This window comes from Bradyrhizobium sp. Rc3b (assembly GCF_900114915.1).
Classification (GTDB): Bacteria; Pseudomonadota; Alphaproteobacteria; order Rhizobiales; family Xanthobacteraceae; genus Bradyrhizobium.
The window spans coordinates 167878-280902 of record NZ_FOUS01000008.1 but is presented as its reverse complement, the minus strand read 5'-3'; the positions used below and the strand labels follow the sequence as shown (position 1 = coordinate 280902).

General features: G+C 64.7%; 102 protein-coding genes, 2 tRNA genes and 2 pseudogenes (2 of these 106 cut by a window edge). 48 read left to right on the top strand and 58 right to left on the bottom strand.

Annotated features, from left to right (window positions below; all coding sequences use genetic code 11):
- The 7 genes from BM190_RS20610 to BM190_RS20580 form a co-directional block, all read left to right on the top strand.
- Positions 1–289, top strand: partial view of a hypothetical protein gene (locus BM190_RS20610; protein WP_092258303.1) — the 3' portion only. 80 nt of this gene lie to the left of the window's left edge; only the last 289 of its 369 coding nucleotides appear in the window; the start codon falls outside the window, past its left edge; the stop codon is at positions 287–289.
- Between the two features lie 136 nt (positions 290–425).
- Positions 426–500, top strand: a tRNA-Asn gene (locus tag BM190_RS20605).
- Positions 501–716: 216 nt separating this feature from the next.
- A complete protein-coding gene (locus BM190_RS20600; RefSeq protein WP_018320416.1) occupies positions 717–890 on the top strand; it encodes a hypothetical protein in 174 nt (57 codons plus the stop codon).
- Positions 891–1028: 138 nt separating this feature from the next.
- Positions 1029–1682 carry a protein-L-isoaspartate O-methyltransferase family protein gene (locus tag BM190_RS20595; RefSeq protein WP_092258300.1) on the top strand — a complete coding sequence of 218 codons (654 nt, stop codon included), beginning with the start codon at positions 1029–1031 and terminating at the stop codon, positions 1680–1682.
- 205 nt (positions 1683–1887) lie between these two features.
- Positions 1888–3273: a TolC family outer membrane protein gene (locus tag BM190_RS20590; protein ID WP_018320418.1), complete on the top strand. Its 1386-nt coding sequence runs from the start codon at positions 1888–1890 to the stop codon at positions 3271–3273.
- 303 nt (positions 3274–3576) lie between these two features.
- The gene (locus BM190_RS20585) at positions 3577–4341 is read left to right on the top strand and encodes a PopZ family protein (protein WP_177237182.1); all 765 of its coding nucleotides are present in this window, start codon (positions 3577–3579) and stop codon (positions 4339–4341) included.
- Between the two features lie 127 nt (positions 4342–4468).
- Positions 4469–7345, top strand: coding sequence for a valine--tRNA ligase (locus tag BM190_RS20580; RefSeq protein ID WP_092258293.1), 2877 nt, complete (start codon positions 4469–4471; stop codon positions 7343–7345).
- 110 nt (positions 7346–7455) lie between these two features.
- On the opposite strand, the gene BM190_RS20575 is transcribed toward BM190_RS20580, so the two are convergent.
- On the bottom strand, positions 7456–8058 hold the full coding sequence (locus BM190_RS20575; RefSeq protein ID WP_092258289.1) for a DNA-3-methyladenine glycosylase: 603 nt from the start codon (positions 8056–8058) through the stop codon (positions 7456–7458).
- Between the two features lie 130 nt (positions 8059–8188).
- Here BM190_RS20575 and lipA point away from each other — a divergent pair, with 130 nt between their 5' ends.
- Positions 8189–9145, top strand: coding sequence for a lipoyl synthase (gene lipA, locus BM190_RS20570; protein ID WP_092258286.1), 957 nt, complete (start codon positions 8189–8191; stop codon positions 9143–9145).
- Between the two features lie 6 nt (positions 9146–9151).
- Complete coding sequence (locus BM190_RS20565) at positions 9152–9619, top strand: type II toxin-antitoxin system RatA family toxin (RefSeq protein WP_092258282.1); 468 nt, start codon at positions 9152–9154, stop codon at positions 9617–9619.
- A gap of 110 nt (positions 9620–9729) precedes the next feature.
- Here BM190_RS20565 and BM190_RS20560 read toward each other — a convergent pair whose 3' ends face one another.
- The 6 genes from BM190_RS20560 to BM190_RS20540 are packed head-to-tail and all read right to left on the bottom strand — an operon-like array spanning position 9730 to position 14873.
- Positions 9730–10545 (bottom strand): c-type cytochrome, encoded by an 816-nt coding sequence (locus BM190_RS20560; RefSeq protein WP_177237181.1) that lies wholly within the window; start codon positions 10543–10545, stop codon positions 9730–9732.
- A complete protein-coding gene (locus BM190_RS20555; RefSeq protein ID WP_092258276.1) occupies positions 10545–12167 on the bottom strand; it encodes a b(o/a)3-type cytochrome-c oxidase subunit 1 in 1623 nt (540 codons plus the stop codon). The genes BM190_RS20560 and BM190_RS20555 overlap by 1 nt, the downstream gene beginning before the upstream one ends.
- Entirely contained in the window at positions 12154–12720 is a 567-nt protein-coding gene (locus BM190_RS20550; protein WP_092258272.1) for a cupredoxin domain-containing protein, read from the bottom strand. The genes BM190_RS20555 and BM190_RS20550 overlap by 14 nt, the downstream gene beginning before the upstream one ends.
- Positions 12717–12893, bottom strand: coding sequence for a hypothetical protein (locus BM190_RS40550; protein ID WP_018320427.1), 177 nt, complete (start codon positions 12891–12893; stop codon positions 12717–12719). Before BM190_RS40550 ends, BM190_RS20550 begins: the two co-directional genes overlap by 4 nt.
- Before the next feature lie 7 nt (positions 12894–12900).
- Positions 12901–14157 (bottom strand): cytochrome c, encoded by a 1257-nt coding sequence (locus tag BM190_RS20545; protein ID WP_092258269.1) that lies wholly within the window; start codon positions 14155–14157, stop codon positions 12901–12903.
- An 8-nt stretch (positions 14158–14165) separates the two neighbouring features.
- Positions 14166–14873 carry a c-type cytochrome gene (locus BM190_RS20540; RefSeq protein ID WP_092258266.1) on the bottom strand — a complete coding sequence of 236 codons (708 nt, stop codon included), beginning with the start codon at positions 14871–14873 and terminating at the stop codon, positions 14166–14168.
- A gap of 945 nt (positions 14874–15818) precedes the next feature.
- Here BM190_RS20540 and BM190_RS20525 point away from each other — a divergent pair.
- From BM190_RS20525 to BM190_RS20515, 3 genes are all read left to right on the top strand, one after another.
- Positions 15819–16595, top strand: coding sequence for a mechanosensitive ion channel family protein (locus BM190_RS20525; RefSeq protein WP_092258263.1), 777 nt, complete (start codon positions 15819–15821; stop codon positions 16593–16595).
- A gap of 220 nt (positions 16596–16815) precedes the next feature.
- Complete coding sequence (locus BM190_RS20520) at positions 16816–19146, top strand: TonB-dependent receptor family protein (protein WP_244550690.1); 2331 nt, start codon at positions 16816–16818, stop codon at positions 19144–19146.
- Between the two features lie 16 nt (positions 19147–19162).
- Positions 19163–19981, top strand: coding sequence for a class I SAM-dependent methyltransferase (locus BM190_RS20515; protein ID WP_244550684.1), 819 nt, complete (start codon positions 19163–19165; stop codon positions 19979–19981).
- Positions 19982–19990: 9 nt separating this feature from the next.
- Here the strand turns inward: BM190_RS20515 and BM190_RS20510 are convergent, their stop codons facing one another.
- Positions 19991–20599, bottom strand: coding sequence for a CinA family protein (locus BM190_RS20510; RefSeq protein ID WP_092258255.1), 609 nt, complete (start codon positions 20597–20599; stop codon positions 19991–19993).
- A gap of 3 nt (positions 20600–20602) precedes the next feature.
- Entirely contained in the window at positions 20603–21784 is a 1182-nt protein-coding gene (locus tag BM190_RS20505) for a bifunctional 2-C-methyl-D-erythritol 4-phosphate cytidylyltransferase/2-C-methyl-D-erythritol 2,4-cyclodiphosphate synthase (RefSeq protein WP_018320433.1), read from the bottom strand.
- A 279-nt stretch (positions 21785–22063) separates the two neighbouring features.
- On the opposite strand from BM190_RS20505, the gene dusB reads away from it, so the two are divergent.
- From dusB to ntrC, 3 genes are read left to right on the top strand one after another with little or no spacing between them, the layout of a single operon-like run.
- Complete coding sequence (gene dusB, locus BM190_RS20500) at positions 22064–23065, top strand: tRNA dihydrouridine synthase DusB (RefSeq protein WP_092258252.1); 1002 nt, start codon at positions 22064–22066, stop codon at positions 23063–23065.
- On the top strand, positions 23062–24231 hold the full coding sequence (locus BM190_RS20495) for a two-component system sensor histidine kinase NtrB (RefSeq protein WP_092258633.1): 1170 nt from the start codon (positions 23062–23064) through the stop codon (positions 24229–24231). Before dusB ends, BM190_RS20495 begins: the two co-directional genes overlap by 4 nt.
- A 9-nt stretch (positions 24232–24240) precedes the next feature.
- Positions 24241–25683, top strand: coding sequence for a nitrogen regulation protein NR(I) (gene ntrC, locus BM190_RS20490; RefSeq protein ID WP_028144677.1), 1443 nt, complete (start codon positions 24241–24243; stop codon positions 25681–25683).
- A gap of 206 nt (positions 25684–25889) precedes the next feature.
- Here ntrC and BM190_RS40545 read toward each other — a convergent pair whose 3' ends face one another.
- Positions 25890–26036 (bottom strand): hypothetical protein, encoded by a 147-nt coding sequence (locus BM190_RS40545; RefSeq protein ID WP_177237179.1) that lies wholly within the window; start codon positions 26034–26036, stop codon positions 25890–25892.
- Between the two features lie 179 nt (positions 26037–26215).
- Between BM190_RS40545 and BM190_RS20485 the strand changes: the two genes are divergently transcribed.
- From BM190_RS20485 to fabI, 4 genes are read left to right on the top strand one after another with little or no spacing between them, the layout of a single operon-like run.
- The gene (locus BM190_RS20485) at positions 26216–28432 is read left to right on the top strand and encodes a DUF3141 domain-containing protein (protein ID WP_177237178.1); all 2217 of its coding nucleotides are present in this window, start codon (positions 26216–26218) and stop codon (positions 28430–28432) included.
- 28 nt (positions 28433–28460) lie between these two features.
- A complete protein-coding gene (locus BM190_RS20480; protein WP_092258627.1) occupies positions 28461–29420 on the top strand; it encodes a phosphate acetyltransferase in 960 nt (319 codons plus the stop codon).
- Positions 29421–29425: 5 nt separating this feature from the next.
- Entirely contained in the window at positions 29426–30640 is a 1215-nt protein-coding gene (locus tag BM190_RS20475; protein WP_092258249.1) for an acetate/propionate family kinase, read from the top strand.
- Positions 30637–31425, top strand: coding sequence for an enoyl-ACP reductase FabI (gene fabI / locus BM190_RS20470; RefSeq protein ID WP_092258245.1), 789 nt, complete (start codon positions 30637–30639; stop codon positions 31423–31425). The genes BM190_RS20475 and fabI overlap by 4 nt, the downstream gene beginning before the upstream one ends.
- Before the next feature lie 13 nt (positions 31426–31438).
- Here fabI and BM190_RS41160 read toward each other — a convergent pair.
- Positions 31439–32049: pseudogene (locus BM190_RS41160) on the bottom strand (CoA-transferase).
- A gap of 260 nt (positions 32050–32309) precedes the next feature.
- Between BM190_RS41160 and BM190_RS20455 the strand changes: the two are divergent.
- From BM190_RS20455 to hflX, 4 genes are all read left to right on the top strand, one after another.
- On the top strand, positions 32310–34706 hold the full coding sequence (locus tag BM190_RS20455; protein ID WP_018320441.1) for a sensor histidine kinase: 2397 nt from the start codon (positions 32310–32312) through the stop codon (positions 34704–34706).
- Positions 34707–34724: 18 nt separating this feature from the next.
- Complete coding sequence (ntrX, locus tag BM190_RS20450) at positions 34725–36095, top strand: nitrogen assimilation response regulator NtrX (protein WP_018320442.1); 1371 nt, start codon at positions 34725–34727, stop codon at positions 36093–36095.
- 312 nt (positions 36096–36407) lie between these two features.
- On the top strand, positions 36408–36656 hold the full coding sequence (hfq, locus tag BM190_RS20445; protein WP_007591126.1) for an RNA chaperone Hfq: 249 nt from the start codon (positions 36408–36410) through the stop codon (positions 36654–36656).
- An 11-nt stretch (positions 36657–36667) separates the two neighbouring features.
- On the top strand, positions 36668–38050 hold the full coding sequence (hflX, locus tag BM190_RS20440; RefSeq protein ID WP_177237177.1) for a GTPase HflX: 1383 nt from the start codon (positions 36668–36670) through the stop codon (positions 38048–38050).
- A gap of 159 nt (positions 38051–38209) precedes the next feature.
- Here hflX and mazG read toward each other — a convergent pair whose 3' ends face one another.
- The gene (mazG, locus tag BM190_RS20435; protein WP_092258239.1) at positions 38210–39064 is read right to left on the bottom strand and encodes a nucleoside triphosphate pyrophosphohydrolase; all 855 of its coding nucleotides are present in this window, start codon (positions 39062–39064) and stop codon (positions 38210–38212) included.
- A 126-nt stretch (positions 39065–39190) separates the two neighbouring features.
- Between mazG and queC the strand changes: the two genes are divergently transcribed.
- Positions 39191–39907, top strand: a complete 717-nt coding sequence (gene queC, locus BM190_RS20430) for a 7-cyano-7-deazaguanine synthase QueC (RefSeq protein WP_092258236.1) — start codon at positions 39191–39193, stop codon at positions 39905–39907.
- Between the two features lie 162 nt (positions 39908–40069).
- Here the strand turns inward: queC and BM190_RS20425 are convergent, their stop codons facing one another.
- The 3 genes from BM190_RS20425 to nthA are packed head-to-tail and all read right to left on the bottom strand — an operon-like array spanning position 40070 to position 41741.
- Positions 40070–40450 (bottom strand): nitrile hydratase accessory protein, encoded by a 381-nt coding sequence (locus tag BM190_RS20425; protein WP_092258233.1) that lies wholly within the window; start codon positions 40448–40450, stop codon positions 40070–40072.
- The gene (gene nthB, locus BM190_RS20420; RefSeq protein ID WP_092258230.1) at positions 40447–41109 is read right to left on the bottom strand and encodes a nitrile hydratase subunit beta; all 663 of its coding nucleotides are present in this window, start codon (positions 41107–41109) and stop codon (positions 40447–40449) included. Before nthB ends, BM190_RS20425 begins: the two co-directional genes overlap by 4 nt.
- Complete coding sequence (nthA, locus tag BM190_RS20415) at positions 41106–41741, bottom strand: nitrile hydratase subunit alpha (RefSeq protein ID WP_092258227.1); 636 nt, start codon at positions 41739–41741, stop codon at positions 41106–41108. Before nthA ends, nthB begins: the two co-directional genes overlap by 4 nt.
- A 121-nt stretch (positions 41742–41862) precedes the next feature.
- Here nthA and BM190_RS20410 point away from each other — a divergent pair, with 121 nt between their 5' ends.
- From BM190_RS20410 to BM190_RS20395, 4 genes are all read left to right on the top strand, one after another.
- Positions 41863–42669, top strand: coding sequence for an enoyl-CoA hydratase/isomerase family protein (locus BM190_RS20410; protein ID WP_092258624.1), 807 nt, complete (start codon positions 41863–41865; stop codon positions 42667–42669).
- Positions 42670–42780: 111 nt separating this feature from the next.
- The gene (locus tag BM190_RS20405; protein WP_092258224.1) at positions 42781–44253 is read left to right on the top strand and encodes a DASS family sodium-coupled anion symporter; all 1473 of its coding nucleotides are present in this window, start codon (positions 42781–42783) and stop codon (positions 44251–44253) included.
- A gap of 237 nt (positions 44254–44490) precedes the next feature.
- A complete protein-coding gene (locus BM190_RS20400; protein ID WP_177237176.1) occupies positions 44491–45642 on the top strand; it encodes a methionine ABC transporter ATP-binding protein in 1152 nt (383 codons plus the stop codon).
- Positions 45632–46297, top strand: a complete 666-nt coding sequence (locus BM190_RS20395) for a methionine ABC transporter permease (protein WP_092258218.1) — start codon at positions 45632–45634, stop codon at positions 46295–46297. The genes BM190_RS20400 and BM190_RS20395 overlap by 11 nt, the downstream gene beginning before the upstream one ends.
- 6 nt (positions 46298–46303) lie before the next feature.
- Here BM190_RS20395 and BM190_RS20390 read toward each other — a convergent pair whose 3' ends face one another.
- The gene (locus BM190_RS20390) at positions 46304–47290 is read right to left on the bottom strand and encodes a helix-turn-helix domain-containing protein (protein ID WP_092258215.1); all 987 of its coding nucleotides are present in this window, start codon (positions 47288–47290) and stop codon (positions 46304–46306) included.
- Positions 47291–47471: 181 nt separating this feature from the next.
- On the opposite strand from BM190_RS20390, the gene BM190_RS20385 reads away from it, so the two are divergent.
- From BM190_RS20385 to BM190_RS20365, 5 genes are all read left to right on the top strand, one after another.
- Entirely contained in the window at positions 47472–48662 is a 1191-nt protein-coding gene (locus BM190_RS20385; RefSeq protein ID WP_092258212.1) for a serine hydrolase domain-containing protein, read from the top strand.
- 15 nt (positions 48663–48677) lie between these two features.
- Positions 48678–50675 carry a primary-amine oxidase gene (locus BM190_RS20380; RefSeq protein WP_092258209.1) on the top strand — a complete coding sequence of 666 codons (1998 nt, stop codon included), beginning with the start codon at positions 48678–48680 and terminating at the stop codon, positions 50673–50675.
- 625 nt (positions 50676–51300) lie between these two features.
- Positions 51301–53295 carry a TonB-dependent siderophore receptor gene (locus BM190_RS20375; RefSeq protein WP_177237203.1) on the top strand — a complete coding sequence of 665 codons (1995 nt, stop codon included), beginning with the start codon at positions 51301–51303 and terminating at the stop codon, positions 53293–53295.
- Between the two features lie 56 nt (positions 53296–53351).
- Complete coding sequence (gene fsrB, locus BM190_RS20370) at positions 53352–54641, top strand: siderophore utilization protein FsrB (RefSeq protein ID WP_092258203.1); 1290 nt, start codon at positions 53352–53354, stop codon at positions 54639–54641.
- Between the two features lie 85 nt (positions 54642–54726).
- Positions 54727–55554 (top strand): hypothetical protein, encoded by an 828-nt coding sequence (locus tag BM190_RS20365; protein ID WP_092258200.1) that lies wholly within the window; start codon positions 54727–54729, stop codon positions 55552–55554.
- Between the two features lie 9 nt (positions 55555–55563).
- On the opposite strand, the gene BM190_RS20360 is transcribed toward BM190_RS20365, so the two are convergent.
- From BM190_RS20360 to BM190_RS20330, 7 genes are read right to left on the bottom strand one after another with little or no spacing between them, the layout of a single operon-like run.
- On the bottom strand, positions 55564–56559 hold the full coding sequence (locus BM190_RS20360; protein WP_092258197.1) for an FAD:protein FMN transferase: 996 nt from the start codon (positions 56557–56559) through the stop codon (positions 55564–55566).
- Positions 56556–57128 (bottom strand): nitrous oxide reductase accessory protein NosL, encoded by a 573-nt coding sequence (locus tag BM190_RS20355; protein WP_092258194.1) that lies wholly within the window; start codon positions 57126–57128, stop codon positions 56556–56558. The genes BM190_RS20360 and BM190_RS20355 overlap by 4 nt, the downstream gene beginning before the upstream one ends.
- A complete protein-coding gene (locus tag BM190_RS20350) occupies positions 57125–57952 on the bottom strand; it encodes an ABC transporter permease (RefSeq protein WP_092258191.1) in 828 nt (275 codons plus the stop codon). The genes BM190_RS20355 and BM190_RS20350 overlap by 4 nt, the downstream gene beginning before the upstream one ends.
- On the bottom strand, positions 57949–58869 hold the full coding sequence (locus BM190_RS20345) for an ABC transporter ATP-binding protein (protein WP_018320463.1): 921 nt from the start codon (positions 58867–58869) through the stop codon (positions 57949–57951). Before BM190_RS20345 ends, BM190_RS20350 begins: the two co-directional genes overlap by 4 nt.
- Positions 58866–60203 (bottom strand): nitrous oxide reductase family maturation protein NosD, encoded by a 1338-nt coding sequence (locus BM190_RS20340; RefSeq protein ID WP_502687006.1) that lies wholly within the window; start codon positions 60201–60203, stop codon positions 58866–58868. The genes BM190_RS20345 and BM190_RS20340 overlap by 4 nt, the downstream gene beginning before the upstream one ends.
- Before the next feature lie 53 nt (positions 60204–60256).
- On the bottom strand, positions 60257–62203 hold the full coding sequence (gene nosZ, locus BM190_RS20335) for a TAT-dependent nitrous-oxide reductase (RefSeq protein ID WP_092258185.1): 1947 nt from the start codon (positions 62201–62203) through the stop codon (positions 60257–60259).
- A gap of 22 nt (positions 62204–62225) precedes the next feature.
- Positions 62226–64451: a NosR/NirI family protein gene (locus BM190_RS20330; protein WP_244550689.1), complete on the bottom strand. Its 2226-nt coding sequence runs from the start codon at positions 64449–64451 to the stop codon at positions 62226–62228.
- A gap of 251 nt (positions 64452–64702) precedes the next feature.
- On the opposite strand from BM190_RS20330, the gene BM190_RS20325 reads away from it, so the two are divergent.
- The 4 genes from BM190_RS20325 (at position 64703) to BM190_RS20310 (ending at position 70675) form a co-directional block, all read left to right on the top strand.
- Positions 64703–65578 (top strand): ferritin-like domain-containing protein, encoded by an 876-nt coding sequence (locus BM190_RS20325; RefSeq protein ID WP_092258180.1) that lies wholly within the window; start codon positions 64703–64705, stop codon positions 65576–65578.
- 489 nt (positions 65579–66067) lie between these two features.
- Positions 66068–67099 carry a TRAP transporter substrate-binding protein gene (locus tag BM190_RS20320; RefSeq protein ID WP_092258178.1) on the top strand — a complete coding sequence of 344 codons (1032 nt, stop codon included), beginning with the start codon at positions 66068–66070 and terminating at the stop codon, positions 67097–67099.
- Between the two features lie 15 nt (positions 67100–67114).
- On the top strand, positions 67115–69004 hold the full coding sequence (locus BM190_RS20315) for a TRAP transporter large permease (protein ID WP_092258176.1): 1890 nt from the start codon (positions 67115–67117) through the stop codon (positions 69002–69004).
- 21 nt (positions 69005–69025) lie between these two features.
- A complete protein-coding gene (locus BM190_RS20310; RefSeq protein WP_177237175.1) occupies positions 69026–70675 on the top strand; it encodes an acyl-CoA synthetase in 1650 nt (549 codons plus the stop codon).
- 58 nt (positions 70676–70733) lie between these two features.
- Here the strand turns inward: BM190_RS20310 and BM190_RS20305 are convergent, their stop codons facing one another.
- The 9 genes from BM190_RS20305 to BM190_RS20265 all read right to left on the bottom strand — a co-directional run bounded on the left by BM190_RS20305 (position 70734) and on the right by BM190_RS20265 (position 80530).
- Positions 70734–71711: a TRAP transporter substrate-binding protein gene (locus BM190_RS20305; protein ID WP_092258170.1), complete on the bottom strand. Its 978-nt coding sequence runs from the start codon at positions 71709–71711 to the stop codon at positions 70734–70736.
- A gap of 38 nt (positions 71712–71749) precedes the next feature.
- On the bottom strand, positions 71750–73063 hold the full coding sequence (locus BM190_RS20300; RefSeq protein WP_092258167.1) for a TRAP transporter large permease: 1314 nt from the start codon (positions 73061–73063) through the stop codon (positions 71750–71752).
- 2 nt (positions 73064–73065) lie between these two features.
- The gene (locus tag BM190_RS20295; protein ID WP_244550683.1) at positions 73066–73614 is read right to left on the bottom strand and encodes a TRAP transporter small permease; all 549 of its coding nucleotides are present in this window, start codon (positions 73612–73614) and stop codon (positions 73066–73068) included.
- Positions 73615–73824: 210 nt separating this feature from the next.
- Positions 73825–74622, bottom strand: a complete 798-nt coding sequence (locus tag BM190_RS20290; RefSeq protein ID WP_092258161.1) for an MBL fold metallo-hydrolase — start codon at positions 74620–74622, stop codon at positions 73825–73827.
- A gap of 13 nt (positions 74623–74635) precedes the next feature.
- Positions 74636–75412, bottom strand: a complete 777-nt coding sequence (locus BM190_RS20285; RefSeq protein ID WP_092258158.1) for a TatD family hydrolase — start codon at positions 75410–75412, stop codon at positions 74636–74638.
- A gap of 12 nt (positions 75413–75424) precedes the next feature.
- Positions 75425–77428 (bottom strand): methionine--tRNA ligase, encoded by a 2004-nt coding sequence (metG, locus tag BM190_RS20280; protein ID WP_092258155.1) that lies wholly within the window; start codon positions 77426–77428, stop codon positions 75425–75427.
- A 108-nt stretch (positions 77429–77536) separates the two neighbouring features.
- Positions 77537–78583, bottom strand: a complete 1047-nt coding sequence (locus BM190_RS20275) for a DNA polymerase III subunit delta' (protein ID WP_092258152.1) — start codon at positions 78581–78583, stop codon at positions 77537–77539.
- On the bottom strand, positions 78580–79266 hold the full coding sequence (gene tmk / locus BM190_RS20270) for a dTMP kinase (RefSeq protein WP_018320476.1): 687 nt from the start codon (positions 79264–79266) through the stop codon (positions 78580–78582). Before tmk ends, BM190_RS20275 begins: the two co-directional genes overlap by 4 nt.
- Position 79267: 1 nt before the next feature.
- On the bottom strand, positions 79268–80530 hold the full coding sequence (locus BM190_RS20265) for a D-alanyl-D-alanine carboxypeptidase family protein (RefSeq protein ID WP_177237174.1): 1263 nt from the start codon (positions 80528–80530) through the stop codon (positions 79268–79270).
- A gap of 153 nt (positions 80531–80683) precedes the next feature.
- Between BM190_RS20265 and BM190_RS20260 the strand changes: the two genes are divergently transcribed.
- Positions 80684–81637, top strand: coding sequence for an alpha/beta fold hydrolase (locus BM190_RS20260; protein WP_092258146.1), 954 nt, complete (start codon positions 80684–80686; stop codon positions 81635–81637).
- On the opposite strand, the gene BM190_RS20255 is transcribed toward BM190_RS20260, so the two are convergent.
- Positions 81634–82560 carry a septal ring lytic transglycosylase RlpA family protein gene (locus BM190_RS20255; RefSeq protein WP_092258143.1) on the bottom strand — a complete coding sequence of 309 codons (927 nt, stop codon included), beginning with the start codon at positions 82558–82560 and terminating at the stop codon, positions 81634–81636. The two genes, BM190_RS20260 and BM190_RS20255, sit on opposite strands and share 4 nt — an antisense overlap.
- Before the next feature lie 786 nt (positions 82561–83346).
- Between BM190_RS20255 and BM190_RS41610 the strand changes: the two genes are divergently transcribed.
- A complete protein-coding gene (locus BM190_RS41610) occupies positions 83347–83475 on the top strand; it encodes a hypothetical protein (RefSeq protein WP_018320480.1) in 129 nt (42 codons plus the stop codon).
- Positions 83476–83492: 17 nt separating this feature from the next.
- Here the strand turns inward: BM190_RS41610 and BM190_RS20250 are convergent, their stop codons facing one another.
- The gene (locus tag BM190_RS20250) at positions 83493–83783 is read right to left on the bottom strand and encodes a hypothetical protein (RefSeq protein WP_092258140.1); all 291 of its coding nucleotides are present in this window, start codon (positions 83781–83783) and stop codon (positions 83493–83495) included.
- A gap of 158 nt (positions 83784–83941) precedes the next feature.
- On the opposite strand from BM190_RS20250, the gene BM190_RS20245 reads away from it, so the two are divergent.
- The gene (locus BM190_RS20245) at positions 83942–84520 is read left to right on the top strand and encodes a TIGR00645 family protein (protein WP_092258137.1); all 579 of its coding nucleotides are present in this window, start codon (positions 83942–83944) and stop codon (positions 84518–84520) included.
- A 17-nt stretch (positions 84521–84537) separates the two neighbouring features.
- Here BM190_RS20245 and BM190_RS20240 read toward each other — a convergent pair whose 3' ends face one another.
- On the bottom strand, positions 84538–84858 hold the full coding sequence (locus BM190_RS20240; protein WP_038970337.1) for a DUF1476 domain-containing protein: 321 nt from the start codon (positions 84856–84858) through the stop codon (positions 84538–84540).
- A gap of 259 nt (positions 84859–85117) precedes the next feature.
- Between BM190_RS20240 and BM190_RS20235 the strand changes: the two genes are divergently transcribed.
- Positions 85118–85342 carry a hypothetical protein gene (locus BM190_RS20235; protein WP_092258134.1) on the top strand — a complete coding sequence of 75 codons (225 nt, stop codon included), beginning with the start codon at positions 85118–85120 and terminating at the stop codon, positions 85340–85342.
- Between the two features lie 58 nt (positions 85343–85400).
- Here the strand turns inward: BM190_RS20235 and BM190_RS20230 are convergent, their stop codons facing one another.
- The 3 genes from BM190_RS20230 to BM190_RS20220 all read right to left on the bottom strand — a co-directional run bounded on the left by BM190_RS20230 (position 85401) and on the right by BM190_RS20220 (position 88478).
- Complete coding sequence (locus BM190_RS20230) at positions 85401–85592, bottom strand: hypothetical protein (RefSeq protein WP_018320485.1); 192 nt, start codon at positions 85590–85592, stop codon at positions 85401–85403.
- 160 nt (positions 85593–85752) lie between these two features.
- On the bottom strand, positions 85753–86445 hold the full coding sequence (locus BM190_RS20225) for an endonuclease/exonuclease/phosphatase family protein (RefSeq protein ID WP_092258131.1): 693 nt from the start codon (positions 86443–86445) through the stop codon (positions 85753–85755).
- Positions 86445–88478 (bottom strand): VTT domain-containing protein, encoded by a 2034-nt coding sequence (locus BM190_RS20220; RefSeq protein ID WP_092258128.1) that lies wholly within the window; start codon positions 88476–88478, stop codon positions 86445–86447. Before BM190_RS20220 ends, BM190_RS20225 begins: the two co-directional genes overlap by 1 nt.
- A 268-nt stretch (positions 88479–88746) precedes the next feature.
- Between BM190_RS20220 and BM190_RS20215 the strand changes: the two genes are divergently transcribed.
- A complete protein-coding gene (locus BM190_RS20215; RefSeq protein ID WP_143109063.1) occupies positions 88747–89355 on the top strand; it encodes a sll1863 family stress response protein in 609 nt (202 codons plus the stop codon).
- Between the two features lie 86 nt (positions 89356–89441).
- On the opposite strand, the gene BM190_RS20210 is transcribed toward BM190_RS20215, so the two are convergent.
- From BM190_RS20210 to BM190_RS20180, 6 genes are all read right to left on the bottom strand, one after another.
- Positions 89442–90185, bottom strand: a complete 744-nt coding sequence (locus BM190_RS20210; RefSeq protein WP_018320488.1) for a DUF7168 domain-containing protein — start codon at positions 90183–90185, stop codon at positions 89442–89444.
- 49 nt (positions 90186–90234) lie between these two features.
- Positions 90235–90324 (bottom strand) — tRNA-Ser (locus BM190_RS20205).
- A gap of 156 nt (positions 90325–90480) precedes the next feature.
- Positions 90481–90744: a hypothetical protein gene (locus tag BM190_RS20200; RefSeq protein ID WP_018318038.1), complete on the bottom strand. Its 264-nt coding sequence runs from the start codon at positions 90742–90744 to the stop codon at positions 90481–90483.
- A gap of 70 nt (positions 90745–90814) precedes the next feature.
- Positions 90815–90985, bottom strand: coding sequence for a hypothetical protein (locus tag BM190_RS40540; RefSeq protein ID WP_018318037.1), 171 nt, complete (start codon positions 90983–90985; stop codon positions 90815–90817).
- Between the two features lie 210 nt (positions 90986–91195).
- On the bottom strand, positions 91196–92059 hold the full coding sequence (locus BM190_RS20185; RefSeq protein ID WP_092258122.1) for an alpha/beta fold hydrolase: 864 nt from the start codon (positions 92057–92059) through the stop codon (positions 91196–91198).
- An 8-nt stretch (positions 92060–92067) separates the two neighbouring features.
- Positions 92068–94575 carry an alpha/beta hydrolase gene (locus tag BM190_RS20180; protein WP_092258119.1) on the bottom strand — a complete coding sequence of 836 codons (2508 nt, stop codon included), beginning with the start codon at positions 94573–94575 and terminating at the stop codon, positions 92068–92070.
- A 127-nt stretch (positions 94576–94702) separates the two neighbouring features.
- On the opposite strand from BM190_RS20180, the gene BM190_RS20175 reads away from it, so the two are divergent.
- The 5 genes from BM190_RS20175 to BM190_RS20155 all read left to right on the top strand — a co-directional run bounded on the left by BM190_RS20175 (position 94703) and on the right by BM190_RS20155 (position 98100).
- Positions 94703–95629 (top strand): alpha/beta fold hydrolase, encoded by a 927-nt coding sequence (locus BM190_RS20175; RefSeq protein ID WP_092258116.1) that lies wholly within the window; start codon positions 94703–94705, stop codon positions 95627–95629.
- Complete coding sequence (locus BM190_RS20170) at positions 95626–96228, top strand: hypothetical protein (RefSeq protein ID WP_092258113.1); 603 nt, start codon at positions 95626–95628, stop codon at positions 96226–96228. Before BM190_RS20175 ends, BM190_RS20170 begins: the two co-directional genes overlap by 4 nt.
- A gap of 99 nt (positions 96229–96327) precedes the next feature.
- Positions 96328–96975 (top strand): CoA transferase subunit A, encoded by a 648-nt coding sequence (locus tag BM190_RS20165; RefSeq protein ID WP_092258621.1) that lies wholly within the window; start codon positions 96328–96330, stop codon positions 96973–96975.
- A gap of 4 nt (positions 96976–96979) precedes the next feature.
- Positions 96980–97630 (top strand): 3-oxoacid CoA-transferase subunit B, encoded by a 651-nt coding sequence (locus BM190_RS20160; protein ID WP_092258110.1) that lies wholly within the window; start codon positions 96980–96982, stop codon positions 97628–97630.
- Between the two features lie 11 nt (positions 97631–97641).
- Positions 97642–98100, top strand: a complete 459-nt coding sequence (locus tag BM190_RS20155; protein WP_092258106.1) for a MaoC family dehydratase — start codon at positions 97642–97644, stop codon at positions 98098–98100.
- Here BM190_RS20155 and BM190_RS20150 read toward each other — a convergent pair.
- Both BM190_RS20150 and BM190_RS20145 read right to left on the bottom strand, forming a co-directional pair.
- Positions 98086–98265: pseudogene (locus BM190_RS20150) on the bottom strand (SDR family oxidoreductase); the annotation flags it as partial. The gene BM190_RS20155 and the pseudogene BM190_RS20150 sit on opposite strands and share 15 nt — an antisense overlap.
- 90 nt (positions 98266–98355) lie before the next feature.
- Entirely contained in the window at positions 98356–99447 is a 1092-nt protein-coding gene (locus BM190_RS20145) for an AI-2E family transporter (protein ID WP_092258103.1), read from the bottom strand.
- 160 nt (positions 99448–99607) lie between these two features.
- Between BM190_RS20145 and BM190_RS20140 the strand changes: the two genes are divergently transcribed.
- Positions 99608–100129: a GNAT family N-acetyltransferase gene (locus BM190_RS20140; protein WP_092258100.1), complete on the top strand. Its 522-nt coding sequence runs from the start codon at positions 99608–99610 to the stop codon at positions 100127–100129.
- Positions 100130–100305: 176 nt separating this feature from the next.
- On the opposite strand, the gene BM190_RS20135 is transcribed toward BM190_RS20140, so the two are convergent.
- From BM190_RS20135 to BM190_RS20080, 12 genes are all read right to left on the bottom strand, one after another.
- Entirely contained in the window at positions 100306–100629 is a 324-nt protein-coding gene (locus BM190_RS20135) for a hypothetical protein (RefSeq protein WP_091963737.1), read from the bottom strand.
- A 241-nt stretch (positions 100630–100870) separates the two neighbouring features.
- The gene (locus tag BM190_RS20130) at positions 100871–101188 is read right to left on the bottom strand and encodes a hypothetical protein (RefSeq protein WP_018318026.1); all 318 of its coding nucleotides are present in this window, start codon (positions 101186–101188) and stop codon (positions 100871–100873) included.
- A gap of 389 nt (positions 101189–101577) precedes the next feature.
- Positions 101578–103428, bottom strand: a complete 1851-nt coding sequence (ilvD, locus tag BM190_RS20125) for a dihydroxy-acid dehydratase (protein WP_092258097.1) — start codon at positions 103426–103428, stop codon at positions 101578–101580.
- A gap of 200 nt (positions 103429–103628) precedes the next feature.
- Entirely contained in the window at positions 103629–104489 is an 861-nt protein-coding gene (locus BM190_RS20120) for an ABC transporter permease (protein ID WP_092258094.1), read from the bottom strand.
- Positions 104486–105415: an ABC transporter permease gene (locus BM190_RS20115; protein WP_177237173.1), complete on the bottom strand. Its 930-nt coding sequence runs from the start codon at positions 105413–105415 to the stop codon at positions 104486–104488. Before BM190_RS20115 ends, BM190_RS20120 begins: the two co-directional genes overlap by 4 nt.
- Positions 105415–106401 carry an ABC transporter ATP-binding protein gene (locus tag BM190_RS20110; RefSeq protein WP_092258088.1) on the bottom strand — a complete coding sequence of 329 codons (987 nt, stop codon included), beginning with the start codon at positions 106399–106401 and terminating at the stop codon, positions 105415–105417. The genes BM190_RS20115 and BM190_RS20110 overlap by 1 nt, the downstream gene beginning before the upstream one ends.
- Positions 106398–107381 carry an ABC transporter ATP-binding protein gene (locus BM190_RS20105; RefSeq protein ID WP_092258085.1) on the bottom strand — a complete coding sequence of 328 codons (984 nt, stop codon included), beginning with the start codon at positions 107379–107381 and terminating at the stop codon, positions 106398–106400. Before BM190_RS20105 ends, BM190_RS20110 begins: the two co-directional genes overlap by 4 nt.
- A 1-nt stretch (position 107382) precedes the next feature.
- Positions 107383–109020, bottom strand: a complete 1638-nt coding sequence (locus tag BM190_RS20100; protein WP_018318020.1) for an ABC transporter substrate-binding protein — start codon at positions 109018–109020, stop codon at positions 107383–107385.
- Between the two features lie 23 nt (positions 109021–109043).
- The gene (locus BM190_RS20095; protein WP_018318019.1) at positions 109044–109859 is read right to left on the bottom strand and encodes a sugar phosphate isomerase/epimerase family protein; all 816 of its coding nucleotides are present in this window, start codon (positions 109857–109859) and stop codon (positions 109044–109046) included.
- A 450-nt stretch (positions 109860–110309) separates the two neighbouring features.
- The gene (locus BM190_RS20090) at positions 110310–111515 is read right to left on the bottom strand and encodes a DUF1236 domain-containing protein (protein WP_244550682.1); all 1206 of its coding nucleotides are present in this window, start codon (positions 111513–111515) and stop codon (positions 110310–110312) included.
- Between the two features lie 133 nt (positions 111516–111648).
- The gene (locus BM190_RS20085; RefSeq protein ID WP_244550681.1) at positions 111649–112029 is read right to left on the bottom strand and encodes a GrlR family regulatory protein; all 381 of its coding nucleotides are present in this window, start codon (positions 112027–112029) and stop codon (positions 111649–111651) included.
- A gap of 32 nt (positions 112030–112061) precedes the next feature.
- Positions 112062–113025 carry the 3' end of an NAD(+) synthase gene (locus tag BM190_RS20080; protein ID WP_092258077.1) on the bottom strand. Its footprint extends 1070 nt past the window's final position, so only the last 964 of its 2034 coding nucleotides appear in the window; its start codon lies off the right edge, out of view — the gene reads right to left on this strand; the stop codon is at positions 112062–112064.

Here is a 113025-nt window from a genome sequence, read left to right as displayed (position 1 = left end):
CGTCACCGTCGTCAACGAGACCGGCTATGCCATCAAATTCCTGGGCTTCAACGCGCCGGACGATGGCCTGGACGAATGGGACAATGAGCTCGAGAAGGTCTTGCAGAACCAGGCCAGCACCTATGTCGAGTTCGACGAGGACGACGAGGGCTGCGTCTGGAACATCCGCGTCGACTGGCAGAACTACGACGAAGCCGTGCTCTGGAAAAACGTCAACCTCTGCAAGATGACCGCGCTTCGGCTGCGCTACGATCCCGGCACCAAGACCACCTCGTTCCTCGCCGAGTAGCCTTTGGCCGACATGGCCCGGAGGAGGGGGCATCCCAGCCTTCCTCCGGCGCATTGCGGATGATGACGAATTCGTCCTTTGCAAGCGCAAGCGGCTTTGTTATACGCAGCCGCGCGCGAACGACTGGTTCGCCTTTTCCTCGGTAGCTCAGCGGTAGAGCATCCGACTGTTAATCGGATGGTCGCTGGTTCGAATCCAGCCCGGGGAGCCAAATCCTTCCGCAAATTCAACGGGTTACGAGCGCATTCTCGCGCGATGTGCAATCTTGTTGCCGTGCCCTCTGAACCGCGCTTTCGCGATCCCGGCTGGGAATCGCATTCAAGCAGATGTGTTGTGGGTTGGCTCCGTCACGCCATGCGGACGGCGCCAAATCGACTCAATTGAAATCGAGCTTCGCGATAGCCGGATCTTAACGGAGCTGATTCCCATGCCAGATATCCAGGTCGACCATATGGCCCCCTCGATTCTGCCGGCCGACATTCCCGAGCTCAGCGACGACGAATGCCTCGCCTGTCTGGCGCGTGCGGTCGAGACGCCCGATTCGGCGCGGCTGGATGAGGTCGCCGCTCTGATCGGCCGCCTTGCGGTGGCCATCGAATAATCCGTCCCGACCCTGATGCGGTAACATGCGGAGGCCTTAGCTGCGCAGGCTAACGGCCGTGTTGCGTTTTGGCCGTGCATGCTCCAAAGATGCCGCGAATTTCGTCCGCGGCATCGTCCGCCTTTGCAGGGTCCGCAAATGTCCGGTTTCTCGACCGCGCGCCTCAAAATGGTCGATGGCCAGGTGCGCACCAATGACGTCACTGACCGTCGTGTTCTCGATGCCATGCTCACGGTTCCGCGGGAAGCCTTCGTGCCGGCCGACCGGCAGGCGTTGGCTTATCTCGACCTCGACCTCGACGTGAGCGAAGGCGCGGCCAAGCGGTTCCTGATCAAGCCGCAGCTGACCGGCAAGCTGCTCCAGGCCGCCGAGATCGGCGAGGGCGACAACGTGCTGGTGGTCGGCTGCGCCACGGGCTACCTCGCCGCACTGACCGCCAAGCTTGCACGCCAGGTCACCGCCACCGAATGCGATTCGGCTTTGGCCGCGAAAGCCAAGGCCGCCCTGAACCTTGCCAACGTCACCTGCAAGGCCGCAGCCTGCGCCGAAGGCGATCCGTCCGCCGCTCCCTTTGACGTGATCATCCTCAATGGGGCGACTGAGGTCGTGCCGGAAGCGCTGCTCGGGCAGCTGAAGGAGGGCGGGCGTCTGGTTGGGGTGTCAGCCGAATCGAGGCCGCCGCGTGCCATAATCGTGACCCATACCCATGGTGAATTCGGCCATCGGGCCCTGTTCGACGCTGCCGCTCCGGTCCTTCCCGGGTTGGAACGGGCTGCCGCCTTTGTGTTCTGACGGCCCAAAACGCGATAAAATCCCGTTCTGAATCAGAAGTGTGGCCGGGATGCTGCACGTGAAGAGTTTCCACCGAGAACTACCCTCAGGTAGTTCCGTCGCGCTTGACCGCGTCTTATGTTGCGGCGGGGCAACGACTCCACTCGTAGACGGTAACCCAGCTCGCGGGCACGAGCCGGGCGTTAGAATGAACGGAATTTTTGGGATGCATGGGGTGAAGCTCTTCACCGGAGCTGCGGTTTCGGTCCTGCTGCTCGCGCTTGCCGGGCCGACGCCTGCCTTGGCGGACACGATAGAGTCCGCGCTGGTGCGCGCCTATCAGAACAATCCACAGCTCAACGCACAGCGCGCCCAGGTGCGCTCGACTGACGAAAACGTGCCGCAGGCGCTCTCGGGATATCGCCCGAAGGTTTCGCTGACGGCGAGCGGGGGCATTCAGTACTCGGACTTCAAAAGCGCCTCCAACAGCGATCCAATTAACGGTAAAGGTTATCCCCGAAGCGTGGGACTGACTGCCACCCAGACGCTCTACAACGGTAACCAGACCGCCAACAGGACGCGCGCCGCGGAGAGTCAGGTTTCCGGCTCCCGCGAAGCGCTGCGCAGCCTCGATCAGAGCATATTGCTCCTGGCCGCCACGACCTACATGGATTATCTGCGCGACTCGGCGACGCTCGAAGTCCAGCGCAGCAACGTGCGGGTGCTCGAGCAGACGCTCAAGCAGACTCGTGACCGCTTCAACGTCGGCGAAGTGACGCGCACCGACGTTGCGCAATCGGAAGCACAGCTGGCGGCTGGCAGGACGCAGGCCCTGACCGCGGAAGCAAATCTCACCACGACGCGCGCGAACTTCCGCCGCATCATCGGCAACGAGCCGACGAATCTGGCACCCGGCTCGCCGGTGGATCGTTTCCTGCCCGCGACGCTCGCTGCCGCGGTCGAGCTCGGCCTCGTCGAGCATCCGAACGTCACCGCCGCGATGTTCGGCATCGACGTCAATTTCTTGCAGGTCAAGGTTGCCGAGGGCGCTCTGCTGCCCACGGTCACCCTGCAGGCGGGGGTGACCCAGGCCTACGAACAATCTTTGATTCAGTACCGCTCGCTCAGCGCTTCCGCGATCGCGCAGGTCTCGGTGCCGATCTATCAGGGCGGTAGCGAATATTCGCTGATCCGGCAATCCAAGGAAAACCTGGCGCAGCAACGTCTCAACCTCGAAAACACGCGGGATCAGACCCGCGCGACCGTCGTGCAGTGGTGGGGTTCGCTGCAGGCCGGCAAGGCGCAGGTGCAGTCCGCGCAGGCGCAGGTGACGGCGTCCGAGATCGCGCTGAATGGCGTGCGCGAAGAGGCCAAGGCCGGTCAGCGCACGACCCTCGACGTCCTCAACGCGCAGCAGGCGCTGGTCAATGCGCGCGTCGCGCTGGTGACTGCGCAGCACGACCGGGTTGTTGCATCCTATAACGTCCTCGCCGCCGTCGGCCGTCTGGCGCCGCAGGTTCTCGGCCTTGCGACCACGGTTTACGATCCCAGCGTTCACTACCATCAGGTCCGCGATAGCTGGGCCGGCGTGCGTACGCCTGACGGGCGCTGATTCCCGTACTCGCCCGGTCGGCCTCATGAATTGCCGAGGCCGACCGGCGCTTTGCTTGCAATCATCAAAATCCCTGACATAGCCTTGCCAAGACGATGCGGGTCGATTCGCCTCGCAGTGATGCCGTGTGCGTAAAGCTTGAGTGCCGGGGGCAGGGGCGCACCGCTGCACGTTGAGCCGTGATCTGGGGACAAGTCGGGCTGCCGCGACGAAAATGTCGGGCCGCCCATCCGGAACCGGCCAATCCTGTCGTGCTTGGTGTAAAACAACGCATGCGAGGGCGTTGATGATGTGGAGTCGGAGATGACGCAGCCTGCAAAGGTCACAGAACCCTCGATGGAGGAGATTCTGGCCTCGATCCGGCGCATCATTGCCGACGATGAGGCCAAGCCGCCGCCGGCAGAGGCCGCAAAGCCCGCGCCAGCTCCTGCTGCGCCCGCACCCAAGCCGCAGGCGATGAACGACATTCCGCCCTCCAAGGTTGCCCCTGCCAAGCCTGCCGCTGAAAAACCTGCGCCACCTCCGGCCGCAAAGCCGGCAGCGGCCCCACCGCCTGCGGCGGAGGCATCACCGAACAGCCAGGACGACATCGACGCGCTGTTGGCGGGGCTGGATACGGCCACAACCGCGCCGGAGGTCCGCGAGCCTGAGCCGGAGCCCGAGCCTGAGCCCGACGTGCTCGAATTGACCGACGAGATGGCGATGGATCCGACGCCGCCTCTGCCGCCGCCGAGCTTTCGCAAGGTCGAGCCGCGTGACGATCTCGAATTCGCCGAATCGCCGCCGCCGCGCCCGACGCCGGCGCCGTCCTACGCGCCGGTGGACTTCGATGCCCCGCCGCTGCCGCCGCAGCAACCCATGCTCGCGCAGTCCACCGTCTCAGCGGTCGAATCCGCCTTCAACTCCCTGGCTCATACGGTGCTCAGCAGCAACGCGCGGACGCTGGAGGATCTGGTCAAGGAGATGCTGCGTCCGATGCTGAAATCCTGGCTCGACGACAATTTGCCGGGCCTCGTTGAACGCATCGTGAAGGCCGAAATCGAGCGGGTCTCGCGCGGCGGGCGCTGATACGGCCCTGCGGCCCCGATAAAGCCCTGCTCCTGCGGCATATTCGGTCTGCGGACCGGGCAGGAAAGCCCTTTGCCGCTGAGCTTCCCGTTGACTTGACCCGCACACGCGGCTTTCTAACAGCCCCATGATCGAGAAAAATTACCAGCCCGCCGATATCGAAGCCCGCATGTCCGTCGTGTGGGAGGACAGCCTTGCCTTCAAGGCCGGCCGCCCCGACCGCCGCGACGCCGTTCCCTTTACCATCGTGATCCCGCCGCCGAACGTGACGGGCTCGCTGCACATGGGCCACGCCCTCAACAACACGCTGCAGGACATCCTGTGCCGGTTTGAGCGGATGCGCGGCCGCGACGTGCTGTGGCAGCCCGGCACAGACCATGCCGGCATCGCCACCCAGATGGTGGTCGAGCGGCAGCTGATGGAGCGCCAGCAGCCCGGCCGCCGCGAGATGGGCCGCGAGAAGTTTCTGGAGCGGGTCTGGCAGTGGAAGGCCGAGAGCGGCGACACCATCATCAACCAGCTCAAGCGGCTCGGCGCCTCCTGCGACTGGTCGCGCGAACGCTTCACCATGGACGAGGGCCTGTCGAAGGCCGTCATCAAGGTGTTCGTCGAGCTGCATCGCGACGGCCTGATCTACAAGGACAAGCGGCTGGTGAACTGGGACACCAAGTTGCTGACCGCGATCTCCGATCTCGAGGTGCAGCAGACCGAGGTGAAGGGCCACCTCTGGTATCTGCGCTATCCGATCGAGGGCAAGACGTTCAATCCTGAGGATCCCTCGAGCTTCATCGTCGTCGCCACCACGCGCCCCGAGACCATGCTCGGCGATACCGGCGTTGCCGTGCATCCCGAGGACGAGCGCTATCAGAAGCTGGTCGGCAAAAACGTGATCCTGCCGCTGGTCGGCCGCAAGATCGCGATCGTCGCCGACGATTATTCCGATCCCGAGAAGGGCTCTGGCGCGGTCAAGGTGACACCGGCGCACGACTTCAACGATTTCGAGGTCGGCAATCGCCACGGCCTGCGCCGCATCAGCGTGATCGACAGGGAAGGTTGCCTCGATCTCGTCGACAACGAGGACTATCTGCGCGACCTGCCGGAAGGCGCCTCGCAATTCGCCGAGGAATTCCACAAGGTCGACCGCTTCGCTGCGCGCAAGCGCATCGTCGAGCGGCTTGAATCGTTCGGCTTCGTCGAGCGGATCGAGCCGCACACCCACATGGTGCCGCACGGCGATCGCTCCAACAGCGTGATCGAGCCGTACCTCACCGACCAGTGGTATGTCGACGCCAAGACGCTGGCAAAGCCCGCGATCGCGGCGGTGCGGTCGGGCGAGACGTCGTTCGTGCCGAAAAACTGGGAAAAGACCTATTTCGAGTGGATGGATAACATCCAGCCCTGGTGCATCTCGCGCCAGCTTTGGTGGGGCCATCAGATCCCGGCCTGGTACGGCCCCGATGGCAAGGTGTTCGTCGCCGAGACCGAGGAGGAGGCCGTCAGCCACGCGCTCGGCTATTACGTCGAGCAGGAGGTCATCACGGCCGAGCAGGGCCGCGAGATGGCGCTCGACCGCATCAAGCGCGAAGGCTTCATCACCCGCGACGAGGACGTGCTCGACACCTGGTTCTCCTCGGCGCTGTGGCCGTTCTCGACGCTCGGCTGGCCCGAGGATGCCCCCGAGGTGCAGCGCTATTACCCGACCAATGCGCTGGTGACCGGCTTCGACATCATCTTCTTCTGGGTCGCCCGCATGATGATGATGGGCATGCACTTCATGAAGGAGGTGCCGTTCTCGACGATCTACATCCACGCCCTCGTCCGCGACGAGAAGGGCGCCAAGATGTCGAAGTCGAAGGGCAATGTCATCGATCCGCTCAACCTGATCGACGAATACGGCGCGGACGCGCTGCGCTTCACGCTGGCTGCGATGGCCGCGCAGGGCCGCGACATCAAGCTCGCCACCAGCCGCGTCGAGGGCTACCGCAATTTCGCGACCAAGCTCTGGAATGCGTCCCGCTTCGCCGAGATGAACCATTGCGCGGTGCCCGAGGGTTTCGAGCCGGCGAAGGCCAAGGAGACGCTGAACCGCTGGATCGCGCATGAGAGCGCGCACACCACGCGCGAGGTGACCGAGGCCATCGAAGCCTATCGCTTCAACGATGCGGCTGGGAGCATCTACCGCTTCGTCTGGAACGTCTATTGCGACTGGTATGTCGAACTCGCAAAACCCGTGCTGCTCGGCCCGGACAGCCCGGCCAAGGACGAAACCCGCGCCATGGTCGCCTGGGCGCGCGATGAGATCCTGAAGCTGCTGCACCCCTTCATGCCCTTCATCACCGAGGAGCTGTGGGAAGTGACGGCCAAGCGCGACGGTCTGCTCGCATTGGCGCCATGGCCGCTGAAGCCGGCTGAGCCGACGCCGGAGCAGCTGGCGATGCTCGCCGCCACGACGGGGACGACCGATCCACTCGTCTCGCCGGCCTGGGTGCTGCCGATCTTCGACCACGCCGACTTCACCGATCCCAAGGCCGAGGCCGAGATCGGCTGGGTCATCGATCTAATCACGCAGATCCGTTCGGTGCGTGCCGAGATGAACATTCCGCCGGCAACGCTGACGGCACTGGTGCTGGTCGGGGCTTCCGCCGAAACCCGGGAGCGGGCGCCGCGCTGGACCGACGTCATCAAGCGTATGGCGCGGCTGTCGGACATCTCCTTCGCTGACCGCGCGCCTGATGGCGCGGTTCAGCTCCTCATCCGTGGCGAAGTGGCCGCGCTGCCGCTGAAGGGCGTGATCGACGTCGCTGCCGAGCGCACGCGTCTCGACAAGGAGATCGGCAAGGCCGACGCCGATATCAAACGCGCCGAGTCCAAGCTCGCGAACGAAAAGTTCGTCGCCAACGCGGCCGAGGAGGTCGTCGAGGAGGAGCGCGAAAAGCGCGAGGCCGCGCTGGCGCGCAAGGCCAAGCTGCTCGAGGCGCTGGAGCGGCTGAAGCAGGCCTCGTGACTTCATCGTCATTCCGGAGCGATGCGCAGCATCGAATCCGGAATCTCGAGGTTCTCCGGTCCGCAATTGCGCACCGTAGTTCGCGTCTTCGCCGCGCCCCGGAACGACGACTACTTCGGGAACGGCTTGCTCAGAAACTTCGAGCCCCTGACGCCATAGCGCCAGGGCAGCTCGACGGCCTTGGTGATGCCGATCCGGATGCCGGTCACCACCTCGACATCGTCCGTCCGCGCATGCAGCGCGATCGGCGGCCGGTCCAGCGGCAGCGTGTTGTGCGCAATGGTGATGCCGAGCGCCTCGGTCAGCTTGCCGGGGCCCGAGCACAGCGCGTGCACATCCTGGAGATGACGGCGGCGGCGCATCGCGGCGATCCCGTGCGTCGGCTCCAGCGCGCGGATCAGCACGGCGCTCGCCGAGCCTTCCTCCTCGCAGACGAAGTTCACGCACCAGTGGATGCCGTAGGAGCGATAGACATAGGCAAAGCCCGGCGGGCCGAACATCATCTGGTTCCGCGGCGTCGGCCCGTTGTAGGAGTGAGCCGCCGGCTCGGTATGATGATAGGCCTCGACCTCGACGATGACGCCGCCGACGCCGTCGACCAGCATGGTCGCGCCAATCAGGTCCCGGGCGACCTCGCGGACGTCACGGTCGAAAAAGCCGCGCTTGAGCAGCTTGCCGAGCCGCGGGGTGGAAGTCTTCAATACTGGAGCCATTCGAGGTGAGAATCGCCTGAGAACAGAGCAGGATATTGCCCATATCTGCCATGTTCCCTGAAGCGGCGCGAGCCGGGTTGCGATGCGGGGCGAGACCGACTAGGTAGGACCTGAACAGACCGGACATCCCATGGTCGTTATTGTCGATACCATCACGAACCCGCTGCGCCCGCGCCACCCCGAAAAGGTGAATCGTCCTGACTCCGCTTCGCCGCCGAAGCCGGACTGGATCCGCGTGCGCGCGCCCAACACCCGTGGCTACGCCGACACCCGCAACATCGTGCGGTCCAACGGCCTGCACACGGTGTGCGAGGAGGCCGGCTGCCCGAACATCGGCGAGTGCTGGGACAAAAAGCACGCCACCTTCATGATCATGGGTGACACCTGCACCCGAGCCTGCGCGTTCTGCAACGTCAAGACCGGCCTGCCGAATGCGCTGGATGCGGCCGAGCCTGAGAATGTCGCCGAGGCGACCGCAAAGCTCGGCCTTGCCCATGTCGTCATCACCTCCGTGGATCGCGACGATCTCGCTGACGGCGGCGCCGAGCACTTCGCCCAGACCATCCGCGCGATCCGCGCCGCGTGCCCCACGACCACGATCGAGATCCTGACGCCGGACTTCCTGCGCAAGGAGGGGGCGCTCGAGGTGGTGGTTGCCGCCAAGCCCGACGTCTTCAACCACAATCTCGAGACCGTGCCGTCGCGCTATCTCACGGTGCGGCCGGGCGCGCGCTACTTCCATTCGATCCGGCTGTTGCAGCGGGTCAAGGAGCTCGATCCCACCATCTTCACCAAGTCCGGCATCATGGTCGGCCTCGGCGAGGAGCGCCACGAGGTGCAGCAGGTGATGGACGACCTTCGCTCGGCCGAGGTCGATTTCCTGACCATCGGCCAGTATTTACAGCCGACCCGCAAGCACCACGCGGTGATGCGCTACGTGCCGCCGGACGAGTTCGCCTCTTACGAGAAGGTCGCCTACACCAAGGGCTTCCTGATGGTGTCGGCGAGCCCGCTCACCCGCTCGTCGCATCATGCCGGCGAGGACTTTGCGAGACTGAAGGCCGCGCGGGCCGCGACGGCCCGCTGAACCGCCATGCCCAAATTTTCGAGCAAGCGCCGTGTCAATCACAGCGCCACCGAGATGTTCGATCTGGTCGCCGACGTCGAGCGCTACCCGGAATTCGTGCCGCTCTGCAGCGCACTGAAGGTGCGCCAGCGCATGGCCAAGCCTGATGGCACCGAGGTGCTGGTCGCCGACATGACGGTGTCGTTCAAGCTGGTCAAGGAATCCTTCACCAGCCGCGTGAGCCTCGACCGCGCCAATCTGAAGATCCTGGTCGAATATCTGCAAGGTCCTTTCAGCAACCTGGAAAATCGCTGGACGTTCGAGCCCAAAGGCGAGGGCGTCTGCGACGTCGGGTTCTTCCTGTCCTACGAATTCAAGAGCCGCATGCTGGCGCTGCTGATGGGCTCGATGTTCGACGCCGCCTTCGCGCGCTTCTCGACCGCGTTCGAGAAACGGGCCGATGCGATCTACGGGCGGAAGCTGGCGCCGTCGTAGGTGTCGATCGCCTGTAGCCCGGATGGAGCGAAGCGTAATCCGGGGCAGTTCGCGCGTCGAAGCACCGTCCCGGATTGCGCTTCGCTCCATCCGGGCTACGAGAATCGACTTCAATCCACCGCCTTCACCACATCAGGCGGCTGCGAGGCGTAATACGCCGCGGCCTGCTCGATCTCCTGCGGCGTCATTGCGCGGGCGATGTTGCGCATCTGCTGGCTGATGTCGTTGCGCCGTTCACCGGAGGCGAAGGCGTGGAGCTGGGCCTTCATGTAGGCCTCGGACTGTCCCTCCAGCCACGGGCTGCCGGTCTTGTTGTCGAGGCTGCCATGGCAGGAGCCGCAGGGCGCGATCCCGCGCATCGGCGCGCCGTAGATGACGATGTTGGGTTTCGGCAGTTGTGGCGTAGGGTGATAGGCCGGAAGCCGCGGCAGATAGGCGTAATAGTTCGAGAGATCGGCGATCTCCTGGTCTGTCAGGTTGACCGCAAACGGCGACATCACGGCATTGGTGCGCGCACCCGAGCGGAAATCGTGCAGCTCCTTGTAGATCACGGCCGCATACTGGCCGGCGAGATTGGGTGAGTCCGCGCGGCTGACGCCGGTCGGGCCGTGACAGATCGCGCAGCGCTGCGCCAGCGTCGCGCCGCGGCCGATCGCCTCCTGGCTCGGACGTGACAACGTGTTCGAGGTCAGCACGACCCCGGACAGGCGTTTTGCCTGTTCGGGCGCCGTGACGCCGGCCGCACGCTGCGGTACGCCGGCGGCACTGCAGATCGCGTCCCAGATATTGGCGAACTGAACCCAGGGCTGCGCGAACGGCAGCACGATGAAGCCGGCAATCGCGGTGACGACGAAGATCGCGGCGGTGATGCCGACGCCAGTCCTGAAATGGCTGTTGCGGAAGGTGAAGAGGTCGCGCGTGCTCATCACTGCGCCCCCACATAGACGGCCGGCACCGAGGTGCCCGAACTCAGCGCCAGATTCAGGATCGGATAGCCGTAATTCGTCAGCGTGAGGCCGATCATCAGCGCCACCCACAGCGCGTGGGTGTTGAGCGCGACCGGCACGGTTGTCGGCTGGTGCACGGCCAGCGCGAAGCGATAGGGCCCGGCGTCGGCCTGCGGCGCGCGCATGCCGCGCGCGAGGATGACGATGAACATGATGCCCGAGGCCAGCAGGATGAAGCCGCCGATCGCCGAGAGGGTGACGGAGAGCGCCTGCGGCGCGATCGCGGGATCGCCGAAATCGAAATAGGCCATGCGGCGCGGCATGCCCAAAATGCCGACCCAGTGCCACGGGAAGGTCGTCACGATCATGCCGATGAACCACAGCCAGAGCTGGGTGCGCATCAGACGAAGATCGATCAGCTCCCGGCCGGTCAGATGCGGCCACAGATCATAGGCAATCGCAAAATACATGATGACGATGGCGCCGCCGAAGATCAGGTGGAAATGGCCGGTGATCCACTGCGTGTTGTGGATCGAGGCATCGAGCTGATAGCTCATGTTGATGAGGCCGCCGGCGCCGCCGAAGCCGAGCATGACGAAGGAGAACGCCAGCGCCAGCATCATCGGGTTGTCCCAGGGCAGGGCCCCGATCCAGCCGAACATGCCGCGGCCGCCGCGCAGCCGCGCCGCGATCTCGACCGAGGCGCAGATCGTGAACACGGTCAGCAGCGTCGGCAGCGCGACCAGTGCGGTGAAGGCTGAATGGATGAACTTGAAGCCGGCGCCGACTTGTGGATCGCCAAAGGTGTGGTGCATGCCGATCGGCATCGCCACCACCAGGAACAGGATGAAGGAGATCCGCGCCATCGAGTCGGAATAGACGCGGCCGCCGATCGCGCGCGGCACGATGGTGTAATAGGCGATGTAGGTCGGCATCAGCCAGAAATAGACGATGGCGTGCAGCGTCCAGGAGAAGAAGACGCGGGCGAGGCCGGCATCGATGGTGGCCTTGAGGCCTGCCGCAACCGGAATGATCTGCAGCAGCAGCTCGAGCGCGGCTCCGACCGCGGTCCAGGCCCAGAGGTAGGAGCCCGCGACATTGGCGAACATGGCGAGCGGCACTGGCGCGCCGGGATTGGCCTTGCGCCAGACGCGCAGATTGACCGACATCAGCGCGACCCAGATCCAGGAGCCGACCACGACCAGGACGACGCCGAGATAATAGAAGACGTTGCCGATCAGCGGCGGATAGAAGGTGTAGAGCACCGAGGCGCGGCCGAGCGCGATCGGGATCACCGCCATGACGCTGCCGGCGACGATCAACCAGAATCCGGCCCAGGCCCAGCGCACACCGACCAGGCGCTGCTGCAGCGCGGACTCGCTGATGGCGTAGCCGAAGGCCATCGCCACCAGGGTCGGGAAGACGTAGCCCATCACCGTGCCGTGGGCGGTCAGCGAGCGGTAATAGAGCTCGGGGTTGGAGAGCCAGGTGCCGATCGGGCTGCGGATGAACATCTGCCAGGCGCCGAGCGTGAGCGCGATGCCGAATACGGCGAAGGCCAGCCAGAAATGGGCGAGGATGAGCTTCCTATTGACCAACACAGCTCAGCCTCCCGCCACCCTTCGCGCGATCGGCGAATTCGGTCTTGTCGATCACCTTGACCTTGCCCCACATGCCCTCATGGCCAAAGCTGCAGAACTCCTGGCAGGGCATCAGATAGTCGCCGGTCTTCGCGAAGCGCATCAGCTGCTCGGAGATGTAGCCCGGCACCAGCATGGTGTTGACGTTGGTGCCCTGGATCAGGATGCCGTGGACGACGTCGGCGCTGGTGGCCCGCAGCGTGATCGGCGTATCCGCGGGCACCACGATGCAGGCTGGCGTGAAGGAATATTGCTGGCCGATTGCGCGCACGGTGACATTGCCGTTGGCCTCCAGCACGCTGCCGAGATTGCTCTCGACGAATTCGCCGGACAGATGCAGGCGCGAGGGATCGGTGATCTCGACGCGCGGCTGCGGCATGGTCGCGCGATGGATGCCGGCGAATGCCGCCAGCAGCGCCATCATCACGATGATGATCACGGCGATGGTGGCCCAGCGCCGCTCGACGCGGGCGGCGACCTCGGCGCTGTTGTGATGAGTTTCCTCTGCGCTCATTGCAGCGATCCGCGGGGCAGGAAGACGAACAGATAGAAGGCGAGCCACATCGCGACCACGCAGGCGGTGGCGATGCCGGCGAGTACGATCGCGCCGGACGGGCCTTGCGCGACGACCTCCTCGACGGCCTGGTCGGCGCTCGCGGGGCTGGTCGGCGGGTCGGAGTTGATCATGTGATTCTCAGTTCAGCGGTGCGGAGCGCAGCTCGTTGGCCTCGCGCGCCGAGACCGGCGTGCCGCGATTGCCCCAGGCGGTGCGGATGTAGGAGACGACGGCGGCGATCTCGTTGTCGGACAACAGGCCCGCGAACGGCGGCATGCCGTAGGGCATCGGGTTGCCCTTGGTGCCTGGCGGATAGCCGCCATTGAGCACCATGCGGATTGGGTTGACCGCGGACTGCATCTCGATCGACTGGTTGTTGGCGAGCGGCGGCCAGTGCGGCGGCTTGCCTTCGCCCTGCGTGCCGTGACAGCTCGCGCATTGCTTGTCGTAGACGGTCTTGCCGAGGCTGATCAGCAGGCTGCTTTCGGTGGTCGGCAGCGTCGAGCTTGCCGGCGGCGGAGGCGAGGGCTCCGCAATGCCCTTGAGGTACACCGCCATCGCGCGGGTGTCCTCGTCATTGAGATATTGCAGGCTGTTGTGCACGACCTCGGCCATCGGGCCGTAGACCACGCCGCGCATGGAGACGCCGGTCTGGAGCAGGTCGGTGATGTCCTTGATGCTCCAGTCGCCGAGGCCGGCCTCGCGATTGGACGTCAGCGAGGGCGCGTACCAGTTCTGCATCGGGATCAGGCCGCCCTTGAAGGCATCCGATTGCGAGGTGCCGCCGAGCGCATTGATCGGCGAATGGCACATGCCGCAATGGCCGAGGCCTTCGACGAGATAGGCGCCGCGATTCCATTCCGCCGATTTCTTCGGATCGGGCTTGAACTCCCCTTCGCTGAAGAACAGCGTGCGCCATCCCAGGATGAGCTGCCGGTTGTCGTAGGGAAAGCGCAATTCGTGCGGCTTGTTCTTCTGGCTCACCGGCGCGATCGAGCGCAAATACGCGAAGATCGCGTCGCTGTCGGCGCGCGTCACCTTGGTGTAGGACGCGAACGGCATGGCAGGATAGATCAACCCGCCGTCCGGGAAACGGCCGCTGTGCATGGTCTTGTAGAAGTCGTCGGCGCTCCATTTGCCGATCCCGGTATCCGGGTCCGGCGTGATGTTGGAGGTGTAGAGCGTGCCGAACGGCGTCGGCATGGCGCGGCCGCCGGCGAACAGGCGGCCTTCCGGCGCGGTGTGGCACGCCGTGCAATCGCCGGCACGGGCGAGATATTCACCGCGGGCGATGATGTCGCTGCTCTTGTCCTGCGCCTGCGCGGCCGTGGCGAGCGCGGCGAGGGCAAGGAGCTGGATCGATAACAGTGCGGTCGACAGTTTCGAGCCCATCATCCGCCTCGTCAGTTGGGCTGGCTGCCGCAGCCGAAAGGCAGCGCGTAGGTGCCTTTCGGCACGGGGGCCGGGTTCGTGGGCGCCGCTCGTGTCGCGAGCCAGGCCGCGACCGCGGTGACGTCCGCCTCGGTCAGATGGCCTGCGACTTGCTGCATGCAGTCTGGCGATTTCGCCGTGCGGGTGCCGTAGCGCCAGGCGCCGAGCTGGGCGCTGATGTAATTGGCGCGCAGGCCAAGCAGGCCGGGGATGCCGGGTTGCATGCCTGCGAGTCCCGGGCCATGGCAGCTCACGCAGGCCGGAATGTTGCGGCTGGCATCGCCGCTGGTGGCGAGCAGCTCGCCCTGCGCCAGCACGTCCTTGCTGACCTCGCTCGGCGCCGGCTGCGGTAGCGGCGGATGTTCGCCGGCGAAATATTCCGCCATTGCCTCCAGATACGGATCGGGCAGAAACTCCAGCAGATAGTTCATGGGCGGATATTTGCGGCGGCCGCTGCGGAAGGCGAGCAGCTGATTGTAGAGATAGCCGGCGGGCTTGCCGGCAAGCCGCGGGAAATAGACGTCGCTGGTGCCTTCGCCCTTGTTGCCGTGACAGGGCGTGCAAGCCTCGACCCGCGCCGCCATCGTGTCTGGAGGCTGGTTGGCCGTTTGTGCGGCCGCACCATCAATGGTGGCCAAGGTGATGGTTACGGCGACTGAAGCCGCGGCGCGAGCGAACAATTTCGTCGCCCTCCAAATGCTGGTCCGGTTGATTCCGGCTCACAACGTAGAGCGGCATTATTGCGCCAATATTTTCTCGCGCAAGATCGGAGACGCGTGATGACGTTTGGTCGCGCCGTCTGCATCCGCGATTCCGATCGAATTGGACAAACTTGCGTGCATTTTTCGAAAACTGAGCATAACGCTGCGGTCTCGCGACAGTTCCTGCCCGAGTCCTGCATTGGTCATGTCGCCCTCAGATGTCAGAGGGCGCAGGGAAGGCCGGGTGCCGGCTGGCACCCGCGGTCCACTGTGCGAATCCTGCGTGACAAGAAGCTGCACAGCGGCATACAGGTGTAGCCAGGACAACCCGGCCTTCCCTGCGCAGTGGTTTGACGGCTTATGCCGAGCTCTCCCCGGGGAGCGATGCACTATTGCCCCCGTCGCCTTGCAGATGACTGACGTGCGCACCCGGTCGGGCACCACACATCACCACAAGACTTGACGCACAGACCCCGGGCGTCAGGACGACACGGTTTTGCCGTACGCAAATCACACCGGTCGTGTGCGCGATAGGCTGTTGCTCACGGTTGCCCGCCCTGCAATGCCTCTCGCGCCGATGTGACGAACGTCCACCGCAGCTCACCCCACGTTTCGTGACGATCGCGATACGCCCCTCTGACCGGGGTGAGGTGGCGAGACAATGCGACAAAGCCGAAATTCTGTAAAGGCGAATATTTTCGCCCACGCGCCTTGCCCTACGGCTAGCGTGTTTTGCCCGTCGGGCAACGCAAGACATTGTACGCCGTAGGGCGGATTAGCCGAAGGCGTAATCCGCCATTCTGGTACCGCGACGAGAGACGCGGCGGATTACGCTTCGCTAATCCGCCCTACGGGACGGTGTTCCCTTCGGGATCAATTCGTGCCGCAGTGAGTTTGCAACGGATTGTCCGGGTTGGAGCCGCCATGACCATCAATTTCGACACGTTGAAAGCCTCGCTCGTCCTGTATGGCTTGAACGCGATTTACGCGATCCTGCTGCTCGCGATCGGCTGGTACCTGTCGGGCGCCATGCAGCGGTTCGTCACGCGCCTGTTGAGCGTCACGCACCGCGTCGACCCGCTCGTGACTTTGTTCGTGGGCAGCCTCGCACGTTACGGCGTGCTGGCGGTGGTCGGCATCGCCGTGCTTCAGCTGTTCGGCATTCAGACCGCGAGCCTCGTTGCCGTGCTGGGCGCGACATCGCTCGCCATTGGTCTGGCACTTCAGGGCACGCTCTCCAATCTCGCCGCCGGCGTGATGCTGCTGTTGTTCCGGCCGTTTCACATCGGTAACGACGTCGAGGTCGCCGGCAAGGCGGGCAAGGTAAAGTCGCTGTCGCTGTTCATGACCGAGCTGGTCGCGCCCGACAACACGCAGATCCTGTTGCCTAACGGGCAGGTGTGGGGCGCGGCCATTATCAACCGCAGCGCCTATCCCGGCACGGGCGAGGTCAAGGTTGCGTTTCCGGTCAGGGCCGGATCGGCCAACGCGCTGGCAGACCAGATCCTGAAACAGCTGCGCGACGATCCCCGCATCGCCAAGGGCGGCGCACCGTCGGTCAATGTGTCGAAGGTGATCGCCGCAGATCCCGCGGCGCCCGTCGTGGAATTGACGGTCAGCGCAAGGGTGAATCCGTCGGATGCTGATGCGGTCAGGCAGCGGGTGCTCGATCATGCGAGCGCGCTGCTGGCGGCGGCATAGCCGCCTCAGCCGAAGCGAGTTGGAACGAAACTAATTCCAAGCTGAGCGCTGTTTGCTCCAGCGCAACCAGATCCCGACCGCGCGCGGCGAGGTTCGCGCGTGATCGCGACGGCGTACCACATCGCCGCGTGGAGAGTGGGGGCTGGACTTGGGAAGCAAGATGAAGAATCCGTCGTTGGGGCGAGGGCGCTCGCGGCGCGCATGGAGAACGAAGGATGCGGTGCTGTTGTCCTGGACAGCGTCCGGCTTGCTGCTGCCGGCCCTCGCCGGGGAGGCTTGCCTGGCGCAATCGGCGGCGCCAGGCGCGTCAGTCCAGCTCGATCCTGTCGTGGTGGAGGCGCCGAAGAGCGCGGCGAAGCCCCCGGCGGCATCTCGCGAGCGGGTCGCGGCGCGGCGCGGCGCCGCCAAGCCGCAATCTCGCAGCGGTGACAATTCCGGCGACGAGGTTGCGGGGCATGCTGCCCCGGCTGCATCGGTGCAGGAGCGCTTCGAAGCGCTCGCAGGCGGCGTCGCGCTGGTCCGGCACGAGGATCTCTCGCCCACCGGCAATCCGACCGTGTCCCGTGCCCTCAGCGGTGTTCCCGGTGTCGTGGTGCAGAATTTTTTCGGCGGCAACGACCAGCCGCGCATCCAGATCCGCGGCTCCGGCCTGCAGCAGAATCCGGTCGAGCGCGGGCTGCTGGTGCTGCAGAACGGCTTGCCCATCAATCGCGCCGACGGCTCCTACATCGTCGGCTTCGCCAATCCGCAGCAGGCTGAGGCCATCGAGGTCTATCGCGGCTACATGGCCAACCGCCTCGGCGCCACCGTGCTCGGCGGCGCGCTGAACTTCGTGTCGCCGACGGGATCGTCCTCGCCGGGAACGCAGGCCGCAATCAGCAGCGGAAGCTTCGGGCAGATCAATGCCAGCGCGCAGACCGGCGGCAGGAAAGACAATGTGGACGCGCTGGTGCAGGCCGATTTCAGCCGTCGTGACGGCTTTCGCGACTACAACAGCTCCGAGCGCAGCAGTTTCGATGCCAATGTCGGCGCCGTGCTGTCCGAGAATGTCAGCACGCGCTTCTTCATCGGCTACACCGATCTCGGCTTCGATGTGGCGGGACCGCTGACCAAGAGCGCGATGCAGGCCAATCCGCGGCAGGTGTTTGCCGGGCCGACCTTCATCCCGCCGTCGACCTCGATCAATCCGGGGCCCAACGTGGTGCGCGACAGGCCGCGCCGCGAGGCCGAGCAGTTCGTGGCGGGATCGCGAACCACCGCGACGTTCGATGCGCATCTGTTCGACGTGGCGCTCGGCTATACCCACACCGACGACATGTTCCGCTTTCCGATCTCCTCAGGCGTCCGCGCCACGCGGGGTGACGATGCGACCGGCGTGTTCCGCTACGCCTACAAGCCCGACAGCGCGGCGGCGTTGCCGCTCGTGGAAACGACCGCGCAATATTCGGTGGGATCGGCGGATCGGGAGAATTTCATCAACCAGGCCGGGCAGACCGGCGCCAAGTTCGGCGAGAGCCGACTCGATGCGACGACGCTGGCGCTGCATAGCGGCCTCAATCTACCGATCTGGGACCGGATCACCGTGTCGCCGGCGATCGCCTATGGCTACGCCACGCGCGACAATGACGACGTCTACCGGAGCGCGACGCGGCCGACGATTGCCTACAATCCGGCAAATCCGACCATGCTGCTGCCGAACGGCGCAGTGCCGACGCAGAGCTCGATCTATGCGCGCAGCTATTCGGCGTGGAGCCCCAGCCTCGGCGTGACCTTCCGGCCCGTGCCCGGCCAGACCGTCTTTGCCGCGGTCAGCCGCAGCTTCGAGCCGCCGTCACATGACGATTTGCTCGCGACGATCAACGGGACGCCGAACAGCAGCCCGGGGCGGCCGACGCCGGGCAATCCGGGGCTCGTCGCAGCAGCGTTCGCGACGCCCAATCTGAAGGCCCAGACCGCCACTACCGTTGAGGGCGGCTGGCGCGGCCGCGCCGGCATCCTGTCGTGGGACGCGGTCAGCTACTATTCCTGGGTCGACGACGAGCTGCTCAGCCTGCGCGACTCCACCGGCGCGTTGATGGCAGCGTTCAATGCCGACCGCACCACGCATCTCGGCGTCGAGCTCGGCCTCGGCGTCAGGATCGCGCAGCGGCTGACCGGCCGCGTCGCCTACACCTACCAGGACTTCCGCTTCGACAACGATCCGCTGCGCGGCAACAACCGGCTCGCCGGCGCGCCGCCGCATCTCGTCAACGCGGTCCTGCAATATCAGGCGACCGACGCCTGGAAGCTCGAAGGCGTGGTGCGCTGGAGCCCCGGCCACATGCCGGTCGACAACATGAACACGCTGTTTGCCGATCCGTTCGTGGTCGCCGATCTGCGCACCGAATACCGGATCAGCGAGCGCTTCTCGGTGTTCGGCGAGGTCACCAATCTGTTCGACGCGAACTATGCCGCATCGACCCTGATCGTCGATCAGGCGCGGCCGGACCAGGCCGCGTTCATCCCCGGCGACGGACGCGGCTATTACGGCGGCATCCGGGCGCGGTTCTAACTTGAAGGAGACTCCCATGATTGCAGACCACACGATGCCACCGGTCGAGCTGCCCGGAGGCGATCTCGACGTGGCGAAGATGCCGGGCCATTGGCTGCTGGCCCGGCTCGGCAAGCGCGTGCTGCGTCCCGGCGGACTTGGCCTGACGCGCGCGCTGCTGCACGGGCTGGTGATCGGCGCCGAAGACGATGTCGTCGAGTTTGCGCCTGGGCTCGGCGTTACCGCGCGCCTGATCCTGGCGCGAGGCCCGCGAACCTATGTCGGCGTCGAGCGCGATGCGCAGGCGGCGGCGTGGACGAGGCAGCAGCTGCCGGCGAGGCGGAACGTCTCGGTCATCGTCGGCACGGCCGATCGGACGACCTTGCCGGCAGGTTCGGCGTCGGTCGTGATCGGCGAGGCGATGCTGAGCATGCAGACCCAGGAGCAGAAGCGCCGCATCGCGGCGGAAGCGTTCCGGCTGCTTCGCCCCGGCGGACGTTACGGCATCCACGAGCTCGCCGTGACGCCGGACAATATGCCGTTCGGCCAAAGGCAGGAGATCGATCGCGCGCTCTCCGGCGCTATCCATGTCGGCGCGCGTCCGTTGTCCGGCGACGGATGGAGAGGGCTGCTGGAGAGCGTCGGCTTTCAGATCGAGGCAGTCGAATTCGCGCCGATGCATCTGTTGCGGCCGCGGCGCCTGGTGCAGGACGAGGGCCTCGTCGGCGCCTTGCGGCTCGCCAGGAATCTGTTGCTGGATCGTGCGGCGCGGCGCCGGGTGCTGGCGATGCGGCGGGTGTTCGAGCAGCATCGCGCCAATCTGGCCGCGATCCGCGTGATTGCCCGGAAGACGTGAGCGGGGTGCTCAGCCCCGCGGCGACCGCGGCGTCCGTCGTTTGGCCACATGCCGGCGCGGCGAGCGCGTCACACGCGGGCGCAGGCGGCTTGCAGCGGGACGGCGCGGCTTGGCCTGGGGCTGCGGGCCGCGGGCCAGATCCATCAGCATGCGCAGCGCCTCGACCACCGAGCGGGCGCGCACCGCGGTGCGGCCGATCGCGCCGAAGCGGTGCTCGCGGTGGATGATGCGCCCGTCGCGCGCGGCGGCGGCGAAATGCACGAGACCGACCGGCTTGCCGGGCGTCGCGCCGCCGGGGCCGGCAATGCCGGTGATGGCGACGGCGAGATCGACGCCGGCACGCTCCAGCGCGCCGACCGCCATCGCGGTCGCGGTCTCCTTGCTGACGGCACCGAAGTTCGTGAGCGTGCCGGCTTCGACGCCGAGCATCGCGCGCTTGGCGTCGTTGGAATAGGTGACGAAGCCGCGATCGATCACGTCGGAAGAGCCGGGGATGTCGGTCAGCGCGCCGGCGACGAGGCCGCCGGTGCAGGATTCAGCCGTCGCGATCGTCAGCTTGCGCATCCGGCACAGGTCGAGCAGCGAGCGGGAGAGGGCGCGTGCGTCGCTGCCGCCCATGACCTAGACGCTCCAGGGAAGACGGATGGTGGCGCTCGCGGTCGCCGCGATGCCTTCCTCGCGGCCGGTGAAGCCGAGCCGCTCGCTGGTGGTCGCCTTCACCGCGACGCGCGAGACGTCGACGCCGGAAATCTCGGCGATGCGCGCACGCATGGTGTCGCGCAGCGGGCCGATCTTCGGCCGCTCGCAGATCATGGTGACCTCGAGATTGGCAACGCGGCCGCCGCGCTGGGTGACGCGCTCGATGGCGTATTTCAGGAACTGGTCGGAGGAGGCGCCCTTCCACTTGGCATCGCTCGGCGGAAAGTGCGAACCGATGTCGCCGTCGGCGAGCGCGCCGAGGATGGCATCGACCAGCGCATGCAGGCCGACGTCGCCGTCGGAATGAGCGAGAAAACCCTTGGTGTGCGGCACGCGCACGCCGCAGAGCATGAGATGGTCGCCCTCACCGAAGGCGTGCACGTCGTAGCCCGTGCCGGTCCTGATATCGCCGAGCTGGGCCGCCAGGCGCGCTTCCTCGCGCACGAAATCCTCGGGAGTGGTGAGCTTCATATTGGCAACATCGCCTTCAAAGGTTGCAACCGTCAATCCCGCCCATTCGGCAATCGCGGCATCGTCGGTGAAATCGCTGCGGCCATCCTTCGCGGCGCGACGATGCGCTTCGAGGATGACGTCGAAACGAAAGGATTGCGGCGTCTGCGCGATTCGCAGCCGCGCACGGTCCGGCGTGCCCTCGACATTGCCGCCATCGCCGGTCAGCTTGATGGTGTCGGTGACGGGAACGGCGGGGATGGCAGCGCCGGTGCGGCTCGCCGCCTCGATCGCGCGCGAGATCAATCCTTCCGAGACGAATGGGCGGGCGGCGTCGTGGATCAGCACGATGTCGGGCTCGTGCTTGACCAGCGCCTCGAGGCCGGCAAGCACCGAGGCCTGCCGGGTCGCACCGCCATTGGTCGGCGGCTCGTGCTCGAGCCCGGCGACCGCGGCCGTGAAGATGGCGCTGTCATCAGGGTTCACCACCGGCTGCACCGCAAACACGTCGGCGTGGCGGCTGAAGGCTTCCATGGCGCGGTAGATTACGGGCACGCCGCCGATCTCGCGATATTGCTTCGGCCCACCGGCGCCCGCACGCAGTCCACGCCCGGCTGCCACGAGGACGACTGCGGTGCGTTGTGATTTCGCCATAGGACTCGAATACTCAGTTGGTGATGGAGAGTCGGGAGTGGGGTGATTGCCGCATGCCTCTAGCACGGCAGGCCCGCAAAAAAAGGGGGTTTCCCCGGATTGTTGGAAACAGCAATTTGCTGCACTGCACTTGAAAGATTTGCAGAATTGTCTAAACTGTAGGCATGACGCTTGACTGCACAAGAATTGTGCGCAAGATAGGTCATGGCAGGCGCGATGAGGCCCTGCCCAGTCAACGAGAACCCCGTGACCGGTTCGGCAGTATCCGGCTCTAAGCCGTTGAAAATAGGCGATATTGATGTCGCCACCCCGGTCTTCCTGGCACCGATGTCGGGGGTGACTGACTCGCCCGTCCGCCGGTTGGCCGCCGAGCTTGGCGCCGGTCTCGTCGTGTCCGAAATGACCGCCAGCGATGAGCTCGCGAGCGGCCACCGGATGTCCCGGTTGCGTTGCGAAGCCACCGGCATCGGCCCGCACGTGGTCCAGCTCGCCGGCTGCGAGACGCATTGGATGGCGGAGGGCGCCCGGATCGCGGAAGCCGAGGGCGCCGATATCATCGACATCAACATGGGCTGTCCGGCCCGCCACGTCACCGGCGGTCAGTCCGGCTCGGCCTTGATGCGCGACCTCGACCATGCCGTCAGCCTGATCGATGCGACCATCGCGGCGGTGAAGGTGCCGGTGACGCTGAAGATGCGGCTGGGCTGGGACGACCGCAGCCGCAACGCGCCGGAACTGGCGCGGCGCGCGGAAGCCGCCGGCGTCAAGCTCGTCACGGTGCATGGCCGCACCCGCAGCCAGTTCTACAAGGGCGAGGCCGATTGGGATGCGATCCGCGCCGTGCGCGAGGCCACCTGCCTTCCGCTCGTCGTCAACGGCGACATCACTTCCTACGAGAAAGCGCTCGCGGCGCTCGAAGCCTCCGGCGCCGACGCCGTGATGATCGGCCGCGGCGCGCAGGGCCAGCCCTGGCTGCCCGGTCAGATCGGCCGCCGCCTGCAGGGCGGGGCTGAGGAGGCTGGGCCCTCGCTGGAAACGCAGCTGCATTATGTCCGCACGCTCTATGAGGGTGTCTGCGCGCTCTACGGTCTGCGCATCGGCCTCAGGCATGCCCGCAAGCATCTGGGCTGGGCGCTCGATGTCGCAGCCGAGGTAAGCCGCGCGCCGGCCGAAAAGCTGAAATCCTGGCGCCAGAAGATCCTCACCGCGGAAGATCCGCGCCTCGTCCACCAGTCGCTGCAGGATGCCTTCGACGACTTCGGATGGAGCGCTGCTGCATGAGCTCCGCCGCTGAACATCGCCGGCCGTCCGACAGCGACGCGATCCTGGATGCCTTACCCAATCCCGTGCTCATGATCGGGCCGGACGGCAAGATCGTCGCCGCCAATATCGCGACCGAGGCCTTCTTCGACATCTCGACGCAGTTCCTGAAGCGGCAGTCGCTGAAAGAGCTGGTGCCGTTCGGCAGCCCCTTGCTGGCGCTGATCGACCAGGTGCGCTCGTCGAATTCGCCGGTCAACGAATACAAGGTCGATCTGGGCACGCCGCGCATGGGCGGCGACCGGCAGGTCGATCTGCATGTCGCGCCGCTGACCGAGCGGCCCGGCCATATCGTGGTGATGCTGCAGGAGCGCTCCATCGCCGACAAGATGGACCGCCAGCTCACCCATCGCAGCGCGGCGCGCTCGGTGATCGCGCTGGCCGCGATGCTGGCGCACGAGATCAAGAATCCGCTTTCCGGCATCCGCGGCGCGGCGCAGCTTCTCGAGCAGCAGGCCTCGTCCGAGGACCGCATGCTGACGCGCCTGATCTGCGACGAGGCCGACCGCATCGTGACGCTGGTCGACCGCATGGAGGTGTTCGGCGACGAGCGCCCCGTATTGCGCGGCCCCGTCAACATCCATTCGGTGCTCGACCACGTCAAGCGGCTGGCGCAGTCCGGCTTTGCCCGCAACATCCGCTTCATCGAGGATTACGATCCCTCGCTGCCGCCGGTGCTGGCGAACCAGGACCAGTTGATCCAGGTGTTCCTCAATCTCGTGAAGAACGCCGCAGAAGCCCTGATCGACATCCCTGACGCCGAGATCCAGCTCACCACCGCGTTCCGCCCCGGCGTGCGCCTGTCAGTCCCCGGTCAAAAATCCCGGGTATCCTTGCCGCTCGAATTCTGCGTGAAGGACAACGGACCAGGCGTGCCGGACGATCTTCTGCCCAACCTGTTCGATCCCTTCGTGACCACCAAGCAGACCGGCTCGGGCCTGGGCCTTGCGCTGGTCGCCAAGATCGTCGGCGATCACGGGGGCATCATCGAATGCGAATCTCAGCCGCGCAAGACCACCTTCCGCGTGCTGATGCCGATGTATTCCACATCGGTGAAACATGCCGATCAAAGCAGTCGCGCCGACTCTGCCGGGAAGCCGTCGCCTGCGTCACAGGGGGCGAAATGAGGATTAACGATGCCCGCAGGTAGCATTCTCGTAGCAGATGACGATACCGCCATCCGCACCGTTCTCAATCAGGCACTGTCCCGCGCCGGCTACGAAGTGCGGCTGACCGGCAATGCCGCAACGCTGTGGCGCTGGGTCAGCCAGGGGGAGGGCGATCTCGTCATCACCGACGTGGTGATGCCGGACGAAAACGCCTTCGACCTCTTGCCGCGGATCAAGAAGATGCGGCCGAATCTGCCCGTCATCGTCATGAGCGCGCAGAACACCTTCATGACGGCGATCCGCGCCTCCGAGCGCGGGGCGTACGAATATCTGCCGAAGCCGTTCGACCTGAAGGAGCTGATTGCCATCGTCGGCCGCGCGCTGGCCGAGCCGAAGGAGCGGGTCTCGACCCCCGATGAGGACGCCGAGATGGAGGCGATCCCGCTGGTCGGCCGCTCTCCGGCGATGCAGGAAATCTACCGCGTGCTGGCGCGGCTGATGCAGACCGATCTCACCGTGATGATCACGGGCGAGTCCGGCACCGGCAAGGAACTGGTGGCGCGCGCGCTGCACGATTACGGCAAGCGCCGCAACGGCCCGTTCGTCGCGGTCAACATGGCGGCGATCCCGCGCGACCTCATCGAATCCGAACTGTTCGGCCATGAACGCGGGGCCTTCACCGGCGCCAACACGCGCGCCTCCGGCCGGTTCGAGCAGGCCGAGGGCGGCACGCTGTTTCTCGACGAAATCGGCGACATGCCGATGGAGGCGCAGACGCGATTGCTGCGCGTGCTGCAGCAGGGCGAATACACCACCGTCGGCGGCCGCACCCCGATCAAGACCGATGTGCGTATCGTCGCGGCCTCCAACAAGGATCTGCGCGTCCTGATCCAGCAGGGCCTGTTCCGGGAAGATTTGTTCTTCCGCCTCAACGTCGTGCCGCTGCGGCTGCCGCCGCTCCGCGAGCGCATCGAGGATTTGCCCGATCTCATCCGTCACTTCTTCGCGCTGGCCGAGAAGGACGGCCTGCCACCCAAGAAGCTCGACGTGCTGGCGCTGGAGCGGCTGAAGCAGCACCGCTGGCCCGGCAACGTCCGCGAGCTGGAAAACCTCGCCCGGCGCCTCGCCGCGCTCTATCCGCAGGACGTGATCACGGCTTCCGTCATCGATGGCGAGCTCGCGCCGCCCTCGGTCAGCCCGGGCGCCGCGGTCCAGCAGGGCGTCGACAATCTCGGCGGCGCAGTGGAGGCCTATCTGTCCTCGCACTTCCAGGGCTTTCCCAACGGCGTGCCGCCGCCCGGCCTCTATCACCGCATCCTCAAGGAGATCGAGGTGCCGCTGCTCACGGCCGCGCTCGCCGCCACCCGCGGCAACCAGATCCGCGCCGCCGACCTGCTCGGCCTCAACCGCAACACGCTGCGCAAGAAGATCCGGGATCTCGACATCCAGGTCTATCGGAGCGGGGGCTAGTTCCCTCGCGACAAACGCTAAACGCGTTTACGCGGACGGTGGCTCAGCTCCCCCTACCAAAGCGGAGCTGAGCCTGTCCGGATCGCGCTGGCCGTTTTGGCTGACGCGGTGAGCAGAAGTCGGAATGGGGCCGAAATGTTCCGCGGTCACACATGTTCCGCGGTCACACAAGGGTGAGGCATTCAGTCGCCCGCGACCGCGATCCATCACCTGAACAGTCGCTCGGTCGACGGCATCAGGCGCGCTACGTCTGTCGTCGGCTCCTGCAGACCAGGACCGTTGACCAGCAGATCGGACGCCACGATCAGCAGCAGAACGGCAGAAACCATTATCGCGAGGAAGAACCTATCCATGCCATGTCAAGCCCGAATGGCCGGAAACAGTTCCCCCGTCTGACATTATCGATCTACCTCTAGAAGGTTCCAAGATCTGGCGTCCCGCTATGCCGGAAACCGCTGACCGTTGACCTATGTCAACGTCACCGGTGACATCTCTCCTTGAGTGGCCTCGCACACAACGAGGTCAGATTGCGATGGAAAATCTGAAGCCGTCTGCCGGTCCCATGTCGGAGTTAGTCGCCTCCGCCGTGGAGTATCTGGTCGATGCCGGACAGCGGAGCGTGTTGTTTCTGGACATCATGCGCCAGCGCGGCGACCGATATCGCGAGCACCTCGCGCTGACCGCGCCGCATGTGCTGCAATATGCCGCCGAGTTGATCACGGACGGCCGCAAACTCGACGAGCGTGTCAACTACGCGCTCGTACGCATCATCCCGCCCAAGAATGTCGCGATCGACATGAGGCGGCGGCCGTTCGTCGTCGTCGATCCGCGCGCCGGCCATGGTCCCGGCATCGGCGGCTTCAAGGCGGACAGCGAAATCGGTGTCGCGATGCAGGCGGGACATCCCTGCTACTTCATCGGGTTTCTGCCCGAACCCATGCCCGGCCAGACGATCGAGCGCATTGCGCGAGCCGAAGCGAAGTTTCTTGAAACTGTCATCAGCCGTCACCCCGACGCCGACGGCAAGCCTTGCGTCATCGGCAATTGTCAGGCCGGCTGGGCGATCATGATCCTGGCGTCGCTACGGCCGGAGCTGTTCGGACCGCTGATCATCGCCGGCGCGCCGCTCGCTTATTGGGCGGGCGTGCATGGCAAATATCCGATGCGCTATTCCGGCGGCCTCTTGGGCGGAAGCTGGCTGACGGCGCTGACGAGCGATCTCGGTGCCGGCAAGTTCGACGGCGCCTGGCTGGTGCAGAATTTCGAGAACCAGAACCCCTCGAACACGCTCTGGACCAAGCAATACAACGTCTATTCCAAAGTCGACACCGAGGCCGAGCGCTATCTCGACTTCGAACGCTGGTGGGGCGGGCACGTCAATCTCAACGCCGAGGAGATCCAGTTCATCGTCGATGAGCTGTTCATCGGCAACAACCTCGCCGCCGGCCGGATCGAAATGTCGGACGGGGAGAAGGTCGACCTGCGCAATATCCGCTCGCCGATCGTGGTGTTCTGCTCCAAGGGCGACAACGTCACCCCGCCGCAGCAGGCGCTGGACTGGATTTGCGACTGCTACGCCGACGTCAATGAGATCAGGGCATATGGCCAGACCATCGTTTACACCATCCACGAAAGCATCGGTCATCTCGGGATCTTCGTGTCCGGAGGCGTCGCCAAGAAAGAGCATTCCGAGTTCTCCAGCAACATCGATCTGATCGACGTGCTCCCGCCCGGGCTCTACGAGGCGACGTTCGAGGCGAGGGGCAGCGAGACGCTCAACGCCGACCTTGCAACGGGACAATGGGTAATGCGTTGCGAGGCCCGTACGCTCGACGACATCCGGGCCATGGGTGGCAATTCCCCCGAGGATGAGCGGCGGTTCGCCACCGCCAAGCGCATCTCGGAGCTCAATCTTGCAGCCTATCAGAAATTCGTGCAGCCCTGGATCAAGAAGATGGTGACGCCACAGGCGGCCAACTGGGCGCGCGAGATGCATCCGCTACGCATGCAATATGAGGCTTTCAGCAGTCAGAATCCATGGATGTCCATGGTGAAGGCGGCGGCCGATCGCGCCGAAGAGAAGCGCAGGCCGGTGTCGCAAGACAATCCGTTCCTGGCCTTCCAGGAGCATGTGTCGAAGCAGATTGTGCATGCGCTCGACAGCTGGCGCGATGCCCAGGAGGCGCTGAGCGAGACCGTCTTCCTCAACGTCTATGGCTCACCTGCGCTCCAGGCCGCTGTCGGCATCGACCCCAACGCCGAGTCAACGCGGCGCCGTGAGATGTCGGACGAGCATCGCGCCATGCTCGAAAGCAGGATTGCGGAGTTGAGGGCGAAGATTGGTGACGGTGGCCTGCGGGAGGCTGCTATCCGCGCGCTGCTCTATGTCGGCTCCGCGCGCGGCATGGTGGACGAGCGCAGCATCGAGGCGCTGCGCCAGGTTAGGCGCGACCATGCCGGCTCCCGGATGACCCTGTCCGCATTCAAGATGCTGGTACGCGAGCAGTTCTTCATGCTGCTGCTCGACCGCGAGGGCGCCTTGGCGGCCATTCCAAGGTTGTTGCCCGAGGACATGAACCAGCGGCGCGCGGCCTTCGAGGCGATGTGCGAGGTGCTCTCGGCAAGCGCGGACATCACCGGCGAGCGCGCCAATCGCCTGAGGCGAGTCGCCGAGTTATTTGGCCTGGACGGAGAGGGCGAGATGACGTCGAACGTCGCGCCATTCGATCCCCAGGCAAGAGCGTCGTAGCGTGGTTGACGAAAGCGGGAGTGACCTGATGTCGACCGATATGACGCACGAAACCGGCGGCAAGTACGACCGGCTAATCGCGGCGGCGAGGGCTGCGCCTCCGACACCGACGGTCGTCGTGCACCCCTGCGACGAGACCTCGCTACGCGGGGCGGTCGACAGCGCCAGCGCGGGGATCATTCGACCGATCCTGGTCGGGCCGGAAGGGAAGATCAGAGACACCGCCGCGAGGTTCGATCTGGACGTATCAAGCTTCGAGATCGTGGATGCCGCCCATAGTGACGACGCCGCGGCCAAGGGCGTCGAGCTCATCCATGCCGCCAGAGGCGAGCTGTTGATGAAGGGCAGCCTTCACACCGACGAGTTGATGCGCGCGGTCACGGCAAAGACCGGCGGCCTGCGCACGGATCGGCGCATCAGCCATGTCTTCGTCATGGATGTCCCGGCCTATGCCGAGACGATTTTCGTCACCGACGCCGCGATCAACATCTTTCCCGATCTCGATGCCAAGCGCGACATCATCCAGAACGCGATCGATCTCTACAATCACGCCGGGTTTGGCCAAACGCCGCGCGTGGCGATCCTGTCGGCGGTCGAGACCGTGACGTCCAAAATTCCCTCGACCATCGAAGCCGCCGCCCTGTGCAAGATGGCCGATCGCGGCCAGATCAGCGGCGGCGTGCTCGACGGTCCCCTGGCGTTCGACAACGCCATCGACCCGGAAGCGGCACGCATCAAGGGCATCGAGTCCGAGGTCGCCGGCCGCGCACAGATCCTGGTCGTTCCAGATCTGGAGTCCGGCAACATGCTGGCCAAGAATCTCGCCTATTTCGCCAAGGCGGATGGTGCCGGCATTGTTCTTGGCGCGCGGGTACCCGTCGTCCTGACGTCGCGCGCCGATACACCGCGTGCGCGCATGGCCTCGTGTGCGGTGGCGGCGCTCTACGCGCGCGCCCGGCGCCAGAAGGCGCCGTCAGTGGCCGCGTGATCGCCATGGACACGATCCTGGTCGTCAATGCCGGCTCTTCGAGCGTCAAGTTTCAGGTCTATTCGGCGTTGGGCGACGGTGCGCTCCGGCGTCAGATCAAGGGACAAATGGATGGCATCGGCAGCCGCCCGCGCCTGCGCGCCAGCGGTGCGAGCGGCGATGCGCTGGCCGATCGCGCCTATTCGGTTGAAGCTGTGCCCGATGTGCCCGCCGCCATGTCGGTTGCCGGCAACTGGCTGCGCGACGAGCTTCTGATTACGCCGATCGCGGTCGGTCATCGCGTCGTTCATGGCGGGCCGGACCATGTCCGCCCGGTCCTGATCGACCACGGCGTCGTCTCCCGCCTCGAACGCCTTGTCAACTTGGCGCCGCTGCATCAGCCGCACAATCTCGCGCCGATCCGCTCGCTGCTCGCGAATTTCCCTGGGCTGCCGCAGGTGGCGTGCTTCGACACGGCATTTCACCGCACGCATGATCTCGTCGCCGATCACTATGCGATTCCGCAGCAGCTCTATGCCGAGGGTGTGCGGCGCTACGGTTTTCACGGGCTCTCCTACGAATACATCGCCCGGACGCTGCCCGGTGTGGCGCCTGAGATCGCCAAGGGGCGGGTCATCGTTGCCCATCTCGGCAGCGGCGCCTCGATGTGCGCGATCAAGGAGGGACGCAGCGTCGAGAGTACCATGGGCTTCACGGCGCTCGACGGGCTGCCGATGGGAACGCGTCCGGGGCAGATCGATCCCGGGGTCATCCTCTATCTCATCGCCGAGAAGGGCATGCCGGCCGCGAAGGTGCAGGACTTTCTCTATCGGGACTGCGGTCTGAAGGGGCTTTCCGGCGTCAGCAACGACATGCGCGAGCTGGAAGCGAGCACCGATCCGCGTGCGCGGCTCGCAATCGACCATTTCGTCTATCGGATCGGCCTCAACGCGGGCATGCTGGCCGCGGCCTTGCAGGGCCTGGATGCCTTCGTCTTCACTGCCGGTATCGGGGAGAACTCGGTATCGATCCGCGCACGTATCGCCGAGCAGCTCGGTTGGCTCGGCGTCCGCCTTGATGCCGGTGAGAACGCCCGCCATGCGCCCCTGATCTCGGCAGCCGACAGCCGCGTCCCCGTCTACGTCATTCCGACCGACGAGGAGCTGATGATCGCACAGCACACGCTATCGCTATTGATGGACGGTCAGTTGATCAACACGAGACCTAAGAGGGTGTCATGATCCCAGTATTTCCGGACAGCAAGGTGGCCCTGAAGGGAAAGAAGGGACTGATCGTCGGCATCGCCAACGACCAGTCGATCGCCTGGGGATGTGCGCGCGCGTTTCGTGCACTGGGGGCTGATCTCGCGGTGACCTATCTGAACGACCGCGCCAAAAAGCATGTCGAGCCGCTGGCGCAGGCGCTGGAAGCGCCGATCTTCATGCCGCTGGACGTGATGGCCGAAGGGCAGACCGAGGCGGTGTTCGAGCGCATCGCGTCGGAATGGGGGCAGCTCGATTTCATGCTTCATTCCATCGCCTTCTCGCCGAAGGAAGCGCTGCACGGCCGTGTCGTCGACGTCGGCCGTGACGGCTTCCTCAAGACCATGGATGTCTCATGCTGGTCGTTCTTGCGGATGGCTCATCTCGCCGAGCCGCTGATGAAGAACGGCGGCACGCTTTTCACCATGACCTATTACGGCAGCCAGATGGTGGTGGAGAATTACAACGTGATGGGTGTCGCGAAAGCCGCGCTGGAAGCCTCGGTCCGCTATATCGCCGCGGAGCTCGGCCCGAAGGGCATTCGCGTGCACGCGATCTCGCCGGGCCCGCTGGCCACCCGCGCGGCTTCGGGGATTCCCGAGTTCGATGAGCTCATGGACAAGGCGCAGTCGAAGGCGCCGGCGCGCAGTCTCGTCAGCATCGACGATGTCGGGAACGCCACCGCGTTCCTCGCGCTCGACGGCGCCAAGCTGATCACGGGCGGCGTGCTCTATATCGACGGCGGCTATCACATCATCGATTGAGGCCGCCGACGGATCAGACGTTCATTTCCGGGACGTTGTCGGGAAGAGCCAGCTCGGCTTCCGTGAGCGCCATGACGTCGCCGACACTGCCCCCGGGCGCGGTCTCCAGCAGCGTCGCCCTGCCGCCGGAGAAGCCGATCACGGCCATGTCCGTGACGACGAGATCGACCGACCGCGCCGAGGTCAGGGGCAGGGTGCATTGGGCGACGATCTTCGACTTGCCCCTGGCCGCATGCTGCATGGCGACGATGACGCGCCTGGCGCCGCTGACGAGGTCCATCGCCCCGCCCATGCCGGGCACCATCTTGCCGGGGATCATCCAGTTGGCGAGGCGGCCCTGCGCGTCGACTTGGAGGCCGCCGAGCACGGCACAAGATCGACCTTGATCTCGTTCGTCAGCATCTGCTGCTGGGCCTTGGGATTGAGCCCGACATGCGTCGCGGTCAGACGCGACACGAGCGATGCGTCAAACAACTTGCCGACGCCTTTGCCCGGCAGTGCGGCATCGTTGCAGATCGCCGACAATCCGGTCTTCTGCTGCCGGACCATTTCATCGAGCAAGCGCTCCGGTGTTCCAATACCCATGAAGCCGCCGACCATCACGCTGGCGCCAGCGGGAATCATCGCAACGGCTTCTTCAACGGCCACAGCCTTCATGGGTGGAACTCCGGTCGGGCATGAGCCACGCGCACTCTTGATCTGCGTCAAGGCTCGCCCTCGTTCGCGAATGACGATGCCGGTGCCACGCGCCGCGCCAGAGCTGTGGATGCGCCGGTCCGCCGCGGCGGGGGCGCCGCGGAATTGTCGCAATTCGGCAACAATGTGGTACGAATACATCAGTATCCGCCCATCGCGGACCCGTTTTCAGCACCACCATTGCCGGAATGACCAGCGCAGACACCTCGGCCGCACACTTTGACACGACACCAGCGGAAGAGCCCCGGCGTTGGTCGGCGCGGCGCTGGCTGGCGCCCTTTGCCGTGGCGCTGGCGCTGCTCTCGGCCTTCCTGACCTTCCTGGTTCTGACCGGCCTGACCACGATCGAGCCGACGCCGGCGGTGGTCCGCTCGATCTACCTGACCAACGCGGCCACGATCCTGTTGCTGGTCGGGATCATCATCCGCGAGCTCTGGCAGCTGATTCTGGCGCGGCGGCGGGGCAGGGCGGCGGCGCGGCTCCATGTCCAGATCGTCAGCCTGTTCTCGATCGTGGCGGTGCTGCCGGCGGTGCTGGTCGCCGTCGTCGCCAACGTCACCATCGAACGCGGCCTCGACCGGCTGTTCTCCGGCCCGACCAAAGAGGTGATCCAGAATTCGCTGACGATCGCGCGGGCCTATATGCAGGACCATGCGCAGCTGATCCGCGGCGACATTCTCGGCATGGCCAACGACATCGCGCATGCCCGGCCGCTCTACGACCAGGATCGCCGCTCGTTCCGGGAGATGCTGAGCGCCAGCGCCAGTTCCCGCAACCTGCCGGGCGCGATGATCATCGACAAGAACACCAACATCCTGGAATCCGCCGACACCGGCATGCGGCTCGCCTATTCGCCACCCGCGTCCGACTTCCTCAGCAACGTCAACGAGTCAGAGCCCGAGATCGCGGTCCTTCCCGATGCGAGCTTCGTGGCCGCGGTGATCCGGCTGCGCGCCTTCAGCGACACCTTCCTCTATGTCGCCCGTCCGCTTGATCCGAACGTCGTCAATCAGCTCAAGCAGACCGAGGTCAGCGTCGCCGAATACGCCCAGATCGAGTCGCGCCGGCTCGGCATCCAGGTTGCCTTTGCGCTGATGTTCGCCGTGATCGCGCTGACCATCCTGATGGCCTCGGTGCTGATCGGCCTGAACTTCGCCAATTCACTGGTCTCGCCGATCCGGCGGCTGATGAACGCGGCCCACACGGTCTCGACCGGCGACCTCCATGTCCAGGTGCCGGTGCACCAGTCGGAAGGCGATCTCGCGCAGTTAGGCGAGACCTTCAACAAGATGACGCAGGAGTTGCGCAGCCAGCGCGATGAGCTCGTCAACGCCAGCGACCTGATCGACAGCCGCCGTCGCTTCATCGAAGCGGTGCTGTCCTCCGCAAGCGCCGGCATCATCGGCGTCGATGCTTCCGGCAGCGTCGGCATTTTGAACCGCTCGGCCGAGAAGCTGATCGGGCACTCCGAGGCGGAGACGCTCGGTCATCCGCTCTCCGACGTGCTGCCCGAGCTGGACGAGATGATGAAGGCGGCGCGGGAAGGGAGCCAGCGTCTGGTGCAGGGCCAGATCACGATCACCCGCGACGGCACCGAGCGCAATCTCTCGGTCCGCGTCAGCGCCGAGAAGAACCAGCCGCATGACAGCTACATCATCACGCTCGACGACATCACCGAGCTGGTCTCGGCGCAGCGTACCTCGGCCTGGGGCGACGTGGCGCGCCGCATCGCGCATGAGATCAAGAATCCGCTGACGCCGATCCAGCTTTCGGCCGAGCGAATTCGCCGCAAGTTCGGCAAGGGCATCACCGAGGCCAAGGACAAGCAGATCTTCGAGCAGTGCACCGACACCATCGTGCGCCAGGTCGACGACATCAGGCGCATGGTCGACGAGTTCTCGCGCTTTGCGCGGATGCCGAAGCCGGTGATGGAAGGCGAGGACGTCGCCGATACCGTGCGGCAGGCCGTGTTCCTGATGAAGGTCGCCCATCCCGAGATCGATATCGAGGCCGAATTCAAAGACGATCCGCTCCGCGCGCAGTTCGACCGGCGGCTGATCTCGCAGGCCGTCACCAACATCGTCAAGAACGCCACCGAGGCGATCGAGCAGGTCCCGCCGGAGGAGCTGGGCAAAGGCCGCATCGACGTGGTCGTGTCGCGCGAGGGCGAGGACGTTCTGATCGACGTCATCGACAATGGCATCGGCCTACCCAAGGTCGCGCGCTCGCGGCTGCTCGAGCCCTATGTCACGACGCGTGCCAAAGGCACCGGCCTTGGCCTTGCGATCGTCGGCCGCGTGCTGGAAGACCATGGCGGGCGCATCGAGCTGAAGGATGCTTCCGACTTCCGCGAGGGCCAGCGCGGCGCCTGGATGCGGATGCGCTTCGCAGTCTCCGGCCAGCCGGCGAAGTCCGAGGGAGCCGAGCAGGCCCCGGCGGCCGCGGTCAAGGACGCAACCGGCGAAGAGGCCGGCGCTCCTGTCAAGGACCCGGCGCAGGAAACAAAAGAGCTGGCGGCCGAAACCAAAGAGGCCGCTGAAAAGACCAATGATTCAACGAAAATCGAAGCCTCAACAGGCAGCTGACAAGACAGGGCGCGACCCATGGCAAGTGAAATTCTGATTGTCGATGATGAGGCCGATATTCGGGATCTCGTCGCAGGCATTCTCGAGGACGAGGGTTTTGTCACGCGGACTGCGCGCGACAGCGACTCTGCACTGGCTGAAATCGCCAACCGGCGGCCGCATCTGGTGTTCCTCGACATCTGGCTGCAGGGCTCCAAGCTCGACGGCTTGCAGCTCCTGGAGCAGGTCAAGAAGGACAATGCCGACCTGCCGGTCGTGATGATCTCCGGCCACGGCAACATCGAGACCGCGGTGGCCGCGATCAAGCGCGGCGCCTACGACTTCATCGAGAAGCCGTTCAAGGCCGACCGGCTGATCCTGGTCGCAACCAGGGCGCTGGAGAACTCGCGGCTCAAGCGCGAGGTCAAGGAGCTGAAGCAGCTGGCGCCGAGCGCAAGCCAGCTCGTCGGCCGCTCGCCGAGCATGAACCAGCTGCGCCAGACCATCGAGCGCGCGGCCAAGGCCAACAGCCGCATCCTGATCGTCGGCCCCGCCGGCGCCGGCAAGGAATTGACGGCGCGCACGTTGCATACGGCCTCGGGCCGCGCCGACGGTCCCTTCGTCGTCATCAACGCCGCCGCGATCACGCCCGAGCGCATGGAGCACGAGCTGTTCGGCGTGGAGCAGTCCAACGGCGAACAGGCGCGCAAGCCCGGCGCGCTCGAGGAAGCCCATGGCGGCACGCTGTTCATCGACGAGATCGCGGACATGCCGCGTGAGACCCAGAACAAGATCCTGCGGGTGCTGGTGGAGCAATCGTTCCAGCGCGTCGGCGGCACCGCCAAGGTGCAGGTCGACGTCCGCATCATCTCCTCGACCGCGCGCAATCTCGAAGAGGAGATTGCGGCCGGCCATTTCCGCGAGGACCTCTATCATCGCCTCTCGGTGGTGCCGATCCGCGTGCCTGCGCTGTCGGAGCGGCGCGAGGACATCCCGGAACTGATCGACTATTTCATGGAGCAGATCTCGGCCGGTAGCGGCCTGCCCAAGCGGCAGATCGGCCAGGACGCGATGGCGGTGCTGCAATCGCATGTCTGGCCGGGCAATGTGCGCCAGCTCCGCAACAACGTTGAAAGAGTCATGATTCTCGCCGCCGGTGGACCGGAGGTCATCATCACGGCCGACATGTTGCCGCAGGACGTCGGCTCCATGGTGCCGGCGATGCCGACCAGCAACAATGGCGAGCACATCATGGGCCTGCCGCTGCGCGAGGCGCGCGAGGTGTTCGAGCGCGACTATTTGATTGCACAGATCAGCCGTTTTTCAGGAAATATTTCTCGCACAGCCGAGTTCGTTGGCATGGAACGGTCGGCGCTGCATCGAAAGTTGAAAGCGCTCGGTGTCGGCTAGCGCGTGCTGGTGCGAAGCGGGTACCGGTTCGCACTGGGAAAACGTCGTCAGAACAAGATCTAACGCCGCGACGTTGCGGCGACACCTTTGAATAAAACGAGGAAATTCATCGATTTCCGTAGTTTTTCGGGGCAATACGGCGCCCGCTGCCGCGTGAAGCGGCTTGCCTAATAGGTCCACCTGTCCTCTAATTGCACAGCTGTTCCTTCCGAGGGGGATCTCATGAGGAACGGCAACCGGGAGAGGCTCCGAACTTCACAAAGAGAGCCGCAACCGGCGCAATAAAAAGAAACTCAAAGCGAGAAAAAAACAATGGCGGCAGACCGCGCACAAAACCTACAGGACACCTTCCTTAATCACGTTCGCAAAACCAAGACGCCACTGACGATCTTTCTGGTCAACGGAGTGAAGCTCCAGGGCATCGTGACCTGGTTCGACAATTTCTGTCTACTGCTTCGGCGCGACGGTCATTCGCAGCTCGTCTACAAGCATGCGATCTCGACCATCATGCCGGGTGCGCCGATCCAGTTGTTCGAAGGCGGCGAGGATCAGCCGGCTTGAGAGTGATCTGATTGGAACCCCGGAATTTCGACGGGGATGCCGACCGTCCGCGGTCGGCAGGGGCTAAGCAGACGGGGCGGGTGCTTGTCATCGGCCCCTATTTGCGGGTGCGCGCAGGCGGTGCCGACGCGCAATCGGAGACTCATATCCAGCGCAACGCCGAGGCCCGGCTCGATGAAGCCGCCGGCCTCGCGCGTGCGATTGATCTCGTTATTGCCGACGCCATCGTCGCGCCCATCAGCCAGATCCGCCCCGCGACCTATATCGGCAAGGGCAAGGTCGAAGAGATCGCGGCGCTGGCCAAGAGCCTCGACGTCGAGCTCGTGGTGATGGACTGCGCGCTGGCGCCGATCCAGCAGCGTAATCTCGAGAAGGAATTGCACGCCAAGGTGCTCGACCGCACCGGCCTCATCCTGGAAATCTTCGGCCGCCGCGCCAAGACCAAGGAAGGCTCGCTCCAGGTCGAGCTCGCGCATCTCAACTACCAGCGCTCACGCCTGGTGCGCTCATGGACCCATTTGGAGCGCCAGCGCGGCGGCTTCGGTTTCATGGGCGGTCCCGGCGAGACCCAGATCGAAGCCGACCGCCGCCTGATCCAGGAGCGCATCTCCAAGCTCGAGGGCGAGTTGAAGAAGGTGCAGGCGACGCGGCGGCTGCATCGTGCCGGCCGCCAGCGCGTGCCATATCGCGTCGTCGCGCTGGTCGGCTACACCAATGCCGGCAAGTCGACGCTGTTCAACCGCCTGACGCGTGCCGACGTGCAGGCCGCCGACATGCTGTTCGCAACCCTCGACCCCACGCTGCGCGCACTCAACCTGCCGCACGGCGGCAAGGCGATGCTGTCGGACACCGTCGGTTTCATCTCCAACCTGCCGACCCAGCTCGTCGCCGCCTTCCGCGCCACGCTGGAGGAGGTGCTGGAGGCCGATGTCATCCTGCATGTGCGCGACATATCCCATGAAGATGCCGAGGCGCAGCAGAGCGACGTCGACGCCGTGCTGCGCCAGCTCGGCATCAACCCCGATGATTCCGGCCGCATTATCGAGGTCTGGAACAAGATCGACCGCTACGATTCCGAGCAGCGCGAAGAGCTCCTGAACATCGCCGCACGCAGGCCGGAGGATCATCCGGCGATGCTCGTCTCCGCCGTGTCGGGCGAGGGCGTCGACGCGCTGCTCGCCGCGATCGAGCAGCGGTTAGCAGCCAAGCGCACCACGCTCGACCTCTCGATCGACGCCGCCGACGGCGCCGGCATCAGCTGGCTGCACCGCAATGCCGAGGTGCTGGCGAAAGAGCTGCACGACGGCCGTTTTGATATGACCGTGCGGGTGGACGAGACCAAGCGGGACATCGTGGTGTCGCGGTTTGATGCGGTGCCGCGCCTTCCTGCGTAACAGCTGTCGTCTCGGACAAACGCAGCCCTCGTAGGGTGGGCAAAGGCGCGTGAGCGCCGTGCCCACCATTTGCCCGTTGTTGAAAGGCGTGGGCACGGCGCGCGAAGTGCGCGCCTTTGCCCACCCTACGAATTGTCCTTCGCCAGGACGACAGCAGAATTAGCGGCTCGCTTCCTTGCGCCGTTCCTGCGCCGATTGCTCATCACCCTTCGCCGCATTCCACAGCGCGTCCATCTCCGCCAGCGAGGCCTGCTCCAGCGTGCGGCCCTGCGCTTCCAGCGCCCGCTCGATATAGGCAAAGCGCCGCTCGAATTTTGCGTTGGTCGCACGCAATGCGGCCTCCGGATCGGCGTCGACATGGCGGGCGAGGTTGACGAGGGCGAACATCAGGTCGCCGGTCTCTTCCGCAATCTCCTGCTTGTCGTTGCGGTCGAGCGCAGCCTCGATCTCGTCGGCTTCCTCGCGGATCTTTTGCAGCACCGCCCGCGGGTCGTTCCAGTCGAAGCCGACGGTGGAGGCCTTGCGCTGCAGCTCCATGGCGCGCGTCAGCGCGGGCTGGCCGGCCTTCACGCCTGACAGCAGCGATTTGTGCGTCGGCACCTGCTCCGGCGGCCGGCGCGCGGCGCGCTCGGCCTTCTCCTCGGCCTTGATGCGGTCCCAGACTTCCTTGACGTGGGAGGAGGCGAGATTGCCGTCCTTGTCAGCGAAGACGTGGGGATGGCGCCGGATCATTTTCCGGGTGATGGCTTCGACGACGTCGCCGAACGCAAAAGCATTCTGCTCCGAGGCCATCTGGGCGTGGAACACGACCTGCAACAGCAGATCGCCGAGCTCCTCGCGGAGATCGTCGAGATCGCCCCGCGTGATGGCGTCGACCACCTCATAGGCCTCCTCGATCGTGTAGGGCGCGATGGTCGCAAAATCCTGCTCGAGGTCCCAGGGGCAGCCGGTCACCGGCGTGCGCAGCGCCGCCATGATCTCGATCAGGCGGGAAATGTCGCGGGAAGGGGTCATTGCGGGGCGCTCTCCTGGCTCCAAAACCTTATGCCAAAAGCGGCCCGCCGTTCCCAGCGCGGCGGGGCGGAACAGGCCGATTTCCACCGATTGGCGGGCCGCGTCTGCAGTGCTAAAGCGCGGGCCATGAGTGACGCATTTTCATCACAAACCGCGCTGGTGCTGTTTTCCGGCGGCCAGGATTCCACGACCTGCCTCGCCTGGGCGCTGAGCCGTTTTTCGCGCGTGGAGACTCTGGGGTTCGACTACGGCCAGCGCCATGCCATTGAGCTGGCCTGCCGTGAGCGGCTGTTCGACGGGGTGAAGGCGCTGCGCGCCGATTGGGCCGCGAAGCTCGGCGAGAGCCATACGCTGTCGATCCCGACGCTGGCCGCGGTGTCCGAGACCGCGCTGACGCGTGACGTCGCGATCGCGATGGGCGCCGACGGCCTGCCGAATACGTTCGTGCCCGGCCGCAACCTGGTGTTCCTGACTTTTGCGGCGGCGCTGGCCTACCGGCGCGGCATCACCCACATCGTCGGCGGCATGTGCGAGACCGATTATTCCGGCTATCCCGATTGCCGCGACGACACCATCCGCGCCATGCAGGCCGCGCTGTCGCTCGGCATGGCCAGACAATTCGAGCTGCACACGCCGTTGATGTGGATCGACAAGGCCGCGACGTGGAAGCTGGCGCAGGATCTCGGCGGCGACGGGCTGGTCGATCTGATCCGCGAGCACTCCCACACCTGCTATCTCGGCGAACGCGGCGCGCAGCATGATTGGGGTTATGGGTGCGGGGAATGCCCGGCATGCAGCCTGCGGGCGAAGGGCTGGCGGGAGTTCGTGGTGGGGCGCAAATAGCGCTCCGATCTCCGCTGTCATTCCCCGCGAAGGCGGGGAATCCAGTACGCTGCGGCTTCTCCGTATCCCTCCAGCGTCTCTGGAATACTGGATCACCCGCCTTCGCGGGTGATGACAGTGCTGGATGGAGCAGCAGCGCCCACAGAACATTGCGCCAATTGACTACCCCGCAAAATCCTCCGGCTTAAGCTCAATTGGCTTGCCGTGTGGCGTCCTATCCGCCGCGTGGTCCCAGGCATCGCGGTAGCGATGCAGCGTCTCCGTCGAGGCGACACCCTTGCGTGCGACCAGACCCTCCAGCGTGGCGAGCCAGTGCAGATAGTAGGTCTCGCCCGTATCAGGATCGCCGGCGGCCTGCGCGCGCTTGATCTCGTCGGCCAGGCTGGCTGCCCATTCCGGCCAGGTGAACACGCCGCGCTCGTGCAGGCTCAACGCCATCGCGAATGCATGCGCTTCCCAGGGCGCGCGGAACACCGGGCCGTCGTCATCGCGGGGAATGCTGGGTATGGCCGCGGTGGCTGCGGCAGCAGCGGTACCACTCATTGCGCCGGATCCAGATAGGGCTCGAACGCGTCGATCGAGACCTTCAAGGTGGGATCACCATCCTCGCCCCAGAGATCGCGGCCCTCAAACACCACCGTGTAAAGCCATTGCGGGTTCTCGCCGAGCTCCATCGCCGCCGAATCCGGAAACACGTGGCAGCCATGGTTCAACTCGACCACGCCGACATGGCCGCGCACATAGCGCGGCAGCCGCGTGTGCGTGGCCGGATGGATGTTCTTGGCGCGCACGCGATCGCCGATGTTGAATTTTGCCGGCGCCGGGGCAGGGCGGGCGAACTTGCCGCGCACCATCATGCGCTCGACATTGGCGAGATCGAACCTGCCGTGCTTGAGCGCCTTTGCCGGCTGCATCGCGTGGCCGGCGGCGACCTCCTCTCTTGTGAGGTAGCCTTTCTCGATCAGCATCTCTTCGAGCCCGAGAAACCACTTCTTGTAGTAGGAGCTCGACAGATAGACGTGCGGAGGCAACGTCTCGCGATAGAAGCGCGAGGTGTCGATGTTGAAGGCGCCGGCCGCGCCCATCGCGCGCACCATCGCCAGTACGCGGGACTCCCACTCCTCATGGAACATCGGCTCGTTCGGCTCCGGCTCGACCTTGCCGAAACCGTCCATGCCGCCCATGTCGTGCACGCCGTTCATGACGGCGCTCCCGGCGATTTGGGAAAGCCGGTGCCGATCATGGAATCGCGCGTGACCAGCTCGGCGAGCTGCTCCTCGCTCCAGCCCTCCGTGCCCGCGGGGCGCATCGGCAGCACCAGGAAGCGCGTCTCGGCGGTGGAATCCCACACCCGGATCTCGATGTCCTTCGGCAGGTTGACGTCGAAATCGGCGAGCACGCCACGCGGATCCTTCACCGCGCGGGAGCGGTAGGGCGCCGCCTTGTACCAGACCGGCGGGAGGCCCAGCATTTCCCAAGGGTAGCATGAGCAAAGCGTGCACACGACCATGTTGTGACGCGCGGGCGTGTTCTCGACCACGACGAGATGATCGCCGACGCGGCTGACATGGCCGAGCGTGCCGATCGCCTTGGAGCCGTCCTCCAGCAGCGCTTTTCTGAACGCCGGATCGGTCCAGGCCTTGGCGACGACGCGTGCGCCGTTGTGCGGGCCGATCTTGGTCTCATAGGCCTGGATGATGGCGTCGAGCGCGGCCGGCTCGACATAGCCTTTTTCGGTCAGGATCGTCTCGAGCGCGCGCACGCGCAGCTCGGTCTCCGACAGCTCGGAATGGTCGTGATCGTGGCGGTGGTGATGGTCGTGATCGTGGCTCATGACGTCGAAGATAGGCGCAATGGCCCAGGCCTGTCGAGTATCCGCCGCGGCGCATCCGGGTCCCATATTCGTGAGGCCGGATGTAGGCTAGCATCGCGGCAGAGCAGACGGGGAGACCTTGGTGACGGATTACGTTAAGATCGAAAGGGGCCTCGGGCCCGAGGGGCGGATTGCAGTGGTGCGCTTCGATCGGGGCGACGGCATCAATGCACTGTCACCCGAGGCATTGCGGCAGCTGACCGCGGCGGCGCGCAGCTTCGAGGACGATTCCGCGACGTCGGTCGTCATATTGACCGGCAGCTCGGGCGCATTCAGCGCCGGCTTCGACCTCAAGGACGCCGAGGGGCACTCGCGCAAGGAGATGGACCTCGGCACGCTGCGGCGGCACCTCAAGCTCGGGCCGCGTCTGACGCACGCCTGGCAGGAGATGGAGCAGATCACGATCGCGGCGATCGAGGGTTTTTGCGTCGGCGGCGGTGTGGCCCTCGCCGTCGCGCTCGACTTCCGCATCATAGGCCGCGACGCACATCTGCGCGTGCCGGAAATCGGGCTCGGCATGAACATGAGCTGGCAGAGCATCCCGCGCATGCTGCATCTGATGGGGCCCGCACGCACCAAGCAGGCGGTGATCCTGGCTGATGAGCGCATCTCAGCGGATGAGGCCCATGAATGGCGCCTGGTGGAGCAGGTGGTCGATCCCGGCCATGCCTTCGAGGCCGCCATGGATCTCGCCCGGAAGGTCGCCGCGCAGCCGCCGCTCTCGGTCGCGATGACGAAGCTGACCGTCAACCGGCTCGCGCATGCGCTGGACGATCTCGCCAGCCACATGGACGTCGACCAGTTCGCGCTCGCCAGCTTCAGCGAAGATCACAAGGAGGGCGTCGAGGCGTTCCTGGGCCGCCGCAAGCCGCGCTTCAAGGGGCGCTAGATCTATGCCCGGCCATTGATCGCACAACCGGCAGTCCCTATACGCGGCGCAGGGACAAGAGCAGGCTGGGCGCACCGGCCGCACAGGCAACGACGATCGAGGGGAGGGTCCATGACTGCTAGCTCGCAGGCGCCGGAGGCGAAAGGCTTTCGCTGGAAACTGGTCGCGCCGCTCGCGGTGTGGCTGGTGATCTATCTGTGGCCGGTGCCTGCAGGGCTCAACGTCAATCAGTGGCACTATTTCGCCGTGTTCGCGGCCGTCATCACCGGGCTCATCCTGGAATCGATGCCGGTGGGCGCGGTCGGCTTCATCGGTCTCACGGTCGCGGGCGTTGCCGGCTATATCGACCCCGATCCGACCAAGTCGCTGCGCTGGATGCTGGCGGGCTTTGCCGAGAGCACGGTCTGGCTCATCGTCGGCGCCTTCGTGTTCTCGATCGGCTATCGCAAGAGCCAGCTTGGCCGGCGCATTGCGTTGGTGCTGGTGCAGCGCCTTGGCCGCAACACGCTCGGCCTTGGCTATGCCGTGGCGATGTCCGACTTCCTGCTCGCGCCGGCGACGCCGTCGAACACCGCGCGCAGCGGCGGCATCGTCTATCCCATCATCAGCAACATCCCGCGCATCTATGGCTCCGAGCCGGGGCCGACCGCCGGCAGGATCGGCACGTATGTGATGTGGACCGCCTTTGCCGCGACCTCCGTCACGAGCTCGCTGTTCTTCACCGCGCTTGCGCCCAACGCGGCGGCGCTGGCGATCGCCAAGAAGACCGCCGGGGTCGAGGTCAGCTGGGGCCAGTGGTTTCTCGGCTTCGCGCCGCTCGGCATCCTGCTGATGGTGCTCGTGCCGCTGCTCAGCTATCTGGTGTGCCGGCCGGAGGTGAAAAGCAGCCCTGAGATTTCCGAATGGGCCGCGAAAGAGCTCGGCGCCATGGGCCCGATGTCGCGCAACGAGTGGATCATGCTCGGCCTGATCGTGCTCGCGATGTTCCTGTGGATCGCGGGCTCCAGCCCGGACATCCACATTCCCGTGCTCGGCTCGAACTTCGTCAATGCCACCACCGTCGTGTTCATCGTGATCTCCCTGATGCTGGTGACCGGCGTGATCGAGTTTGCCGACATTGTCAGCGAGAAAAGCGCCTGGGAGGTGTTCTTCTATTTCACATCGCTGCTGACGCTGGCCTCCGGCCTCAACGAGATCGGCTTCATCAAATGGTTCGCGACCGAATACGCAAAACCGCTTGCCGGGCTGTCGCCGTCGACCGCGATGCTGCTGCTGGTCGCGCTGTTCTTCTGGATCCACTATTTCTTCTCAAGCATCACCTCGCATGCCGCCGCCGTGCTGCCCGTCGTGCTCGCGGTCGGATCGGGCATCCCCGATCTGCCGGTCACGACACTCGCGATGCTCTGCATGTACTCGCTCGGCCTGATGGGCGTGATCTCGCCTTACGCGACCGGACCGGCGCCGATGTATTTCGGCAGCGGCTATATCGGAAAGGGCCAATTCTGGGGTTTTGGCCTGATCTTCGGGCTGCTCTATTTCGCCGGGCTCCTGCTGATCGTGCTGCCCTGGTTGCAGATGGGATGAGCCGGGTGGGGCGCTGATAGCCCCGGTGGAGGAATATTCTTCTTCGGGGAGAGTTTGGGAAAACTTCGTCCAACTCCTTCCAAATATCTGACATTGCAACACAGTCCTGAAAGGGCGATGGTGCGTGCTGCGGTGCAGCGCGTTCCTCGCGAACCCTCACCGCGATTTCACCCCGTCGCTCGACGCGACCCGGTTCCCGTACGCCCCAAGGGCAGGCGGGCAAGCGAACTATTGTGCATGAAGGCCGCTTCCATGAATGCCCACCAATCGCTCGCGGTCGGACAGCCGATCGAGAGGTGTGAAGCGATTTCACCTGCCGCAGCTGAGCCGGACGGGATGGTCCGTTTCGCCGGCATCTCGAAGACCTATCCGGCCTATCGCGGCAAGCCCGGCGTCAACGCGCTGCAAAACATCGACTTCGCGATCCCGCGCGGTTCCATCACCGGCGTGATCGGCCGCTCCGGCGCCGGCAAGTCGAGCCTGGTGCGGCTCATCAACGGGCTGGAGAAGCCGACCACGGGGCGCGTCGTCGTCGACGGCCGCGATATCTCGGCGCTGGCGGGGCGCGAGCTGCGGCTGGCGCAGCGCTCGATCGGCATGATCTTCCAGCATTTCAACCTGCTGTCGTCGCGCACGGCGGCCGACAACATCGCGTTGCCGCTTGAGATCGCCGGCTGGTCCAAGGCCGACATCAGGGCCCGCGTTGCCGAGCTGCTCGCGCTTGTCGGCATCGCCGACAAGCACGACCGCTATCCGTCAGAACTTTCCGGCGGCCAGAAGCAGCGCGTCGGCATCGCGCGAGCCCTCGCCACGCGGCCGAGCGTGCTGCTGTCGGACGAGGCGACTTCGGCACTCGATCCGCAGACCACGCGCGCGATCCTCGATCTGCTCGCCAACATCAACCGCGAGCTCGGGGTGACCATCGTATTGATCACCCACGAAATGTCCGTGGTGCGCCAGCTCGCCCGGGACGTCGTGGTGCTCGACGCCGGCCATGTGGTCGAAAGCGGCCATGTCGCGGACATCTTCACCCACCCCAAGCATCCGATCACGCAATCCTTCCTGGCGGAGGTGACCGGCGACAGCCTGCCGGTCTCGCTGGCGAGCCGGATCGTGGCGGAGCCGTCCGCCGGCGGGCAGGCCGTGATCCGCCTCGGGGTGCGCGGGGCAGGGGCCGGCGACACCCTGGTCGCGCGGCTCGCCCGCGAGCTCGGCCTCGACGTGTCGCTGCTGGCGGCACGCATCGACGAGATCGGCGGCCAGCATGTCGGCTCGCTCGTTCTCGGCATTCCTCTCGGTATTTCTGGCGGCGCGGAGGCGACGGCGCGCACGCTCGCCTTTCTCTTTCAACATCAATTCCCGGCGGAGCATCTCGGCTATGTCGCCTGAACTCATCAACCTGATCGTCCAGGCCACCTTCGAGAGCCTGTACATGGTCGGCATCGCGGCGCTGCTCGGCACCGCCTTCGGCCTTCCACTCGGCGTTTTCCTCGCAACCAGCCGGAAAGGGGAGCTGTTCGCAGCTCCCATCGTCAATCGCGTCCTCGGCATCGTCGTCAATGCGACGCGGTCCACGCCCTTCATCATCCTCGTCGTCGCCATCATCCCGTTCACGCGCTTCGTTGCGGGGACCTCGATCGGATCGACCGCCGCAATCGTGCCGCTGACGATCGCGTCGGCGCCGTTCATCGCGCGTCTGGTCGAAGGTGCCATCCGCGAGGTCGATGGCGGCCTGATCGAGACGGCGTCCTCGTTCGGCGCGTCGCCCATGCAGATCGTGTTCAAGGTGCTGATCCCCGAGGCGCTGCCGGGACTTCTGCTGGCACTGACGCTCGCGGTGGTCAGTCTGCTCGGCTACTCCGCGATGGTCGGCGCGGTCGGTGGCGGTGGCTTGGGTGATCTCGGCATCCGCTACGGCTATCAGCGCTTCATGCCGGAGATGATGCTGGCCGTCGTCGTCGTGCTGATCGCACTGGTGCAGCTCGTCCAGAGCGCCGGCGATTATCTGGCGCGCCGGGTCAACCGCCGGCTGCGGCATCGCTGAGCCGGATCAGGTACACCTCGCGCGCCGCAGTGTCTCCGAGGGCTTTTCGGAGAAGTGACGCTTGTAGTCGAGCGAGAACTGGCTGAAGTGCCAGAAGCCGTGCTGCACGGCGACGTCGTAGACGGAGGCATCGGTGCCGCCGGCGCGCTTGAGATCGCGCCGCACGCGGTTCAGCCGCATCGCGCGCCAGTAGTGCATCGGGCTCGTGCTCAACACCTCCTGAAAGCAATAGCCGAGCTTGCGCGGGCTGGCGCCGACCGCCTTGCAGACCTCCAGCAGCGAGAGCGAGCGATCGCCGCTGCCATGCATCAGCGCCCGCGCACGATCGACCGTGCGCTTGCGCGCCGCGGCGCTGCGGCCGGGATCGCTGGGGCGTGCGGTCGGCAGCATGTCCATGATCTCGACGAGAAGGGCGTCTTCCAGCGCCTGCCCGACGGCCGGATCGTCGAACCGTTCGGGGGCAGTCGAGATGGTCTCGTGGATCGCGGCAAGGTGAGCGCGCAATCGCGCGACCGGTGCCTGCGCCATCTCGATCACCCGCAACTGGTGCCAGACCGCGCGCGGCAGCTCGATATCGAGCCGGGCGGCAAGCTCCTCGATCAGCGCCGCGCTGGCGACAACACCGCGCAGCTCGAATGATTTCGGCGTGCACATATCGACCTCGGCGTCGATGCAGGCGATGACCTGGGCGCCTGCAACGCTGGCGCCGTTGCAATTGACCTCGCCGTCACCGTGCCAGGGCAGACCGATGCCGAAGCTGTCGGCCCCCAGCTGGCCGTATTGGCGGACCTGCTGGCTGGTGATCTCGCGGAAGACGTCAAGCTGGGGCAAGGAGAGTTGGGTGAAGCTGCCCCTGAAGGCTCCGGCGCTGATCTGGTCGTAGCTGAGCCGCCAGCGACCGAGCGAAGCGCAATGCTCGTCGACATCGGTACTGCTGGCCTGAAACAGGCCGACAGCCGAGTCCAGAGTCGGAAGAGTTGCGCCTAAGGGCATGACGACACGTCGAAATTCACCACCCGACAGCGGGCAAGAACCACGCCAGACTGGCACGGCCATAGGCGCTGTCCAGCAAAATATTGCCGGATCTCGATAACGCCCGAGGGCGCCGCGGTGCAGGCTTCGGTCCTGCCGTTCCGACATCGCGGCCGGGACAGCACTTTGCGGAGGGATCGAGATGCGACCGACCGAGATCATGCGCGGCAGCCCGCCCGCGCCCGAGGCGCAGGTGACGCGCGCCAATTGGCGCAGCTTTCCCGCGATCCGCTGGGGCTTTACCCACACCCGTGAAGTGCTGCCGACCGCAGAGATCCGCCGCTCGGCCCAGCCGATGCTGATGCGAAGCGCGCCGCGCGAACTGGCAAAACTCGCTTTCACCGCGCCTGATGGCAAAGAGACCACGATCGAAGCCACGCTCCGCGAGACGTTTGCCGATACGCTCCTCGTCATGCACCGGGGCACGCTGATCCACGAATGGTACGGCGATGGCATGAGCGTGACCACGCCGCATCTGATCTGCTCGATCAGCAAGGCGATCGCCGGCACGCTCGGCGGCGTGCTGGCCGCGCGCGGGCTGCTCGATCCCGAGGCGAGGGTGGTGCGCTACGTGCCGGAGCTGGAGACGTCGGTCTACGCCGGCTGCACTGTCCGCAACCTGCTCGACATGGTCGTCGCCATCAAGTTCGAAGAGGATTACGAGGACCCCGCCGGCGACGTTGCGCGCTATCGGTTCTCTTCGGGCTGGGACGTGCCGCCGCCGGGCGTCGAGGCAGGCCACCAACGCGCCTATCTCGCCACGCTACGCGGCACCGGTAAGCCACACGGCAAGGTGTTCCACTACGTCTCGCCCAACACCGAGGTGCTCGGCTGGGTCTATGAGCGTGCCTGCGGCATGCCCTACCATCGCATCCTCTCCGGCTATCTCTGGCAGCCCCTGGGCGCAGAGGACGACGGCTCGCTCACGCTCGACAGCCACGGCATGGGCCGCATCGCCGGCGGCATCTCGGTCACCGCGCGTGACCTCATCCGTTTCGGCGAGATGATCCGCTGCCGCGGCGTGGTCGAGGGGCGGCAGGTGGTGCCGGGCTGGTGGATCGACGACATCCGCGAGAACGGCGATCCCAAAGCCTGGGCCGACGGCGACCTCGCCGAGTTCTTCCCGGGCGCGCGCTACCGCAGCAAATGGTTCACGATCGATCCGTCGCGCAACGCGCTCACCGCGATCGGCATTCACGGCCAGCACCTCTATGTCGACCTCGACTCGGACACCGTCATCGTCAAGCTCGCGACCCAGCCCAAGGCGATGGACGTGCCGATTGACCAGCGCTGGTTCGCCGCCTTCAGCGCCATCACCGCGCATCTCGCCTGATTTCTGGACATCCCCATGCTCGATACCGTCAAAGCCAAATCGCAAACAGAGACCGCTACGCCGCATCCGCTCGATCCGCTGACTGCCGAGGAGATCACCGCCGCCTGCACGCTGGTGCGCGCCGCCGTGGCCTCGCCGGAGAACTGCCGATTCCCGGCGGTGCGGCTGGAGGAGCCGACCAAGCAGGAGCTGGCCGCAGGCGGCGTAGGGCGTCGCGCCTTCGCGTTGACGCTCGACGTCGCCACGGGCGAGGCCATCGAGCACATCGTCGATCTCGGCCGTGGCGAGATCGTCGGGCGCAAGGTCGTCCCGAACCGCGAGGCGCCCTATGGGCAGCCGCCGGTGATGCTGGAGGAATTCTTCAAGTGCGAGGCCGTGGTCAAGGCCGATCCGGGCTGGCGGGCGGCGATGGTGCGGCGCGGGCTTTCCGACAAGGACATCGAACTGGTCCAGGTCGATCCGTTCTCGTCGGGTTTCTTCGACAAGGAGTTCGAGCGCGGCGCCCGTATCGTGCGTGCCGTCAGCTATTTTCGCGAGCACTTGCAGGACAACGGCTATGCGCACCCGATCGAGGGCGTGGTCGCTGTCGTTGACCTGATCGGCGGCAAGGTCATCGACCTCACCGATGAGGATCCGATCGTGCCGATTCCGCGCAAGAAGCGGAATTATGGCGCGCACGAGGTCAAGAACCCGCGCACCGACATCAAGCCGCTGCATATCGAGCAGCCGGAGGGTGCGAGCTTTCGCGTCGATGGCTGGAAGGTCGACTGGCAGAAATGGAGCTTCCGCATCGGCTTCACGCCACGCGAGGGCCTCGTCCTGCATCAGCTCGCCTACCAGGACGGCGCGCGCAAGCGCTCCCTGATCCATCGCGCCAGCGTTACCGAGATGGTGGTGCCTTATGCCGATCCGACCGCGAACCATTTCTGGAAATCGGCGTTCGATGCCGGCGAATATGGCCTCGGCATGCTTGCGAACGCGCTCGAGCTCGGCTGCGACTGTCTCGGAAACATCCGCTATTTCGACGTGCCGGGCGCCGACAGCAAGGGCGAGCCCTTCGTCATGCAGAACGCCATCTGCATGCATGAGGAAGACTATGGGATCGCCTGGAAGCACTATGAGTTCCGCAACGGCCTGTTCGAGGTCCGCCGCTCGCGGCGGCTTGTGATCTCGTTTTTCGCGACCGTCGGCAATTACGATTACGGCTTCTACTGGTATCTCTACCAGGACGGCACGGTCCAGTTGGAGACCAAGCTGACCGGCATCATCCAGACCGCCGCGGTGCGATCTGGCGAGACGTACAAATGGGGCGGCATGGTCGACGACAATCTGGGCGGACCGACGCACCAGCACTTCTTCAACGTGCGCCTGCACATGGATCTCGACGGCGGCGGCAACACCGTCACCGAGCACGATTTTGTGCCGCGGCCCTGGGGTGACGACAATCCGCACGGCAACGTCTTCGACACCACGACGCGGATTTTGTCGCGCGAGCATGACGCGGCGGCGATCGCCAATGGCCAAACCGGCCGGTTCTGGAAGATCAGCAATCCCAATGAGACCAACTCGGTCGGTAATGCTCCGGCCTACAAGCTCGTCGTCAATCCGAGCCCGCTGATGCTGGCGCAGGAGGGCAGTTACGTGCGCAAGCGCGGCGGCTTCGCCACCAAGCATGTCTGGGTGACAGCATTCGATCCGGCCGAGAAATACGCAAGCGGCGATTATCCCAACGTCCATGCCGGCGGCGATGGCCTGCCGCGTTATGCCGCGAAGGACCGCAACATCGAGAATGCCGATATCGTGGTGTGGCACTCTTTCGGCCACACCCATGTCTGCAAGCCCGAGGACTTCCCGATCATGCCGGTGGAATATGCCGGTTTCCTGCTGAAGCCGACCGGCTTTTTCGCCGCCAATGCGGCCGGCGACATCCCGCCGGACCGCAACAGCCGCAGCGTACTGGCACACGAGAGCAACACTGCCGACGAATCGTGTTGTCACGCCGGCAAATCATAGAGCCGGATCGAGCTCGATCGGATTTCCCGGCAGCGCCGACCGTCGTAGTTGGCGATTCTCGCGCGGTAGCAGGCTGATCGTTTCCAGCCATTGCCGAATGGTGAGGGAGTGTTTCGATCTAGAAGCATTCCAAATCTGTGGGCACGACGGCTGCGTGGCACCGGGCGCGGCAATTCGGCATGAGCGCATTCGTCGCACGCGCCGCGCACGCCTCTGGAGAGATTCTAACCTCGTTCCTATCGCGCTCCGAAACCGCCTGAGTTAGGGCGGGACACCAAAAATGATACCGGCAAAGCCGGCAGTGCGTGGGGCCTCGAAAGACGTGACCGACTACCAACTTTCTTCGCGTGAATGCGCGCGTCGTCGACAGATTCGTGTGCTGCTGCTCGGGGCGGTCAGCACATTCTCGCTCGTGGTTCCCTTTGGTTCCGTGGAAGCGCAGACCCAGATTCCCGCTGTCACCGTCGACGCGCCGGTTCAGCGCGCCCGTCCTGCGGCGGTTGCTTCGTCGCGAAGGGCGGCGACACGCACCTCTCGCGCCAATCGTCGCTCGCCTGCGCAAGCCGCCGCGCCGACCCAGTCAGCATCATCGAACGGCGCGACGGGCGAACGCGCCAATGGTCCGGTGCGCGGTTTCGTCGCCACGCGGAGCGGTACGGCTACCAAAACCGATACACCGCTGATCGAAACTCCGCAGTCGGTTTCCGTCGTCACCACCGACCAGGTCAGGAATCAGGGCGCGGTCTCGATCGGCGAGGCGCTGCGCTATACCGCCGGTGTCAGCGGCGACGTCAATGGCGGCTCGGACACCCGCTTCGGCGCGCTCCAGATCCGCGGCTTCGACACGACCATGTCGGGTCTCTACGTCGACGGCCTGCGGATCCCCTCGAGCAACTACGTGCACTTCAATGGCCTCGATCCCTACGGGGCCGAGCGCCTGGAGGTGCTCAAGGGCCCGTCCTCGGCGATGTATGGCGGCAGCGGCACCGGCGGCATTCTCAACTACGTGACAAAACTGCCGACGGCGCAGCAGTTCGGCGAGGTCTCGATCTCCGGCGGCAGCTTCAACCGCTATCAGGGCCAGTTCGACATGGGCGGCCCCGCCAACAAGGAAGGCACCGTGCTGTGGCGCCTCACCGGCGTCGTCCGCGACGGCCAGACCCAGGTCGACTTCACCAAGGACAACCGCGTCTTCATCGCGCCCGCCGTCACCTTCAAGCCGAACGAGGACACCACCATCACGCTGCTGGCCAACTACCAGCGCGACCGGGCAGGGTGGGGCCTTCAGTTCCTGCCGGCCTCGGGCACGGTGTGGCCGAACAACGGCCGCACCATCCCGGTCTCGTTCTTCGCGGGCGTGCCGGGCTTCAATGCGTTCAACACCGAGATTGCGACCGCCGGCTATCAGCTTTCGCACAATTTCACCGACAACATCACGTTCCGGCAGAACCTGCGTTACGCCTATCAGCACAATGAGGAAAAGACCTTCTACGGCACCGGATACACCGACGAAGCGGCGGGGCAGCTAGGGCGTTTCGGCAGCTATAGCAACTCCTACATCAACTCCTTTGCGGTGGATAACCAGCTCCAGGGCAAGTTCAATACCGGCATCCTCAGCCACACCACCCTGGTCGGGCTCGACTATCGCAACACCACGTTCCGCGATACGGCCTTCGCCGTCACGACATCAGCGCCGGAGATCAACGTCTTCAACCCGGTCTACAGTTACGACTGGGCCCTCGGCGGCATGTACGACAACAAGGGCATCAAGCAGTCGCAGGTCGGCCTCTATGCGCAGGACCAGATCAAGCTCGGCCGGCTGTCGTTCCAGCTCGGCGGCCGCCAGGACTTCGTGACGACGCAGCTCGACACCAATCTGCCCCCGGCCGATACTTCGACATCGAAGGACGCCTCGGCCTTCACCGGCCGCGCTGCCGTCATGTACAATTTCGACAACGGCATCGCGCCCTATTTCAGCTATTCCGAGTCGTTTCTGCCGCAGCTCGCGACCAGTCCTTCCGGACAGATGCTCGATCCCGAGACCGGCGTGCAGTACGAGGTGGGCGTCAAGTATCAACCGGTCGGCTGGAATGCGCTGTTCACCTTCGCCGCCTTCGACCTGACGCGTGACAACGTGGCTGTGTACGTGCCTGCAACCACCTTTTACGAACAGATCGGGCAGGTGAAGTCGCGCGGTATCGAGCTCGAAGGCTCGATGTCGCTCGCCGACGGCTGGAATCTGCGGGCGGCCTACGCCTATATCGATGCGATGGTCACGCAGGATCCCGTCAATGTCGGCAAGGCGCCGGTCACCGTGCCGCTCAACCGCGCCTCGCTGTGGAGCGACTACACGCTTCAGAACGGCCTGCTGGCGGGCTTGCAGTTCGGCGGCGGCGTTCGCTATGTCGGCGCGACCTGGGGCGATGATGCCAACACCTTCAAGGTGGGATCGGCCACAGTGCTGGATGCGCTTCTTGCCTATACCCGTGACAATTGGCGGCTGTCGCTGAACGTCACCAACCTTGCGGACACGCGCTATGTCGCGGCGTGCTACGGCCTTTCGGGCTGCATGTATGCCGAGGGACGGAAAGCCATCGGCAAGCTGACTTATCGCTGGTGAAATCGAAGACGGTCCGGCGATGGCGGGCCGGACCTGCTGGATGAGAGTGCAAGACGATGAGAGCGATATTCGGCAAGCTGCATCGCTGGGCGGGACTACTCACGGCCGGATTCCTTTTCTTCTCCGGCATCACCGGGGCGATCATCTCCTGGGATCACGAGATCGACGACGTCCTGAACAGCCATCTGTTCGACGTCAGCAGCAAAGGCCCGGCGATCCCCTCGATCGAGCTCGCCAAGATGATCGAGCAGCGCGATCCCCGCGCGCGCGTCGTCTACCTCTTCATGACGCCGGAGGAGGGCCACTCGCTGTGGTTCTTCGTCATGCCGCGGATCGATCCCGCGACCGGCAAGCGTTTCGCTCTCGACTACAATCAGGTCTTCCTCGATCCCAACACCGGCGCGGAACTGGGCCGGCGCTATTGGGGCGCGGTCTGGCCCGTCACGCGGGAGAATTTCGTCTCGTTTCTCTACAAGCTGCACTACACGATGCACATTCCGGAGTTCTGGGGCAGCGATCGCTGGGGCATGCGCGTGCTCGGCGTGATCGCGATCATCTGGACCATCGATTGCTTCGTCGGCTTCTACCTGACACTACCCTCGCGCAGACGCGCCAAGGCGGCGCGAGCGCCAGCCGTCACGCGCCAGCTCGAGCGCGGCTTCTGGGCGCGATGGGCGCCGGCCTGGACCATCAAGACCTCCGGCAGCGCCTACCGGATCAATTTCGACATCCACCGCGCCTTCAGTCTCTGGACCTGGGGCGTGCTCTTCATCATCGCCTTCACCGCGTTCTCGCTGAACCTCTATTTCGAGGTGTTCTCGCCGCTGATGAAGATGGTGTCGAACTACACGCCGACGCCCTATGAGCAGCGGCCGTATCGCGATCTCGACGATCCCATCGAGCCCAAGGTGACTTTCGCCGACATCGCCGCCCGCGCCGCCGCAGACGGCAAGGCGCGGGGGTGGACGATCCCGGTCGGCTCGGTCAATTACGGCCCGGCCCATGGCGTCTATGCCGCCGCGTTCTTCCACCCCGGCGACGACCACGGCGCCGGCGGCGTCGGCCCGGCGCAGCTTTATTACGACAGCGAGGACGGCCGCCCGATCGGCGAGCGGCTGCCCTGGGTCGGTACCGCCGCCGACATCTTCGTCCAGGCGCAATTTCCGCTGCATTCGGGCCGCATCGTCGGACTGTTCGGCCGCATCCTGATCTCGATCATGGGGCTCGTGGTCGCCGCGCTGTCGGTTACAGGCGTCGTGATCTGGTGGCGCAAGCGCCGCGCCCGCATCCGCGTGCGCGAGACCGCGGCGGTGCGTCTGACCCGGCAGTTGACGCCGGCGGAGTAGGGCCCTCGCACGGTCGTTGGGGATGAACCTTCCCGCCTGTCGCGGGCACAAAGACTGGAGATCGCTCCCAGTCCGCGGACATCGAATGAAATCGCTTGCCTTGCTCTGCCTGCTCTTCCTGGCGATGCCCGTCCATGCGGCCACGCCCGAGCAGCACTATCTCGACCTGCGCGATCGCTACATCGCAAAATTCTCGAGTGCCAAGGAGAGCGACGAGATCTACAAGCAGCATGATGCGGCGCTGAAGGAGCTGGCAGGCGTGCTGCGCGGCCTGGTGGGACCGGTCACGATCAAGGGGCTCCCCGCAGATGGCAAGTCGAACGTCGACACACTTTTCAAGAGTGATATCGGCTTCGGCCATCTCGACGGGCTAAGCTTCGCCTCGGGAGGCTACAAGACGCAAGCCGTCGTAACCACGAGCCCGCTTCTGGCGCACTGGCTGCGCGAGCATCGCGAGGACGGCATGCCGCAGGAGAGCGGCGCCGCGTTCAAGTCCGACCGCTTCTATTATCATGCGATCCAGGACGCCGCCTTCGCCAAATATGCCGAGCTGCCGATCACAAAGCCCGCATCCGCGAGCGCTGCAGTTGCCGTGCTCGGCGTGCGCGGCAATGGCGGGCTCAAGGGACCGCCGGATGAAATTGACGTCGTCGCGACCAAGGGCGACAAGGTCTACTTCCTCGCCACATCGAACGCGGTGAAGACGGCTGAAATCCCGGCATGCGAGCGCGTGTGGAAGCAGATGATGGCGAAACCCGTCAACAAGAAGGACCCGCGCGGCGACATGGCCCGCGAGGATCAGGCCATGGACGCCTACACGAAATGCTTCGCCAGGGAAGCGCCGAGCCATAGTTGGTACGCCGCGGCCGTCAAGAAGGCGCAGAGCCAGCTGGAGCTGCTGCCACTGCAGTAGCGCGCAAGGTTACGCCGACAATTCGACCGATTGGCCGGCCCCATTGATCAGATGCACGCGGTCGATGTCGACATGCGGCAAGAGCGATCGAATCTTGTCTTCAGGCATCAGGCTGAACGCCGTCGACAATGCGTCCGCGGCGGTGGCGCTGCGGGACACCGTCGTCACGCTGCGATAGCGGAGAGCGCAGCCGCCCGATCTGGGATCGAACAAATGGTTGAAGCGCGCCCTGGAATCGAACTGGCAGCCGTAGCCGCCCGAGGTGGACACGGCGCGGTCGACGATCGGCAGCACCGCTTTCGTGTGGCCCGCAATGTCGGGATCGGCGATGCCGATTTCCCAGGGCCGTCCGTCCGAACGCGCGCCGATCGCGCGGGCCTCGCCCATGTCGACCAGGCTGCGAGAGATGCCATGCGCCCGCAGCAAGTCGACCACCTTGTCCGTGACGTAGCCTTGCGCGATCCCGTTCAGGGTGACGGCCATGCCCTTGGGCATCACGATCCGGTCGCGGCTGATCGACAGCCGGCTGCTGCCGATGCGGGCGAGCGCGGCCTCGATCGCGGCCGCCGCAGGACCGGCCGGATCCGCGTCATCTCGCGCGAAATGGCTGGCGTAGAGCTCCCACAGCGGCTGCACCGTGACATCGAACAGACCGCCCGTCAGCGTGGAATAGTGCTGCGAGGTCGATAGCAGATCGACCATTTCGGCGGCGGGATCGATCAGGACACCGGTCCGGTTCAGCGCGACCAGGGCGGAATCGTTCAGGTAAAGACTGAACAGCCGCTCGAGCCGCCGCGCCTCGGCGCAGGCCAGCGAGATTAGCCGATCCGCCCGGCTGCGGTCTTCGTCGTGGATCTCCATCGTGGCCACCGCGCCCAGCATCGTGCCACGCCAGGTGACCGGCGCGATCTCTGCACGAACGGAGTGTCCCGGAGCCAGCGCGCCGAGGCCCGCGGCCGCCGCGCTGATCCGGATGAAGCGTCGGCGCGTCAGTGTTCGCGTCATGGCGTTCTCCTCGATCGTTCGCCCGGCGGGGCTTCGGCCGCTTCGTCGGCCGCAACGGCGCCGGCGGCATTCGCCGACGTCAGGACATAGTCCCGGGGCACCTCGTCGAAGCCGACGATCCTGCCGCCGTTTTCTCCGGCGAACTTCTCGGCCGCCGCCCGGTCCGAGAACGGAACGGCCTCGTCACCGCCCATGCCGCTTTTGACCCGGCTCTCGATCACGTAGAGCGCCTTGCGTGCCTCGATCCAGTTATCGGCGCCGGGCTTGTCCCACTCAGGCTCCTTGCCCATGTCGGACACGTAGATCGCCTGAATGTCCTTGGGCTCGTCCGGCAGCATAGTGAAGGCGATCGTGTCCCGCACCGACGAGAACCAGACGGGCTCGATCAGGCTCGCGACAAAGACATGGCCCTTCGGTCCCGGGTGCTCGAGCACGTTCATGCCGCAGTAATGGCCGATGTCCTCCGCGGTCATCCGATGCGGCGGCGGGATCTTCGCGGCCTGCTTCTCGTTGCAGCCGGCGAGCACGAGCGGCACGAGCAAGGCGAGGAGGATCGTTCGGCGCCTCATAGCTCCCTCCGCGAGAAGGCGAGCGCGGCCAGCCCCAGCGGCAGCAGAGTCCAGCAGAGCAGGGCGGTCAGAAGGACCGGTATCGTCAGGGACGTGGTTTGGGCAAGGCCAGCCATGCCGGCGAAGGTGCTGACATTGGCGAACCCGGTCAGGTTGATCAGCCGGTAGGCGTCGGTCGGATTCGACAGCAGCATGGCGTTGAGCACGCTCGCCGAGATGCTGCGCCCCTGATCGAGTGCGAGCACGCCCAGCAGCGCCATGTCGTAGATCAGCACCAGCAGCAGCCATAATCCGATGCAGATGCCGGCTGCCGTTCCGCGGTCGCGCACGAGCGCGCTGACCAGATATCCGATGGCGACGAAAGCGGCGCCGAGCAGCACCGAGGAGCCCACCATCGCCGCGAACGCCAGGAAACTGTCGCCATCGATCTGGCTGCCCGTCGCCGCCAGCGCTCCGACCGCCGCGCCGTAGCCGAGGCAGGTCGCAAAAGCGAGGACGGCGAGGTGGCCTAAGAACTTGCCGAGCAGCACCTGCCATCGCGCGACCGGATAGCTCAGCAGCAACAGCATCGTTCCGCGTTCCATCTCGCCGACGATGGCGTCATGGGAAATTAGAAGCGCGATGAGTGGAACGAGAAAGATCGTCAGGCTCGACAGGCTGACGATGACCACATCCAGGGTGCGAACACCCACGTTTCCGGTCGGCGCGCTGCCGAGAAAGGTCAGCGACAGGGCAAGCCCGGCGAGCAGGAGCGTTGCGGCAAGCACCCAGCGATTGCGGATGGCCTGGTGGACTTCCTTGGCGGCGATGATCAGGACGTTCATGGCGCCTGCTCCGATTGCCGGAGGAAATGAGCATAGAGCTCGTCGAGGGTGGGCGGGACCACGTCGACGTCCTCGACCGAATTGCCGGCGGCCGTCGCGCGATGCAGCAGCTCGATCTTCCGCTCCGGCGCGGCGTCGATCTCGACGATGTGGCCGTTCAGACGGCGGCAGGTGGCGTCTTGCGGAGCCCAGCCCGGCATCTCGCTGGGCGCGAGGCCAGCCACCTTGAGACGGATCCGGGTCGGGAGCCGGGCGAGACGACGCAGCTCGTCGATCGATCCGTCCGCGACCTTGATGCCGCGGTTCATGATGATGACGCGCCCGGCGCGCTCCTCTAGCTCGGTCAGCGCATGCGACGACAGCAGCACGGTCGCGCCGCGCGCCGCGAGCCGCGCGATGATGTCGTAGAAGGTCTGCCGCAGCTCCGGATCGAGACCAGTGGTCGGCTCGTCCAGCAGCAGCACGCGCGGCTCGCCAAGCAGCGCCTGCGCGAGCCCCAGCCGCTGGCGCATGCCCTTCGAATAGGTGTTGACCCGGCGGCGGCTGGCCGCTCCCAGTCCGACCGCGTCGAGCAGCTCCAGCGCCTTGGCAACCGGCTCTCGTTTCAGCCTGGCGTAGAAGGCCTGCGTCTCGCGGCCGGTGAGGGCGGGATCGAAGGAGACGTTTTCGGGGAGGTAGCCGAGCTGCCGTCGGCCTGCGAATTCGCCGGCGGCGGGATTGTCTCCGAGAACCTCGATGGCGCCTCTGGTCGGCCGGATCAACCCGAGCATGAGCTTCATGAGCGTGGTCTTGCCGGCGCCGTTGTGCCCGATCAAGGCCACCAGCTCGCCCTGGCCAAGCGTGAACGACGCGCCGCGCACGGCCTCGACCCGGCCAAACACCTTGGTGACGTCGCTGACACGTACCGTACTGGTCATCGTGTTTCCTTCACCGGGGTCCGCGGCGGCGACACCAGCGGATGGCTGTCGACCACGCCGCCCGGCAGCAGCGCGGGAAACTGTGCCTGCGCCCAGCGGATCACCTGGACGGCGGGACTGTTGATCAGGACCTTCGCAGCCGGCGCCGTCCACAGCACGCGGTCGATGAGGTCGTTCGGCCGGTACGCCGTGTCGGCGATGCCGTCGCCATTCAGGTCGAACGCCGGATTATCGCTCCAATAGTTACCGCGCCCTCCGGTCGACCAGTCGAGGTGCCGGGTGCCGACATATTTCACCTGGTTGGCATTGCTGACGAAGGAATTGCCGGTGATTTCGTTGCCTTCGGAGCCCGCCGTGAAGTGCACGCCGATGGCGCAGCGTTCGAACCAGTTGTTGCGGAATTTGTTGTGATTGGTGTTGTAGATGAACACGCATTTCTCCGGGCCACTCTTAAGAGTGGTGTCCCGTGCCTGCCGCGGAAGCATGCCACGCTCGTCGGCGGGACCGTCCTCCGCCCTCTGTGTCATCGAGCCGAGCGGGCCGCCCGTGACCCGGTTGCCCTCGATCTGGGCATAGTTCGCGTAGTTGAAGAGCAGCCCATAGTCGCGGTCGTGATCTGAGGAGTTGCCGCGGATCACCAGACGGTTTGAATACATGATGGCGTAACCGACATGGTTGCCGATCGAAACGTTGCCGCTGATCTCGCTGTCGTTGGTGTACATGTAGTGGACGGCGAAACGAACCTGCTCGAAGCGATTGTCGATGAAGCGGTCCTTGCTGCTGGAGATCGAGAAGATGCCGTCGCGGCCGTAGCGGAACATGTTGTTCGCGATGGTGACGTCGGGCGCGTTCCACAGCGAGATGCCGTTGCCTGCCTCGCTGAGGCGCCCGCCGCGCAGTCCCTCGATCTCGTTGCGGACGACCCGGGAACCCCTGGCGCCGTGCACATAGACGCCGAACAGGTTTCCCTCCAGCCGGTTGTCCTCGATCTTCGCGCGCCCGGCCGTCTTCTGCAGGAAGATTCCGGAATTCATCGCCTGCAGATCACGGCCGGAGGACCGGATGGTCACACCGCGGATTGTGACGTCGGGCGCGCTGACGGTGATGACGTTGCCGGAGCCGTCGCCGTCGAGCACCGCGCCTCGGCTCCCGACCAGCTCCAGGGGACGGTCGATCCGGATCGAGCCGTGATATTCGCCGGGAGCAAGCTCGATGACGTCGCCGGCGCGCGCGCCATCCAGCACCGCTTGCAGCGGCTGCCCAGGCGCAGCCGTCAAGGTCTCCGCATCGGCGAAGCCGGACAATCCGGCGGCGACCAGCGCCGCCGGAAACATGCGTGACAACAGACCCACGAGGTCGCTCCGATCAGGCCGACTTCAAACCGACTTCAAACCGACTTGGGCTCGACGAACATCCGGCCTTTCATCTCCATGTGCATGGCGTGGCAGAACCAGGAGCAGTAGTACCAGTAGACTCCCGGCTTGTCGGCCGTGAAGGTCACCGACGAGGTGGCCATCGGCCCAATCTCCATGTTGATACCGTAGTTGACGATACAGAAGCCGTGCGTGAGATCCTCGACTGCGTCGATGTTCGTGATGAAGACGGTGACTTCCTCGCCTTGCTTGACCTGGAACTGTTCGAGGCCGAACGCTGGCGCGGTAGACGTCATGTAGACGCGCACCTTGTTGCCGTCGCGAATGACCTTCGAATCCGCCTCGAGGTTGATGCCATCGGCCTTGGCTTGCTTGACCGCATCGGCAAACATCGGATCCGCGCGGTCATAGATCGAGATCGGGTTGATCTTGGAGCGGTGGACGATGGTCGCGTCATGCGGCTCGGCAAAGCTTGGGCCGTCATGCACCAGCTTCATCTGATCGCCGGAGATGTCGATCAGCTGATCGTTCTCGGGCTTGAGCGGGCCGACGTTCAGGAAACGGTCCTTCGAGAACTTATTCAGCGAGATCAGCCACTTTCCATCCGCCTCCTTGGTCTGGCCCATCGAGCTATGGTTGTGGCCCGGCTGATAGTGCACGTCGAGCTTCTGAAGGATGGGATTGACCTTCTCCCCCTTGAAGGCCCGCTTGGCGAGGTCGATGCTCCACTTGCAGACCTGGCTGTCGAGGAAGAGGGTGGTGTAGGCGTTGCCCTTGCCGTCATAGGCGGTGTGCAACGGGCCGAGGCCAAGCTCAGGCTCGGCGACGACGACGTCGCGCGGCTTGATCTTGTCGTCGAACAACTGGTCGAACAGGCGCACGTCCATCACGGTCACGGTGGGCGAGAGCTTTCCGGCCGCCACGATGTGGATGCCGTCCGGAGCCGTGTTCATGCCGTGCGGATTGTTCGAGACCGGGATGTAGCGCGTGTACGCCGACCCCTTGCGGCCGTCGATCACGGGCACGCCGTTCATTTCCTTGAAGTCGCCCTTCTTTACGGCCTCTTCGATCCGCTTGATGTTGAAGATGACGACCCAGTCCTGCTCGCTGGCGGTCATCTCCGCGAGCGTGACGCCTTCCTCGCCGTTGTAGCAGGTCGCGAAGCAATACTTGCCCTGGTAGTCGGCGTCGACATTGTCGAGGTTGCCGCTGACGATCACCTGCCAGGCCACCTTCATCGTTTCGCCGTCGATCGCGCTGAAGATGGAGTGATACTGCTTGGGATCGTCGAGGACCTTGCCGTCATTGGGCAAGGGCACGCCGTCCTCGCCGTTGGCGAACACATAGCCCGTGCGCGGATATTTCTGCAGACGCAGGCCGTGGACCGTGTGCTGGTTCGGCAGTTCGACGATCTTGTCGCATTTCATGATGTCGAGTCGCACCCGCGCGACGCGGCTGTTGGCCTTGTCGTTCATGTAGGCATAGCGACCGTCATAGGTGCCGTCCGTGAACGAAATATGGGGGTGGTGGAGGTCGCCGTTCATGAACGTGCCGCCGCGGTTCTTGAGGAATTCGCGGGTCGCGGGCTGCATGCCTTCGGTCAGAACCTTGAGGCTTTCATTGGTCTGGCCCCAACCGGTCGCGCTGCACCGGTTGAACACCGGAACACGCATCAATTCGCGCATCGAGGGGAGGCCGACGATTCGCATCTCGCCGGACTGGCCGCTCGAGAAGAACACGTAATATTCGTCGAGCTCGCCGGGCGCGACCTCGGTCTTCTGCACGGCCGGCCGTGCCGCCGGCGCTTTCGGAGCAGCATTCTTGGTCTGCGCGTCCGCAGATGAGACGAAGCCGCCGTCCTTGATCGCCGCTCCGCCAGCCAGGCCCACGCCCGCTGCGGCCGCCGTCGTTCCCAGCACGGTTCGTCGGCTGACGCCCTTTGCCTTTTCGTTTTCACTCATGATTGCCTCCTCGGCTTTCGGTTCAGTTTGGGGGTGGAGTTGCGACGGGTGAAACGCCGACAGGTTTGCCGCCGGCGGTGATGACGGTCGCGGGACCCTTGCCGCCTGGGCGCATCGCGGGCGAGGACATCGCCGCGAACTTCTCGCGCTTGAGCCGCACCTGGATCATGTGCGGGCAGCGGTGATCGTCGTAATAGAGTTCCTGACAATGCATGCAGTAGATGCACTCATTGACGTTGATGTGCCCCTCAGGATGGATCGACTGCACCGGGCATTCCTTGGCGCAGCGTTGGCAGGGTGACCCACATTCTTCCCACCGGCGGAGCCATTCGAACGTCCGGATGCGGCCGGGGATCGCGAGCGCGGCGCCGAGCGGGCAGAGATAGCGGCAAAAGAAGCGTTCGATGAAGAGGCCGATGACGAGCAGGGCGACTGCGTAGGCGACGAACGGCCAGCTTCGCGAAAACTTCAGGATGATCGCGGTCTTGAACGGCTCGACCTCGGCGAACCGCTCGGCCATGTCGACCGAATAGAGCGACAGGCCGAACAGACCGAGGAAGATGATGTACTTGATCGGCCATAGCCGTTCGTGCAGCCCCCACGGCACCGTTATCTGGGGCACCTTCAGCCATTTCGCGGCCGTGTTGGTGAGCTCCTGGAGCGCGCCAAAGGGACACAGCCAACCGCAGAACGGACCTCGGCCCCAGAACAGCAGCCCGCCGGCCGTTGCAGCCCACAGAATGAAGATCAGCGGAGCGGCGAGGAAAAATTCCCAGCGGAAGCCCGTCACCAGCGCATTGGTAAAGGTGACGACGTTGACGACGGAGAGCTGCGCGTTGGCGTACCAGCCGAGCCAGACCAGAACGAGGGCGAGATATCCCCGCCGCACCCAGGTGTAGAACACCGGTCGGCGCACCAGCAGGTTCTGGAAGAAGAAGATGCCGGTGAGGACGGCCAGCATGAACGCGGTGAAGCCGATCGAGACGGTGCTCGACCGCCAGATCCGCATCCACAGAGGTTCGTCCGCCTCCGGGGGCGGTGCGGCCGCAGCGTTGGCCTGCTGCGAGGCCGGAGGCGCCGCGCTCTCCGGTACCGTCACCGCACGCTGCTCGCGGCGTATATAACTGTCGGGCAGGGTGTAGCCGAGATCGAAAGTCAGGAACGCCTTGTCGCGGCCGCCGAGACTACGTTGCACCAGCAATTGAAGCTGCCATGGCTGCGTCGGATCCAGAGTGAACTCAGGCGGGGTGACGAACAGGCCGATTTCCCTGAACTCGGGTGCGCCGACCGCGTCCAGTGCACCGAGCCGGGTGTGGTTGCGGTCGCGGAAGCGGGTGCTGTTGCCTTCCTGCAGGATTTCGATGCGATCGAAGATGCCGCCGCGGACATAGGCCGAACCCTTGAACGAGTAGGGGCCGTTGCCGGCAACGACGATGGCCTGCTGCCCGGGCTTCAGGCTGTCCTTCAGCCGCTGATAGCCGTCCTCGCCAAGCAGGCTGCGGCCGATCGTGGGCGCGGTCACCAGCGCCACGTAGAGGTCGATGAAGGTATCGCTCGCGTCACCCGGTTCGGGATACTGGCTCGCCGCGGCGCTGCCGGACTTCGCAAAGGCTTCGTTGATGTCGCCGATGCCGAGCTGAAGCCGGCGCACCGAACCGTCGCCGACGAGGCTCTCCCAGTCACGCACTTCACTGCGCCCGAGATCGAGCGTCTTGACGACAGGGGGAAGGGCGGCCGAAGCCGCCGCGCCGTCACCGCCGCCGATGCGTCCGCCGCGGATGAGCTTGGACGCGGCGCGGACCACACTGTCACCCATCACCAGCACGGTGACGGTCGCGCCGCTCACGATGTCGACCTGCGGCGGCTTCTCGGCACCACTTGCGACAGGCTTCATGTCCTTGCCGATCAGGGAGTTCATGGCGGCGACGATGCGCGCCTCCGGAATGCCGACCAGCACGATCGGCTCCTTGTGATCGACGAGCTTGATCCCGGTGATGACGCCTTTCGGATCAATTCCGGCAAGCAAGTGAATCGGTTTGCCCGAGTACCCGACAGAGTTCGCAAAATCGGAGTTGAGGAAAACGAATCCCTGAAGCTGATCGCCGCGGTACACCGGTACAATGGGCGGATCGCCTTGCGGCGGGCCGAAACGATCCGCATCCGGGAAAAATTCGGCAGGCGTAAGCTTCGGCAGGTATGCTGGTAAGTCACCGGCGGCGCATGCGGGCGAGACGTACGCCAGACACATCAGCAGCAAGCCCGCAAGCGCTAGCGCCGCACGCCTTGTGAAGGCGGTATCGTCATCCGGTCGCTTCAACATATCGGTTCAAATGCGATCTGCGCGACCCACCGGGACGCGCGTGCCTTGAGATTCTTCTTCGATGATTTGTCGTCGCTGACGTGTCAAAGTCATCGCGCGTGCCCACATCTGTCAAGGCCAGCGAAAATATTTGTATTCGCGCGGAGCTGAATCAGAAGCCTGCATTTGGAGTCCTTGCCATGCCATTCCTGCGCACTTCATTGCTGAGCGCTGAGCCCGCAGGTGTATTGCAGTCGCTCGACGAACTCTTTGCGCTAGCGCATGCAATGGAGCAGGAGGCAGCCAAAAGGTATGATGCTCTTGCTGATGACATGCGCGAACAGGGCAAGGATGATCTCGCAGACGTGTTCGCGAAGCTCGCCGCCGCCGAGCGCGAGCATGTCGACAGCGTCACGCGGTGGTCGCAATCTCGGCGCGGCAAGATCCCGGATCCCGCCATGGTGCGTTGGGAGGCGCCGGAAACGCTCGCCCCGGAATCCGCCGCTGAGGTCAAAACGTCGCGCTTGATGACGCCGTACCGCGCGCTCGCGATGGCGGTCCGCAACGAGGAGCGCGCCTTTGCGTTCTGGTCTTATCTCGCCGCCTATTCCGATGACCGCGATATCAAGAAGGCGTCCGAGGCAATGGCCAAGGAAGAGCTCGGCCATGTCGCGACGCTGCGGAAGGAGAGGCGCCGCGCCTATCATCGCGAGCACGAACGGAGCGGCGCCGAGGCGTCGTCCGTGCCTCTGCGGCAAATTGATGCGCAAAGGCTCGAGCTTCGCCTGGTCTTGCAGCTCAGCGACTTGGAACAACGCCTGAGCGGGCCAGCAGCAATCCGGACCCAGGACATTCGCCAGCAGACGATCGAGATGGCCGACGCCACCGTGGGCCTCGGGAGCTTTCCGGCGTCCATGGAGCGCAAAGGCCCACTGGAGATCGCCGAGGCCCTGGTCGACGGCTACCTCGACGGCGCCGAGCGGTCGAGCGACGCGGCCCATCTCGAACGCCTGCAGCAACTTGCCGAGCGCGCGATCTCGCGGCTGGCCTGGCTGCGATCGCTTTCGGCGGACTGACGCGCTTACGGCACCCTCGGAGCTGCTGCACACCAGAGCCGCATAGCCGCTCGGCCGGGGCAGTGGCCGCAGGTCCTTCACTGGCGGAAAGGACGCACAGATTTGGCGATAGGCGCTCAGTTGAGGCGGAGATCCGACCGGCAGGTCGCGTGCGGCCACAGCCTAATCCATAATTCGCATAAGGTATATTATGGAATATATTTATATACAATGAGATCAAATATTTAGCTGCAATTCCTGCGACCGCACCTTCGCCCAAGCGCGATTTTCGGTCCGGGCCGCGACGCCGCCCCGGGTCTCAACGGCTACTGTGCATGGGGTTGTTTTTCAGATTTTGAATCCAGCCCATCTCTGCGAAAGCCGATATTGCCGGGACCTTGTCCGGCTGCAATAAGCGAGGCCTCGCGAGATCGCAGATGACCTTCAGGCCTTCCGTCCGTATAGGTTTGCATCTCAGAACAACAACAAACCTTCCGAGGAAGCAGACCCATGGTCTTTTCAACGCGCTTTTCCCGACGCACGCTTCTCAAGGCCTCCGCCGCGACCGCGGTCCTGGGCGGCATCGGTGCGCCCCATGTGGCCCGCGCGCAGAGCGCCGAGTTCACCTACAAATACGCCAATAACCTGCCGGACACCCATCCGCTGAACGTACGCGCCAAGGAGATGGCGGCGGCGATCAAGACCGAGACCAACGGCAAGTTCGACCTCCAGATCTTCCCGAACAACCAGCTCGGGTCCGACACCGACATGCTGAGCCAGATCCGCTCGGGCGGCGTCGAGTTCTTCACGCTGTCCGGCCTGATCCTTTCGACCCTGGTGCCGGCGGCGTCCATCAACGGCATCGGCTTCGCGTTCCCGGACTACGACACGGTCTGGAAGGCCATGGACGGCGACCTCGGCGCCCATGTCCGCGGCGAGATCAAGAAGGCCGGCCTCGAGGTGATGGACAAGATCTGGGACAACGGGTTCCGCCAGACCACCTCGTCGAGCAAGCCGATCACCGGTCCTGACGACCTCAAGGGCTTCAAGATCCGCGTACCGGTGTCGCCGCTGTGGACCTCGATGTTCAAGGCGTTCGACGCGGCGCCCGCCTCGATCAATTTCAGCGAGGTCTATTCGGCGCTCCAGACCAAGATCGTCGAAGGCCAGGAGAACCCGCTGGCGATCATCTCGACCGCCAAGCTCTACGAGGTGCAGAAATACTGCTCGCTGACCAATCACATGTGGGACGGCTTCTGGTTCCTGGCGAACCGCAGAGCCTGGGAGAAGCTGCCGCAGGACGTGCGCGCCATCGTCGCCAAGAACATCAATGCCGCTGCCGTCAAGGAGCGTGAAGACACCGCCAAGCTCAATGCCAATCTGCAGCAGGAGCTCGCGGCCAAGGGCTTGACCTTCAATCAGCCCACAGTGGCGCCGTTCCGCGACAAGCTGCGGACCGCCGGCTTCTATGCCGAGTGGAAGGGCAAGTATGGCGACCAGGCCTGGGACCTCCTGGAAAAGGCCGTCGGCAAGCTGTCGTAACGCGTTGGGGCCATCATGGCTCATGTCGAGGTCGAGGTGACCGCAGTGGTGGGCGAGGCGGCGTTTCAGTCCCCTCGCCGACCTTCGTTGCTGGGTTCGCTCGAGCGCGCGCTCGGTCTCGTCGTCGAAATCCCGGCGGCGATCCTGGTCGTCGCCGAGATCGTGATCCTGTTTGCCGGCGTGGTCGCGCGCTACGGCCTGCACCGGCCGCTGATCTGGTCGGACGAGCTCGCCTCGATCCTGTTCCTGTGGCTGGCCATGCTGGGCGCGGCGGTTGCGTTCCGCCGCTCCGAGCACATGCGCATGACGGCGGTCGTCGCCAGCGCCAAGCCTGCGATGCGGGCCTATCTCGATCTGGTCGCGACCTCAGCGGCGCTGGCGTTCCTGGTCCTGATCGTCTGGCCCGCCTGCGACTACGCCTACGAGGAAAGCTACATCACGACGCCAGCGCTGCAGATCTCCAATATGTGGCGCGCCGCCGCGCTGCCGGCCGGCATCGGGCTGATGGCGGCCTTTGCCTTGCTTCGGCTGCTGCGCGCGGCCGAATACCGGATGGTCGCAGCCGCCGTCGTCAGCGTTGCCGTCATCATCGGCCTGTTCTGGCTGGCGGAGCCGTTGCTGCGGCCGCTCGGCAATCTCAACCTCGTCATCTTCTTCGTCGGCGTCGCCGGCTTCTGCGTCTTCGCCGGCGTTCCCATTGCGTTCGGGTTCGGCCTTGCGATCTTCGGCTACCTCGCGCTGACCACGCGCACGCCTGTCATGGTGCTGGTCGGCCGGATGGACGAGGGCATGAGCCACCTCATCCTGCTCTCGGTGCCGCTGTTCGTATTCCTGGGGCTGCTGATCGAGATGACCGGCATGGCGCGGGCCATGGTGGCGTTCCTGGCGAGCCTGCTCGGCCATGTCCGCGGCGGCCTGCACTACGTGCTGGTCGGCGCCATGTACCTGGTCTCGGGCATATCAGGCGCCAAGGCCGCGGACATGGCGGCCGTTGCGCCCGTGCTGTTTCCGGAAATGAAACAGCGCGGCGCCAAGCCCGGCGATCTCGTCGCGCTTCTTGCAGCCACCGGAGCCCAGACCGAAACCATTCCGCCGAGCCTCGTGCTGATCACGATCGGCTCGGTGACTGGCGTCTCGATCGCCGCCCTGTTCACCGGCGGCCTCCTGCCCGGCGTCGTGCTCGCGATCACGCTCTGCATGCTGGTGTGGTGGCGCTACCGCCACGAGGACATGAGTCACGTGCGCCGCGCCAGCGGTGGCGAGATCGGCAAGACCTTCGTCATCGCCCTGCCCGCGCTAGCACTGCCCTTCGTGATCCGCTACGCCGTGGTCGAGGGCATCGCGACCGCGACCGAGGTCTCCACCATCGGCATCGTCTATGGCGCCCTGGTCGGCCTCCTCGTTTACCGCCGCTTCGACTGGTCGCGGCTGTTTCCGATGCTGGTCGAGACCGCGGCGCTGTCGGGCGCCATCCTGCTGATCATCGGCACGGCGACCGGCATGGCCTGGGGCCTGACCCAATCAGGCTTCTCGCGCTCGCTGGCGGCGGCCATGACCGGATTGCCCGGGGGAGCGGCGACCTTCATCGCCGTCTCGATCCTGGCCTTCACCATCCTCGGCAGCGTGCTGGAGGGCATCCCGGCGATCGTGCTGTTCGGGCCGCTGCTGTTTCCGATCGCCCGGGCCGTCGGCGTGCACGAGGTGCACTACGCCATGGTGATCATTCTCGCTATGGGAATCGGACTATTCGCCCCGCCCTTCGGCGTCGGCTATTATGCCGCCTGCGCCATCGGACGCGTCGATCCGGCCGAGGGCATCCGCCCGATCTGGGGCTATCTGCTGGCGCTGCTGGTGGGATTGATCATCGTCGCGATCTTCCCGTGGATCTCGATCGGATTCCTTTGAGGCGTTTGACGGAGGGTGTCGATGAGTGAGCGGCAGAACCAGTACAATATCGGCCTCGACAAGACGCCCGCCAATTACGTGCCGCTGAGCCCCCTAAGCTTCCTCGCGCGCAGCGCCGCCGTCTATCCCGATCATGTCAGTACGGTCTACGAGGGGCGCAGCTTCAACTGGGCGCAGACCTATGAGCGCTGCAAGCGTTTCGCGTCCTGGCTCGCGCGCAAGGGCATTGGCGTCGGCGATACCGTGGCGGCGATGCTGCCGAACATTCCTGCGATGAACGAGGCGCATTTTGCCGTGCCGATGACCGGCGCTGTGCTCAACGCGCTCAACATCCGCCTCGATGCGCCTTCGATCGCATTCCAGCTCGACCATGGCGGCGCAAAAATCATCCTGGTCGATCCCGAGTTTTCGGGCGTGATCAGCGATGCGCTGGCGCAGATGACTGGCCCCAAGCCGTTCGTGGTCGACGTCGACGACGCATCGTTCAAAGGCGGCGGTCGCATCGGCGAGATCGAATATGAAGCAGCGGTCGCGGAAGGCGATCCTGCGTTCACGGCGATCCTGCCGCAGGACGAGTGGGACGCGATCGCGCTGAGCTACACCTCGGGCACGACCGGCAATCCCAAGGGCGTCGTCACCCATCATCGCGGCGCCTATCTCAACGCCGTCAGCAACATCCTTGCCGGCAATCTCGGCCAGCATCCGGTCTATCTCTGGACGCTGCCGATGTTCCACTGCAACGGCTGGTGCTTTCCCTGGACCATCGCGGCATCCGCCGGCATCAATGTCTGCCTGCGCAAGGTCGAGCCGACCAGGATCTTCGAGCTGATCAAGCAGCACGGCGTCACCCACATGTGCGGCGCGCCGATCGTCTACAACACGCTGATCAACGCGCCCGATGCGCCCAAAGGCAACGCGGCGCGCCGGGTCGTCGGCCTGATCGCAGGTGCCGCGCCGCCGGTCGCCGTACTCGAAGGCGCCGAGAACATCGGCATCAAGCTGACCCATGTCTACGGCCTGACCGAGGTCTACGGCCCCGCCTCCGTCTGCGCCGAGCAGCCCGGCTGGGACGAGCTTCCGCCCGCCGAACGCGCACGCATGAAGCGCCGGCAGGGCGTGCCCTACCCGCTCGAGGAAGGCGTCACCGTCATCGATCCGAAGACGATGCAAGAGGTGCCGCGCGACGGCGAGACCATCGGCGAGGTCATGTTCCGCGGCAACATCGTGATGAAGGGCTATCTCAAGAACGAGAAGGCGACCAAGGAAGCCTTCGAGGGCGGCTGGTTTCACACCGGCGATCTCGGCGTGCTCGACGAGCGCGGCTACGTCATCATCAAGGACCGCTCCAAGGACATCATCATTTCCGGCGGCGAGAACATCTCCTCCGTCGAGGTCGAGGACATCCTCTACAAGCACCCGGCCGTGCTGTTCGCCGCCGTGGTCGCAAAGCCCGATCCGAAGTGGGGCGAAGTGCCTTGCGCCTTCGTCGAGTTGAAGGACGGCGCCAGCGCCAGCGAAGCCGACATCATCGCGTTCTGCCGCAGCCACATGTCGGGCTTCAAGACGCCGAAAGCCGTCGTGTTCGGACCTATCCCGAAAACGTCCACGGGCAAGATTCAAAAATTCCTGCTGCGCAACGAAGTGGGATCAGTGAAGGCGATTACGGCTTGAACATCGTCTGAGAGTCTTCCGCCCGCACGAACACGTGGCGGGCGGAAGACATCAGTCCTCACATCTTCTTGTAGGCCTCGACGACCGCCTGACCATCGGCCCCTGCCTTCTTGAGCCAGTCGGCCGTGAGCTGTTCGCCGATTTTCTGGAAGCCGGCCTTCAACGCCGGGCTCGGCGGCTCGACGTTCATGCCTTTCGCCTTGAGCTGATCGAGATACCACGTGCTCTTGTCCTGCCAGGCCTTCCAGCCGCGGGTTTCCGCCGTTGCCGCCGCCTTGAGGATGGCTTCCTGGGTCGGCTTGTCGAGCGCCTCGAACGCGGCCTTGTTGACGAAGGTGTAGTCCTTGGGAATCCAGGCCTGCACGTCGTAGAAATACTTCAGCGACTCCCAGGCCTTCGCGTCGTAGCCCGTGCCGCCCGAGGACATGAAGGAATTCACCACGCCAGTGGCAAGCGCCTGCGGCAGTTCCGCCGCCTGGATCGTGACCGACTGCGCGCCGACCAGCTCGCCGATGCGCGCGGTGCCGACGTTATAGGCCCGCCATTTCAGGCCCTTCATGTCTTCGATCGATGCGAGCGGCTTGTTGACATAGACGCCCTGCGGCGCCCAGGGCACCACGAACAGCAGCTTGAGACCCTGCGCATCGAGCTTCTTGGCGATTGCAGGCTTGGAGGCCTGATACAGCTTCATTGCGTCAGGGAAGCTGGTCGCCAGGAACGGCACGACGTCGACGCCGAACAACGGATCCTCGTTCTCGTGGATCGAGAGCAGCACTTCGCCCATCTGCGCCTGCCCGGTCACCACTGCGCGCTTGATGTCGGGTGCCTTGAACAGCGAGGCGCCGGGATGGACCGTGATCAGGAGCTTCCCGGACGTGGCGGCTTCGACGTCCTTGGCGAAGGCGACCAGGTTTTCGGAGTGCGGATTATCGGCGGGATACGCTGCCGGCAGATTCCATTTGGTCTGAGCCAAAGCGGGTGTCGCGGCCACGACCACGCCGGCGGTCAAGAATGCGCGAAACAAACGAGACATCATCAGGCTTCTCCTCACAGTCAATTTAAACACCGGTACGCTCAGTCTGGGAAGGCGAGCTTGGGCAGGAACATCACGATCTGCGGATACTCCGTGATGATGAAGACGGCGGCCAGCAGCAGGATGAAGAACGGAAACGCCGCCCGCGCAACGGTGAACGTGTCGCGCCCGCTCATGTTCTGCAGCACGAACAGATTGAACCCGACCGGCGGCGTGATCTGCGCCATCTCGACGTGGATGATAAGGTAGACGCCAAACCAGACCAGATCGAGTCCGGCCTGCCTGACCATCGGCAGCACGATGACGGCGGTCAGCACGATCATCGAGATGCCGTCGATCAGGCAGCCGAGGATGATGTACATGATGCTCAAATACAGTGCGAGCATGCTCGGCGTGAGCTGCTGCCCCTGGACCCAGGTGGCGAGCGCGGCAGGAATGCCCGTATAGGCCATCGCGGCCGTGGTATAGGCTGCGCCTGCCAGGATCAGCATGATCATGCAGGTCAGGCGCGTCGCGCTCATGATGCTCTCGAGAAAGTTCTTGCGCGTGAGCGTGCCGCTCCACCAGGCCAGCAGCAACGCGCCCGTGACGCCCCATGCCGCGCATTCCGTGGCGGTCGCAAAGCCCAGCACCAGCGAGAAGAAGACCGCCATGATCAGGAGCATACAGGGCGCGAGCTTTGCCGACTCCCGCAGCTTCTGTCGGAATGGCATCGGCGGATCGCGCGGCGGAACCTTCTTGGGATTGAGCAGCGACCAGATGATGATGTAGCCCGAATAGAGCGCCATCACGAGTACGCCCGGCAGGAAGCCGCCGAGGAACACCTGCAGCACGGAGACATTCGCCGTGACCGCGTAGACCACCATCGGGATCGAGGGTGGGATCAGGAGGCCGAGCGTGCCTGAGCCTGCGAGCGAGCCCAGGCTCAAGCCCTTGTCGTATCCACGCTTGTCGAGTTCGGGCAGCGCGATCTTGCCGATGGTCGCGCAGGTCGCGGCCGAAGAGCCCGACACCGCCGCGAAGATGCCGCAGCCGATCACGTTGACGTGGGTCAGACGTCCCGGCAGCCACTGAACCCAGGGCGACAAGCCCCGAAACATTTCTTCCGACAATTTGGTACGGAAGAGAATTTCGCCCATCCAGATGAACAGCGGCAGCGCAGCCAGCGTCCACGACGCGCTGGCGCTCCAGGTGGTGGTGGCGAGCACGGCGCCGAGCGGCAGGCTGGTCGTCAGTGCCATTGCCACGAAGCCGACGAGCCCGAGCGACACCGCGATCCAGATGCCGCTTCCCAGCAGCAGGATCATGACGCCGAGCAGGACGAACGACAGCTCGATCATGCCGAGATTGGCCATGGTCAACCTCCGCCGCCCTGCGAGATGCGCTCGACGAATTCTTCCGGCGTTTCGTCCGGCGAGCCCTTCTCGTAGCTCGGCCGATTGCCGCTGACGACATTGACCATCTCATCGATCAACGCGATCGACAGGATGGCAAGACCGCCGGCGAAACCGAGCTGCGGAATCCAGAGCGGAAGCGGGACGACGCCCTGCGCCACATCGTTGAAGCGCCAGGAATCGTAGGTCATCTGCACGGCATAGCGGGTGAAATAGAGAATGAAGGCGGTGGCGATACCGAGGGCCACGATCTCCGCGATCTGCTTGGTCCGACCATGCAGGCGTTCCAGCAGCAGGCCGACGCGGATCATCTCTCCGCGCTTGAAGGTATGCGCGAGGCCGAGGAACGCCATCGCGGCCATGCACCAGGACGCGAAATCATCCCCGGCGGGAATGTTGATCGCAAACTGGCGCCCGACCGACATGGCCATCATGATTGCAAAGATCGCAACCAGGAAGACGCCGGCGGCGTAGCCTGCCCCGAGATAAAGGAGATCCAGCGCTCGGCGCACCAGTCCTCCGGCCGTTACTTCGTCCCCTGCCACGCGATCCTCATCTCACATGAGGCGATTCAGTCGACCCGGCGGTCACATATCGCTAGCCGCCGATCCTCTTCAATATCGCCCTTGCCCAGCGTCTGTCTTTCAGACGTTAGATCAACATGATGCAACCGACGCAAGCAAGGACTATGCCTGCTTGTGGCGGGAGTTTCTACCGCAGGTTCAGCGCGTCTCCAGCCGCAGCCCGTCAAAAGCGGGCACGACGCCCGCGGGCAGCGATTGCCGGATGACTTCGTAGTCGACATCGGCCGTCATGTTGGTGATGACTGCGCGCTTCGGCTTGAACCGTTCGATCCAGGACAGCGCATCGTTGATGCTGAAATGGCTGACATGGTTGGTGTAGCGCAGGCCGTCGACGATCCAGAGGTCCAGATTCTCCAGCGCGCCCCAGCTTTCGCGCGGGATGTCGTTGAGGTCGGGCGTGTAGGCGGCGTCCCCGATGCGATAGCCGAGCGCGGGAATGGCGCCGTGCTGCACCAGGAAGGCTGTCATCGTCACCGCGCCGCCCTTCCCCAGAATGGTCTGGCTTTCGCCCGCCTCGATCGAATGCCGCGTCAGGATCGGCGGATAGTCGCTGCCCTCCGGCGAGATGAAGCAATACGAGAACCGCGCCATGATGTCCTTGGCGGTCGACAGGTTGAAATAGGTCGGGATACGACGGCGCATGTGCATCACGACCGAACGCAGATCGTCCATGCCGTGGGTCTGATCGGCGTGCTCATGGGTCAGGAACACCGCGTCGATGTGATCGACATTGGTCGAGAGCAGTTGCTCGCGCAGGTCCGGCGAGGTGTCGATCACGATGCGCGTGGTGCCGTGCTCGGACTTCCGCTCGACCAGTAGCGAACAGCGGCGGCGGCGGTTCTTGGGATTGTTGGGATCGCAGGCGCCCCAGCCCAGCGCCGGGCGCGGCACGCCGGCGGAGGAGCCGCAGCCCAGGATCGTCAGCGTCAGCGTCATGCGGCTCCCGGTTTCAAGCTTTCACCTTCGAGAACAGGCGGAAGAAGTTCTCGCTGGTCTGGCGCGAGATCTCGTCAAACGATACGCCGCGCGTCTCGGCCAGCACTTTGGCGACCTCGACCACAAAAGCGGGCTCGTTGCGTTTTCCCCGGAACTTGCCGGGCGCAAGATAGGGCGAGTCCGTTTCGACCAAGATGCGATCGGCCGGCAGTTCGGCCGCCAGCGCCCGCAAGGTCTCTGATTTCTTGAAGGTCAGGATGCCCGTGAAACCGATATAGAGCCCGAGCGACACCGCCTTCAGCGCCAGCTCGCGTCCGCCGGTGTAGCAATGCAGCACGGCGCGAAACGCGCCCTTGGCCGCCTCCTCCTCCAGGATGCGTGCGCAGTCCTCGTCGGCTTCGCGGGTGTGGATCACCAGCGGCAGGCCGGTGGTGCGGGCGGCGGCGATGTGGGCGCGAAAGCCCCTCGCCTGCGCCTCTGGCGAGCCGTTGTCGTAAAAATAGTCGAGCCCGGCTTCGCCAAGCGCGACGACCTTGGGATGCTCCGTCAGCGCAACCAGCTCATCCGATGCGATACCGTCCTCCTCATCCGCATTGTGCGGATGAGTGCCGACCGAGCAGTAGACGTCCTCATAGCGCTCAGTGATGGCCAGAAGCTGATCGAGCTTCCGCACCCGGGTCGAGATCGTGACCATGCGGCCGATGCCGGCCGCGCGGGCCCGCGATACGATCCCGTCGAGATCTTCCGCAAAGTCCGGAAAATCCAGATGGCAGTGGCTGTCGACCAGCATCGCGCAAACGTCCTAGGCTGCCGGCTCGATGTAGCGCGGGAACGCCGGCGTCGGCGCCGGCAGGGTCGAGCCGGGCGCGATGCGCTTGGCACCGCCGAGCATGGCGAAGTTGCGCTCCCCGTCCGGGATGCCGAGGCTGTCGAGCAGCAATCCCGAGGCGGTCGGCATCGCGGGCTGCGCCAGGATCGCGATCTGGCGCACGACTTCGGCGGTGACGTAGAGCACCGTCTTCTGCCTGGCCGGGTCGGTCTTGGCGAGCGCCCACGGCGCCTCGCCCGCGAAATAGCGGTTGGCCTCCGCGACCACGGCCCAGACGGCGTTGAGCCAGTGATGGATCTGCTGCATTGCCATGGCCTCGCGCGATGCGGCGACCATGCCGTCGGCCATCGCCAGGATTGCCTTGTCGTTGTCGCTGAATTCGCCGGGCTCGGGCAGCACGCCGCCGAGTTGCTTGGCGATCATCGACAGCGAACGCTGCGCGAGGTTGCCGAGATCGTTGGCGAGATCGGCGTTGATGCGCGCCACGATGGCCTCGTGATTGTAGTTGCCGTCCTGTCCGAACGGCACCTCGCGCAGGAAGAAATAGCGCACCTGATCGACGCCGTACTGGTCGGCAAGATTGAAGGGATCGACGACGTTGCCGACCGACTTCGACATCTTCTCGCCCCTGCTGAACAGGAAGCCGTGGGCATAGACGCGCTTCGGCAGCGGAATCCCGGCCGACAGCAGGAACGCCGGCCAATACACCGCGTGGAATCGGATGATGTCCTTGCCGATGATGTGCACGTCGGCCGGCCAATAACGCCAGTTTCCGTCGTTCTCATCGGGGAAGCCGACGCCGGTGATGTAGTTGGTCAGCGCGTCGACCCAGACATACATCACGTGCTCTTCGTCACCAGGCACCTTGACGCCCCAATCGAAGGTGGTGCGCGAGATCGAGAGATCACGCAGGCCGCCTCTGACGAAGCTCACCACCTCGTTCTTGCGGGAGTCCGGCCCGATGAAGTCAGGCTGATCCGCATAGAGCTTCAACAGCTTGTCCTGGTATGCCGACAGCCGGAAGAAATAGCTCTTCTCCTCGACCCATTCGACCGGCGTGCCCTGCGGGCCCAGCCGGACGCCGTCATCGTTCAAGCGCGTCTCATCCTCGGCGTAATACGCCTCGTCCCGCACGGAATACCAGCCGGCATAGATGTCGGCATAGATATCGCCGTTCGCTTCCATGCGCCGCCAGATCTCCTGGCTGGAGCGATGATGCTGCTCCTCGGTGGTGCGGATGAAGCGGTCGAACGACACGTTCAGACGCTCGTCCATCTCCTTGAAGCGACCGGCATTGCGGGCCGCGAGCGCTGAGACGGCCATGTTCTCGCCGGCCGCCGTCTGCACCATCTTCTGGCCGTGCTCGTCGGTGCCGGTCAGGAAGAACACGTCCTTGCCGTCGAGCCGCGCAAAGCGTGCCAGCACGTCGGTCGCGATCGCTTCATAGGCGTGGCCGATATGCGGACTGCCATTGGGATAGGCGATCGCTGTCGTGATGTAGAAGACATTGTCGCGCGCGGGCGCGGCCACGGGCGCCGCAGCCTTTGGTGTGGCTGCGGGCGTTGCGGCTTGCGGAGCCGCAGCGGGCTTCGGCGCGCGGGGTGCCTTCGGCTTGACAACCTTCGGCAGCGTGGCGGCGGGGGCCGGCGCTGCGATCACAGGCGCGACCACCCTCGCCTTCTTGGCCACCGTCTTCGCGGGAGCCTTGGCGGATTTCTTGGCGGATTTCTTGGCTGATTTGTTAGCTGGCTTCTTGGCGACGGCCGGCTTCTTCGCAGCCTTCTTGACCGCCTTCTTTGCCGTCTTCACGGTGCTCTTCTTCGCGCCCTTCTTGGCCGGGGCCTTCTTGGTCTTCTTGACTTTCTTGGCCGCCTTGGCGTTGGCCTTCGCACGCGCCTTCACGGCCTTCTTTGCGGCTTTCTTCGCAGCCTTGTTGCGGCCCTTGTCTTTAGCAGTTTTCTTAGCTCGCGTTGCCACGACGAATTCCTTTACCGGCTTCTCGAAATCTGGAAACGAACCTGAGTTCGATTATTGATTTGCGCATGATCTTTCGGAAAACCGCTGCGCACTTTTCCGGATCATGCTTTAGCGCGTTGCGTCCGCCAGCCAGCCGAACACCGAGAACACCAAGGGCTTGCGCTCCAGATTATAGGTTTCGGTGTCGCGCGCGGCGCGGACGATCTTTTCCCATACCTCAGCTAGGCGCGCAAGGCGCGGCAGGTTCTGGTTGGCATTGGCCTCGTCCGCATGCAGACGTTCCGCGATCCAGCGATCGATGCCATCGATGAAGGCGGCGAGCGCGACGCGGTCGCTAGTGGGAAGCGAATCGCCGAGCGTGTGCAATTCGCGCGGATCGACCTGCGGCAGGCGCGCGAGCAGCGCCGCCGTGCGTTGCTGAAGCTTCAGCGCGTCACCGCCGAGCAGCGTCAGCGCCCTTGCAACGCTGCCCTCGGAGGCCTCCGCGGCCTCGCGCAGCGCGGGATCGCTCGGATCGAGATCGGCGGCCGAAGCCGCAGCGCCAATCACATCATCGGTGGCGAGCGGCCGCAGGCGCAGCTTGCGGCAGCGCGACTGGATGGTGGCGAGCACGCGCGCGGGCGCGTGGCTGACCAAAAGGAACAGCGATTGCTGCGGCGGTTCCTCGAGGATTTTCAGCAGCGCGTTGGCCGCGTTCGGATTGAGCTCGTCGACGGTGTCGACGATGCAGACGCGCCAGCCTTCGGCCGCGGCAGTCGAGCCGAAGAAGCCGATGGTCTCGCGCGTCTCGTCCACGGTGATCACGGTGCGCATCACGCCGCGATCGTTGGCGGTACGCTCCAGCGTCAGCAGGCCGCCATGCGAGGCGGCCGCCACCTGCCGCGCCACGGCGTCATTGGGATCGATCGCGAGGTCTTCGGCGCGCTGCACGGCTTCCGCCAGCGGCTGGCCATGGGCGAGCACGAAGCGCGCCATGCGATAGGCCAGGGTCGCCTTGCCGATGCCCTGCGGCCCGCCGATCAGCCAGGCGTGAGGGATGCGGCCGCTGCGATAGGCCGTCAACAGCGCGGTCTCGGCTTCGCGATGACCGAACAGTTTCGATATCTCGCGCGGGTGCGGAATGGCGGTTTCGCGCTCGGTCTGACGCGGGCTCATACGGAAACCACCGAGGCTGGTGTGGGAAGGAGACGATCGCGCAGCGCCGTCCAGACACGGCCTGCGACCGTGTCAGGGTCGGAATTGGCGTCGATCAGCACGCAGCGTGCGGGATCGTCCTCGGCAATCTTGCGATAGGCCTCGCGCAGGCCCTGGTGAAAACCGAGCTTCTCGCCCTCGAACCGGTCGGGCGTGCTGTTGCCGCGGCGCGCGGCGGCGCGTTGCAGGCCGATCTCGACCGGCAGGTCGAGGATGATGGTGAGGTCCGGCTTGAGATCGCCGATCGTGACCCGCTGCATCGCGTTGATCAGGCCCTCAGGCACTTGGCCGAGGCTGCCCTGATAGGCCCGCGTCGAGTCGGCGAAGCGGTCGCACAGCACCCAGGTGCCCTGGTTGAGCGCAGGCAGGATCACGGTGCGGACATGGTCATCACGCGCGGCGGCGAACAACAGCGTCTCCGCCTCGGGGCCGAGCAGCTTGCCCATGCCCGACAGCACCAGATGACGCATGATCTCGGCGCCCGGCGAGCCGCCCGGCTCGCGCGTGACGCGGATGCGGAGCTTTGCCGCCTTGAGGCGGTCGGCAAGCTTCTTGATCTGGGTCGACTTGCCCGTGCCCTCGCCGCCTTCAAAGGTGACGAAGCGTCCGCGTCCGGACGGCCGCTGTAGCGCGCTCTCACTCATGTCAGAGCTTCTCGGCGCCTGCGCGGAACATGCCGATCACGAGCTCGCTGGCGCCGTCGATCGCGCGTCGCACGGTCGAGCCGGTGCCTATCGCTTCGGCCGCATAGACCGGCGTCTCCACCGCGATGTTGCCGCTGCGCCAGACCCTGACCACGCCGACCCGTTGGCCGGCCTCGACCGGCGCCCGCACCGGACCGCTATAGACGACGCGCGCAATCAGCTTGTCGCTGCCGTTCTTGTGCACCATCACCTTCACCGGAGTCTTGGCGACGAGCTTGACCGAGCGGCTCTCGCCGCCGAACACCTTGGCGTAGCCGACGGGCTGCTCGGCCGCGATCAGCGTGCGGGTCTCGAAATTGCGGAAACCCCATTCCAGCATTTTCTTGGCTTCCGTGGCGCGATCCTCCGGGTCTTCCAGTCCGTTGACGACGACGATCAGCCGCGTGCCGTTCTGCACCGCCGAGCCGACCATGCCGTAGCCGCCCTCCTTGGTATAGCCGGTCTTCAGCCCGTCGGCGCCTTCCATCGAATTGAGCAGCGGATTGCGGTTGGGCTGGCGGATCTTGTTCCAGGTGTACTCCTTCTCGCCGAACAGTTTGTAGAACTCCGGAAAGTCCAGGATGATGTGCCGGGCGAGCATGCCAAGCTCGCGCACCGTCATCTTGTTGGCGGGGTCGGGCAAACCGTTGGAGTTGCCGAAGGTCGATTTGGTCAGGCCGAGCTCGCGGGCGCGCTTGGTCATGAAGTCCGCCGCGAAAATCTTCTCGTTGCCCGCCATGGCCTCGGCGAGCGCGATGCAGGCATCGTTGCCGCTCTGGATGATCGCGCCGTGCAGGAGATCGTCGACCGAGACCTTGCTGTTGATGGCGGCGAACATGGTCGAGCCACCGGAGGGCGCGCCTCCCCGGCGCCAGGCGTTCTCGCTGATCCGGTATTCGTCGGTCAGCTTGATGTCGCCCTTCTTGATGGCATTGAAGACGACCTCCGCCGTCATCAGCTTCATCATGCTGGAGGGCGCTCGGAGCTCGTCGGCGTTCTTCTCGAACAGCACGCTGCCTGAGGAGGCCTCGATCAGGATCGCGGTCGGGGCATCGCCGTCGAATCCGGCATCGTCCGGCTTCTTGGCGCCCTGGATGCTCTGGTTGGCGGCCAGAAGCGCCCCGCTCCAGCCGATGCTTGCCACCAGAATCGCGGCGACCAGCCCGCGCGCCAGTGTTCCGGCGGTGAGCCGGTTGCGACGAAGCAAAGGAAGACGAAATGCCATGGCGAAGCCCTGAGAGAGGCGTTCTAACAGTTGGAACAGATGCGAACAACACGCGGTTCGACGCCTGTCCCTGAGATTGCACGATTCTCGCCGCGCCCCTATCGTGGCGCCTTATGTTTCTCGACCAAACCCCTGAAACAAGGCGGAAAAGCGATGTCCTCCACCCGCGTGATCAAGGCCAACGGCATCGATCTCTTCATCCGCGAAGCCGGCCAGGGTCCGCTGGTCGTGCTGTGCCATGGTTGGCCGGAGCTGTCCTATTCCTGGCGCCACCAGATCCCCGCGCTGGCCGCGGCCGGGTTTCACGTCGTCGCCCCCGACATGCGCGGCTACGGCCAGAGCGCCGCGCCGCCTGAGGTCGCGGCCTACTCGATTTTCGACACGGTCGGCGACATGGTCGGTCTCGTGCAGGCGCTCGGCGAGACCAAGGCGATGGTCGTCGGCCACGATTGGGGCGCACCGGTTGCCTGGCATGCGGCGCTGTTCCGGCCCGACATCTTCACGGCGGTCGCGGGCCTCAGCGTGCCGCCGCCGTTCCGCGGCCGCGGCAAGCCGCTCGACCTCTTGCGCCAGGGCGGCGTCACCAATTTCTACTGGCAGTACTTCCAGGCGCCCGGCGTCGCCGAGGCCGAGCTGGAACGAGACGTCGCCCGCACCATGCGCATCGTGCTCGGCGGACGCGGCCTTGCCGATCCCACTGCCGCCATGTTCGTGCAGGAGGGCAAGGGCTTTCTCAGCCACGCCACCACCGAGGAGCCGCTGCCCGGCTGGCTCGGCGAGGCTGACCTCGCCTATTTCACCGAGAGCTTCCGCAAGTCCGGCTTTCGCGGCGGGCTGAATTGGTACCGCAACATCGACCGCAATTGGGAGCTGACGGCGCCCTGGCAGGACGCGCAGATCCATCAGCCCTCGCTGTTCATCGCCGGCTCCAGGGACGCCGTCATCACCGGCCTGATCGGTGCCAAGCGCGTCAACGAGCTCGAGCGCGTGCTGCCCAATCTGAAGCAGAAGCTGATCATCGAGGGCGCCGGCCATTGGGTGCAGCAGGAACGGCCCGACGAGGTGAACGCGGCGCTGGTGCAATTCCTGAAGGAAAGCGCAGCCTAATAGAGCCCGCGGCCGCTCAGGATGCTGCGGGCCTCGGCGGCCCCGTCGGCCGATGACGGCGCGTTCTCCGCCGCGTAGCGGCCGTCCGCGTCATAGGACACGGCGCGCGTGTTGTGGACCGCCCGGCCCCGGCCGCGGCTCGAGGCCGACATTTCCGAGGTCGCATTGAGCGAGGCCATGTCGGCGGAGGTGGTGCCGAGATTATAGGGCCGCCCCTCCGGCATCGGCACGTCGCCGCGAATGGCACCGCGGCTCGATCCCGGCAATTCCGGCACGAAGGGCTTGGCCGAGGCGACCCGCACCATCGAGGGCGACGGCGCCGGAACGCCGGTGCGCAGGGTCGCCAGAAGCTGGCGGTCGTCGGAGCCTTCGAGCGGCGCCCGGCCGACATATTCGACGCGGACCTTTGCGACGCCATTGCCTTTGAATTCAAGCAGTTCGGCGGCCTTGTTCGAGACATCGATGAGGCGGTTGCCGTGATAGGGGCCGCGGTCATTGACGCGCACGATCAGCGACTTGCCGTTCGAGACATTGGTCACTCGCGCATAGGACGGCATCGGCAGGGTCGGATGCGCCGCGGTCAGCGAGGTCATGTCGAACACTTCGCCGTTGGCGGTCAGGCGGCCGTGGAAGTCATCGCCGTACCAGGACGCCATGCCCTCGGCGCGGTAGTTGACGTCCTCCTCGGGCACGTAGGTCCGGCCGGCCACGACATAGGGCTTGCCGACGCGGTAGGTGCCGCCGCCCTTCGGGACCGGGTCCCCGAACGCCACGACCCGGGGGCTCGAGGACACGCCATATTTCGGATCGACGCGGCTGGCGAATTTGTTGGAGGAGGCGCAATTGGCCAGCGCAACGCAGGCCGCGACCGCCGCAGCACCACGCGCGGCCCGCAAAACCGAATCTGACCGTCGGATCCCCATGCGCCCCAAATACCACTTTGCCGGAGGCGTACCCACCCCGCTTTGGCTACGGGGAGCGCTGTCCGGTCCTTTAATCCGAGGCGGCCCACCACCGCGTCGGATGCGGTAACGATAACGCAACCCGAACACGGCGGAAATGGGGAGCCCACAGCGATCCCGCCGGGATGGTAAACGAGACGTTCGCATTTTTCCGTTGTTCTACGGAGCGATGGCGCCAACCCTGTGCCACGGCTGGACATTCTGTTGCGCCGAATCCTCACTCCACCCCCATTGTCGCTGCCTTCACTGGAATTCTTTTGACTGTGCAAGGCCGCACGCGTTCTCTCGGATGCAAGGGCGGGATTTGGAATTTAACGATGATCGAGACGGTTTCGGCACTGATGGGTCTGGTAAGCGCGGGGATCTTCCTGGCCCATGCGTTTGAAGGTTACCGCACGAGGGCCTAACGGCACTCGCGCAGACGGCAAGCATCACCTCTTTCAAGCGGCGCGTTCGGACAATTTTGATCGATCCGAGCGAGCATCGAAAACGAGAGCGGCAGGTGTCACATGCGTAACCATGACCTGGTATCTGACGGCTTCCTGGCATTGACCGCCGGCGGCTTGGTTCTGCTCTGCTCGAGCCTGGTGGCACTGGCGTTCGCCTGAGCCCCGCTTCGTTACCCTCCAGCACAGCTCCACCGCGGCGCATCATGCGCCGATGTCCCGCTCCCAATCTGTTGATTGAATTCCCGCGTTCGGTGCCTCGACTCATTTCCAGAGGCCATCACCAACGAGGGTGACACAAATGCTTGCCGAGAAATTCTTCCTGGTCCTGGAATCCCTGATCCGCGGCGACCGCACCTATCCGGACGGAAGCCCCCGGGTCATCAGCACCTCCCCGCACGTGCCGGTCAGGCTGCCGGCGCAGAAATAGCCGGCGTCACGCGCCACTCAGCGCAGACCCAGCAGGGAGCGGCGATAGCGGCTGTCACGGGCCTCGTTCAGGCAGACGAAGCTGCCGTCGAACCCCTGGCCGTACCGCTTCTGACCCTTGCGGTAGTAGATGCCCTTCCTGAAGTCGAGCCAGACCACCTTGTCGTGCGGGCAATGACGCTGCGCCTGCGCCTCGTAGCGAAACGGCGTCAGCGGTGTCGCCGAGACCTCCGCGGTGCCCGCGCCAATCATGATTGCGCCGGCAAGCGCGATGCCGCCGGACCATCTGCGAAAGCCGCTCCTCGTCACTCCCCGCCTCCCGATCCACACCGTCGCGCGATGGCCGTTCGGCACGCTAGCACGAAATGGCGCGATCAGCCGATGGCGGGACGTGCGGCGCGTCTTCCGCCGGCCATGTTGTCGGGCTAGATGAAAGCGATCGTTTCGATTGCGAGGATGCAGCCTGAATGTCGGTTGAGCCTTCACCCCAATCCGAACCTCGTTCGCCCTCGCCGCGCCTCGGCCTGCTGCCGATGATCATCTTCGGCTCGCGCTGGCTGCAACTGCCGCTCTATCTCGGACTGATCGTGGCGCAATGCGTCTACATCGCGCTGTTCCTGAAAGAGCTCTGGCACCTCTCCTGGCACGCCCTCGACCTCACCGAGCAGCAGATCATGATGAGTGTGCTGGCGCTGATCGACGTCGTGATGATCTCCAACCTGCTCGTGATGGTGATCGTCGGCGGCTACGAGACGTTCGTCTCGCGGCTCGACCTGCAGGGCCATCCCGACGAGCCGGAATGGCTCGGCCACGTCAATGCGAGCGTGCTCAAGATCAAGCTCGCCATGGCCATCATCGGCATCTCCTCGATCGCGCTGCTGCGCACCTTCATCGAGGCCGGCAATCTCGGCTCGAACCGCGCCGGCTTCACCGAGACCGGCGTGATGTGGCAGGTGCTGATCCACCTCACCTTCGTCGTTTCGGCGATCGGCATTGCCTATGTCGACAAGCTCGGTGACTCCGGCACGCGCAAGCAGGCCGAGTGAGGTTACCAAGGTCGGCCTTATTGCTTGTCCACTTCGAGCTGCGCCAGCGCCTGGTGCAGGCACTCCTGAAGCTTCAGCGCGACCTGCTCACGCGCGATGCCCTTGGCGGCGAGATCGCCTGACACCTTGTCTACGACATCGGCGATCGCCCGGCTCTCCAGATGGTCCGTCACCAGCGTGGTTGCGTAGCTTGCCGCGGCATCGCCGCTCAGCCCGAGCTGGCCTGCAGCCCAAAGCCCGAGCAGCTTGTTGGACCGGGCGGTGGCCTTGAACATGAATTCCTCGTCATGGACGAACTTGGCCTCAAAGCCCTGCTCGCGCTTGTCGAACGTGGTCATGGTCAGCTCCATTTGACCTTGCGCTGATAGGTGTCGGACTGGCTGGGGGCGAACGTCTCCCGTGCTTCACGTCAGTTCGGATCAGTTGAAGCTTCCGGCGGAAGCCAAACGCCGTCAAGCCTGCCGATGCGCCCCCGCGCCGGGCGCGTGCATGGCCCGCACAAGCCCGGCGCCAGCCGGCTCGGCTAGGCAGAGATCCTTTACTGATCGTTAAGCAGACTCAGCGCCGCATGGCTTGGGGCATACCGAGAGCTGACGCATGAACAAAGAGCTGCGGGAGTTTCGACGGCTTGAACGGGTTTGCCTGGAGCAGGCCGCCCTCTCCACCATGGACCTCGCGAAAAGCGGGCTGCTCAAGGTCGCCGACGATTGCCGCATCGCAGCCGAAGCCATCGAGGCGCAATCGCCCCGCGGCGCGTTCACAGGGGCCGTCCAGGCGCTGAGGCTGGCTTGGAGCGCGACGCGGACGCCGAAACGGCACTAGCCGGCGGCATCGCCCGGACAGATCGCGTCAGAAGATTGCGGGCGGGACCCGCGCTGGATCAGGCCTTCGCCGCCGCCGCCTCGCGCGCCAGCCGTTCGGCCTTCAGCCGCTCCTTGTTGGCGTAAAACGCCTTCTGCGCCTCTTCATGGTCGCGCATGGCCTTTTCGGCCTCGATCCGGCGTGCCGCATCGCGCGCCTGGCGCTGCTCGGGGGTCAGGGGTTTGCGTCGGAAGGAAAGGTCTTCAGTCATGCGGAGACAACGCGGACCCGGCGAAAGGGTTCCACTGGGCGGACCCGGCGGCCCTGCAAATTGGAACTCGAGCGGTCCGCCCCGCCCGAACGCCGCCCCAACAAATATCGAAAAACAACCCCATGCATAGTAGCTATGCCGTTGTAGAATAAAGCTTTTTCTAGGCTCTCGAAGGCCCCTGGATATCAACCTCGGCGATGACGGGCAGGTGGTCCGAGAACGCCCTCGCCTCCGTGTCGGTCCAGACTTTCGCGATCCGGCTATCAGAGGTCGCATAAATCCGGTCGAGCCGCATCAGGGGCAAGCGCGATGGGAAGGTGCGCAGCCGCGTACGGTTGGGGCAGGCCTGCGCGAGCACGCGCCGCACCGACTTGACCCAAAACCAATCGTTGAAATCGCCGAGGACGACGGTCCTCCCGGGTTTCACCAGGCTCACCAGGGTTTGTGCCTGGGCATGCCGCTCGTGGATGCTCAGGCCGAGATGCGTGGCAACCACGCGCACGTCACCGACCGGCGTCAGGAGGCCAGCGGCAATGGCCCTGCGCGGCTCGCGCTCCCGATACGACACGTCGACGATTTCGGGCACCCCGGAGAACGGAAAGCGGCTCAGGAGCATCTGACCGTAGTCGCCATCCGCGGTGACAATCGACTTGGCGTGAACGCGGTGATCGCCGACGACACTCGCCAGCTTCGCAAACGGATCGTCGGACCTCGATCGCGAATCCACCTCCTGAAGCGCGACGACATCAGGAGCCCATTTGCGAAGGATGGAGCAGACCCCCTCCAGATCGAACTTCGGATTGAGATTGAACGTGCCGTGCACATTCCACGTCATGAAACGCACCGGCGCCATCAGCGCCTCCCGGCGAGCCAGGTCGCGAGGAATTGCGCGCCTGCGCAAACGCCGAGCCAGCCCAGGAACGCCAGCACCAACAGCAACATGCTGCTCCAGGATGCATTGCGGGCCAAATCCGCGATCTGAGCCCCCAGCACGGCCATGGCAAGAATACCGGGCGTCATGCCAAGCAAGGTTCCGAGCAGGAAGTCGCGTAAAGGCAGCGTGCTCGCGCCAGCCACGACATTCACGACCGAGAACGGTGCGATGGGAATCATCCGGATGACGACGACAGCCAGGACGCCCTTGCCGACAACGCGATCCTGGATCCGCGCGGCGCGTCGTCCGAGCAACTGCTGGAGCCGCTGCCGTCCGAGGGCCCGCCCGATCACGAAAAGGATGAAGGCGCTGAGCAAGACGCCGGCGATCGCCGTGGCGAAACCCAGCCATGGCCCAAGCGCGGCAGCCGTTGCTGCAATGAGCACGAGCACCGGAAACACCACCAGCCCGCCGACGACAAAAGCCGCGATTGCGAGTGGCGGCCCCCAGACGGATTGGGAGTAAGTCGACAGCAAATTCGAGACGCGGCCCGTGTCGGCCAAATCGCTCAAGGAAGTGTACGACCAGGCTATTGCCAAGCCAAAAAGCGCCACGGCGATCGATACGATCCCGATGACGGTCTTCGTGCTCCACATGCGCGATGCCGCCCGCTCGAGATGAAGGGGCCGCTCAGGGTCCGCCACCGGCTGAACCATCGTGGCCAGAGTGCTGGTCAGGACTGAGGCTTCCACTGCCCGCAGCGTCTTCGGGCCGTCGGCTTTCGACACCTCGTCCATAAGAGCAAGAAGACGATCGTCGTTTTGCCTGACGCTCCGTTCGTCGAGGCCACAAAAATGGGCTATCAGGCGACGCCGAACTGAAGCGACGGACTCCCGATGTTCGTCGGATGCGGCTTCAAAAATCAGATCACATTCGCTGTCGGCGCCCATCGACCGGTTGTTCAAATTGGCCGAGCCTATCCTCAAGATCCTGTCATCGACGATCATGAGCTTGCTGTGCACCATCACGGCCGCTTCCGTGTCTCCCTCTCGTGTGACCGGGTAGACGAAACGGATGCGATCTGCCACGCCAGCCTCGCTGAAGCAGTCGATGAACGCGCCACGGCCGTTCTGCATGGCCTGGGATTCCAGCCACGAGGAATGCAGTTTTGGAGCGACGACCAGAACCCGGAGCGACGGCACGCGCTGCATCTGCTCCGCCAACTCCCGCGCGATCTTGATCGCGCTGGTGAACTGGTTCTCGATGTAGATGAAGCTCGTCGCGGACCGGATCGCTGCAATCAAGGAGCGTTCGACCTCCCTGATGGTCGAACCTGCAGGACAGACCACCTCGGTCCGGGCGATCCCAACCGGCATGAGCTCAGCCTCGACCGGCACATGCGACGGCCAGCGCATACTCTTTTGCGCATGCCGATCCTGCATCTGTTGGCCTGCCGCACGCCAGCGCTCCTCGGCGAGTTCGAACAGCGAGGCGGCAGCATCCCCGTCGACCACGCATTGAACATCATGAAACGGCGGGTATGGCTTGCCCTGGGGGTCGCAGCGCAGTTCGTGATCGACGCGATGATCGCTCGTGTCCCAGCGTCTGATCGTCAGATCGAGCCCGCCGACGAACGCCAGTGAACCGTCGATAGAGACGATCTTCTGGTGCTGGGCCGAGCCGAACGGAAGCGTGGAATCCAGATGAAATCGGACGCGGCCGTCCGTGTCGGCGGTGAATTTGGCCGCGGAATTCCATTCCCGTTCGGAGGCGTAGAACGAGACGAAGTCCCAGACCAGAATGTTGATCCGCAGGTCCGGCCGGCGGTGAACGAGGGCGCGCAGAAATGGGCCGAGCTGTTCCGGCAAGCCGTCATCCGCCCGCCCCGACGATCCGACCAGCCTGGTCTCGCTATGGATATCCCACCCGACGATGTAGACGAGATCCTGCGCCGCGAGCAGCGCCTCGCGCAGGGCCGCGAAATAAGCGGCAGCATCGTTCAGAACCGCCACGCGCCGCGCTTTGCACCGCCGCCAGACGGTATTGCCGGGGATCAGGGTCGATGAGCTGTGAAGCAGGTGGACCTCGCAATTTGCATTCGCGTCTAAACGCGCTGAATGCTCAAGGGGTTCCACGAATCCAGGAGGTCGAGGTTGCCAGGCACTGAGTCTGCGCTGTGCGCCGTCGCAATTTCGTGAGACCACAACATCATTGAGACAGGTCAATACGAGCAGGCCGAAGCTCTGGGAACCTCACGTCGGAAAGCAGATGGAGACGGCCATGTCACAGCAGAGCAGCATGCACTTCTACCTCAATTGGGCCAAGGAGCGGATCGACGAGATGGACGCCGCATTGGCCTCGTTCGAGGTCAAGGCAGGTCAGGCCAAGGCCGAGTCCAAGGTGAAGACGGATCAACTTCTGTCCGATCTAACGACGCGCCGTGACGCGTTTCAGGCGATGCTCAAGACCCAGGCGGAAGCAGGTGAAGCCGCCTGGACGGACGCCAAGGCCGATTTGGAAAAGCAGTGGGCTGGATTCGAGGCCCAAGTGAAAACCTACTTCGAAGGCGCCGGCAAACAGTTGGAGCAGCAGCAAGCCACTTTCAAGGACGTCGCAGCGGCCCAAGCCAAGGCCTGGCGCGAAGCGGCGGACAAATTCCGCGAGGCCGCGGGTAAAGTGACCGCAGCCCGCACCGTCGATGTCGATGCCGCGCTCAAGCAGATGAAATCCGATGCGTCCGAAGCCGAAGCGCGTCTGCAGAAGCTGAAGCAGGCCGGCAGCGAATCCTGGACGGTCCTGAGCGAGGCGCTCGCCGAGTCCCGGAAGGCGTTCGATCAAGCGAACCAGGCCGCCTGGAACGCGCTGAAGGGTGGCGGTCCGAAGAGCTGAGGTTTTCGGTTTGCCAAGGCTGCCCACTCGAAAAAGACGGGCGTAGGGCACGTGTGGCACGGCGTAGCTCACGCGCCCTGATGCGCTCAGCTTCCTTTGGCAGTGGCCCCTGACCGCGCTCTACCAAGGCCGGAATGAATGGCTAGCGACGCTCCGGCGTCGCCACCGGCTTCATAGGCCGTCATCGACACCATCCGTCCGGTGCTGCGCTGGGTCCGGAGCTTGAGGTCGAGCTTGTCGAATTCTGCATCGACCACCGAGGTCTTGAGGACCACCAGCCCGCGGCCGGTGCCTTCGTTGACCTGATCGCGACTGGCCTTGATTGCCACCAGCCTGTCCGCGATCGACGCCACCATCCCGAGCGCGAAGGAAGCATTGGCCAGATGCCGCTCTTGGTGCCGGAACCGGGCGTAGTCGACCGAGGTCTTGAAGCGCCCAAGTTCGGCGCGCACGGCGCCGTCGATCAGCTCGGCCAGGTAATGCGCGACCTCGACATCGGCGCCGAGACCGAAGAACACATAGATGTTCTCGCCGGCCGGGTTCTTCTCGCGCCAGACCCGGCAATCGCAGAAATGAGCGATCGCGCCGATGCAGTCGTCGAGCGGAATTCGCTTCTTGCGATGGGTCTCAAAGACCCTCCGTTCGCACGGCGAGGCGCGCAACTCGACGTCGGAGAGCGACAAATCGTGGCGATCCAGCAGTTCGGCAACCTTGGCGGCGGCAGACAGCGCCTCGTCCTCGGTACAGCCATTGGCGATGGTCTTGGCGCGCAACGCCTGAATGCGGAGCTTGAGCTTGCCGAGCCCGTCCGGATTTAACGCCTGGTCCACCGATCACCTGCTCGGGAAAGCCCGACCGAGAGACCCCGTTCGGATAGACTGGCGGAAGGGGTGGGATTCGAACCCACGGTACCCTTGCGGGCACGCCGGTTTTCAAGACCGGTGCCTTAAACCACTCGGCCACCCTTCCCTCGTACCAATGCCAGGGAGTTAGCTTAGCTTCGGACTGAGCGCAACGCGAACTTGGACCCAATTTGGACCGATCGGTACGATGCCTGCGGTCTCATACCGATTACCGATTCGCGTCCACAGATGCGGGCACCCGGGCAAAACCGCGGCATGGGGCCTATTTCGGCAGGCATTCGACGTTGTAGGCGATGATGATCTGAGCTGGATCCGCTTTACCCAGGCTCTTGAGATCCTCCAAGCCGCTTCGGAGCTTGGCACCCGCCTCGCTCAAGCTTCCTTCAAGCGTGGCTTTGGCCTTCCGGCACCGCTCTTCGTTGGAAAACTCCTGGAAGACAACCGTCGGAAGGAGTCGCCATTCCGCCTTGTCGTTCGTCGCGGCAGGACTGATCGAGTAGGAAAAGACGTACATCAGCACCCACATCGCTTTACTCCAGCCTTGGCCGGCTCGATCCGTGCGAACTTAGATGGTCACGCCTGGACACACCTACGCTTTACTTGGAGGGCGCCCGATCAAGCCGCGATCGCTGCGCCCTCATGCGCTTGATCTCTCGACGCAGGTCTTCACTCTTTTCGTCACGCTGCTCTCCGCTCGATTTGATCTGATCATCTTGACGCAATTTTTCGAGAGCTTTCTCGACCGAGAGCTTGTTCGTTCCGGCCATAACCGACCTCACTTGCGCTTCTGCGTTCATCAATAGGGATAGTAGGGATTACCCTGCGGACAGGTCCAGTTGCCATAAGTGTCGTAATAGCAGCCCTGATTATAGGAGCCGCTTCCTGCCGCAAGAGCTCCGGCTGCCGCTCCGCGCACGCATGCTCTCGGCGGACACATTAATTTCGACCATGATGTCGCTCCTTTCAGACGGTTTCGCTCATGCGGGAAGTCCTCCGAACCAGGCACCGAAATAGCCGGCATAGAGTGCCGGCCGTTCGAGATTCATCGAGTGCCCGATGCCGGGCACGATGACGAGGCGGCAATCCGGCATCGCCTCAGCCATCACACGCAGGTCGGCCGGAAGAATCCAGCCGTCCCATTCGCCCCACAGCACCAGATGCGGATGCCGTAGCTGCGGCATCCGGCGCTCCAGCTCGCGGCTTTCCTTCTCCTGCGTCAGATTGACAGCAGTGCCGATCCAGATGCCTTCGGAGACGCCAAAGGTCTGGTCGATGATGCGATCGAACAGGGCCTGGATCTCAGGCAGTCCTTCGCGAAAACGCGGAATCGCGTTCGGCGCCATGCTCTCGGGCACGAACAGCGAGGACGCCGCCGTTGCCATGATCGTTCGCGTCAATTCCTTGTTCGCCATCATCGCGCGGAAAAGGCCGATCTGATCGGCATTGAAAGCCATGCCGAGCGGCGTCACCGGATCGAGCGAGAACACACGGCCGAAGCGTTGCGGTTGCATCAAGAGCATGCGCGCGGCGATGATGCCGCCGGTCGAATGCGTAGCAAGATGGCAATAGCTGATCTCGAGCGTATCGAGGGCGGCCAGCATGTCCTCGGCATGCTGCTGCATGGAATAGTTGGTGTAATTCGCGGTCGGCTTCGGCCGATCGCTGTCGCCGCAACCACGCCAGTCGATGGCGACGACGCGCAGGCCCGTCGGAAACAGTGGCGCGGCAAGCTCGATCCAATCCTTGCTGGCGAGATTGCCGTGGATGAAGACGACCGTGACGTCGCCCTGCCCCCACTCCCGCCAGCCGAGTTGGACCTCACCTGCCTGCACCCTTGCCATGTGCGGCCCTATTTGTTCAGGCCGGCCGTAGGCGCGGCTCCCGGAGGAGTCGGCGCCACCGGCAGGGCAGATACCACGGCCCCCTTTATCATGCGCTCAATGCTCGACGGCGAAGAGGTGTCGACACTACCCTTGGTTACGAAATCCACGACGTCCACCGAGAACTCCACCGGATTATCGGTGTGAATAAAGTGCCCTGTTTCCGGGTAGATCTTGAGGATTGGTCGGTTGCCGGCATTGGTCATCCGCGTCATGAAGGGCGAGATCACATCGCGACCGAGATCGGTCAGCCCGTTGAAGGCGGGCGTCGGGATGAACGGCTCCTTGTCGCCGAAGGCCAGGAAGATTGGCGCCTTGATCTGCGTGAGCCGCTCGTAGAGGTTCTTCGGGTCGTCCTGCTGGAGCTCAGCCCCGATGGTATAGATGTCGAAAATGAAGACGTTGCACCATTGATCGAGCTCCTTCGGGTTGCCCCTGATGAGGCCGACGCGCTGATCGGTGTGGAAGCGGGCATATTCACTGTCACTGTAGAAATACCCGCTCTTCGCCGCCGACACTGCGCCGGTGTTTGGGTCACGCTTCTTGAAATAGAAGAAATCGCGGACACCCTGCTCGTCGCGCGCCTTCTCAGCGGCGAGAATGCCAGTCTGATCCCAGATTGACTTCCACTTGTCGAAGTCGCGGCCGAGATCCGGGTCGAACAGTTTTGCCTTCTTGTCCTTGGCGATCGTGATGTCGCGCGGATATTCCTCGAGGCCCGATGGCGCTTCGAGCGCCAGCGCCTGCACGGCGTCGGGCCAGGTCAGGGCATAGCCCATCACGAACTGACCGCCGAGCGAGTGGCCAAGATACACCGCCTTCTTCACGCCGAGCTGATTGACGACGAGGTCGTAGATCACCTCGCGCATGTCTTGCATGGTGCGCGCCGGGCTCTTGTCGAGATTGCCGGGCCCGGACATCCCATAATGCGGCAGGTCGGGCACGATCACGCGCACTCCGCTCCGCAGCGCATATTGCATGATGTTGCCGTAGTGGCCGCCGAAGGCGCCCTTGCCGTGGATGATGACCAGCACCTTCGGGTCTCTGTCGGTGCCGTTGTATTCATCCATGTAGCCGATCTGCCAGGACTTGCCGCTCTTGTCCTTGGCGTTGGAGAATTTGACCGGATAGGGATATGTCACAAAATCCTTCCAGAAGGATTTTTCCGGATCGATCTTCTCGGCAACACCGGGCACGCGATAGTTCTTGTCGGCGAATTTCTGCGCGCGATCGAGGCTTGCAACGTCGTCCATGAAAGCCACGAATTTCGGATCGTTCTTGCGCTGGTTGATGATCGGGAATACGCCGTAATGCGCGACCGGGCTTTCCTGCGCGATCAGGTCCGCGCCGGGCACGCGATCGACCGCCTGCTGCGCCAGCTTGAAGTTGAGCCAGAGATCGTTGGTGATGTGCATCACCAGCGTGCGCGCCTGGATGCGGCCGAGATAGGGATTAACGTTGTGGGTCTCGCCGACCCGGTTGCGCCAGACGAGATCGACCGCGTCATAGAGCTTGGCGCGATTGATGACGTTCAAACCGGCCTTCTCGTTCGGCGGATCCCAGTAGAAAATTTCGGGCTGCACGGCGCCCCAGTTCTGGGTTGTGCGGAATGCGAAGTCATAACCAGTCATGCCAAGGATCGACCAGCCGAACGCGACACCCGGCACCGGGTGCTTTTCCTTCGGTAGCTTGTAATAGTCGCCCTTGGTCTCTTGCCAGACCGGATCGCCCTGGATCGCGGCCGTCATCATCTGGAACGTCCAATTGCCGACGGGATCCTCTCCATCCGACTGCGTGGTGCCGCCGATCGGCATCAAGGCGCTGACATATTCGGGGTGCATGACGCCCCAGACATAGGTCTGCGTACCGCCCATGGACACGCCCGTGACCAATGCAACGCGCGCGACCTTCAGTTCATCGCGCAGCAGACGATAGTTCGCCTGCACCATGTCGTAGTAGCTGTATTGCGGAAACTTGATGCCGAGCCCATCGGACGGCTTGCTTGCACCCCAGGTGCCGAGCGGATCGACCATGATGACATAATAGCGGTCTGTATCGATCGGGCGTCCCGAACCGATGATCGGGACGCCCCCCGACAAGGCAGCGCCCTTGACCCACTGCTCGTACATGTCGGTGGAGTCACCGGAATAATAGGAGTTGATCACGACGGCATTGGTAATCTCGCCTGCGGCGTTGCGCCGCGCGTTACCGATGGCGATGTAGGCTGTTCTCAACTTGCCAGCGCCGAGGGACTCGAGCGTGACACCCCCCTCGCCGCCATTCTCCCACTTGGAGGGATTGGAGAGGTCGTACTTGCCGCCAAGGCGGAAGTTGGCGATCTCGTAGGTCTTCTTCAGCCCGTCATGCTGCACCTGCGACGAGCGGCGCGTGAAGGGTTGTGCAACTGCCAGAGCGGTGCCGACCAGCAGTACAATCAGGCTGACGGAGCAACGTTTCACGAAACCGGTCGTGGACATGACGGATTCCTCCCTGGACAGTTCTTGAAACGCTAGGAAGGTCGCAACGGGGATCTTTGATCTAGCTCAACGGAATCCGCTCGCGACAGTTGAGCATCGTAGCCAGCGATGTCGGTAGTCTTGTGCGATGCCCTTTCTCAATCACGGCTCGTATCGAATACGCTACGAGCTCGATGGGCCGGCGAGAGCGCCGGCCTATGTTTTCGTCAATGGACTGACACAATATTCCGAGCTATGGGGCGCCTATCGCGAGGCGCTGCTGACACGAGGCTTTCGCGTGGCAACCTTCGATCTCCTCGGTCAAGGGGTCTCCGACAAGCCGACGCTCTTTATCAGTCAGGACGACCAGGTTGCCGCGCTGAGGCGTCTGATTGAAGCGCTTGGCGAGGGGCCGGTCTTCCTGAGCGGCATCAGCTTCGGCGGCCTGATCGCGCTCCGCTATGCGATCGAGCATGGGCAGCGGCTGTCCGGACTTGTACCAATGAGCTGCTTCGCCGAGCTGACGCCGCAGCTTTTGCTTCTCGGCAACGCCCTCCGGACCGGCCTGATCCTGGGAGGAACAGGCTATCTCCAGGATCTACTGCTGCCTATGAACCTCTCCGACCAGTGGTTGAAGCCATTGTTGGACAAGCTCGACAGCGTCAAGCGCCAAGGCTGGCTGGTGAACGATGTCTATGCGCTTCAAAATCTGATGGAGTCCTTTCTCGACTTCCAACCGCTAACGCCCCACCTGTCAGCGATCTCGGCTCCGACCATGATCCTCAATGGTGAGTTCGATTTTCTGACCCCGCGTCATCTGCACGAGACCCTGCGGGTTGAGATTCCGAACAGCTCGCTAGTGATCATTCCCAAGGCGTATCACGCTTTCACACTGGAAAAAGGTGCGCTGACGGCCGATCTTCTCGCGCGCTTTGCCGACGATGTGCTGGGCGGCCGCTGGCAAGGCAATCAAGCTGTATGGATAGCGCCCGAGGAGCCCGGCGGCGAGCTGACACCGTTCCCTGACGGTTACGATCACCTGCGCGCTATCCCGGTCAAGCGAGCGCTGGCATGAGCGGATTCCTGGGTCCGCTCGAGCTGGACGGCCGCGTTCCACCGGGCCAGCAGACGCGGATCGCAGCATTCCTGATCTCGGCGCATGGCGCCCTCGCCCGGCAATTCGCCTTCACGCTGCCTGTAAGGCTCGACGCGGCGTGGCAGACCGAATTGAACGCACAGTTCTATCGCGAGACGGAGATCGTTTCGCTGCTGATGCGCGCAACTTCCTGGACCCCGGATTTTGCCTTGGGATACATGGTTGCGCCCTGGGAGACCGCCTGGCTGCCCGCCCCGATCGACGGAATCCCGGACCCTCGTCTCGCCCAGGCGGTTCACCTTGCAACGCTTGCCCATGCCGTGCATGCGGGCATCCGACCGGCCGCGCTGCTCCCGATCGAGGCCAATGTGCAGGATCCCTTTGTCTCGGCGCTGCGACGGATCGAGTTCGAGAGCAGCCGGCTGCTGCAATCCCAGATTCTGTTCCTCAAGGGCACGGACCTTGCGCCGCATCGGGATGCGGTGAGTGCTGCCCTCGAACAACGTCATGCCGCCGTTCGCAAGCTCTGGCGCGAGGTACTAGGGAGCATCGGTATCGACGCAGCAGGATCGGAATGAGCGGAAGCCTTGACGCAGATCAAAGGACGAGAGGCACCGGGCGCCAACATCCGCCTACTGCCGCCTTCTGCCATCGTGGGCCGATCCCGGAGTTCAATGATGAAGGCCATTTCCATCGAAGAAGCCGTCGCAATGATTCCGGCGGGCGCCAGCGTTATGGTGGGTGGCTTCATGGGAGTCGGGACGCCGGAGCGCCTGCTCGACGAAGTCGTGCGCCAGAACAAGACCGGCCTGACCTTGATCTCGAACGACGCGGCGACGCCCGGCAAGGGCGTCGGCAAGTTGTTTGATCAGGCATTGGTGTCGAAGCTGACCGCAACACATATCGGCCTCAATCCAAAAGCGCAGCAGCAGATGTTGGCGAGCCAGATTTCGGTCGATCTCGTCCCGCAAGGGACCTTCGTCGAGCGCATCCGCGCCGGCGGATGCGGTCTCGGCGGTGTGCTGACGCCCACGGGCGTCGGGACGCTGGTCGCCGAAGGCAAGCGTCAGATCGAGATCGACGGCAAGCCATTCCTGCTGGAAACGGCGCTGCGCGCCCAGTTCGCCCTCGTCCACGCCTTCCTCGCCGATTATCTCGGCAACCTCGCCTACGCGCTCACCTCGCGCAATTTCAACCCGGTCATGGCGATGGCGGCCGACACCGTCATCGTGACGGCCGAGCATATCGTGCCCGTTGGCGTGATTGCGCCCGATCACGTCGTCACCCCCGCGCCGCTCGTCGACTATCTCATCACCAACGGGTGACATCATGGATCCCCAGATCATCATCGCCCGGCGAGTCGCCAAGGAGCTGAAGACGGGCAATCTTGTCAATCTCGGCATCGGCATTCCGACCCTGGTCGCAAACTACGTGCCATCAGATCTGAAGGTATTCTTCCAGTCGGAGAATGGGCTGATTGGCACAGGGCCGATTCCCGAGCAAGGCATGGCTCATCCGACGCTCACCGACGCCGGCGGGCGTCCCATCAGCGCGTTGCCGGGTGCCTCAACCTTCGACAGTGCGATGTCCTTCGGACTGATCCGCGGCGGTCATGTCGATGTCACGGTGCTCGGCGGGCTTCAGGTCGACGCGCATGGCCATCTCGCCAACTGGATGATCCCCGGTAAGATGGTGCCGGGCATGGGCGGCGCCATGGATCTCGTCAGCGGTGCCAAGCGCGTCATCGTCGCCATGCAGCACGCGGCCAAGGGTAAGTCGAAGATCGTGGCAAAATGCTCGCTGCCGTTGACCTCGGCGCGGCCCGTCCACCTTGTCGTGACCGACATGGCCGTGATCGGCTTCCCTGGTGGCAGGGCGACCCTCTTGGAAACGGCGCCCGGCATCAGTGTCGGAGAGGTCATGGCCGTCACCGAGGCCGAACTGGCCATTCCTGACAGCGTCCTGGAAATGAGACTTTGAGCAGAGCGATCATGCGCATATTCAGCGACTTCAACGAGATCAAATCCGCTATCGGCACCGAGATCGGCGCCAGCGACTGGATCGAGATCACCCAGCCACGCATCAATCAGTTCGCCGAGGCGACCTGCGACGAACAATGGATCCATGTGGATCAGGAACGTGCCAGCAAGGAGATGCCGGGCGGCAAAACCATCGCTCATGGCCTGCTGTCACTTGCCCTGGCGCCGCTGTTCATCCGCTCTGTCATCGGCCTGAAGGGCCTTCGCAACACGCTGAACTACGGCGCTGACCGGATCAGGTACCTCGCCCCCGTGCCGGCGGGCTCAAGACTGCGCGGCCGCGTCACGGTCGCCGAAGCCGAGGACGTGCCGCCGGACGGACTGCGCGTGAATTATCATCTCGTGATCGAGATCAAGGGCGGCAAGAAGCCCGCCTGCGTCGCCGAGCTGATCGCCCTGCACTATCGCTGAGAACGACATGTATGACCAGCAAGACACGTCCATCGTCTTCAGAAGGCCGTCGCGGTCGACATCAACGACGCGCCCGTGCAGAGCCTCCTTGGGCGCAAAGGCGATGGAATGAACCAAGAAATCGAGCCGTCCCCACTACGACTCGATGCGCTCGAACACGGCTTCATCGGGGAGCTTCAGATTTTCAATAGCCATGTTCGACCTCGTCGTCGTGCAAGGCATTCAAGCAGCGCCGCCATCGCTGAGACGTTTAAGTCAACGGTCAGCGACAAGCTGCGCAGGCGGCACGGCCCGGTCGATGCGGATCCAGGCCGCTGCGAGTTCCCAGGCGACCGAGAGAATGATCGGTCCGATGAACAGACCGATGATCCCATGCGCGAGCGTGCCACCGATCACTCCGATCAGGATGACGAGCGCCGGCGTGGAGAGGCCCCGTCCCATGACCAGCGGCTTCAGGATGTTGTCGAGGAGACCGACGATGACGAGAAATACGGTCAGGAGCAGCGCCGTGGTGACGTCCTTGTCCATCCAGATCCAGATGACGACCGGAATGAGGACGATCCCCGCACCGAGCTGCACGATCGACAGCAGCAGAACAATGACGGCGAGCAGCCCCGCGCTCGGGATGAGCGCCAGCTTGAATCCGATGCCGGCGAGCAGCGCCTGGATAATGGCGACGCCGATGACGCCCTGCGACACCGCCCGGATGGTCCCAGCCGCCAGCTCGAGGAAATGTTCGCTCTGTTCCGGCACGATGCGGAACAGGAAACCGCGGATTGCGCTGACGAGCTGCGGACCATATGGAAAGAGAAATCCGGCGACCAGCACCGACATCAGGAACTGCAGGGTGCCAAGGCCGGCGCTGCCTGCGAATGACAGCATCATGCCGGCAATCGGCTTCAGATATGGCGCAACCTCGCGCACGGCCGCGCGGATGTTGGTGTAGGCCTGATTCCAGAGATCGTAGAGCTGCGGCCCAACCAGCGGCCAGTCCTTGATCCGCTCCGGCGCCGCCTGCAGCACGAGATCGCCGCTGCCGAGTTGCCCTGCGAGCTCCCTGACGCCCTCAACCGCACTGAGGCCGAGCCAGGCCGCCGGACCGATAACGATGCCGAGCATGGTGAAGGTGAGGAGCACCGCCGCTGTCCGCGGGCGGCCGCCCAAACATTTCGCGAGCCAGTTGAAGACCGGATAGAACGCCACGGCAAGTACCGCGCTCCAGGTCAGGATCGGCACGAAGGGACGGATGATCAGGAGCGTCCACAGGATCAGCAGTGCAAGCAAGCCGAGCCGGATCACGAGCTGAACGACGTCGCTGGTGGAAAAAAGTTGGCGAAGTGTCTTCAAGGTCTGAGGCCCGCGCCCGGCTGATTGGCTCCATGCGGAAAGCCTAGCGGCCGGACCGGGACTGCAGGCTTGATCCAAATCAACCGGCAAAGGGCTGAAGGCGGCCTGATGAGACGGGTGCCGTGGTCACGTAGCGGCTCAACAATTGCGACGCGAACGCATGTCGAATGCAGCAAATTACGCGCGAAACGAACAGCTCCGCGACAGAACGGCCGTGGAGATCCGTGCTCTCCGGCCAGATGACGAGGCCGCCATGCTGGCCGCGGTTGGCGAGGTGGGCACACAGTCCCTCCAGCGCCGCTTCTTCATGCTAAAACGTCATTTCTCCGAGAAGGAGCGCGCCTTTTTCGTCGATGTTGACTTCAAGGACCACGTTGCGCTGGTCGCGTGCGTGGCGAATGCAGGTCGGAGCACCATCGTGGGCGGCGCGCGATATGTCGCAGCCGGGCCCGGCTGCGCCGAGACGGCCTTCATGGTGATCGACGCCTGGCAAGGACGCGGCATCGGCGGACTGCTGCTGCGCCACCTAATCAGCCTTGCCCGCGAAGCCAGGCTTAAGGAACTGACCGCGGAGGTGCTGCCGGACAACGCTGCGATGCTCAGGGTGCTCGGCAGATTTGGGTTCGAACGCGCAGAACGCCGCGAACCTCACACAGTCCATATGGTATTGACGCTGACCTGATAGAATCTCTCGGACGACGCCTCAAGCTCCGCGCAAAGCACTGCCGCCCTCTGGTACATGTAGCTCGGCAACAAGGGCTTACCGGTTCAAAGATCCGCTCCCTTTACACCGCGCAAAAGAAAACGCGGCGCCCGGTGAGGAGCGCCGCGCGAATGTTCTTCGTGACTGCCTTTCGCTCAGTACCCGCAGGACGCGCATCCCATCTGCACCGGGGCGTAATAGGAATACCCTGGCGAGACCATCTGGACGCGTTGGCGCGTGGCGTATTGCGGGGGGATGCGCTCGTACTGGACGCTCGGCGGCGCAACCATCACGGTCTGCGGGACCATCACGGTGCGGTACTGCGCGGGCGTGCGATGCGCGACGACGGAGCCCGGGGAGACCATCACGGTCTCGTCGACGGTGCGGTATTGCGGCGCGACGTATTGCTGCTGATAGCAGGTCTGGCACGGCGGCGGTGCGTAGCAATTGTAACAGCCGGCGGAGGCTGCGCCCGTCATGGAAATCGCGGCGACGGCGGTCGAGAAAACAACAGCGAGAGTACGCGACATTGCGGTGGTGCCCCAATTGCCCAAAATGGATTTGCGAAGGTCGCGGGAGTATACGCCGCAAAACCCTGCTCTGCCGAACTTCGTCGGGGCATCCTTAATGCGAACGGCCGATCGCAGCCGACCGGTAAGAACTCATTGACCACGCGCATTAACGCGAAAGCGCTCATCCGCCTCCGTCAAGGTCGAGCTATCAGTGCCTCGCCGCTCTTTCCAGAAACTCCAGCAGCGAGGGATCAGTTTCTTCGAATTCGACAAAGCGGCGGCGCAGCTCGTCCGCTATTTCTGCGGTGGCATCTCGTGACCATCCTTCCGCGGTGTTGAAGGCCACGACACGTGCCGGATGGAGATATTGCCCCTCGACAAGATGTCTGAGCAGGGTCGCCCGATTGGCATCCTCCTCGGCAGTTTCGCACCAGGCGCGGCCGAGCCGCCGGCCAAAATCATCGAGCACGAGGTAGACGTCCCGGTCTGTCGTCATGGGCGGCACGAGCGATGGAGATTGACTCATGGCTTACTCCGCTACTGGCATCCGCACCGTCGCGGAGGATACGGCGACCGCCCGGCCGGATTCGGAAAAATGGATTTCGGGTTATTTTTCTTAGGATTGCACGATTAAATAAAAAAACAAACAAAATTAATAAAAATTAAATAGCAAAACGCGCACAAATACACTAAATTCACAGGGCCTGGCGGGCGAGCCCGCACGTCGGGTGCCCACTTCGCAAAGCGGCTCTCGCCTCCACCCCCAATAGCCCACACCCCAGGAGGCGGGGGCCGTTCCTTTGCGACCCCCCGTCCCGGCTTCATTTGTGTGTCCTGCAAAACCCATCTGCGCGCTCGCGGGGGGACCGCGAGCGCTTCGGAGGAATCGACTCCCGTCTGTGGCGGGTCGAGGCGTTATTTCGGACGACGCTTGACCTCGCGCACGGCACCGCGCGCGGCGCTGGTGGTGAGCGCGGCGTAAGCCTGCAGCGCGGTCGAGACATTGCGCTTGCGCGCAGCCGGCTGCCAGGCGGCATCGCCCTTCGCCTCTTCCGCGGCGCGGCGCTTGGCGAGCTCCTCGTCGGAGACCTCGAGGCTGATGCTGCGGTTCGGGATGTCGATGGCGATGCGATCGCCGGTGCGCACCAGGCCGATGTTGCCGCCTTCGGCGGCTTCCGGCGACAGATGGCCGATCGACAGGCCCGAAGAGCCGCCGGAGAAGCGGCCGTCGGTGACGAGCGCGCAGGCTTTGCCGAGGCCCATCGATTTCAGGTAGCTCGTGGGATAGAGCATCTCCTGCATGCCGGGGCCCCCGCGCGGGCCTTCGTAGATGATGACCACGATCTCGCCGGCGACGACCTTGCCGCCAAGGATGCCTTCAACGGCCGCATCCTGGCTTTCGAACACGCGCGCGGGGCCTGAGAATTTCAGGATCGAGGCATCGACGCCGGCGGTCTTCACGATGCAGCCGTCCTGCGCGAGGTTGCCGTAGAGCACGGCGAGGCCGCCATCCTTGCTGAAGGCGTGCTCGAGATCACGCACCACGCCCTTCTCGCGATCGGCGTCGAGCTCGTCGTAGCGGCGCTCCTGGCTGAAGGCGATTTGGGTCGGAATGCCGCCGGGCGAAGCGCGGAAGAAGGTGCGGACCGCCTCGCTCTTGGAGCGCTTGATGTCCCAGCGCTCCAGCGCGTCGTTCATGGTCGGCGCATGCACGGTCGAGACCGAGGTGTCGATCAGGCCGGCGCGGTCGAGCTCGCCCAGAATGCCCATGATGCCGCCGGCACGATGCACGTCCTCGACATGCACGTCGGCGACCGACGGGGCGACCTTGCACAGCACGGGCACGCGGCGGGAAAGCCGGTCGATGTCCTTCATGGTGAACTCCACCTGCCCTTCATGGGCGGCGGCGAGCAGATGCAGCACGGTGTTGGTCGAGCCACCCATGGCGATGTCGAGCGTCATCGCGTTCTCGAACGCCTTGAAGTTGGCGACGTTGCGCGGCAGCACGGATGCGTCGTCCTGCTCGTAATAGCGGCGCACGAGATCGACGATGGTGTGGCCGGCCTCGACGAACAGGCGCTTGCGGTCGGCATGGGTTGCCACCACCGTGCCGTTGCCGGGCAGCGCCAGGCCCAGCGCCTCGGTCAGGCAGTTCATGGAGTTGGCGGTGAACATGCCCGAGCAGGAGCCGCAGGTCGGGCACGCCGAGCGCTCGATCACCTTGACGTCGTCGTCGCTGACCTTGCTATCGGCCGCGGCCACCATGGCGTCGATGAGGTCGACGGCCTTGGTCTTGCCCTGCAGCTTGACCTTGCCGGCCTCCATCGGCCCGCCCGAGACGAACACGACGGGGATGTTGAGCCGCAGCGCGGCCATCAGCATGCCGGGGGTGATCTTGTCGCAATTGGAGATGCAGACCAGGCCGTCGGCGCAGTGCGCGTTGGCCATGTACTCGACGCTATCGGCGATCAGCTCGCGCGACGGCAGGCTGTAAAGCATGCCGTCATGGCCCATAGCGATGCCGTCGTCGACCGCGATGGTGTTGAACTCCTTGGCCACGCCACCGGCCTGCTCGATCTCGCGCGCGACGAGCTGGCCGAGATCCTTGAGATGGACGTGGCCGGGCACGAATTGGGTGAAGGAATTGACGACCGCGATGATCGGCTTGCCGAAATCGGCGTCCTTCATGCCGGTCGCGCGCCAGAGGCCGCGGGCACCCGCCATGTTACGGCCGTGGGTGGTGGTGCGGGAGCGATAGGCTGGCATGGCGGTTTCCGTCCTCGGTTTGACCGGCCGGGCGGGAAAATGTGGTGCCGCCTCAGGCCTTTGTGGCCGGATAGCGCACGCGGGGAACGCGCGCAACGGGAACTTGGGGCGGACAGGGCTCCCCTGCTTCCGGCGCGGGCTCTGTTGGCGGGTAGCCCGGACGGAGCGCGCAGCGCAATCCGGGGGCTACGGGACGGCCCCTATTGCAGGGTCGGATCGAGCCGGTCGCGCAGCCAGTCCCCGATCACCGAAACCGCCAGGGTGGTGACCACGATCGTGGTCGCCGGCGCCAGCATGATCCAGGGCGCCCGGGTCAGATATTCGCGGCCGTAACCGACCATGTTGCCGAGGCTGGTCATCGGCGGCTGCACGCCAAGGCCAAGGAAGGATAGGCCCGACTCCATCAGGATCACCTCGGGGAAGACCAGCGTGGTCGAGACGATCAGGGTCGAGGCGATGTTGGGCAGGATGTGCCGAAGGTAAATCCGGGGCGGCGTCGCGCCTAACTGGCGGACCGCGGCGGCGTAGCCTTGCGCATTGGCCGAGATGGCAAGGCCCCGCGCGATGCGGGCATAGCGCTCCCAGCCGAATAGTCCCATCAGGCCGATCAGCAGCGGCAGCGAATTGCCGAAGAAGGCGAGCACCGCGAGCGCCATGATCAGGAAGGGCATGCTGGCCTGGAAGTCGGTCAGCATCAACACGAGCTGCTCTACGGCTCCGCGGAAATGCGCGGCGAGGAAGCCGAGCGTGGTGCCGACCACCGCCGAGATGGCGGTGGCGCCGAAGGCAATCAGCAGCGAGATCCGGATGGAGACGAGCAGCCGCGACAGCACGTCCCGGCCGAGCTCGTCGGTGCCGAGCCAGTGCGCGGCATTGCCGGGCGCGGCCAAGCGGTTACGCAAATCGAGCTGAGTGTAGCCGTAGGGCGCGATCTTCTCGGCGAAGGCTGCAATGACCAGCATCGCGACAATCCAGGCGACCGCGAGCGCGACCGAGATTGGGATCGCCGGCAGGCGGATGCGACGGCGGACGGTGGTGTCCTTCAGCGTCGCGTCGGTCATGCGTGGGCTCCTTTGGCGCGCAACCGCGGATCAAGGAAGCCGTAGAGGAAGTCGACAATGAGGTTGGATGTGACCATGGTCATCGCCACAAGAAGCAGGATGCATTGCACGACGGCGAGGTCGCGATTGGCAACCGCAACAACGAGAAGCCGCCCTACTCCCGGCCAGGCAAATACACTCTCGACCACCACCGCGCCCGCGATCAGCGTGCCCACCATGAAGCCCAGAATGGTGACGGTCGGAATCGCCGCGTTCGGCAGCGCATGCGACGTCACCACCCTGCGCCACGGCACGCCCTTGGCCGACGCGGTGCGGATATAGGGCTGACCCAGCACCTCCAGCATCGCGCTGCGGGTGAAGCGTGCCAGCACCGCGGCACCGCCGAGGCTGAGCGTCGCGATAGGCAGGATCGCGTGGCGCCAACTGTCCTGCCCGCCCGAGGGCAGCCAGCCGAGCTGCACGGCGAAAACCAGTACCAGCAGCAGCGCCAGCACGAAGCTCGGCACGGTGAAGCCGGCCACCGCCGTCATCATCACGGCGCGGTCGATCGCGGAGCCCCGATGCAGCGCGGCATAGATGCCGGCGGGAATGCCGAGCGCGACCTTGAAGGCGAAGGCCGGCAAGGTCAGCGCCAGCGTCGCCGGAATCCGCTCCAGCACCAGCTCGATCGCGGGTCGGCCGTCACGCATGGAGCGGCCGAGCTCGCCCTTGGCGATGGCACCGAAGTAATCGAGATACTGAAACCAGATGGGATCATCGAGGCCCCAGGCCTTGCGGAACGCCGCGAGCACCTCGGGCGGCGCTTCCGGTCCCAAAATCATCAGCGCGGGATCGCCGGAGAGACGCAGCACCACGAAGGCGAAGGTGACGACGAGCACGATCGTCAGCGCCGCACGTCCAATGCGAATGGCGAAGTAGTGTCCCATCACGCGGCGTCCCGAGTCTCGGCGCCGGTGACGAGATGGCAGGCGACCTGCCTGTTGCCGCCGACGGCCGCGAGTGCCGGCACCTCGCGCGCGCAGCGTGCGATCGCGCGCGGGCAGCGCGGATGGAAGGCGCAGCCTTGCGGTCGCGCGGCCGGGTTTGGCGGATCGCCCGCGAGCACGATGCGGCCGGCGCTGCGGCGGCCTGGCGCGGGCGAAGCCGAGACCAGCGCCTGGGTATAGGGATGCTCGGGCCGCGCGAACAGATCGTCGGCGCTGCCGATCTCGACGATGCGGCCGAGATACATCACGGCGACGACATTGCTGATCTGCCTGACGACGCGCAGATCGTGGCTGATGAACAGCAAGGTGAGCGAGAGCTGGGCCTGGAGATCGCAAAGCAGGTTCACCACCTGCGCCTGGATCGAGACGTCGAGCGCGCTGACCGGCTCGTCGCAGACCAGGAAATCGGGCTTCGTGGCGAGCGCCCGCGCCAGCACGATGCGCTGGCGCTGGCCGCCGGACAGTGCGCCCGGATAACGCGCGCCATGCGCCGGGGTGAGCTCGACGGCGCGCAGCAATTCGCGGACGCGCTCCTCGCGCGCGTCGGGCGTGCCGAGCCCGTGAATGTCGAGCGGCTCGCGGATTTGCGCGGCGACCGGCAAGCGCCGGTCCAGTGCGCCGAGCGGGTCCTGGAAGATCATTTGCATGCGGGCGCGTTGCGCACGCCATGCGGCCGTGCCCGGCGCAGCCATCGGCTTGCCGTCGAACCTCACCTCGCCGCTATCGGGCGGCTCCAGGCCGAGCACGATGCGTCCGGTGGTGGACTTGCCCGAGCCGGACTCGCCGACGAGGCCGAGCGTCTCGCCTTTGGGAATGGTCAGCGACACGCCATCGACGGCACGGACCGCCGTGCTGCGGCCGAACATGCCGGAGCGCATCGAATAACTGCGGGAGATTTCGGACACCTCGACGAGCGGCGGGCTCATTCGGCGGCGATCCCGAGCAGCGCGCGGCGCGAAGCTTCGGCGCGGATGCAGGCGACAGCGCGGCCGTCCGCGATCGGCGCCAAGGTCGGCGCGGCACGGCTACACGGCTCGGACGCCAGCGTACAGCGCGGCGCGAAGGCGCAGCCATCAGGCATTTTCGCGGGATCGGGCACGGTGCCGGGAATGGCGGTGAGACGGCGGCGTGGTCCGTCGAGCGGCGGCAGCGCGCCGATCAGGCCCTGGGCATAGGGGTGCACGGGATCGGCGAACAGCTGGTTGCTGGGGGCCTGCTCGACGATGCGGCCGGCATACATCACGGCGACACGGTCGCAATTCTCCGCGACGACGCCGAGATCGTGGCTGATCAGCACCATCGCCATGCCGAGCTCGCGGCGGACCGTCGAGAGCAGCTCCAGGATCTGGGCCTGAATGGTGGCATCGAGCGCGGTGGTCGGCTCATCCGCGATGAGGAGGTCCGGATTTCCGGCGAGCGCCATCGCGATCATGATGCGCTGGACCTGGCCGCCGGAGAATTCGTGCGGATAGGCCTCTAATCGCCGGCCCGCATCGGGAATGCCGACGAGATCGAGCAGCCGCCGCGCTTCCGCCTTCACGGCGTTGCCTTGGAGATCCCGATGCAGCGACAGCGCTTCGCAGAGCTGCCTGCGGATGGTCAAGACCGGGTTGAGGGCGCTCGCCGGATCCTGGAAGATCATGGCGACGCGCCCGCCCCTGACCTGGTCGAGCTCGGCGGCCGGCGCGCCCAGGATCTCCCGTCCGTCGAGCCGCACCGAGCCCGAGACCTTGGCATGCCGCGGCAGCAGCCCGAGCGCGGCAAGCCACGTCACCGACTTGCCCGATCCGGACTCGCCGACGAGGCCGAGAGCCTCGCCCTTGCCGATAGCGAGATCGACACCGCGCAGGACCGGCACGCCGCTGAAGGCGACGCTCAGGCCTGCAATGCTGACCAGCGGCGTCACCTCAGGCCTCGAAATTGCCGGCGCGGAAATCCATCGCGAACGCCGGTGACGCCTTCCACTTGATCGACTTCGGTTTGGCCGTGAACGTCGCGTTCTGGTGCAGCACCGTGTAGGCGGGGTCTTCGCGCTCGGCGATCTCCAGCATGCGGCGGAACGCCTTCTTGCGGGCGGCACGGTCGGTCGAGGTTTCCAGGAACTCCGAGAGCTTGTTCAGCTCGACATTGGTCCATTCACCGATCTGCTGTTGCTGGCCGTTCGGACCGTGCTGGGCGACCAGCGAGGACACGGGATCGTTGAAGGCGGCCGAGTTCGACCAGTCGCGCACGGCACGGGCCGACCCGCGCTCCATGATCTGCGACCAGTTCTCCTTGGTCTCGATCTGGACGTTGAGGCCGACCGACTTCCACATCTCGACCAGCACCTGCGCGGTCGCGACCTGGTTGGTGTAGTAATTGTTGAGCAGGCGATACGGAATCGGATCGCCCTTGTAATTGGCCTGCTTGAGCAGATCCTGCGCGAGCTTCGGATCGTAGGCCGGCACGCTCCAGTCGGCGTTGAACATGTCGCCGTAGAATTCCCACTGCAGCCCCTTCGGCACACGGGTGCGGCCGGCCCACAGGCTGTCGACGATGGCCTGGCGGTCGATCGCGTGGGTGAAGGCGCGCCGCACCAAGGGATTGGCGAGCTGGGCGTGGTTCTTGTCGAACACGGTCAGGCGGTGGTTGAGGATGGTGCCGCCCTGCACTTCGAACGCGGCGTTCTTCTCGATGCCGGCGATCTGGTCCGGCGGGATATCGCAGGCGAACTGGTATTCGCCCGAGAGCAGTCCGTTGATGCGGCTCGCGACTTCGGGCACTTCGAGGAAGCGGATGCGCTTGAGCGGCGGACGGCCGCCCCAATATTCGTCATGCGCTTCGAGGGTCAGCGACACGTCGGGCTTGAGCTCGACGACCCTGTAGGGACCGGTCGTGACCGGCTTGCGCGCCCAGTCGAGATAGCTCGCGGATTCGTCCCAGGCGCGGCGGTTCATGATGTCGGAGCCGTAGCGCGACAGCCGGCCTTCGATCGTGACGTCGGGCGTCGCGTTGTAGAAGCGCACGGTGTATTTATCGACGGCGTCGACGCGCACGAGATCCGGCCAGATGCGGCGGGCAACGGCCGGCACGTCCGGCGGCAATTCCTTGCCCGGACGCGGCGTCGGGATCTTCTCGAAGGCCTGGATGGTCGAGCGGCTCTTGGCCTCGGTCTCGCCGAACATGCGCTCGCGGCTGAAGGTGAAGACGACGTCCTCTGCGGTCATCTCGTCGCCGTTGTGGAATTTGACGCCCTGACGCAGCTTTACCTCGACGGTCTGGTCGTCGATGCGGCGCCACTCGGTGGCAAGGCCGGGCACGGCCTCGAGGTTGCCGCGCCAGTTCTTGGAGATCAGGCCTTCCCAGATCGAGGAGAAGAACACGCGCTCGCCGACATTGGACTGCTCGCGCAGCACGTCGAGCACGTTCGCATTCGTCACCTTCTGCACGGCGATCGTCACCGACGGACGGTTGTCGCCCTGCGCGATGGCAAAACGCGGCAGCAGCAACGTGCTTGCGGCGGCGCCGCCGGTCTTCAGGATGGTGCGACGGGTGAATTTGCTCATGGCGGTAGCCCCAGATGATGCGGTTATTCGGCAAGACCGAGCGCGGCGAGATGGGCTGCGCCGGCGCGGACGTCGTCGTGGTTGCGGAGTTCGAGGATCAGCCGCGGATTGGAAGTCAGCCGTCCCAGCGCGCGGAACACGGCGACCCAGGGGATGTTGCCTTCGCCCGGCGCCCAGTGCCGGTCGGCAAAGCCGTCGGTGTCCTGCAGATGCACATGGGTCAGCATGTCGCCGGCGGTCTCGACGTAATAGTCGACCGGCGGCGCACCGGTGGAGATGTGGGCGTAGTTGGCATGCCCGGTGTCGAGCGAGACGCGGACCTTGGCACTTTCGAGCGCCCTGGCGAGACGGACGCGGTCGCGCGGATCCTTGTCCTCGATGTTCTCGATGACGATCTCGCAGCCGATGGTTTCGGCGCGCGCGATCACCTCGGCGAGCGTCGCCTTGACGCGTTCGACCAGATTGCCGCGATTGTCAGGATAGAGATCGAGATTGTTGTGATCCCAGGTCGTGAACGGCGAATGGATCACCATCTGCGTCGCGCCGAGGAACTCGGCGGCATCGAGGCCCTGAAGCAGGCGCTTGGTCACGGCCTGGCGGATCATGGGATCGTGGCTGTCGATCTTGAAGCCCCAGAACGGGCCGTGGATGCCGAGCCGGCCGGTATGGCCCGCCAGCATCTGCTTGATCTCGCCGGCGGTGCTGCGCCAATCGCTGTCGAGGAGATCGGCGCGGAAGAAATCCTGGATTTCGAGATCGCGCTGCCGGTCGAGAAGCCAGTCGCGATGCGCGGGGATCGATTTGATGGACAATGCGGCGCCCAGCACCGGCTTCGACATGGCTTGCTCCTTCGCCGTCAGCGATGACGGGAGCAGCGCTAGACCAGTTCAATGACAGGCCCGTGAAATCGAGGCTCAGCGGCGCCGAGGAGGTGTGGACATTCTGCCGATCGCGTTGCTGCGGATCATGCAACTGCGATCAGACCACCGGTGCAGAACGGGCACATGGCAAGCGGTATCTATGCCCGTAGTGATCCGGAATGGAATCCTATCGCGATGTCACGTACATCGCGTGCATCGATCGGCGGCCACTTCCACGGGCATCACCCTCTGATCGCGCTACATGGGGTTGGGGGACCACATGAGGCGGGGGATTGAAGGCTGGGGCAAGGTGACGAGGTCCGGACTCCTAGGCACTCCGGACCTCGAAACTTTCAGATTGAACGCAGCAACGCGCCGTCCGGTTGGGGCAACCGGGCGGCGCGTTGTCGTTTCAGAATCGTCTTTCGATCAGCGTGTCTGCGGCTCGATCGTCACCGTGCAGTCGCCCTGCCCTTGCGTCGCCACCACGATATTGCCGGCGGCCGCCCCAAGGGCGACCGGTGCGGACGAGCTGCCATCCGGCATCTGAACCGTCACGCTCAGCGAATCCGTGCGCGCGGTCGAGCCGACAGTTGCCGGCTCTGCCTGGGCGACATTGCCCGACGCATCACGCCGCATGACCTGACAGTTCACGCTGTTGCTCGTCGCGCCTCCGGCGGCTGCCATGTTCGACGAGGCCGCGCCGCCCATCTGCGCGCGGGCTCGCGACGGATCGCGCGGCACCTGGCTGACGATGCGATGCGTCCGTGGCTCCACGATGACGACGTCGTCATCGGTCGCGAAATACTCGTAATCCCGATATTGGGGCTCGATCGTGACGATCTCGGGCGGCAGCCGGTAGAGACGCACGCGCGGCGGGATCGTCTCGCCGATCCGGATCGAGATGTTCAGGTTGCGCTCCGGCTGCGCCAACCGCGCACGGCTCACCGTTTCAGACATCCGCACCTGCTTCTCGGTGGTCACGCTGGTCTGCTGACCAACCTGTGTGTTGGTCTGGGTGGTCTGATTGGCTTGATTGGTCTGCGTGCCGGAAGGCGCGGTTTGCGCATTGTTGGTCGGAGCCGCGCGGTTCGTGTCCGTCGCGGTGGCCGGCCGGTTGTTCTGTTGCGCCGGCTGTTGCTCGGCCGCATTGCGCGGAGGCTGGTTCTGCTCCTTCTGGTTGGCCGCGGCTCCCGTCCGCTCGTTCTGCTGGCCGGCCGGGCCGGTCTTGGACTTCTCGGTCTCGGCCGTTGATTTCTGCGGCGCGGACTTGTCCTGCTTCGTCTCGGCGCTGCTCTTGCCGGTCTCGCGACCTTGTTTCGCCGTGTCGGCTTCGCGGTTGCGATCTCGCGATGGCTCACGGGACTCCTGTGACTGCTCCTTCGCATTTGGCTGGCCGCGTTCGGCGGCGGTGCCCGGTCGTCCCTTCTCTTCGTCTGCACGGCGGCCGCCGCCCTTCTCCTCGCGGCCGGCTCCCTGCATTTTCTCTTGTGCGCCCTGGGCGCGATCTTGAACCCGTTCTTGAGCTGCACCACCGCGCTGGGGCGCGGCGCCTTTCGCCGGTTCCTCGGTCCGTTTTGGCTCGTCTCTGCGCTCACCGGGCGCCTGGGCGTAGGCAATGCCGGACGCGAGCATGAGCCCGACGGCCGCAGTCGATAACATCAAGTGTTGACGCATGGTCCCTCTCCTCGACAATTCGCAACAACAGACGCGAACGTTCTGTGGGTGCGAAGGTTCCTGAGCAGGAACGAGGGCCCATCACGCGGACTTACATCGCGTCCTTCAATGTGAGGCGGGCCGTGAATGTCACGGTGGTCTTGCCGACCAGCGCCATGCCTTCGACCTCGGCGCCGCCGGCCGAGTAGTCGCCCGAGAAGCCGCAGGTGACCTCCCTGCCTCCGAACGCAAGCGTCCTGCCGACCGCTTCGGTGTGCTGATTGACGATCATATCGCCCCGCCACTTGCCGTTCCGGAAGGTGTAGGTGCCGGTGTAGTAGAAATAGCTGTCGCCGCCCATGATGCGTCCGTCGCACAGCACGACGACGCCCCTCGCCTGCCCGCGCTTGCCGTCGCGCATCTCGATGTCGAAGATATAGAGGCCGTTGACGACCCTGGCCTCCTCCGCTTCCGCTCCATCCCCTGCCGACATCAGATCATCTCCCCAACGATCCGCCGTCCCGATCAGTTCGGCACGTTCCGCTCGAGATCCTCGAGCCATGCCGCCGCGCTCGAATCCGACGGCGCGCGCCAGTCGCCGCGGGGCGACAACGAGCCGCCCGCCGAGACCTTCGGACCGTTCGGCATCGCCGAGCGCTTGAATTGGCTGAAGGCGAAGAAGCGGCGCAGGAACACCTCGAGCCAGCGGCGGATGTCCTTGAGATCATAGGCCTTGCGCCGGTCGCGCGGGAACGCCGGCGGCCATTCGCCCTTGGCGGCATCGTTCCACGCGTGCTGCGCCATGAAGGCGATCTTGGACGGACGCATGCCGAACCGCAGCGTGTAGAACAGGTTGAAATCCTGCAGCTCGTAAGGGCCGACGGATGCTTCGGTGCTCTGCGGCTTCTCGCCGGGCTCGACCGGCACCAGCTCGGGCGAGATCTCGGCGATCAGGATCGAGCCAAGCGTCCGGTTGACGTCGTCGCTGAACTGCTTCGATGAGATCACCCAGCGGATCAGATGCTGGATCAGCGTCTTCGGCACGCCGGCATTGACGTTGTAATGTGCCATCTGGTCGCCGACGCCATAGGTGCACCAGCCGAGCGCGAGCTCGGAGAGATCGCCGGTTCCGATGACGATGCCGCCGTGATGGTTGGCGAGTCGGAACAGGTAGTCCGTGCGCAGTCCCGCTTGCACGTTCTCGAAGGTGACATCGTAGACCTTCTCGCCGTTGCCGAAGGGATGGCCGATGTCCTTCAGCATCTGCGTCGCCGTGGTGCGGATGTCGAGTTCCTGCCAACTCGTCTGCAACGCCTGCATCAGGGCCAGCGCGTGGGTCTTGCTTTCGCTGCCGGTGGCAAAACCGGGCATGGTGTAGGCCAGGATGTTCTCACGTGGCAGACCGAGCAGGTCGACCGCCTTGGCGGCGACGATCAACGCATGCGTGGAATCAAGCCCGCCCGACACGCCGATCACGACGCGCTTGGTG

What these genes read in the sequence shown, in the direction of transcription:
- BM190_RS20600 (WP_018320416.1), top strand. Translation starts at nt 717, where the DNA reads ATGCCAGATATCCAGGTCGACCATATGGCCCCCTCGATTCTGCCGGCC.
- BM190_RS20595 (WP_092258300.1), top strand. Translation starts at nt 1,029, where the DNA reads ATGTCCGGTTTCTCGACCGCGCGCCTCAAAATGGTCGATGGCCAGGTG.
- BM190_RS20590 (WP_018320418.1), top strand. Translation starts at nt 1,888, where the DNA reads ATGCATGGGGTGAAGCTCTTCACCGGAGCTGCGGTTTCGGTCCTGCTG.
- BM190_RS20585 (WP_177237182.1), top strand. Translation starts at nt 3,577, where the DNA reads ATGACGCAGCCTGCAAAGGTCACAGAACCCTCGATGGAGGAGATTCTG.
- BM190_RS20580 (WP_092258293.1), top strand. Translation starts at nt 4,469, where the DNA reads ATGATCGAGAAAAATTACCAGCCCGCCGATATCGAAGCCCGCATGTCC.
- BM190_RS20575 (WP_092258289.1), bottom strand. Translation starts at nt 8,058, where the DNA reads ATGGCTCCAGTATTGAAGACTTCCACCCCGCGGCTCGGCAAGCTGCTC.
- lipA (WP_092258286.1), top strand. Translation starts at nt 8,189, where the DNA reads ATGGTCGTTATTGTCGATACCATCACGAACCCGCTGCGCCCGCGCCAC.
- BM190_RS20565 (WP_092258282.1), top strand. Translation starts at nt 9,152, where the DNA reads ATGCCCAAATTTTCGAGCAAGCGCCGTGTCAATCACAGCGCCACCGAG.
- BM190_RS20560 (WP_177237181.1), bottom strand. Translation starts at nt 10,545, where the DNA reads ATGAGCACGCGCGACCTCTTCACCTTCCGCAACAGCCATTTCAGGACT.
- BM190_RS20550 (WP_092258272.1), bottom strand. Translation starts at nt 12,720, where the DNA reads ATGAGCGCAGAGGAAACTCATCACAACAGCGCCGAGGTCGCCGCCCGC.
- BM190_RS40550 (WP_018320427.1), bottom strand. Translation starts at nt 12,893, where the DNA reads ATGATCAACTCCGACCCGCCGACCAGCCCCGCGAGCGCCGACCAGGCC.
- BM190_RS20545 (WP_092258269.1), bottom strand. Translation starts at nt 14,157, where the DNA reads ATGATGGGCTCGAAACTGTCGACCGCACTGTTATCGATCCAGCTCCTT.
- BM190_RS20525 (WP_092258263.1), top strand. Translation starts at nt 15,819, where the DNA reads ATGACCATCAATTTCGACACGTTGAAAGCCTCGCTCGTCCTGTATGGC.
- BM190_RS20515 (WP_244550684.1), top strand. Translation starts at nt 19,163, where the DNA reads ATGATTGCAGACCACACGATGCCACCGGTCGAGCTGCCCGGAGGCGAT.
- BM190_RS20510 (WP_092258255.1), bottom strand. Translation starts at nt 20,599, where the DNA reads ATGGGCGGCAGCGACGCACGCGCCCTCTCCCGCTCGCTGCTCGACCTG.
- BM190_RS20505 (WP_018320433.1), bottom strand. Translation starts at nt 21,784, where the DNA reads ATGGCGAAATCACAACGCACCGCAGTCGTCCTCGTGGCAGCCGGGCGT.
- BM190_RS20495 (WP_092258633.1), top strand. Translation starts at nt 23,062, where the DNA reads ATGAGCTCCGCCGCTGAACATCGCCGGCCGTCCGACAGCGACGCGATC.
- ntrC (WP_028144677.1), top strand. Translation starts at nt 24,241, where the DNA reads ATGCCCGCAGGTAGCATTCTCGTAGCAGATGACGATACCGCCATCCGC.
- BM190_RS40545 (WP_177237179.1), bottom strand. Translation starts at nt 26,036, where the DNA reads ATGGATAGGTTCTTCCTCGCGATAATGGTTTCTGCCGTTCTGCTGCTG.
- BM190_RS20485 (WP_177237178.1), top strand. Translation starts at nt 26,216, where the DNA reads ATGGAAAATCTGAAGCCGTCTGCCGGTCCCATGTCGGAGTTAGTCGCC.
- BM190_RS20480 (WP_092258627.1), top strand. Translation starts at nt 28,461, where the DNA reads ATGTCGACCGATATGACGCACGAAACCGGCGGCAAGTACGACCGGCTA.
- BM190_RS20475 (WP_092258249.1), top strand. Translation starts at nt 29,426, where the DNA reads ATGGACACGATCCTGGTCGTCAATGCCGGCTCTTCGAGCGTCAAGTTT.
- fabI (WP_092258245.1), top strand. Translation starts at nt 30,637, where the DNA reads ATGATCCCAGTATTTCCGGACAGCAAGGTGGCCCTGAAGGGAAAGAAG.
- BM190_RS20455 (WP_018320441.1), top strand. Translation starts at nt 32,310, where the DNA reads ATGACCAGCGCAGACACCTCGGCCGCACACTTTGACACGACACCAGCG.
- ntrX (WP_018320442.1), top strand. Translation starts at nt 34,725, where the DNA reads ATGGCAAGTGAAATTCTGATTGTCGATGATGAGGCCGATATTCGGGAT.
- hfq (WP_007591126.1), top strand. Translation starts at nt 36,408, where the DNA reads ATGGCGGCAGACCGCGCACAAAACCTACAGGACACCTTCCTTAATCAC.
- mazG (WP_092258239.1), bottom strand. Translation starts at nt 39,064, where the DNA reads ATGACCCCTTCCCGCGACATTTCCCGCCTGATCGAGATCATGGCGGCG.
- queC (WP_092258236.1), top strand. Translation starts at nt 39,191, where the DNA reads ATGAGTGACGCATTTTCATCACAAACCGCGCTGGTGCTGTTTTCCGGC.
- BM190_RS20425 (WP_092258233.1), bottom strand. Translation starts at nt 40,450, where the DNA reads ATGAGTGGTACCGCTGCTGCCGCAGCCACCGCGGCCATACCCAGCATT.
- nthB (WP_092258230.1), bottom strand. Translation starts at nt 41,109, where the DNA reads ATGAACGGCGTGCACGACATGGGCGGCATGGACGGTTTCGGCAAGGTC.
- nthA (WP_092258227.1), bottom strand. Translation starts at nt 41,741, where the DNA reads ATGAGCCACGATCACGACCATCACCACCGCCACGATCACGACCATTCC.
- BM190_RS20405 (WP_092258224.1), top strand. Translation starts at nt 42,781, where the DNA reads ATGACTGCTAGCTCGCAGGCGCCGGAGGCGAAAGGCTTTCGCTGGAAA.
- BM190_RS20400 (WP_177237176.1), top strand. Translation starts at nt 44,491, where the DNA reads ATGAAGGCCGCTTCCATGAATGCCCACCAATCGCTCGCGGTCGGACAG.
- BM190_RS20395 (WP_092258218.1), top strand. Translation starts at nt 45,632, where the DNA reads ATGTCGCCTGAACTCATCAACCTGATCGTCCAGGCCACCTTCGAGAGC.
- BM190_RS20390 (WP_092258215.1), bottom strand. Translation starts at nt 47,290, where the DNA reads ATGCCCTTAGGCGCAACTCTTCCGACTCTGGACTCGGCTGTCGGCCTG.
- BM190_RS20385 (WP_092258212.1), top strand. Translation starts at nt 47,472, where the DNA reads ATGCGACCGACCGAGATCATGCGCGGCAGCCCGCCCGCGCCCGAGGCG.
- BM190_RS20380 (WP_092258209.1), top strand. Translation starts at nt 48,678, where the DNA reads ATGCTCGATACCGTCAAAGCCAAATCGCAAACAGAGACCGCTACGCCG.
- fsrB (WP_092258203.1), top strand. Translation starts at nt 53,352, where the DNA reads ATGAGAGCGATATTCGGCAAGCTGCATCGCTGGGCGGGACTACTCACG.
- BM190_RS20365 (WP_092258200.1), top strand. Translation starts at nt 54,727, where the DNA reads ATGAAATCGCTTGCCTTGCTCTGCCTGCTCTTCCTGGCGATGCCCGTC.
- BM190_RS20360 (WP_092258197.1), bottom strand. Translation starts at nt 56,559, where the DNA reads ATGACGCGAACACTGACGCGCCGACGCTTCATCCGGATCAGCGCGGCG.
- BM190_RS20355 (WP_092258194.1), bottom strand. Translation starts at nt 57,128, where the DNA reads ATGAGGCGCCGAACGATCCTCCTCGCCTTGCTCGTGCCGCTCGTGCTC.
- BM190_RS20350 (WP_092258191.1), bottom strand. Translation starts at nt 57,952, where the DNA reads ATGAACGTCCTGATCATCGCCGCCAAGGAAGTCCACCAGGCCATCCGC.
- BM190_RS20345 (WP_018320463.1), bottom strand. Translation starts at nt 58,869, where the DNA reads ATGACCAGTACGGTACGTGTCAGCGACGTCACCAAGGTGTTTGGCCGG.
- BM190_RS20340 (WP_502687006.1), bottom strand. Translation starts at nt 60,203, where the DNA reads ATGTTTCCGGCGGCGCTGGTCGCCGCCGGATTGTCCGGCTTCGCCGAT.
- nosZ (WP_092258185.1), bottom strand. Translation starts at nt 62,203, where the DNA reads ATGAGTGAAAACGAAAAGGCAAAGGGCGTCAGCCGACGAACCGTGCTG.
- BM190_RS20330 (WP_244550689.1), bottom strand. Translation starts at nt 64,451, where the DNA reads ATGTGTCTGGCGTACGTCTCGCCCGCATGCGCCGCCGGTGACTTACCA.
- BM190_RS20325 (WP_092258180.1), top strand. Translation starts at nt 64,703, where the DNA reads ATGCCATTCCTGCGCACTTCATTGCTGAGCGCTGAGCCCGCAGGTGTA.
- BM190_RS20320 (WP_092258178.1), top strand. Translation starts at nt 66,068, where the DNA reads ATGGTCTTTTCAACGCGCTTTTCCCGACGCACGCTTCTCAAGGCCTCC.
- BM190_RS20315 (WP_092258176.1), top strand. Translation starts at nt 67,115, where the DNA reads ATGGCTCATGTCGAGGTCGAGGTGACCGCAGTGGTGGGCGAGGCGGCG.
- BM190_RS20310 (WP_177237175.1), top strand. Translation starts at nt 69,026, where the DNA reads ATGAGTGAGCGGCAGAACCAGTACAATATCGGCCTCGACAAGACGCCC.
- BM190_RS20305 (WP_092258170.1), bottom strand. Translation starts at nt 71,711, where the DNA reads ATGATGTCTCGTTTGTTTCGCGCATTCTTGACCGCCGGCGTGGTCGTG.
- BM190_RS20300 (WP_092258167.1), bottom strand. Translation starts at nt 73,063, where the DNA reads ATGGCCAATCTCGGCATGATCGAGCTGTCGTTCGTCCTGCTCGGCGTC.
- BM190_RS20290 (WP_092258161.1), bottom strand. Translation starts at nt 74,622, where the DNA reads ATGACGCTGACGCTGACGATCCTGGGCTGCGGCTCCTCCGCCGGCGTG.
- BM190_RS20285 (WP_092258158.1), bottom strand. Translation starts at nt 75,412, where the DNA reads ATGCTGGTCGACAGCCACTGCCATCTGGATTTTCCGGACTTTGCGGAA.
- BM190_RS20275 (WP_092258152.1), bottom strand. Translation starts at nt 78,583, where the DNA reads ATGAGCCCGCGTCAGACCGAGCGCGAAACCGCCATTCCGCACCCGCGC.
- tmk (WP_018320476.1), bottom strand. Translation starts at nt 79,266, where the DNA reads ATGAGTGAGAGCGCGCTACAGCGGCCGTCCGGACGCGGACGCTTCGTC.
- BM190_RS20265 (WP_177237174.1), bottom strand. Translation starts at nt 80,530, where the DNA reads ATGGCATTTCGTCTTCCTTTGCTTCGTCGCAACCGGCTCACCGCCGGA.
- BM190_RS20260 (WP_092258146.1), top strand. Translation starts at nt 80,684, where the DNA reads ATGTCCTCCACCCGCGTGATCAAGGCCAACGGCATCGATCTCTTCATC.
- BM190_RS20255 (WP_092258143.1), bottom strand. Translation starts at nt 82,560, where the DNA reads ATGGGGATCCGACGGTCAGATTCGGTTTTGCGGGCCGCGCGTGGTGCT.
- BM190_RS41610 (WP_018320480.1), top strand. Translation starts at nt 83,347, where the DNA reads ATGCTTGCCGAGAAATTCTTCCTGGTCCTGGAATCCCTGATCCGCGGC.
- BM190_RS20245 (WP_092258137.1), top strand. Translation starts at nt 83,942, where the DNA reads ATGTCGGTTGAGCCTTCACCCCAATCCGAACCTCGTTCGCCCTCGCCG.
- BM190_RS20240 (WP_038970337.1), bottom strand. Translation starts at nt 84,858, where the DNA reads ATGACCACGTTCGACAAGCGCGAGCAGGGCTTTGAGGCCAAGTTCGTC.
- BM190_RS20235 (WP_092258134.1), top strand. Translation starts at nt 85,118, where the DNA reads ATGAACAAAGAGCTGCGGGAGTTTCGACGGCTTGAACGGGTTTGCCTG.
- BM190_RS20230 (WP_018320485.1), bottom strand. Translation starts at nt 85,592, where the DNA reads ATGACTGAAGACCTTTCCTTCCGACGCAAACCCCTGACCCCCGAGCAG.
- BM190_RS20225 (WP_092258131.1), bottom strand. Translation starts at nt 86,445, where the DNA reads ATGGCGCCGGTGCGTTTCATGACGTGGAATGTGCACGGCACGTTCAAT.
- BM190_RS20215 (WP_143109063.1), top strand. Translation starts at nt 88,747, where the DNA reads ATGTCACAGCAGAGCAGCATGCACTTCTACCTCAATTGGGCCAAGGAG.
- BM190_RS20200 (WP_018318038.1), bottom strand. Translation starts at nt 90,744, where the DNA reads ATGTGGGTGCTGATGTACGTCTTTTCCTACTCGATCAGTCCTGCCGCG.
- BM190_RS40540 (WP_018318037.1), bottom strand. Translation starts at nt 90,985, where the DNA reads ATGGCCGGAACGAACAAGCTCTCGGTCGAGAAAGCTCTCGAAAAATTG.
- BM190_RS20185 (WP_092258122.1), bottom strand. Translation starts at nt 92,059, where the DNA reads ATGGCAAGGGTGCAGGCAGGTGAGGTCCAACTCGGCTGGCGGGAGTGG.
- BM190_RS20180 (WP_092258119.1), bottom strand. Translation starts at nt 94,575, where the DNA reads ATGTCCACGACCGGTTTCGTGAAACGTTGCTCCGTCAGCCTGATTGTA.
- BM190_RS20175 (WP_092258116.1), top strand. Translation starts at nt 94,703, where the DNA reads ATGCCCTTTCTCAATCACGGCTCGTATCGAATACGCTACGAGCTCGAT.
- BM190_RS20170 (WP_092258113.1), top strand. Translation starts at nt 95,626, where the DNA reads ATGAGCGGATTCCTGGGTCCGCTCGAGCTGGACGGCCGCGTTCCACCG.
- BM190_RS20165 (WP_092258621.1), top strand. Translation starts at nt 96,328, where the DNA reads ATGAAGGCCATTTCCATCGAAGAAGCCGTCGCAATGATTCCGGCGGGC.
- BM190_RS20160 (WP_092258110.1), top strand. Translation starts at nt 96,980, where the DNA reads ATGGATCCCCAGATCATCATCGCCCGGCGAGTCGCCAAGGAGCTGAAG.
- BM190_RS20155 (WP_092258106.1), top strand. Translation starts at nt 97,642, where the DNA reads ATGCGCATATTCAGCGACTTCAACGAGATCAAATCCGCTATCGGCACC.
- BM190_RS20140 (WP_092258100.1), top strand. Translation starts at nt 99,608, where the DNA reads ATGTCGAATGCAGCAAATTACGCGCGAAACGAACAGCTCCGCGACAGA.
- BM190_RS20135 (WP_091963737.1), bottom strand. Translation starts at nt 100,629, where the DNA reads ATGACGGGCGCAGCCTCCGCCGGCTGTTACAATTGCTACGCACCGCCG.
- BM190_RS20130 (WP_018318026.1), bottom strand. Translation starts at nt 101,188, where the DNA reads ATGAGTCAATCTCCATCGCTCGTGCCGCCCATGACGACAGACCGGGAC.
- ilvD (WP_092258097.1), bottom strand. Translation starts at nt 103,428, where the DNA reads ATGCCAGCCTATCGCTCCCGCACCACCACCCACGGCCGTAACATGGCG.
- BM190_RS20120 (WP_092258094.1), bottom strand. Translation starts at nt 104,489, where the DNA reads ATGACCGACGCGACGCTGAAGGACACCACCGTCCGCCGTCGCATCCGC.
- BM190_RS20115 (WP_177237173.1), bottom strand. Translation starts at nt 105,415, where the DNA reads ATGGGACACTACTTCGCCATTCGCATTGGACGTGCGGCGCTGACGATC.
- BM190_RS20110 (WP_092258088.1), bottom strand. Translation starts at nt 106,401, where the DNA reads ATGAGCCCGCCGCTCGTCGAGGTGTCCGAAATCTCCCGCAGTTATTCG.
- BM190_RS20100 (WP_018318020.1), bottom strand. Translation starts at nt 109,020, where the DNA reads ATGAGCAAATTCACCCGTCGCACCATCCTGAAGACCGGCGGCGCCGCC.
- BM190_RS20095 (WP_018318019.1), bottom strand. Translation starts at nt 109,859, where the DNA reads ATGTCGAAGCCGGTGCTGGGCGCCGCATTGTCCATCAAATCGATCCCC.
- BM190_RS20090 (WP_244550682.1), bottom strand. Translation starts at nt 111,515, where the DNA reads ATGCTCGCGTCCGGCATTGCCTACGCCCAGGCGCCCGGTGAGCGCAGA.
- BM190_RS20085 (WP_244550681.1), bottom strand. Translation starts at nt 112,029, where the DNA reads ATGTCGGCAGGGGATGGAGCGGAAGCGGAGGAGGCCAGGGTCGTCAAC.